This window comes from Pseudonocardia oceanicola (genome assembly GCF_047200735.1).
Taxonomy (GTDB): domain Bacteria; phylum Actinomycetota; class Actinomycetes; order Mycobacteriales; family Pseudonocardiaceae; genus Pseudonocardia.
In genome coordinates this window covers 1-113,655 of record NZ_JBJZON010000005.1, presented here as the reverse complement: position 1 = coordinate 113,655, position 113,655 = coordinate 1, and the positions used below count along the sequence as shown (strand labels likewise).

At 70.3% G+C, this 113,655-nt stretch carries 112 protein-coding genes and 2 pseudogenes (1 of these 114 only partly in view); 63 read left to right on the top strand and 51 right to left on the bottom strand.

The features are described 5' to 3' along the window. Together ACL02T_RS10155 and ACL02T_RS10150 are read left to right on the top strand one after the other, a co-directional pair. On the top strand, positions 1-1,484 hold the 3' portion of the coding sequence (locus ACL02T_RS10155) for a hypothetical protein (protein ID WP_412830382.1). Its footprint begins 19 nt before the window's first position; only the last 1,484 of its 1,503 coding nucleotides appear in the window; the start codon falls outside the window, past its left edge; it ends in the stop codon at positions 1,482-1,484. A gap of 75 nt (positions 1,485-1,559) precedes the next feature. Then, positions 1,560-1,736, top strand: a complete 177-nt coding sequence (locus tag ACL02T_RS10150) for a type II toxin-antitoxin system Phd/YefM family antitoxin (protein ID WP_412830381.1) — start codon at positions 1,560-1,562, stop codon at positions 1,734-1,736. 590 nt (positions 1,737-2,326) lie between these two features. Here the strand turns inward: ACL02T_RS10150 and ACL02T_RS10145 are convergent. Next, a complete protein-coding gene (locus ACL02T_RS10145) occupies positions 2,327-3,805 on the bottom strand; it encodes an ArnT family glycosyltransferase (protein WP_412830380.1) in 1,479 nt (492 codons plus the stop codon). A 1,137-nt stretch (positions 3,806-4,942) separates the two neighbouring features. Here ACL02T_RS10145 and ACL02T_RS10140 point away from each other — a divergent pair. Beyond that, positions 4,943-5,845: a cation diffusion facilitator family transporter gene (locus ACL02T_RS10140; protein ID WP_412830379.1), complete on the top strand. Its 903-nt coding sequence runs from the start codon at positions 4,943-4,945 to the stop codon at positions 5,843-5,845. Positions 5,846-6,304: 459 nt separating this feature from the next. Here the strand turns inward: ACL02T_RS10140 and ACL02T_RS10135 are convergent, their stop codons facing one another. The 7 genes from ACL02T_RS10135 to ACL02T_RS10105 all read right to left on the bottom strand — a co-directional run bounded on the left by ACL02T_RS10135 (position 6,305) and on the right by ACL02T_RS10105 (position 13,662). Next, positions 6,305-8,152 carry a cytochrome c oxidase assembly protein gene (locus ACL02T_RS10135; protein WP_412830378.1) on the bottom strand — a complete coding sequence of 616 codons (1,848 nt, stop codon included), beginning with the start codon at positions 8,150-8,152 and terminating at the stop codon, positions 6,305-6,307. Next, complete coding sequence (locus ACL02T_RS10130) at positions 8,149-10,440, bottom strand: heavy metal translocating P-type ATPase (protein WP_412830377.1); 2,292 nt, start codon at positions 10,438-10,440, stop codon at positions 8,149-8,151. The genes ACL02T_RS10135 and ACL02T_RS10130 overlap by 4 nt, the downstream gene beginning before the upstream one ends. A gap of 67 nt (positions 10,441-10,507) precedes the next feature. Continuing rightward, positions 10,508-11,128, bottom strand: a complete 621-nt coding sequence (locus ACL02T_RS10125; protein WP_412830376.1) for a TlpA family protein disulfide reductase — start codon at positions 11,126-11,128, stop codon at positions 10,508-10,510. A 7-nt stretch (positions 11,129-11,135) separates the two neighbouring features. Continuing rightward, complete coding sequence (locus tag ACL02T_RS10120; RefSeq protein WP_412830375.1) at positions 11,136-11,780, bottom strand: vitamin K epoxide reductase family protein; 645 nt, start codon at positions 11,778-11,780, stop codon at positions 11,136-11,138. Continuing rightward, the gene (locus ACL02T_RS10115; protein ID WP_412830374.1) at positions 11,777-12,442 is read right to left on the bottom strand and encodes a DsbA family protein; all 666 of its coding nucleotides are present in this window, start codon (positions 12,440-12,442) and stop codon (positions 11,777-11,779) included. The genes ACL02T_RS10120 and ACL02T_RS10115 overlap by 4 nt, the downstream gene beginning before the upstream one ends. After that, positions 12,439-12,990: a L,D-transpeptidase gene (locus ACL02T_RS10110; protein ID WP_412830373.1), complete on the bottom strand. Its 552-nt coding sequence runs from the start codon at positions 12,988-12,990 to the stop codon at positions 12,439-12,441. Before ACL02T_RS10110 ends, ACL02T_RS10115 begins: the two co-directional genes overlap by 4 nt. Positions 12,991-13,149: 159 nt before the next feature. Next, positions 13,150-13,662, bottom strand: a complete 513-nt coding sequence (locus tag ACL02T_RS10105; protein WP_412830372.1) for a hypothetical protein — start codon at positions 13,660-13,662, stop codon at positions 13,150-13,152. Positions 13,663-14,119: 457 nt separating this feature from the next. On the opposite strand from ACL02T_RS10105, the gene ACL02T_RS10100 reads away from it, so the two are divergent. After that, complete coding sequence (locus ACL02T_RS10100; protein ID WP_412830371.1) at positions 14,120-15,346, top strand: Nramp family divalent metal transporter; 1,227 nt, start codon at positions 14,120-14,122, stop codon at positions 15,344-15,346. A gap of 419 nt (positions 15,347-15,765) precedes the next feature. Here ACL02T_RS10100 and ACL02T_RS10095 read toward each other — a convergent pair whose 3' ends face one another. Next, complete coding sequence (locus ACL02T_RS10095) at positions 15,766-16,683, bottom strand: cation diffusion facilitator family transporter (RefSeq protein ID WP_412830370.1); 918 nt, start codon at positions 16,681-16,683, stop codon at positions 15,766-15,768. 512 nt (positions 16,684-17,195) lie between these two features. Here ACL02T_RS10095 and ACL02T_RS10090 point away from each other — a divergent pair. The 5 genes from ACL02T_RS10090 to ACL02T_RS10070 all read left to right on the top strand — a co-directional run bounded on the left by ACL02T_RS10090 (position 17,196) and on the right by ACL02T_RS10070 (position 20,839). Next, the gene (locus ACL02T_RS10090) at positions 17,196-17,864 is read left to right on the top strand and encodes a M23 family metallopeptidase (protein ID WP_412830369.1); all 669 of its coding nucleotides are present in this window, start codon (positions 17,196-17,198) and stop codon (positions 17,862-17,864) included. Between the two features lie 241 nt (positions 17,865-18,105). Further along, entirely contained in the window at positions 18,106-18,396 is a 291-nt protein-coding gene (locus ACL02T_RS10085) for a hypothetical protein (protein WP_412830368.1), read from the top strand. A gap of 342 nt (positions 18,397-18,738) precedes the next feature. Further along, positions 18,739-19,059: a hypothetical protein gene (locus tag ACL02T_RS10080; RefSeq protein WP_412830367.1), complete on the top strand. Its 321-nt coding sequence runs from the start codon at positions 18,739-18,741 to the stop codon at positions 19,057-19,059. After that, the gene (locus tag ACL02T_RS10075; RefSeq protein WP_412830366.1) at positions 19,056-20,255 is read left to right on the top strand and encodes a cytochrome c oxidase assembly protein; all 1,200 of its coding nucleotides are present in this window, start codon (positions 19,056-19,058) and stop codon (positions 20,253-20,255) included. The genes ACL02T_RS10080 and ACL02T_RS10075 overlap by 4 nt, the downstream gene beginning before the upstream one ends. Positions 20,256-20,311: 56 nt before the next feature. Continuing rightward, positions 20,312-20,839 (top strand): copper resistance CopC family protein, encoded by a 528-nt coding sequence (locus tag ACL02T_RS10070; protein WP_412830365.1) that lies wholly within the window; start codon positions 20,312-20,314, stop codon positions 20,837-20,839. Between the two features lie 242 nt (positions 20,840-21,081). On the opposite strand, the gene ACL02T_RS10065 is transcribed toward ACL02T_RS10070, so the two are convergent. Continuing rightward, positions 21,082-21,648 carry a L,D-transpeptidase gene (locus ACL02T_RS10065; protein ID WP_412830364.1) on the bottom strand — a complete coding sequence of 189 codons (567 nt, stop codon included), beginning with the start codon at positions 21,646-21,648 and terminating at the stop codon, positions 21,082-21,084. Between the two features lie 199 nt (positions 21,649-21,847). Here ACL02T_RS10065 and ACL02T_RS10060 point away from each other — a divergent pair, with 199 nt between their 5' ends. From ACL02T_RS10060 to ACL02T_RS10020, 9 genes are all read left to right on the top strand, one after another. After that, the gene (locus ACL02T_RS10060; RefSeq protein ID WP_412830363.1) at positions 21,848-22,228 is read left to right on the top strand and encodes an ArsR/SmtB family transcription factor; all 381 of its coding nucleotides are present in this window, start codon (positions 21,848-21,850) and stop codon (positions 22,226-22,228) included. Next, a complete protein-coding gene (locus ACL02T_RS10055; RefSeq protein ID WP_412830362.1) occupies positions 22,221-24,467 on the top strand; it encodes a heavy metal translocating P-type ATPase in 2,247 nt (748 codons plus the stop codon). The genes ACL02T_RS10060 and ACL02T_RS10055 overlap by 8 nt, the downstream gene beginning before the upstream one ends. 155 nt (positions 24,468-24,622) lie before the next feature. Next, positions 24,623-25,354, top strand: coding sequence for a methyltransferase family protein (locus ACL02T_RS10050; protein ID WP_412830361.1), 732 nt, complete (start codon positions 24,623-24,625; stop codon positions 25,352-25,354). Positions 25,355-25,405: 51 nt separating this feature from the next. Beyond that, complete coding sequence (locus ACL02T_RS10045) at positions 25,406-25,711, top strand: hypothetical protein (protein ID WP_412830360.1); 306 nt, start codon at positions 25,406-25,408, stop codon at positions 25,709-25,711. A 692-nt stretch (positions 25,712-26,403) separates the two neighbouring features. Continuing rightward, on the top strand, positions 26,404-26,922 hold the full coding sequence (locus tag ACL02T_RS10040; protein WP_412830359.1) for a hypothetical protein: 519 nt from the start codon (positions 26,404-26,406) through the stop codon (positions 26,920-26,922). Positions 26,923-27,299: 377 nt separating this feature from the next. Next, the gene (locus ACL02T_RS10035; RefSeq protein ID WP_412830554.1) at positions 27,300-27,953 is read left to right on the top strand and encodes a thioredoxin family protein; all 654 of its coding nucleotides are present in this window, start codon (positions 27,300-27,302) and stop codon (positions 27,951-27,953) included. A 10-nt stretch (positions 27,954-27,963) separates the two neighbouring features. Further along, a complete protein-coding gene (locus tag ACL02T_RS10030) occupies positions 27,964-28,437 on the top strand; it encodes a MerR family transcriptional regulator (protein WP_412830358.1) in 474 nt (157 codons plus the stop codon). A gap of 469 nt (positions 28,438-28,906) precedes the next feature. After that, complete coding sequence (locus ACL02T_RS10025; RefSeq protein WP_412830553.1) at positions 28,907-29,851, top strand: arsenic resistance protein; 945 nt, start codon at positions 28,907-28,909, stop codon at positions 29,849-29,851. Between the two features lie 21 nt (positions 29,852-29,872). Further along, positions 29,873-30,043: a hypothetical protein gene (locus tag ACL02T_RS10020; RefSeq protein WP_412830357.1), complete on the top strand. Its 171-nt coding sequence runs from the start codon at positions 29,873-29,875 to the stop codon at positions 30,041-30,043. 339 nt (positions 30,044-30,382) lie between these two features. On the opposite strand, the gene ACL02T_RS10015 is transcribed toward ACL02T_RS10020, so the two are convergent. The 4 genes from ACL02T_RS10015 to ACL02T_RS10000 all read right to left on the bottom strand — a co-directional run bounded on the left by ACL02T_RS10015 (position 30,383) and on the right by ACL02T_RS10000 (position 33,567). Beyond that, a complete protein-coding gene (locus ACL02T_RS10015) occupies positions 30,383-31,516 on the bottom strand; it encodes a site-specific integrase (RefSeq protein WP_412830356.1) in 1,134 nt (377 codons plus the stop codon). 131 nt (positions 31,517-31,647) lie between these two features. Continuing rightward, positions 31,648-32,352: an alpha/beta fold hydrolase gene (locus ACL02T_RS10010; RefSeq protein WP_412830355.1), complete on the bottom strand. Its 705-nt coding sequence runs from the start codon at positions 32,350-32,352 to the stop codon at positions 31,648-31,650. A 22-nt stretch (positions 32,353-32,374) separates the two neighbouring features. Then, positions 32,375-33,142, bottom strand: coding sequence for a class II aldolase/adducin family protein (locus ACL02T_RS10005; protein WP_412830354.1), 768 nt, complete (start codon positions 33,140-33,142; stop codon positions 32,375-32,377). Next, positions 33,139-33,567, bottom strand: coding sequence for a RidA family protein (locus tag ACL02T_RS10000; RefSeq protein WP_412830353.1), 429 nt, complete (start codon positions 33,565-33,567; stop codon positions 33,139-33,141). Before ACL02T_RS10000 ends, ACL02T_RS10005 begins: the two co-directional genes overlap by 4 nt. Positions 33,568-33,651: 84 nt before the next feature. On the opposite strand from ACL02T_RS10000, the gene ACL02T_RS09995 reads away from it, so the two are divergent. Next, entirely contained in the window at positions 33,652-34,347 is a 696-nt protein-coding gene (locus ACL02T_RS09995; protein ID WP_412830352.1) for a FadR/GntR family transcriptional regulator, read from the top strand. Here ACL02T_RS09995 and ACL02T_RS09990 read toward each other — a convergent pair. The 7 genes from ACL02T_RS09990 to ACL02T_RS09960 form a co-directional block, all read right to left on the bottom strand. Continuing rightward, positions 34,331-34,924: a TetR/AcrR family transcriptional regulator C-terminal domain-containing protein gene (locus ACL02T_RS09990; RefSeq protein ID WP_412830351.1), complete on the bottom strand. Its 594-nt coding sequence runs from the start codon at positions 34,922-34,924 to the stop codon at positions 34,331-34,333. The two genes, ACL02T_RS09995 and ACL02T_RS09990, sit on opposite strands and share 17 nt — an antisense overlap. A 15-nt stretch (positions 34,925-34,939) precedes the next feature. Beyond that, positions 34,940-35,707 (bottom strand): FAD-dependent monooxygenase, encoded by a 768-nt coding sequence (locus ACL02T_RS09985; protein WP_412830350.1) that lies wholly within the window; start codon positions 35,705-35,707, stop codon positions 34,940-34,942. Continuing rightward, positions 35,707-36,345 (bottom strand): FAD-dependent oxidoreductase, encoded by a 639-nt coding sequence (locus ACL02T_RS09980; RefSeq protein ID WP_412830349.1) that lies wholly within the window; start codon positions 36,343-36,345, stop codon positions 35,707-35,709. The genes ACL02T_RS09985 and ACL02T_RS09980 overlap by 1 nt, the downstream gene beginning before the upstream one ends. Before the next feature lie 591 nt (positions 36,346-36,936). Further along, complete coding sequence (locus tag ACL02T_RS09975) at positions 36,937-38,175, bottom strand: DUF1173 family protein (protein WP_412830348.1); 1,239 nt, start codon at positions 38,173-38,175, stop codon at positions 36,937-36,939. Positions 38,176-38,299: 124 nt separating this feature from the next. Beyond that, on the bottom strand, positions 38,300-38,539 hold the full coding sequence (locus ACL02T_RS09970) for a hypothetical protein (RefSeq protein WP_412830347.1): 240 nt from the start codon (positions 38,537-38,539) through the stop codon (positions 38,300-38,302). Between the two features lie 46 nt (positions 38,540-38,585). Beyond that, positions 38,586-38,813: a hypothetical protein gene (locus ACL02T_RS09965; protein WP_412830346.1), complete on the bottom strand. Its 228-nt coding sequence runs from the start codon at positions 38,811-38,813 to the stop codon at positions 38,586-38,588. A gap of 289 nt (positions 38,814-39,102) precedes the next feature. Continuing rightward, the gene (locus ACL02T_RS09960; protein ID WP_412830345.1) at positions 39,103-39,825 is read right to left on the bottom strand and encodes a hypothetical protein; all 723 of its coding nucleotides are present in this window, start codon (positions 39,823-39,825) and stop codon (positions 39,103-39,105) included. A 271-nt stretch (positions 39,826-40,096) separates the two neighbouring features. Between ACL02T_RS09960 and ACL02T_RS09955 the strand changes: the two genes are divergently transcribed. Continuing rightward, the gene (locus tag ACL02T_RS09955) at positions 40,097-40,486 is read left to right on the top strand and encodes a permease (protein WP_412830344.1); all 390 of its coding nucleotides are present in this window, start codon (positions 40,097-40,099) and stop codon (positions 40,484-40,486) included. Between the two features lie 590 nt (positions 40,487-41,076). Here the strand turns inward: ACL02T_RS09955 and ACL02T_RS09950 are convergent. The 4 genes from ACL02T_RS09950 to ACL02T_RS09935 form a co-directional block, all read right to left on the bottom strand. Further along, positions 41,077-42,051: an LLM class flavin-dependent oxidoreductase gene (locus ACL02T_RS09950; protein WP_412830343.1), complete on the bottom strand. Its 975-nt coding sequence runs from the start codon at positions 42,049-42,051 to the stop codon at positions 41,077-41,079. A 13-nt stretch (positions 42,052-42,064) separates the two neighbouring features. Then, positions 42,065-43,288, bottom strand: coding sequence for an MAB_1171c family putative transporter (locus ACL02T_RS09945; protein WP_412830342.1), 1,224 nt, complete (start codon positions 43,286-43,288; stop codon positions 42,065-42,067). Next, the gene (locus ACL02T_RS09940; RefSeq protein ID WP_412830341.1) at positions 43,285-43,806 is read right to left on the bottom strand and encodes a hypothetical protein; all 522 of its coding nucleotides are present in this window, start codon (positions 43,804-43,806) and stop codon (positions 43,285-43,287) included. The genes ACL02T_RS09945 and ACL02T_RS09940 overlap by 4 nt, the downstream gene beginning before the upstream one ends. A gap of 141 nt (positions 43,807-43,947) precedes the next feature. Then, positions 43,948-44,472, bottom strand: a complete 525-nt coding sequence (locus ACL02T_RS09935; protein WP_412830340.1) for a hypothetical protein — start codon at positions 44,470-44,472, stop codon at positions 43,948-43,950. Positions 44,473-44,962: 490 nt separating this feature from the next. On the opposite strand from ACL02T_RS09935, the gene ACL02T_RS09930 reads away from it, so the two are divergent. From ACL02T_RS09930 to ACL02T_RS09865, 14 genes are all read left to right on the top strand, one after another. Continuing rightward, complete coding sequence (locus tag ACL02T_RS09930) at positions 44,963-46,036, top strand: hypothetical protein (protein WP_412830339.1); 1,074 nt, start codon at positions 44,963-44,965, stop codon at positions 46,034-46,036. A 364-nt stretch (positions 46,037-46,400) separates the two neighbouring features. After that, positions 46,401-47,339, top strand: a complete 939-nt coding sequence (locus ACL02T_RS09925) for a MinD/ParA family ATP-binding protein (protein WP_412830338.1) — start codon at positions 46,401-46,403, stop codon at positions 47,337-47,339. Between the two features lie 314 nt (positions 47,340-47,653). After that, positions 47,654-48,619 (top strand): glycoside hydrolase family 16 protein, encoded by a 966-nt coding sequence (locus tag ACL02T_RS09920; protein WP_412830337.1) that lies wholly within the window; start codon positions 47,654-47,656, stop codon positions 48,617-48,619. A gap of 67 nt (positions 48,620-48,686) precedes the next feature. Further along, the gene (locus ACL02T_RS09915) at positions 48,687-50,441 is read left to right on the top strand and encodes a transglycosylase family protein (RefSeq protein WP_412830336.1); all 1,755 of its coding nucleotides are present in this window, start codon (positions 48,687-48,689) and stop codon (positions 50,439-50,441) included. Between the two features lie 5 nt (positions 50,442-50,446). Further along, complete coding sequence (locus ACL02T_RS09910; protein ID WP_412830335.1) at positions 50,447-51,511, top strand: hypothetical protein; 1,065 nt, start codon at positions 50,447-50,449, stop codon at positions 51,509-51,511. Next, positions 51,511-51,849, top strand: coding sequence for a hypothetical protein (locus ACL02T_RS09905; protein WP_412830334.1), 339 nt, complete (start codon positions 51,511-51,513; stop codon positions 51,847-51,849). Before ACL02T_RS09910 ends, ACL02T_RS09905 begins: the two co-directional genes overlap by 1 nt. A gap of 146 nt (positions 51,850-51,995) precedes the next feature. Next, complete coding sequence (locus tag ACL02T_RS09900; protein ID WP_412830333.1) at positions 51,996-52,766, top strand: hypothetical protein; 771 nt, start codon at positions 51,996-51,998, stop codon at positions 52,764-52,766. Between the two features lie 90 nt (positions 52,767-52,856). Next, positions 52,857-54,431 (top strand): TrbL/VirB6 family protein, encoded by a 1,575-nt coding sequence (locus ACL02T_RS09895; RefSeq protein ID WP_412830332.1) that lies wholly within the window; start codon positions 52,857-52,859, stop codon positions 54,429-54,431. Further along, positions 54,428-55,981 (top strand): SCO6880 family protein, encoded by a 1,554-nt coding sequence (locus tag ACL02T_RS09890; protein ID WP_412830331.1) that lies wholly within the window; start codon positions 54,428-54,430, stop codon positions 55,979-55,981. The genes ACL02T_RS09895 and ACL02T_RS09890 overlap by 4 nt, the downstream gene beginning before the upstream one ends. Next, on the top strand, positions 55,981-57,576 hold the full coding sequence (locus tag ACL02T_RS09885; protein WP_412830330.1) for a putative type IV secretion/conjugal transfer ATPase: 1,596 nt from the start codon (positions 55,981-55,983) through the stop codon (positions 57,574-57,576). Before ACL02T_RS09890 ends, ACL02T_RS09885 begins: the two co-directional genes overlap by 1 nt. A 16-nt stretch (positions 57,577-57,592) precedes the next feature. Next, the gene (locus tag ACL02T_RS09880) at positions 57,593-58,771 is read left to right on the top strand and encodes a C40 family peptidase (RefSeq protein WP_412830329.1); all 1,179 of its coding nucleotides are present in this window, start codon (positions 57,593-57,595) and stop codon (positions 58,769-58,771) included. After that, a complete protein-coding gene (locus ACL02T_RS09875; protein ID WP_412830328.1) occupies positions 58,768-60,642 on the top strand; it encodes a type IV secretory system conjugative DNA transfer family protein in 1,875 nt (624 codons plus the stop codon). The genes ACL02T_RS09880 and ACL02T_RS09875 overlap by 4 nt, the downstream gene beginning before the upstream one ends. 141 nt (positions 60,643-60,783) lie before the next feature. After that, entirely contained in the window at positions 60,784-60,966 is a 183-nt protein-coding gene (locus tag ACL02T_RS09870; RefSeq protein WP_412830327.1) for a hypothetical protein, read from the top strand. 1 nt (position 60,967) lies between these two features. Then, entirely contained in the window at positions 60,968-61,366 is a 399-nt protein-coding gene (locus ACL02T_RS09865; protein WP_412830326.1) for a PIN domain-containing protein, read from the top strand. Positions 61,367-61,638: 272 nt separating this feature from the next. On the opposite strand, the gene ACL02T_RS09860 is transcribed toward ACL02T_RS09865, so the two are convergent. After that, complete coding sequence (locus ACL02T_RS09860; RefSeq protein WP_412830325.1) at positions 61,639-61,950, bottom strand: hypothetical protein; 312 nt, start codon at positions 61,948-61,950, stop codon at positions 61,639-61,641. Between the two features lie 4,647 nt (positions 61,951-66,597). Here ACL02T_RS09860 and ACL02T_RS09855 point away from each other — a divergent pair. From ACL02T_RS09855 to ACL02T_RS09840, 4 genes are all read left to right on the top strand, one after another. Continuing rightward, positions 66,598-67,332, top strand: coding sequence for a ParA family protein (locus tag ACL02T_RS09855; protein WP_232870649.1), 735 nt, complete (start codon positions 66,598-66,600; stop codon positions 67,330-67,332). A gap of 3 nt (positions 67,333-67,335) precedes the next feature. Continuing rightward, positions 67,336-68,232 (top strand): ParB/RepB/Spo0J family partition protein, encoded by an 897-nt coding sequence (locus ACL02T_RS09850; RefSeq protein ID WP_412830324.1) that lies wholly within the window; start codon positions 67,336-67,338, stop codon positions 68,230-68,232. Positions 68,233-69,129: 897 nt separating this feature from the next. Continuing rightward, positions 69,130-69,822 (top strand): hypothetical protein, encoded by a 693-nt coding sequence (locus tag ACL02T_RS09845; RefSeq protein ID WP_412830323.1) that lies wholly within the window; start codon positions 69,130-69,132, stop codon positions 69,820-69,822. A gap of 230 nt (positions 69,823-70,052) precedes the next feature. Next, positions 70,053-70,856, top strand: a complete 804-nt coding sequence (locus tag ACL02T_RS09840; RefSeq protein ID WP_412830322.1) for a hypothetical protein — start codon at positions 70,053-70,055, stop codon at positions 70,854-70,856. On the opposite strand, the gene ACL02T_RS09835 is transcribed toward ACL02T_RS09840, so the two are convergent. From ACL02T_RS09835 to ACL02T_RS09815, 5 genes are all read right to left on the bottom strand, one after another. After that, positions 70,822-71,991, bottom strand: coding sequence for an ATP-binding protein (locus tag ACL02T_RS09835; RefSeq protein ID WP_412830552.1), 1,170 nt, complete (start codon positions 71,989-71,991; stop codon positions 70,822-70,824). The genes ACL02T_RS09840 and ACL02T_RS09835 overlap by 35 nt on opposite strands. Positions 71,992-72,078: 87 nt before the next feature. Further along, positions 72,079-72,414: an AfsR/SARP family transcriptional regulator gene (locus ACL02T_RS09830; protein ID WP_412830321.1), complete on the bottom strand. Its 336-nt coding sequence runs from the start codon at positions 72,412-72,414 to the stop codon at positions 72,079-72,081. A gap of 602 nt (positions 72,415-73,016) precedes the next feature. Continuing rightward, positions 73,017-73,970 (bottom strand): hypothetical protein, encoded by a 954-nt coding sequence (locus ACL02T_RS09825; protein WP_412830320.1) that lies wholly within the window; start codon positions 73,968-73,970, stop codon positions 73,017-73,019. Continuing rightward, positions 73,967-74,302, bottom strand: coding sequence for a PadR family transcriptional regulator (locus ACL02T_RS09820; protein WP_412830319.1), 336 nt, complete (start codon positions 74,300-74,302; stop codon positions 73,967-73,969). Before ACL02T_RS09820 ends, ACL02T_RS09825 begins: the two co-directional genes overlap by 4 nt. Positions 74,303-74,666: 364 nt before the next feature. Further along, positions 74,667-75,506 carry a hypothetical protein gene (locus ACL02T_RS09815; RefSeq protein WP_412830318.1) on the bottom strand — a complete coding sequence of 280 codons (840 nt, stop codon included), beginning with the start codon at positions 75,504-75,506 and terminating at the stop codon, positions 74,667-74,669. Between the two features lie 328 nt (positions 75,507-75,834). On the opposite strand from ACL02T_RS09815, the gene ACL02T_RS09810 reads away from it, so the two are divergent. Next, positions 75,835-76,101 carry a hypothetical protein gene (locus tag ACL02T_RS09810; RefSeq protein WP_412830317.1) on the top strand — a complete coding sequence of 89 codons (267 nt, stop codon included), beginning with the start codon at positions 75,835-75,837 and terminating at the stop codon, positions 76,099-76,101. 50 nt (positions 76,102-76,151) lie between these two features. Beyond that, entirely contained in the window at positions 76,152-77,144 is a 993-nt protein-coding gene (locus ACL02T_RS09805) for a coiled-coil domain-containing protein (protein ID WP_412830316.1), read from the top strand. Positions 77,145-77,477: 333 nt separating this feature from the next. Here the strand turns inward: ACL02T_RS09805 and ACL02T_RS09800 are convergent, their stop codons facing one another. Then, positions 77,478-78,023, bottom strand: a complete 546-nt coding sequence (locus ACL02T_RS09800) for a hypothetical protein (protein ID WP_412830315.1) — start codon at positions 78,021-78,023, stop codon at positions 77,478-77,480. Between the two features lie 281 nt (positions 78,024-78,304). On the opposite strand from ACL02T_RS09800, the gene ACL02T_RS09795 reads away from it, so the two are divergent. Continuing rightward, on the top strand, positions 78,305-78,496 hold the full coding sequence (locus tag ACL02T_RS09795) for a hypothetical protein (protein ID WP_412830314.1): 192 nt from the start codon (positions 78,305-78,307) through the stop codon (positions 78,494-78,496). An 8-nt stretch (positions 78,497-78,504) separates the two neighbouring features. On the opposite strand, the gene ACL02T_RS09790 is transcribed toward ACL02T_RS09795, so the two are convergent. The 4 genes from ACL02T_RS09790 to ACL02T_RS09775 form a co-directional block, all read right to left on the bottom strand. Then, positions 78,505-78,786, bottom strand: coding sequence for a DUF397 domain-containing protein (locus ACL02T_RS09790; RefSeq protein WP_412830313.1), 282 nt, complete (start codon positions 78,784-78,786; stop codon positions 78,505-78,507). A 186-nt stretch (positions 78,787-78,972) separates the two neighbouring features. Further along, the gene (locus ACL02T_RS09785; protein WP_412830312.1) at positions 78,973-79,323 is read right to left on the bottom strand and encodes an NlpC/P60 family protein; all 351 of its coding nucleotides are present in this window, start codon (positions 79,321-79,323) and stop codon (positions 78,973-78,975) included. A gap of 287 nt (positions 79,324-79,610) precedes the next feature. Beyond that, positions 79,611-79,775 carry a hypothetical protein gene (locus ACL02T_RS09780; RefSeq protein WP_412830311.1) on the bottom strand — a complete coding sequence of 55 codons (165 nt, stop codon included), beginning with the start codon at positions 79,773-79,775 and terminating at the stop codon, positions 79,611-79,613. 129 nt (positions 79,776-79,904) lie between these two features. Beyond that, positions 79,905-80,540 carry a hypothetical protein gene (locus tag ACL02T_RS09775; protein WP_412830310.1) on the bottom strand — a complete coding sequence of 212 codons (636 nt, stop codon included), beginning with the start codon at positions 80,538-80,540 and terminating at the stop codon, positions 79,905-79,907. Between the two features lie 306 nt (positions 80,541-80,846). Between ACL02T_RS09775 and ACL02T_RS09770 the strand changes: the two genes are divergently transcribed. From ACL02T_RS09770 to ACL02T_RS09755, 4 genes and pseudogenes are all read left to right on the top strand, one after another. After that, positions 80,847-81,197 carry a YajG family lipoprotein gene (locus ACL02T_RS09770; RefSeq protein ID WP_412830309.1) on the top strand — a complete coding sequence of 117 codons (351 nt, stop codon included), beginning with the start codon at positions 80,847-80,849 and terminating at the stop codon, positions 81,195-81,197. A 211-nt stretch (positions 81,198-81,408) separates the two neighbouring features. Beyond that, complete coding sequence (locus ACL02T_RS09765) at positions 81,409-81,693, top strand: DUF732 domain-containing protein (RefSeq protein ID WP_412830308.1); 285 nt, start codon at positions 81,409-81,411, stop codon at positions 81,691-81,693. Positions 81,694-81,991: 298 nt separating this feature from the next. Beyond that, on the top strand, positions 81,992-82,282 hold the full coding sequence (locus tag ACL02T_RS09760) for a pentapeptide repeat-containing protein (RefSeq protein ID WP_412830551.1): 291 nt from the start codon (positions 81,992-81,994) through the stop codon (positions 82,280-82,282). Continuing rightward, a pseudogene (locus ACL02T_RS09755) lies at positions 82,215-82,403 on the top strand (pentapeptide repeat-containing protein); the annotation flags it as partial. The gene ACL02T_RS09760 and the pseudogene ACL02T_RS09755, both read left to right, overlap by 68 nt. Before the next feature lie 246 nt (positions 82,404-82,649). On the opposite strand, the gene ACL02T_RS09750 reads toward ACL02T_RS09755, so the two are convergent. Together ACL02T_RS09750 and ACL02T_RS09745 are read right to left on the bottom strand one after the other, a co-directional pair. Then, a complete protein-coding gene (locus ACL02T_RS09750; RefSeq protein ID WP_412830307.1) occupies positions 82,650-83,195 on the bottom strand; it encodes an ImmA/IrrE family metallo-endopeptidase in 546 nt (181 codons plus the stop codon). A gap of 37 nt (positions 83,196-83,232) precedes the next feature. After that, a complete protein-coding gene (locus ACL02T_RS09745) occupies positions 83,233-83,634 on the bottom strand; it encodes a helix-turn-helix domain-containing protein (protein WP_412830306.1) in 402 nt (133 codons plus the stop codon). A gap of 203 nt (positions 83,635-83,837) precedes the next feature. On the opposite strand from ACL02T_RS09745, the gene ACL02T_RS09740 reads away from it, so the two are divergent. Beyond that, positions 83,838-84,902: a ComEC/Rec2 family competence protein gene (locus ACL02T_RS09740; RefSeq protein ID WP_412830305.1), complete on the top strand. Its 1,065-nt coding sequence runs from the start codon at positions 83,838-83,840 to the stop codon at positions 84,900-84,902. Continuing rightward, positions 84,895-85,629 (top strand): hypothetical protein, encoded by a 735-nt coding sequence (locus ACL02T_RS09735; protein WP_412830304.1) that lies wholly within the window; start codon positions 84,895-84,897, stop codon positions 85,627-85,629. The genes ACL02T_RS09740 and ACL02T_RS09735 overlap by 8 nt, the downstream gene beginning before the upstream one ends. Positions 85,630-85,719: 90 nt before the next feature. Here the strand turns inward: ACL02T_RS09735 and ACL02T_RS09730 are convergent, their stop codons facing one another. The 10 genes from ACL02T_RS09730 to ACL02T_RS09685 form a co-directional block, all read right to left on the bottom strand. Beyond that, positions 85,720-86,172, bottom strand: coding sequence for a Fic/DOC family protein (locus tag ACL02T_RS09730; RefSeq protein WP_412830303.1), 453 nt, complete (start codon positions 86,170-86,172; stop codon positions 85,720-85,722). After that, the gene (locus tag ACL02T_RS09725; RefSeq protein ID WP_412830302.1) at positions 86,169-86,492 is read right to left on the bottom strand and encodes an antitoxin VbhA family protein; all 324 of its coding nucleotides are present in this window, start codon (positions 86,490-86,492) and stop codon (positions 86,169-86,171) included. The genes ACL02T_RS09730 and ACL02T_RS09725 overlap by 4 nt, the downstream gene beginning before the upstream one ends. Before the next feature lie 319 nt (positions 86,493-86,811). Then, positions 86,812-89,328: a tetratricopeptide repeat protein gene (locus ACL02T_RS09720; protein ID WP_412830301.1), complete on the bottom strand. Its 2,517-nt coding sequence runs from the start codon at positions 89,326-89,328 to the stop codon at positions 86,812-86,814. Positions 89,329-89,338: 10 nt separating this feature from the next. Then, positions 89,339-89,830, bottom strand: coding sequence for a hypothetical protein (locus ACL02T_RS09715; protein WP_412830300.1), 492 nt, complete (start codon positions 89,828-89,830; stop codon positions 89,339-89,341). Between the two features lie 155 nt (positions 89,831-89,985). After that, a complete protein-coding gene (dnaB, locus tag ACL02T_RS09710; RefSeq protein ID WP_503129084.1) occupies positions 89,986-91,368 on the bottom strand; it encodes a replicative DNA helicase in 1,383 nt (460 codons plus the stop codon). Between the two features lie 44 nt (positions 91,369-91,412). Beyond that, positions 91,413-92,381, bottom strand: coding sequence for a hypothetical protein (locus tag ACL02T_RS09705; RefSeq protein WP_412830298.1), 969 nt, complete (start codon positions 92,379-92,381; stop codon positions 91,413-91,415). A gap of 579 nt (positions 92,382-92,960) precedes the next feature. Then, on the bottom strand, positions 92,961-93,131 hold the full coding sequence (locus ACL02T_RS09700) for a hypothetical protein (RefSeq protein ID WP_412830297.1): 171 nt from the start codon (positions 93,129-93,131) through the stop codon (positions 92,961-92,963). Between the two features lie 488 nt (positions 93,132-93,619). After that, complete coding sequence (locus ACL02T_RS09695; RefSeq protein ID WP_412830296.1) at positions 93,620-94,495, bottom strand: Scr1 family TA system antitoxin-like transcriptional regulator; 876 nt, start codon at positions 94,493-94,495, stop codon at positions 93,620-93,622. Between the two features lie 31 nt (positions 94,496-94,526). Then, a complete protein-coding gene (locus ACL02T_RS09690; protein WP_412830550.1) occupies positions 94,527-95,081 on the bottom strand; it encodes a DUF6879 family protein in 555 nt (184 codons plus the stop codon). Next, positions 95,081-95,422 carry a hypothetical protein gene (locus ACL02T_RS09685; protein ID WP_412830295.1) on the bottom strand — a complete coding sequence of 114 codons (342 nt, stop codon included), beginning with the start codon at positions 95,420-95,422 and terminating at the stop codon, positions 95,081-95,083. The genes ACL02T_RS09690 and ACL02T_RS09685 overlap by 1 nt, the downstream gene beginning before the upstream one ends. 280 nt (positions 95,423-95,702) lie before the next feature. On the opposite strand from ACL02T_RS09685, the gene ACL02T_RS09680 reads away from it, so the two are divergent. From ACL02T_RS09680 to ACL02T_RS09655, 6 genes are read left to right on the top strand one after another with little or no spacing between them, the layout of a single operon-like run. Beyond that, positions 95,703-95,996, top strand: coding sequence for a hypothetical protein (locus ACL02T_RS09680; protein WP_412830294.1), 294 nt, complete (start codon positions 95,703-95,705; stop codon positions 95,994-95,996). 59 nt (positions 95,997-96,055) lie between these two features. Further along, complete coding sequence (locus ACL02T_RS09675) at positions 96,056-96,322, top strand: hypothetical protein (RefSeq protein WP_412830293.1); 267 nt, start codon at positions 96,056-96,058, stop codon at positions 96,320-96,322. Next, positions 96,319-96,537 (top strand): hypothetical protein, encoded by a 219-nt coding sequence (locus ACL02T_RS09670; protein WP_412830292.1) that lies wholly within the window; start codon positions 96,319-96,321, stop codon positions 96,535-96,537. The genes ACL02T_RS09675 and ACL02T_RS09670 overlap by 4 nt, the downstream gene beginning before the upstream one ends. After that, the gene (locus ACL02T_RS09665) at positions 96,530-97,747 is read left to right on the top strand and encodes a hypothetical protein (protein WP_412830291.1); all 1,218 of its coding nucleotides are present in this window, start codon (positions 96,530-96,532) and stop codon (positions 97,745-97,747) included. The genes ACL02T_RS09670 and ACL02T_RS09665 overlap by 8 nt, the downstream gene beginning before the upstream one ends. Continuing rightward, complete coding sequence (locus ACL02T_RS09660) at positions 97,747-99,402, top strand: type IV secretory system conjugative DNA transfer family protein (RefSeq protein WP_412830290.1); 1,656 nt, start codon at positions 97,747-97,749, stop codon at positions 99,400-99,402. Before ACL02T_RS09665 ends, ACL02T_RS09660 begins: the two co-directional genes overlap by 1 nt. Then, entirely contained in the window at positions 99,402-100,229 is an 828-nt protein-coding gene (locus ACL02T_RS09655) for a hypothetical protein (RefSeq protein WP_412830289.1), read from the top strand. Before ACL02T_RS09660 ends, ACL02T_RS09655 begins: the two co-directional genes overlap by 1 nt. A gap of 32 nt (positions 100,230-100,261) precedes the next feature. On the opposite strand, the gene ACL02T_RS09650 is transcribed toward ACL02T_RS09655, so the two are convergent. Next, positions 100,262-100,735 (bottom strand): hypothetical protein, encoded by a 474-nt coding sequence (locus tag ACL02T_RS09650; protein WP_412830288.1) that lies wholly within the window; start codon positions 100,733-100,735, stop codon positions 100,262-100,264. Positions 100,736-100,829: 94 nt separating this feature from the next. Between ACL02T_RS09650 and ACL02T_RS09645 the strand changes: the two genes are divergently transcribed. From ACL02T_RS09645 to ACL02T_RS09605, 9 genes are all read left to right on the top strand, one after another. Next, positions 100,830-101,981 carry a hypothetical protein gene (locus ACL02T_RS09645; RefSeq protein WP_412830287.1) on the top strand — a complete coding sequence of 384 codons (1,152 nt, stop codon included), beginning with the start codon at positions 100,830-100,832 and terminating at the stop codon, positions 101,979-101,981. After that, positions 101,981-103,150, top strand: coding sequence for a hypothetical protein (locus tag ACL02T_RS09640; RefSeq protein ID WP_412830286.1), 1,170 nt, complete (start codon positions 101,981-101,983; stop codon positions 103,148-103,150). The genes ACL02T_RS09645 and ACL02T_RS09640 overlap by 1 nt, the downstream gene beginning before the upstream one ends. Then, positions 103,147-104,571, top strand: coding sequence for a hypothetical protein (locus ACL02T_RS09635; RefSeq protein ID WP_412830285.1), 1,425 nt, complete (start codon positions 103,147-103,149; stop codon positions 104,569-104,571). The genes ACL02T_RS09640 and ACL02T_RS09635 overlap by 4 nt, the downstream gene beginning before the upstream one ends. Before the next feature lie 34 nt (positions 104,572-104,605). Next, positions 104,606-105,970: an AAA family ATPase gene (locus ACL02T_RS09630; protein WP_412830284.1), complete on the top strand. Its 1,365-nt coding sequence runs from the start codon at positions 104,606-104,608 to the stop codon at positions 105,968-105,970. 132 nt (positions 105,971-106,102) lie between these two features. Then, entirely contained in the window at positions 106,103-106,810 is a 708-nt protein-coding gene (locus ACL02T_RS09625; protein ID WP_412830283.1) for a DUF6218 family protein, read from the top strand. Positions 106,811-106,830: 20 nt separating this feature from the next. After that, positions 106,831-108,060: an exonuclease domain-containing protein gene (locus ACL02T_RS09620; protein ID WP_412830282.1), complete on the top strand. Its 1,230-nt coding sequence runs from the start codon at positions 106,831-106,833 to the stop codon at positions 108,058-108,060. A gap of 98 nt (positions 108,061-108,158) precedes the next feature. After that, positions 108,159-109,145 carry an ATP-dependent DNA ligase gene (locus ACL02T_RS09615; RefSeq protein ID WP_412830281.1) on the top strand — a complete coding sequence of 329 codons (987 nt, stop codon included), beginning with the start codon at positions 108,159-108,161 and terminating at the stop codon, positions 109,143-109,145. A 195-nt stretch (positions 109,146-109,340) separates the two neighbouring features. Further along, on the top strand, positions 109,341-109,628 hold the full coding sequence (locus ACL02T_RS09610) for a transposase (protein WP_412830280.1): 288 nt from the start codon (positions 109,341-109,343) through the stop codon (positions 109,626-109,628). Further along, positions 109,625-110,509 carry an IS3 family transposase gene (locus ACL02T_RS09605; RefSeq protein ID WP_412830279.1) on the top strand — a complete coding sequence of 295 codons (885 nt, stop codon included), beginning with the start codon at positions 109,625-109,627 and terminating at the stop codon, positions 110,507-110,509. The genes ACL02T_RS09610 and ACL02T_RS09605 overlap by 4 nt, the downstream gene beginning before the upstream one ends. Positions 110,510-110,708: 199 nt before the next feature. Here the strand turns inward: ACL02T_RS09605 and ACL02T_RS09600 are convergent, their stop codons facing one another. Continuing rightward, entirely contained in the window at positions 110,709-110,903 is a 195-nt protein-coding gene (locus tag ACL02T_RS09600) for a hypothetical protein (protein ID WP_412830278.1), read from the bottom strand. 251 nt (positions 110,904-111,154) lie between these two features. Between ACL02T_RS09600 and ACL02T_RS09595 the strand changes: the two genes are divergently transcribed. Further along, the gene (locus tag ACL02T_RS09595) at positions 111,155-111,826 is read left to right on the top strand and encodes a hypothetical protein (RefSeq protein WP_412830277.1); all 672 of its coding nucleotides are present in this window, start codon (positions 111,155-111,157) and stop codon (positions 111,824-111,826) included. Positions 111,827-112,568: 742 nt separating this feature from the next. On the opposite strand, the pseudogene ACL02T_RS09590 reads toward ACL02T_RS09595, so the two are convergent. Further along, positions 112,569-113,510 (bottom strand): annotated as a pseudogene (locus tag ACL02T_RS09590) (integrase core domain-containing protein); the annotation flags it as partial. Positions 113,511-113,655: the final 145 nt, after the last annotated feature.

Below are 113,655 nucleotides of genomic sequence, written 5' to 3'. Positions count from 1 at the left end.
CCCGAGCTCGCAGCACCGCACCAGACCCGGACCGGTGGCCGGAGTGCACGCGCTGCGGGCAGTGCTACCAGCTCGCCGCGCGCTGGCCCGAGGGGCCGATCTGCACCTATTGCTACAACGCCGCCCGTCGCCGCGAAGGGGTCTGCGCCGACTGCGGCCACACCGGCATGGTTCCCGGGCTCAACACCGCCGGGGAGCCGGCCTGTCTGCGCTGCAGCGGCGTTCCGCTCATGCTGACCTGCGCCGGCTGCGGGCAGGAAGCCTGGCTCGCCAAGGGCGCCACCTGCTGGCGTTGCCTGCTGCGCGACATGGTCCACGACCACCTCGCCGGACCGGACGGCCAGATTTCGCCGGCGCTGCAGCCGATGGCCGAGGCGCTCTGCTCGATGCCCCGGGCGAACAGCGGCGTGACCTGGATGCGGGCCAACCCGCAGGTCGGACAGCTGCTGCGCGGGCTGGGCACCGGCAGCATCGAGCTGTCCCACGAGGCCCTCGACGCGCTGCCCGCCGGCCGCACCGTCGAGTATCTGCGCGCGCTCCTGGTGACCCACCACGCCCTGCCGCCACGCGATCGACGGCTGGCGACGTTCCAGCGTTGGCTCGACGACACCCTCGCCCGGGTCGATCACCCCGAGCACAAGCAGCTGCTCGACCGCTTCGCCCGCTGGCACCATCTGCGCGATCTGCGCCGACAGTCCGAGCACGGGCCGGTCGAGGCCGGCCCGGTCCTGCGGGCCAAGCAGTCGATCACCGTCACGATCGAGTTCCTGGGCTGGCTCGACCGGCGCGGCATCACACTGGCCGAGTTGTCCCAGCACGAGATCGATTCCTGGCACGCCGGCGGGCCAGGCACCCGTGAACATGTCCAGCGGTTCCTCTACTGGTGTCGCGCGCAGCGGCTCACCGGCAAGCTCGAACTCCCCCGCCGGGACAAGGACAACCCGCGGCTGATCGGTGAACACGCCCGCCTGGAGATCATCCGCTCGCTGCTGCTCCACGACGAGCTGGCACTCCCCTACCGCATCGCCGGCTGCTTGATCACTCTCTTTGGGCAGCCCGCCGGGAAGGTCGTCGCCCTAACCCTCGCCGACCTGGCCGAATCGGACGCCTCCTCACCGGAGCTGCGGCTTCGCCTTGGCAAGCAGTGGGTGCCCGTTCCCGAGCAGCTCGCGGCGCTGATCCGTCTTCACCTCGAGCACCGCGCCAACACCAACACCGCAGCCAATGCGCAGTCTCGATGGCTGTTCCCCGGTCAGGTCCCCGGCGAGCACCTCAGCCGCACGACCCTGCTCGCCGCCTTGCGCGGCGCCGGGATCCCGGTGCGCGCCGCCCGGAACACCACCTGGCAACAACTCGTCCGGGAAGCACCGCCCCAGGTTCTCGCCGACGCCCTCGGCATCAGCCCCGCCACGGCCATGAAGCACGCCCAACGAGCGGGCTCGGACTGGGCGCGCTACGTCAGCACCACACTTCACCAGCGATGATCCGTCACCCACGAATACGTCGCCTTACCGACTAGTACGGCCAGTGCGAGGCAGAAGTTCGGCTAGACTGGCCGGGTGCGCAACGTAGCGCTGGGTGAGGCCAAGGACAAGCTCTCGGCCCTGGTTGAGGAGGCCGAGACCACCCACGAGATCGTCACCATCACCCGGCACGGCCAGCTGGCCGCGGTGCTGATGGCCGCCGACGATCTCGATTCGTTACACGAGAGCCCGCCAAGTTGTTTAGGACCGTAGAACTTCTACGGAAGCTATTTGGCATCCGGAGGGTCCGCCTCGGCTCGCTGCACGAGCTCTTCAAGTCGGAGACAGGTACCCGGCGGATTGTCTAGGCGACGAGAGTGTCATACGTTAGCGCGCTTCCGGAAACTAGCGTTGAGTATCGTCGCACGGGTGGACGTGCTTCGGTGGGGCGATTCTCGGCGGGAAGCGCCGCCCCGCGAGCCGCGGCCGACGGGGAACAACCCAGGCGATGAGGTAGTGCGGCGGCGAGCCAGCCCCAGGGCTGACCGACTTCCACTTCGCGCATGCGAGCCGCCCAGGGGCGGACTGGATCGCCCCCGGGCGGACTACATGTTGTCCAGCGGCCTTGCCCCGGTTGGTCCCTGGACGTTGAGCGAGTTTCCGGAGCTCCCACCGGGAAATCGCTCACCAGAAGAATCCCGCGCCCGGCCTGTCTGGGCCGTAGGGCCAACCCCCATGCTGTGGGGAGCCGGCCCCCGACTTGTCACCTGCGCTGCAACGGTAACGATGGCGTGCGAAGGGCCACACCCACCGTCGTCCTGCACCAACCCACCATCACCGGGCCAGTAGCGCCATCCTCACGGTCAGGTGAGGTCCCAGACCGCGCACCCGTTCCGCTCGATGCTGCGGACCTGTTGGCTGTTGTCGGCCAGCCAGGCGGCCAGCGGACCGTTCGGAGGGACGAGCTGCGGGTCTCCGATGACGAGGAAGTGGGCGCCGGCGTCGCGCAGGCGGGCCACCTCCTCGGGGTTGTGCCGATCGGCGGGCAGGCTCCAGCCCTTGCGGTCGGCTAGGAAGAACACGACCGGCTCCTGGTAGTTGTTCGTGACGCCGTCCTCGACCGTGCGGCTGGTCGTGCTGACCAGGGCCAGATCGGCGGGCGTGGACACGGCGTCGAGCTCAATCGCGCAGGTGCCGAACACCCCGGCGCGGTCGTGCAGCGACTGGGCGAACACGTTGACGGCCTGCGCTCCGAGCAGCACGGCCACCGTCACCCCGGCTCCGACGCCCACGGCCCGAGCCAGCCGTGCCCGCGCCCAGCTGAGGGCCGCGGCGATTCCGGTACCGGTGGCGAGCGCGGCGTAGGGCAGGGAGTAGACGTGGTATTGGATGCCCAGGTCGGTGCTGGTGTAACGGCCCGCGGCGAAGTAGTAGAGCGTGAGCGCGATCGCGCCGGCAGCCAGCAGCGGCAACGGCGACAGCCTCCGCGCCAGGGCCGTACCTCGCTGACGTCGCAGCCACACCACGCCGAGCACCGCGAACGGGAGCCCGACGAACCCGTAGATGAAAAGCGTCTCGGTGCGCAGGTTGCCCAAGTAGAAGGCCGAGCTCAGCCACAACGACAGGCTGCCCCACTTGCTGTCGCCGCCGGAGATGACGCCGAAGGTGTTGCCGTAGGTGGCGTACAGCGACGCAGCGTGGCGCAGCCACAGCGCCGGCACCACCAGCGCCGCGAGCCCGGCCAGATAGAGCGACGGGCGACGCAGCCGGTCCCGGGCCGCGAACACCACCCACAGCGCGATGACCAGCCCGAGGTGTAGCGAGGTCGGTTTGACCAGCGCCGCCGTCGAGGTCGCAGCCGCGGCCCAGACCAAGAAGACCGGGCGGTCCTCCTGAAGCCAGCGGCAGAACCCGAGCAGCGCGAGCAGATAGAACGCCAGCACGGTCGCCTCGGGCATGAACGCCGTGCCCCAACGCATGAAGGCCGGAGAAAGGAAGAACGCCGCCAGCGCCCAGCGGGCCGCATTCGCAGGGAGCAGCCGGCGGGCCACACCCCACAACGCCGCCGCGGCGACGAGCATGAACGCCAGCGAAACCAGCCGGCCCAGCACGATGTGCTCCCCGAACACGAGGTAGGTCGCGGCCGTGAGCCACGGCATCAGCTGGAACTCGGTCTCCACGTAGCCGGGGCCCGCACCACCCCAGTTGATCTGCGGGAAGAAGATGTTCATCCCGTTCGTGGCGAAGTTGCGGGCGATCGTGGCGGTGTCGGATTGACGCCAGATGTCTCCCGGGTAGGAGGTCATCGGCGCGAACGCACGCACCACTGAGAGCACGGCCACCGCGGCGGCGATGGCCAGTACCCACCACGTCAGCCCAGCCCGGGCTGGCGGAGCCCCGTCCTGGCCTGCGGCCGGCTCGTGGTCGCTCCCCCACGGCCGGGAATGCAGCCGTTCGGTCGGGAGGTCGAGGCTCGGGTGTGGGGCATCGGCGCGTTTCAGGAAGGACAAGCTCAGTCACCTTGCCGGGCAGAGAGGAGACGCCGAACGTCTCACGAGTGGGCGCAGCCGCCGTCTGTTTGGCGCCTGATCAGCAGGCCACACGGGGCGCGTGGAGGGACAGCCGAAGAGCGGGCCGGCCTACGTCCGCATGACGCGCAGCGCGTAGGCAGGGAGAAGGACCTCTGCCCGAGCAAGGATCCCCGAGCTCGGGGGGCCGTGGAGGAGGTCCGCTCGTCGGCCGGGGCTGGCAGGCTGGCCACGGGCGCGGCCGGCTCCGCGACGAGCTGTCGGGGGGGCGGTCCCGGGCTTGCCTCGAGTGCGGCCCGGTGAGTGTCGCAGTGAGGCGCGGTCGCGACCTGCTGATCAGCTCGGTGGTCGCGGCCCGACGAAGTCGTCTCCCGGGCACCGTGCCATCCAGCGGCTTGGATGGTGGGCACGACCTGCCCGGCCTGGCCGTCGACGGTGTTCCCGACCACGGCACGAGAGGGGGCGCTCCGGTGTTCGACCGATGCCGTTGCGCTCATCGCCGCCCCGTCGGGGCCGTCCGCACCCATGCTGCGCAGGGGTTGGTCGGCGCTGGTTGCGGTGGCAGTCATCGTCCTGCCAGAGCTGCCAGAGCTGCCAGAGGCGGTCGTGGCAGGGCGCACGCTGCAGCAGCACAGGGTGAGCACCCCGGTCGGCAGCACGAGGGCCGTCACCAGGGCCGCCCGACGCGACACCACCCCTCGCCGGAGCCCGGAATAAGGCGCAGCTTCGATGAGGAGCGCGCCCTGACGGCCCACCGGCGCTCGAGTCACGAGCGGAGCCTAGATCGGTGAGTTGAAGAGACGCTGAGGCCGCATGGCTGCGGCAACGAGCAGGCCAGCCGTTGCTTGCATGCGCATAAGCTAATACGTTCGTGGGGTGACGGAGTATGAGGGTGGGGGCGGTGTCAGCTCAGTTCCCCAGGCCGGGCACGGACACGGGCACGGGCAGGGGGTGGGCGTCAACGCAGACCGGCGATGGCTGAGCCTTGCACTAGCCCTGATCGTCGTGTTCATGGTGGGCGAGTTCATCGTGGGCTTGCTGTCGGGCTCACTCGCCCTGATCTCGGACTCCGCCCACATGCTGACCGACGCGGCATCGATCGTGTTGGCGCTGGTGGCCATTCGCCTGGCTGCTCGACCGGCCCGCGGCGGCTACACCTACGGTCTGCGCCGGGCGGAGATCCTCTCGGCGCAGGCCAACGGGATCACCTTGCTGCTGCTTGCAGTGTGGTTCGTCTACGAGGGCGTTGACCGGCTGATCTCGCCGCCTCCGGTGGAGGGCGGCTTAGTGCTGGTAACGGCACTGATCGGGATCGTGGTCAACATCGCGGCCTCGTGGTGCATCAGCCGTGCCAACCGGACCAGCCTCAACGTCGAGGGCGCCTTCCAGCACATCCTCAATGACCTGTTCGCGTTCATCGCCACGGCCGTGGCCGGGATCGTCGTGTTGCTGACCGGCTTCGCTCGCGCGGACGCGCTTGCCGCTCTCGTCGTCGCGGGACTGATGCTCAAGGCCGGGTGGGGCCTGGTGCGTGACTCAGGCAGGATCTTCCTGGAGGCGGCACCACGCGGGGTGGATCCCGACGCGCTCGGCGCACAGCTCGCTGGCCTGCCCGGAGTGGCTGAGGTTCACGACCTGCACGTCTGGGAGATCACGTCAGGACAGCCGGCGCTGTCAGCACACGTGCTGGTGCGGCCAGGGTGCGATTGCCACGACGTGCAGCGGGAGATCGAGCAGGTGCTGCGCCACCAGCACGGGCTCGCACACACCACCTTGCAGGTCGACCACGCCGAAGCCGGGCCTGCCGACGACCACTGCGTGGACCCACACGGCCCGGTACACGCCGTCGAGTAGGCGCTCTCCACAGCCGTCGACGGGCCCGGAGCCGTCGCTGTGCTTCTCGTCGGTTGGGCGGTTGAACGGCACCCAGGGCTCGGGTAGGGGCAGCCCCCTGGCGGGCAGCCCCTCGCAGCGAGACCCTTGTGACACGTTCGTCCGTTTCGTGCTCGCTAGGAGGTTCCCCGTGTGGAAGAGCCGCCCCCTGCCGGGGGAACGGGAGGCCCGCCGCCACGGCGTCAGATTGCGGCTGGTCCGGGACGACTACCTCTCACCACAGGCCAGAGACGACGAGTGGTTGTCGCGACCGATCAAGGTCGACCGGGAATCCGAGGAGGCGGGTCTCCGGGAGAGCTCACGAGACGTCCGGGCCCCTGATCAGCAAACCGGTACGGGGTAGTGGTTCGCCGGACCGGGATTCACTGCTGTCGTGGAGTTGATACTCCCCGACCTGCATCGACGGTGAGCCGGCCGCGGTCATCTCCCCCGCGGGCGGTGGCGGGGGGAGCCGTCGGGATGGGCCGCGCGGCTCCAGCGGCGGGCGAGTACCGCAACTGCTGCAATCATGGCGAGCTCGGCGACGACCCAGGTCAGGACCGCTCCTCGTCGCTGGTCCGCGATGGGGTTGGGGATGAACGGCAGCTGCAGCGCGCCATAGAAGGTCGGCGCGATCGGGGTCGAGCGGCTGAGCAGCCAGATCGCGAAGCCGGCGTGCAGCACCATGACGGCGAAGGTCATGGCCAGTCGCCCGAGGGCAGGCAGCCCGGCGTTGCCGGGTTGGCGCCCGAGCAGGATCCAGAACAGCAGCAGCCCGGTGGCGAGCGTGACCGCGTCCATGACCGGGTGTGACCAGTGGTCGAGCACGATCGCACCGAACAGCCCTGTGGCGTAGAGGCCGAACAACGTTACGGCGACCAGGCACCAGGCGATCGCGGGATGGCGGGCCGCCCGCAGCGGGGTGCTGTCGAGTAGGGCGTCGAATCGTGCGCCGAGCTGCGGCGACGCCTCACGTAGCAGGCTTAGTCCGTGGCCGAGGACGAGCAGTACCGGGGCGATGGCCGACAGCAGCGCGTGAGCCAGCAGGTGCATGCTCAACACCCCGGTGGCGTAGGTCCCGATGCCGGAGGAGGTGGCGAGCAGCACGGTGGTGCAGCCGGCGAGCCAGGCTGCGGTGTGCGTCCACGGCCAGACGCGGCCTCGGCGCCAGAGCCGGGCCACGCCCCACAGGTAGGCGGTCGCCGCCGCGAGCGAGAGCGGCGCGTAGATCAGGTCGATCCGCCAGCGCAGCGCAAGGTCCGCGACGCTCATGTGACCGGGTAGCTCGTAGCCCAGGAAGAAGACGAGCCGGCTTGCGTTTGCGCCGTCGTCGGCGGGAGGTACGAGCCGGCTCATGGCTGCCCCGGCCGCGGCCGCCAGGCCCAGCAGCACGAGCTCGACGGCCGCGGTGCGCCCGGCGCCTCCCCTTCCACAGCGGCGGCGCAGTCGGACACCTGCGAAGGCCAGCAGCGCGGTGACGACCACACTCGCCATGACGAGCAGGCCGTAGCCGGTGGTGAGGATCTGCTGTGGGCGGAGGGCGAGCAGGCTGGGCACCACCGCCGAGCCGGTCACGACGACCAGGGCACCGGTGGCGATGGTGTGGTGTCGCCGCAGCAGGCTCGGCGTCGCTTCGCGCCCTGATGCGGGCAGGACGACCGCGATGGTGCTGCCCAGCCACAGCAGGGCAGCCAGGCTGTGCAGAGTCGCGGCGTCGCCCGACCAGTCGTGGGCCTCCTCGGCGTTGCCGACCGAGGTCATCGGCGGTACCGCGAGTCCGGCCAGCAGGACAAGTAGCAGGCCGACTGCGCCGCGCCAGGACAGCACCAATCGCGACGCGAGGGCGACGACGGTTGCGACCACGGCGAGGACGGCCCACCCGGCGGCGGGCTCGACCGCGCTCAGTCCGGCGGCGAGGAGATCCGGGCGGGTCAGGTAGGCGACCGGATCCACACCGGCGGTCTCGGCGGCGGTCAGAGCGGCGACGGCGAAGGCGGCCAGTGCCAGCAGCACGCCAGCCGGGCGGGCCGCGAGCAGCGCCGTGTAACCGGTAGGAGACACGCTGCCGTGCGGCTCGCCGGGGACGAAGACGGCCGCCAGGAGCAGGTTCCCCACCATGACGGCGGCCGCGCCGAGCGCGACCAGCTGTGCAAGCGGCAGGCCAGCGTTGACCACCGGGCCGAGATCGGCGTACCCGTAGATCTGCGACAGGCTCGGAGCCCAGACGGCCAGAAGCAGCGCGGTGGCCAGGGCGGTGGCCCCGATACCGGCCCAGATGCGAGCGCTCACGGGGTGGCGGCCTCGGGTCGGAAGCGGCGCAGCCGCAGGCTGTGGGAGACCACGAACACCGAGGACAGCGCCATCGCCGCGCCAGCGATCAGCGGGCTGAGCAGGCCGGCGGCGGCCAGTGGCAGGGCGGCAACGTTGTAGCCGAACGCCCAGACCAGGTTCCAGCGGATGGTGCGGTGGGTGCGGCGGGCGAGCTCGATCGCGTCGGCCACGACGAGCAGGTCCTCGCGGCCAAGCACGACGTCGGCGGCCTCGATCGCCGCGTCGGTTCCGCGGCCGATGGCGATACCGAGATCGGCGGTGGCCAGGGCGGCGGCGTCGTTGATCCCGTCGCCGACGACAGCCACGCTGCGTCCGGCCGCCTGCAGCCGGCGGACGTGGGCGACCTTGTCCTCGGGCAGCGCCTCGGCGACGACGGCCCCGGCGTCGATGTCGACAACCTCGGCGACCGCGGCCGCGGTGCGGGCGTTGTCCCCGGTCAAGATGACGGGCTCGAGCCCGAGCCTGCGCAGCGCGGCCACCGCCGCAGGGGCGCTTTCCCGGACTTTGTCGACTACCGCGAGCGCGCCCCGCGCCTGTCCCTCCCAGGCCACGAGCACAACGGTCGCCCCAGCCTCCTCGAGCCGGGACCGCTGCGCGTCGAGCTGGGCCGGGATCTCGGCGCCGCGCTCGTGCAGCAACCGGGCCCGGCCAAGCAGCACCTGCCGGCCCTGCACCGTCCCCGAGGCCCCCAGACCCGGCAGGGCGGTGAACTCGGTGACCTGCGGTGCTGTCCCCTCGGCGCCCGTGCTGCGCGCGGCCTCGACGATCGCGGCCGCCAGGGGATGCTCCGAGGCCTGCTCCACGGCGGCGGCGAACCACAGCAGCTCTTCACCGGTCACACCCTCGCCGGCATGGACCTCGGCCACGTGCATTCGGCCCTCGGTGAGGGTGCCGGTCTTGTCGAACACAATCGTGTCCACGGCCCGGGTGGACTCCAGCGCCTGCGGGCCCTTGAGGAAGACCCCGAGCTGGGCGCCGCGGCCGGTGCCGACCAGGATCGCGGTCGGGGTGGCCAGGCCCAGCGCGCACGGGCAGGCCACGATCAGCACGGCGATCGCCGCCGTCACCGCCGCGGCGACCGGTTGCCCGGCCAGCAGCCACCCGCTCAGGGTCGCCACCGCGAGCACGACGACGGCGGGCACGAAGACCGCCGACACACGATCGGCGAGCCGCTGCACCGCGGCCTTGCCCTCTTGCGCCTGCTCGACCATGCGGGCCATCCGGGCGAGCTGGGTGTCCGCGCCGACCCGGGTCGCCCGCACGGTGAGCCGGCCACCGGCGTTGACCGTGCCACCCACGACGTCGTCGCCGGGCACGACCTCGCGGGGCACGGCTTCGCCGGTGACCACGCTGGTATCGACCGCGGAGCGGCCCTCCACGACCCGCCCGTCCGCAGCGATCTTCTCGCCCGGGCGGACGAGGAACACGTCGTCGACCACCAGCTCGGTGGCGGGAATCCGGACCGAGGCTGCGTCCCGGAGGACTTCGACCTCCTTGGCGCCCCAGGCGAGCAGGGCCCGCATCGCCGAGCCCGCGCGGGCCTTAGCCTGCGCCTCGAAGAACCGTCCGGCCAACAGGAAGGTGATGACGACCGCGGCGACGTCGAGGTAGAGCGCGTCGTGGGTGCGGGTCAGCGCAGCCCACCCAGCGCCCAGCCCGGGCTCCACCTGCCCGCCGCGGATCATCACCCACAGCGACCAGCCAGTGGCGGCCAGCACTCCCAGGGAGACCAGCGTGTCCATCGAAGAGGTGCGGTGACGCAGCCCGTTCCACGCCGCGCGATGGAACGGCCAGGCACACCAGCCGACCATCGGAGCGGCCAGGGCCAGACACACCCACTCCCAGCCCGGGAACCGCAGCTCGGGGAACAACGACAACGCAAGCGACAGGTCGGCCAGCGGCACGGCGAGGACCGCCGCCACCGCGAGCCGGCGCCGCAGGTCCGCCACCCGGTCGGCCGGCTCGGCCTCGGCCTCGCGGACGTCGTCGACCCGCCGCGCGGTGTACCCGGCCCGCTCGACCTGCTCAATCAGGGTGCGGGGATCGACCCCCTCCGGACAGTCAACGCGCGCACGCTCGGTGGCGTAGTTCACCGAGGCGCTGACCCCGTCGAGCTTGTTGAGCTTGCGCTCGACCCGGTTCGCGCAGGCGGCGCAGGTCATGCCTCCGACCTGGATGTCGTAGCGCCGGACGCCCGCGGCCGGTGTGGTCCCGGGCCCGTCCGCTGTCGCCGTTGTCTCTGGCATTGTCCTCGCCTCTTCGCCCGTTTCCTGCCCGCGCGGGCCGCTTCTACCGACGGTAGAACATGGGTGATCAGGACCCGGGCACCGGCCCGGGCCCCGGCTCGGCCACGGGCTCGGCGGCGATCCGGTCGACCACCGGCCGCAGCTCGCTGACCCGCACCGCGCCGAGGAAGACCGCTGCGACGCGGTGGCGACGGTCGAGCACGATCGTCGAGGGCACGACGTTGGGCGGGAACCCGCGCAGCGCGGCCAGTGAGCGTCCGGCCGGGTCGAAGATCGACGGGTAGTCCACTTCTCGGGCGCGTAGGAAGTCCTGTGCGGCCTGGCGGTCGTCGCGCACGTCGATGCCCAGCACGGTGACGCCACGCTCGCGGGTCTGCGCATGGGTCAGTTGCAGGTCGGGGATCTCTTCGCGGCACGGTCCGCACCACGACCCCCAGATGTTGAGCACGACGACCTGCCCCGGGAAGTCGTCGAGGCCGAGCTGCTGCCCCGGGTTCATCAGGTCCTCCCCGGACAGCCCGGTGACCTGGCCGCGGGTCTGGGGCGGGTCGTAGGTCAGCCGGGTTTCCCCGCCGGGTGCGACGAAGGTGAACTCCCGCACCTGGCTGGGTGCGTTGCCGCCGTCGGGAGAGCGGAACGAGCAGCCGGCGAGGAGGACGAGCAGGACCAGCAGTGGCAGCGCCCGCATCGGCCTGTCACCCCGCAGCCGCGAGCGAGGACCAGTACGGCCAGAATCGCGCCGCGATCAGCGCTACGAGCACCACGAACCACAGGGTGACGGGCACCGAGTGGTAGCGGGTCAGCGTGGCGAGCGCCCGGCTCTGCGGCCGGAGCCGGTGCAGGTTGTGCATCGTGACGTACCAGAAGATGGGGATCGTTACCGCCCACACGGCCATGCAGTACGGGCACAGGGCGCCGATGCGGTAGAGGCTCTGTCCGATCAGCCAGTGCACGAACACCACGCCGAAGGTGACCCCGGCCTGCAGGCCGGCCCAGTACCAGCCGCGCAGCCGCCCGCCGGCGAGCAGCGCGGCGCCGGTCGCGGCGACCATGGCGAACCCGGCGATGCCGAGCAGCGGGTTCGGGAATCCGAACACCGCGGCCTGCGGCGTGGTCATCACCGACCCGCAGCTCAGCACGGGGTTGATGCTGCAGGTCGGGGTGTAGCTGGAGTCCTGGGCGAGGGCGAACCGCTCGACGGTCAGGACGAACGATGCCGCCAGCCCGACGACGCCGCCGACGAGCAGTAGCCACGCCAGCCCCCGGGGCAGTGGACCGGGCGAGGCTGCTTCCGGTTGCCTGGAGGGCGCCGGCTGTCGTCGGTGCAGGATCGTGCTCATCGGGCCAGTGCGGCGTCGAGTGCCGCGGTGAGGTCGCCGAAGGTCTTCGGCTGGAGCCGCTCGCCGTTGAGGAAGAACGTCGGCGTGCCGGTCACGCCGAGGGCCTGTCCGTCGGCGACGTCGGCGCGGATCCGCTCGAGGGTCTGCGGCGCGGCGTAGACGCGGTCGTACTCGGCGAGGTCGAGCCCGAGGTCGGCGGCGTAGCCGCGGAACCGGTCGTCCATGGGGACCTGCTGCTCGCCCCACTCGGCCTGGGTCTCGTACATCCGCTGGTACATCTGCTCGAAGCGGCCCTGCTGCGCGGCGGCCTCGACCGCGCGGGCGGCCCGTTCGGCGTTGAAGTGGCTCTGGATGGGGAAGTAGCGCACCACGAAGCTGACCCGGTCGCCGTACTCGCTGCGCAGCTGCTCGATGGCCGGGTAGACCGAGCGGCACGCCTCGCACTCGAAGTCGAGGAACTCGACGAAGGTGACCTTGCCGTCGACCACGTTGGTCAGGCGGTGGCTGTCGGGGCGGGCGGCGGTGGCCGCAGCTGTCCCGGGCTGCGCGGCGGCCTGTTGGTCGCTCTTGCCGAGGAAACCGTCGGGGGCGAGGAACCAGGTCAATCCCGCCAGCACGACGACGAGGACGATGCCGAGCGAGATCTTGGCGTTGCGGGTCACTTGACCTGCACCTCGTCTCCGACCTGCAGGTCAGCGAAGAATGCCTGGGCGTCGGCGAGGACCAGCTTCACGCAGCCGGCCGAGGGCGTGGTCTGGCCGCCCTGGTGGAAGGCGATGCCTCCCGGGGCGAAGAACACCGAGTAGGGCATCGGGGTGTTGTACTCCCGGCTGGTGTACTGCTCGGCCTTCCATTCGACCTTGAACGTGCCGGTCGGGGTCGGGGTCTTCTCGTCGCCGTCGACGAAGGTGACCGCGCGGGTCACCGCACCGTCGCGGATCAACCAGGCGTTGTGCGTGGCGAGGTCGACGCAGGCGCGCGCGGACTTCGTGCAGGGGGTGCCGGGGACGATGTTCGCCGGCGTGGACCCCGCCGGCGCGACATAAGGGGTCTTCCCTCCCGTGGGGACGTTCGCCACGGCGACGCCCGCGGCGAGGGCGGCCGCGGACGCGACGGCCGCCGCGACGGCCACCGCCGCGCGGACGGGCCGGGAGCGGGGTAAACCGCGCTGCGGACGGGGGAACTCGCGTTGCCAGCGGTGCTGAGCCATGAACAGCTTCTTCCTGGGCAGGATCGACAGAGATCCGACTGAGTCGTGAGGTGCTGCAGCGGCGAGACCGTCGCCGGCCGCTCAGAACACGGCACCGATCACCGCAGCCGATTGGCCCGGGTTTCACGGGAAGCGCGGCTGCCGGAGCGGTGGGGCGGATCAGCGTCGACTGACGCAGAGCTCGGTGCACAGCGCGGTTCCACTCGCGTCGCCTGGGGCCGAGGGAACTGCCGAGGAGCCGTCGGACTGACGGGACGGGCAGCCCGCCCACGCAGCGACTGTAAGTGCCGGCGTCAGCGATTCCGGGCCGCCGATCACGCGCGTCGGTGGCGCCGCCGAGTCCTCGTGCAGCGGTACCCCGTTGTCCGGGCAGGACGAGCGGTTCCCCGGCTGCCCGTCGGGCAGGTCGCGGGGTGTCCCGTCGCCAGCGAGCACCAGCGGTTCCGTACTCGAGGTCAACGACGACGTGCCGGGCGCGCTGGGCGCGCGGATGTGCGACGCCTCCTCGCTCGGGCTGTCGCCGGTGGAGGACGTCGCGTACGAGACGGCCAGCACCGGCGCCAGGACCTCGTCGGAGCTGCGGATCTCCGACGCGCAGTGCGCAACCAGCGCCACCAGCATCAGGACCAGGGTGAAGACGGTGTGCCGCCAGCGACCGGGCAACGCCTTCACCTACCTCCACTACCACTGCACCGCCGGCCAGGGGTGCCGCTGCTCCACCAGCTGAAGCCCGGTGCAGGCTACTCAACCCGCGCGAAAGCTCTCGAACTGCCTCAAATGCTCCGTACCGCCCGTGGGGGTCCTCATCAGCACTGAGGCAGCTTTCGCGGGCCTCGTTAGGGCCAACGACCGAGCGCGGCGAAGGGCACGCTCGCCCGTCTGCGGGGTCTGCTCACGGCGAGCGTTTCCTCCCCGCGGGCGCACGGGCGCCGGTACGTCTCACTTCGAAGCACTGGCTACCGATCATCAGTAGACATGCCTAATGTCTGGCGTCATGGACGACGCCGGTGGCCGACCCGCTCCTACCGACGAGGTGACAGACGTCGGGGACAGCGGTAGAGCCGGGTCGGGCCGTGCACAATCCGTCGGATCGGTCCAGGTCGAAACGGCCGGTGCGTCCGAGGGCGCCATGGCCCTCCCGCAGACCGGTCGGCTCAGGGCGGGCGTGCTCGTGGCAGGACCGGCGTTCGTCGCCGCGATCGCCTACATCGACCCGGGTAACTTCGCGACGAACTTCGCTGCGGGATCCCAGTACGGCTACCTGCTGCTGTGGGTGATCGTCGCGGCGAACCTGCTGGCGATGCTGATCCAGACGCTGTCGGCGAAGCTGGGCCTGGCGACCGGGCGCAACCTCGCCGAGCTGTGCCGGGCACATTTCCCCCGCCCGGTGAGCTGGGGGATGTGGGTACAGGCCGAGATTGTCGCCGTCGCCACGGACCTGGCCGAGGTGCTGGGCGGGGCGATCGCACTGCAACTGCTCTTCGGCATCCCGCTGTTCACCGGTGGCGTCATCACCGGGCTGGTGGCCTTCGGGCTGCTCGCCCTGCAGAGCCGCGGCCACCGGCCGTTCGAACGCGCCATCCTCGGGCTGTTCCTGGTTGTGCTGATCGGCCTGTTCGCCACGCTCTGGCAGGTCGACGTGCCGGCTGGCGACGCAGCGGCCGGATTGGTGCCTCGGTTCGAGGACACCGACAGTGTCCTGCTCGCCACGGGGATCCTCGGGGCGACGGTGATGCCGCACGTGATCTACCTGCACTCGGCGCTCACGCAGCGTCGGTTGCGGATGGCGGGGCCGACGCAGCAGGCGTTCGTCGCCCGCGCCACTCGGGTCGACGTCCTGGTCGGTATGGGCACCGCGGGCGTGGTCAATGCGTCGATGCTGCTGATCGCCGCGGCCGTGTTCGCCGGATCAGCCCTCCCGGACACCGACACCCTCGACGGGGTGTTCGCGGGCCTGGGCGTAGCGGTCGGTCCCTGGGCCGCACTGGGCTTCGCGATCGCGCTGCTGGCCTCCGGGTTCGCCTCCTCCGGCGTGGGCACCTACGCGGGCCAGGTCGTGATGCAGGGCTTCATCCACCGCCGTATCCCGCTGCTGGCCCGCCGGGCCCTGACGCTGGCGCCGGCCCTTCTGGTCCTGGCTCTGGGCGTGGAGCCGACCCAGGCACTGGTGTGGTCGCAGGTCGTGCTGTCCTTCGGGATTCCGTTCGCCCTCGTGCCCCTGGTGATGTTCACCCGCCGCCGCGACATCATGGGATCGCTGGTCAACCATCGGCTCACCACGGCCGCGGCGATCCTGGTCGCCGCGCTGATCATCGGTCTCAACGCCTTCCTTCTCGGGAACCTCCTGATCTTCTAGCTGACCCTCCTGGGGCTGACCTGCTTGGTCGGGATAGCGCGGTCCGCCACGCCGGGCAGGCAGCGCCCGCGCCTGCGGGTGCGCCAGCGTGAGTCGGCCGGTCGGGGCCGAGGCGCTCAGGTCGACCCGAGCCGGTCCCCCGGTGCAGCGGCATTCCCGGGGTCGTCGAACAACCGCCGGTAGGTGCACGGGGCGAGGGCCTCGGCGGTGGGCCTCATCGGAAGAAGCGGCCTCGGGGACCCGTTGTCACCTCGCGAGAGCGGCACGCCGGTCCTCGACGTGATACGCGGTCGCGAAGTCGAACACCACGGGTGCGACGTCATCGTGGTAGGTCGCGCGCTCCGCCGATCGCCGGCCGCAGGTCGGTTGCATCGTCTATGTGCAGCCGTACGTGGTCGAGCCTCGTACAGGCCGTCCGGTCACCACTGCCGGATGCAGCGCGAGGCGGTGCGGTCGTCGTCGATCTGCACGGTGACGTGGTCTAGGCCGTAGCCCTGGTAGAGCACGTTGCGGCTGCTGGCGAGAACCGCTTCCCGCTGGCCGGGGGCGGCTTGCAGGTGGAGCGAACCGACGTCCATCCCGCTGGTGAGCGTCCACACGTGCACGTCATGGACGTCCTGCACGCCCGGGACGGCGGCGAGGTCACCGCGCAGCGCCGCCACATCGACGTGCGCCGGGGCGACCTGCAGCAGGATCCGGAGCGCGTCGCGGCCGAGCTTCCAGGTTCGGGGCAGCACGAACAGCCCGATGGCGACCGCGACGACCGGGTCCGCGTAGCGCCACCCGAACGCCACTGTCACCGCCCCGGCGGCCAGCACTCCGACCGAGCCCAACGTGTCCGCCAGCACCTCGAGGTACGCGGCGCGCACGTTCAGGCTCTCCTTTGCGCCCTGCCGCAGCATCAAGAACACGACCAGGTTGGCGGCCAACCCGAACAGCGACGCCGCCAGCATCGCCGTGCCCGGCACCTCCGGAGGCTCCGCCAGCCGTTCGAACGCCTCGACGAGGATCCAGCCCGCCACCCCGAACAGCAGCACCGCGTTGGCCAGCGCCGCGAGCACCTCCGCCCGGTACACCCCGAACGTCCGCTGGGGTGAGCGCCCCACCGCGGCCTCCCGGCGGGCGGCCAGGATGGCGGCGAGCGCCATCGCCATGCCGAGCACGTCGGTCAGCACATGCCCGGCATCGGACAACAACGCCAGCGACCCGCTCGCCAGGCCGGCGCCCACCTCCACGACCAGCGCGATGAGCAGCACCCCCAGGCCGACTGCCAGCCGGCGCACGTACCGCCCGGAGCTGCTCTGCGGCTGCATCCCGTGACCGTGTCCCGCTCCCATGCACCAAACATATAAAGATATTCGCATGTATGCAAGTGTTGGCTCCGACTGGTCCAGCCAGTCGCCGGTAGGAGCCCCAGAGCCACCGCAGTTGGCCCCGAACCAGGCTCAGGCAGCGCTGCTCGTCAACACCTCCGTCGAAGGTCGCCACCGCGCCCGTCGGCGAGCCCTAACGTCCGCGGCGGGCGAAACGCCGTTGACAGAGCGTGAGCGACCGATTGTCGGACGCGCCCGCCCACGGATCGGCCGATCCGATGGTTTGTGCGGTATGCCGGAGTCCGCGGCGGCCCTGCTCCCCTGAGGCCGGCGCTTTCCGACCAGCTCGCGCCGACCTACCAGGAGGACACTCGTGGCTCGGCAACTGACGTCACCGGTCCTTCGGGTCGCGTCCCGCCGCTGGCCGAGTCGGGGTGAGGGCGCGTAGAGCCGTGGGACGACACCGTCGCAGAGCCGCCGCGGGGCGCCATCTCACCTCGATCACCACTGGCGCCGCCGCCGTCGCCCTACCCTCGATGATCCCGTTCGCGCCCGATGCGGACGGCCCGGGTCCGAGCTCCTGGTCCCCGGTGGCCATGGCGACGCCGTTCGAGCGGCATGACTCGCCTTCACAGTCCCGCGAGTTCGCGGGTGGGGCAGCCCCGGCGGTCGCCCGGGCCGAGTCCCACGACCCGGACGCGGTGCGTGCCCTGGACAAGGCGGCTCGCCTCGCGGACGAGATCGCCACCCTGGCAGCGGCGCGGGCGCGGGCCACCGCCCAGGGAGCCGCCGCGGCGTCCGTCGCCCGAGACGGGCAGGTCTACGCCTCGCCCACGGTCGGCCGGCTGACCTCGGCCGCAGGCCCGAGGTGGGGCACGACGCACTACGGGCTCGACATCGCCAACCGCATCGGTACCCCGATCTTCGCGGTGGCCGACGGCACGGTCGTGGAGTCGGGCCCCGCGTCCGGGTTCGGACTGTGGGTGAGGATCAGGCATTCCGACGGCACGACCAGCGTCTACGGCCACATCGACCGGAGTCTGGTCGGCGAAGGCCAGCAGGTGCGCGCGGGAGATCGCATCGCGCTGATGGGCAACCGAGGTCAGTCGACCGGACCTCACCTGCACCTGGAGATCTGGTCCGCGGCCGGCGCCAAGGTCGACCCGCAGTCCTGGCTGACTCGTCGCGGGATCCCCGTGCGATGAGCTGCGGGAAAGTCGGGCAGTAGACCCCGGACCTTGGGGGGCCGTACCTGAGGCACTACCGTGCCTCCGGAAGTTCTATTCGCGGTAGAAGCGCATGGCGATCGTGTACGGCGCATCGGGAGCAAGGAGGTTGCCCATGTCGCGAGCCTCCGCCGCCCCGGGATGTCACCGACGGGTACTCGCGGTCGTCGCCTCCCTACTCCTGGTCGGGTTGAGCTTCCTCTGCGCTGCGGTCCTCGCCGTGGCGAGCCCGGGCGCCGGCGCAACGAGCAGCTCGGCTCCTTCCGGAGCTCCCAACGGCCACCACGTCGTGCATGACGTGCATTGTGAGCCCTTCACCGGCGCCGAGGCCGCAGCGACGGTGCACCGGGACCCGAGCAGCCAGCCGCTGCCCGCGGTGGATCTCGACATGCCCGGCGATGGCAGCTGGATAACCACCGAGGCCACCACCAGCTGCGCGCCGGACGCTCGATCCGGTTCCCTGTCGCCCGGGCGAGAAGTGCTGCTCGCGGTCGGTGTCGACCGGAACTGATCAGCCCCACACAGGCGCGGGGACGTCCGCAGTTCGCCGCAACGCATGCCCCGTGCCGTCGTCGGTAGCCGGTGACCACTCACCGCCGTACGTCGAATCCCTGTGTTTCCGACCCGACCTGCGTTGAAGGCCATGGCTGGCGCGGGCGGGCGCGCCGCGACACTCGAAACGAGTCCCGTGAAGACGACTCCGATCCCGCCCCTGACACCGGCACCGGCAACCGACCCAGCTTCGGGCAGTGCCCTGGTGCTCCCGTCGACCTCAACCGGAGCAGCCGGCACGCCGCCGGTATCACCGCCGGCCAGCCCACCCCCAGACGTGTCCCCTTGGCCGATTCTCATCGTGATCGCCTCGATCATCCTGCTCTGCGTGCTCATTTTCTGGGCCCAATCCACCGGGCCGGAGCGCCGGCGCACCCGCGAGACGACGACCGCGACGAGCACACCGGGCACCGCCGAGACGACCGAGGGCAGGAAGGGCAGCCCGGACGACAGCGCGCCCGCCGACGTTGCGCCCACCGACACCGCGCCCACCGACACCGCGCCCGCCGACACCGACCCCAGTGGCGGTGCAGCATCCGTGGCTGGGCCGGACCCCGGCACACCGGATCCCGCTTCTCAGGCCGCTCAGCGCGGCGACGATGCAAAGGACGACCCGCAGTGATCAACCCGTTGATCCAGACCCTGCCCGCCGCGCCCACGACGGACAGCGGCCCGGCGGCACTTGCGGGCGTGCTCGCCGCCACCATCCCGCCGCCCGTGGATATGGGACGGGTGTTCACCAGTTGGACCCTCGATCCGTGGGTGCTTGTCCCGCTCGTGGCCGCGGGCGCGGCCTACCTCGCCGGCGTCCGCACACTTCGACGCAGGGGAATCGAGTGGCGCCGCGGCCGCACCGTGCTGTGGTTCGTCGGCCTGAGCATCATCGCGCTGTCCACCAGTTCGATGATCGGCGTCTACGACAACGCCCTGTTCAGCATGAGCGCGGTGCAGCACATGATGCTGCAGATGATCGCGCCGGCACCGCTGGGGTTAGCCGCGCCGATCACCCTGGCACTGCGAGCGCTGTCCGGTCGGCCGCGAAGGATCCTCCTCGCGGTCGTGCACAGCCGCTACGTCCGGGTGGTCGGCCACCCGTTCGTCGCGTACCTGCTGTTCGTGGTCAGCCCCTTCGTGCTGATCTACAGCCCGCTCTTCGAGCTCAGCATCACCAACGCCGCCGTCCACGACCTAACCCACCTGCACTTCGTCCTCGTCGGGGCCCTGCTGTACTGGCCTCTGCTCGGGGTCGATCCATTGCCCAACCCCATGCCCTGGGTGCTGCGGCTGCTGCTGGTCATCGGGCTCGGGCCGGCCCATATCGTGCTCGGAATTCCGATCATGCTACGGGACAGTTTGATCGCGCCGAACTACTTCACACAGGTCGCCGCCGCGTGGAGCACCGATCCGCTGGCCGACCAGAAGGTCGGCGGCGGCCTGCTGTGGATCTTCGGCGACGTGGTGGTGCTGTTCCTGCTCGCCGGCATGTTCGTGCAGTGGAACCGCAGTGAGAAGCGCGAGCAGCGCCGCGTCGACCGCCACCTCGACCGGCGCTACGGCGCCGCTACCGCCACGAGTCCGTGGTGGCTGACCGACGACCCACGGGCCCCGCGCCGCATGCCCCACTTCGTCGAGGCCGCCAACTCCCGCCCTGTGACGTCAGTCCCTGCACAGTCCGACGACGCCGCACACGGCGCCGGGCCAGCCGGCCCTGCATCCCACGCTGCCCCCGACACCCCTGAGCCGTCTGACGCGGAGAGTGCTTCCACGACCAGGACCACAGCGTCGACGCCGACAGCATCGAAGGAGCACCAGTCATGAACTCGCCGCACGTGGGGCCGGCCCGCCCCCGACGCCTCCGCAGGCTCCTGGCAGCTGTGGTGGCCTGCCTGCTTTCCGCCGCCGGAATGCTTGCCGGAGCGAGCCCTGCCTTCGCCCACGAAGAACTCCTCAGCGCCGACCCCAGCGACGGCGCCAACCTCGCGCAACCACCCGCCAGCATCCGGCTGGAGTTCAGTGCCGAACTCGACCCGGCCTTCGTCTCGACCACCGTCACCAGCCAGGACGGACGCCGCTGGGATGCGGGTCCGCCGCAGGTCGAGGGACGCATCGTCACCGTCTCGGCGCAGACGGCGGTGCCCGCCGGCAGCTACACCGTCGGCTACCGAGTGGTCTCCAACGACGGGCACCCGATCAGCGGTGGTGTCACCTACCAGGTCACCACGGACAACTCGCCCGCAGCGCCTGCCGCCGCGGCCCCCTCCACGACCCCGGCCTCAACCGCGCCCTCCACGGCGCAACCTCCGACACAGGGCGGCGGCATGCCGATCTGGCCCTGGCTGCTTGCTGCCGTCGTCGTCATCGCGATCGCTGCCACCGTGGTGGTCCGCAGGCTGGGCCGCTAGTCCAGCAGCACCCGCGTCCAGGGGCCGCGGCTGCCTTCCGCGGGCACACCCGTCGATTTTACGCACCGCCCACTTTCTTCCCGGGCGGCTCCGCCTTCGCGTGAGCGTCCGGGCGCCGGGTCGGCGGTCGGCCGGGTCTCCCCCAGCCCGACCGGCCGCCCACCCCGGCAGCAAAGCGATGACGCGAAAGAGGCCCCCACGACCGACGCCGTGATCAGCGGCGTGTCCTTCTTCGCGCCGAGTCAGGAGGCCCGCCGGGCCGCCAGCTCCTCCGAGGCTTTCACGACCTGCACCTGGTCCCCGATCTGCAGGTCGTTGAACCACGCCTCGGCATCCGCGGGCTCGAGGTGGATGCAGCCGGCCGAGTCGCGATCCGGGCTGCCCCCGTGAAAGGCGATCCCACCGTCGGCGAAGAACACCGACCACGGCATCGGGGCCGGGTCACCATTGGGCAGTCGGGACTCCTCGCTGAGGTGGTCCTTGTCCTTGCGGTAGACCCGCAGGGAATGACCGACCGGGGTTTCCTCACCCTCGCCCCCGGAGGAGATCCGCACGGGCCCGCGGACGATCGTGCCGTCCCGCAGCAGCCACGCCTGCTGCGATTCCAGGTCTACACACGATCTGGCCGACACCGAGCACGGCGTCCCCGGTACCAGCGGTTCGGCGTGCGTCGCCTGGGCCGCCGGCGACTCGGCCGAAGCCTGCCCCGCCACGACCGCGCTGGCCGCCAGAACGATCCCCAGCCCCACACCGAGCCGGGCCCTGACCCCGAACCGCACCACGTTCACCCACATCTCGCTCGCCGGCATTCAGGGACGTCGGGCTTCCTGCCGCCGCTGGGAAGCCCGACGTCCCGCAGGAGCAACGCGCGAACGGCCGTGCCGGTACTAGGCCGGACGGGTCAAGTCTCGCGGCTGGGCCTTCGCCTCGGCATCACGTTGGGTGGCCAGCTCAGCCGGTCGACATAACACTAGACATCGACATAGCAACGAGCGTTAGTATGTCGATGTGACCGAGCCCGATGCCTGTGACCTGTTGTGTCTGGACCTGCCGCACGCCGAGCGGATCCGACAGGAGGTGCCGGAGCTGCGGGCCGTGGAACCGTTCGCCAACGCCGCCCGGGCGCTCGGCGACCCGACCCGGCTGCGGATCGCCGGAGCATTGCTCGCCGGCGAGGAGCTGTGCGTGTGTGACGTCGGCTGGATCGTCGGGCAGGCCCAGGGGCTCGTCTCGCACCACCTGCGGCAACTCAAGGTCGCCGGCTTGGTCGAGTCCCGCCGGCAAGGCCGCCTGGTGATGTACCGGCTGACCAGTCGGGGACGGGAGCTGGTCGAGGTCGTGCTCGGGGATCGCGCAACCGAGAGCGGGAAGGAGCAGGTCCATGGCTGACGCGTGCTGCGGCCCGGACCCCGGCCCGGCGAACGCGCCCGGAGCCGACCCGGTCGAGACCGCCCACGATCGCGCAAGGCTGTGGCAGGTCCGAGAGCTGCAGCTGGCGCTGGTCGCGGCGGCGGTGCTGGGAGCCGGCTGGTTCCTGGATCGGGCCGGAATCGCTTCACCGGTGGCGATCGGCGTGGAGGCCCTGGCCGCGATTGTGGCGGCGTCGACGTTCGTACCCGGCGCGCTGCGCAACCTGCGGCGCGGCCGGATCGGGGTCGGCACCCTGATGACGATCGCGGCGATCGGCGCGGTCGCGCTCGGGCAGGTCACCGAGGCGGCGCTGCTGGGCGTCCTGTTCTCGATCGCCGAGGGGCTCGAGCACTACGCGGTCATGCGGACCCGGCGCGGGCTGCGCGCCCTGCTGGGCCTGGTGCCGCCGACCGCCTCGGTCCTGCGCGGGGGCGCGGAACGCCAGCTCGCCCCGGATCAGCTGGTCGTCGGGGATGTGATGCTGGTCCGGCCCGGTGAGCGGGCCGCGACCGACGGGATCATCCGTTCCGGGCGCACCAGCCTCGACGTCTCGGCCATCACCGGTGAGTCGGTCCCGGTCGAGGCCGGGCCGGGTGACCGGGTATACGCGGGCGCGATCAACGGCGGTTCGGCCCGCATGGGCGCGATCGAGGTCGAGGTCACCGCGCCGGCCGCGGACAGCTCGCTGGCCCGGATCGTGCACATCGTCGAGGAGGCGCAGGAGCGTAAGGGTGCTGGCCAGCGGCTGGCCGACCGCATCGCCCGACCGCTGGTGCCGGCGATCATGGTGCTGGCGGTGCTGGTCGCCGGTATCGGGGCGCTGCTCGGCGACCCGCTGCTGTGGCTGGAACGGGCACTGGTCGTACTAGTCGCCGCCTCGCCGTGCGCATTGGCGATCTCGGTCCCGCTGTCAGTGGTCGCGGCCATCGGGGCGTCGAGTCGGCACGGCGCGCTCGTCAAGGGCGGCGCCGCGCTCGAGGAGCTCGGCCGCATCCGCGCCGTCGCCCTGGACAAGACCGGCACACTGACCCGCAATCAACCGCAGGTCGTCGGCATCGTCCCGGCCGCAGGCGTGACCGAGGCGGCCGTGCTGGCCTGCGCCGCCGCTCTGGAATCGCGCAGCGAGCACCCGCTCGCCGCGGCGATCCTCGCCGCCGCCGGTGAACCGGCGCGAGCCGCTGACGACGTCGTGACGGTGGCCGGACACGGCCTGACCGGCACGCTCGACGGCGAGACGGTGCGGCTGGGCAAGCCCGGCTGGGTGCCCGCCTCGGAGCTGACCGGGGCGGTGGAGCGCTGGCAGGGCGAGGGCGCGACGGTCGTGCTGGTCGAACAGGCCGAGCGGCTACTCGGGGCGATCGCGGTGCGCGACGAGCTGCGCCCCGAGGCGACCGAGGCCGTCGCGCGGCTGCGCGACCTCGGCGTCCGGGTCGCCATGCTGACCGGGGACAACCGCCGCACCGCGGACGCCCTGGGCGCGCGGGCGGGGATCGACACCGTCCACGCCGAACTGCTGCCCGAGGACAAGGCACGGCTCCTGCCGCAGATCGCCGACGGGCGGCGAATCGCGATGGTGGGCGACGGGGTGAACGACGCCCCGGCCCTCGCGACTGCCGACGTCGGGATCGCGATGGGGGCGATGGGCACCGACGTCGCGATCGAGACCGCGGACGTGGCGCTCATGGGGGAGGACCTGCGTCACCTGCCGCAGCTGATCGGGCATGCCCGCCGCGCTCGCGTGATCATGCTGCAGAACATCGGGCTCTCCCTGGCGATTATCGCCGTCCTGGTCCCGCTCGCCGCGGCCGGTGTCCTCGGGCTGGCCACGGTGGTGTTCGTCCACGAGCTCGCCGAGGTACTGGTCATCCTGAACGCGGTGCGGGCCGCCCGTGCATCCCTGCTGCCGGGCCTGGCCGCGGCTCCGACCGGACACGGCCGGCACCACGTCACGGTCGCCCCGGGACCCGTCGTCGCCGATCCCTGCTGTGCCCCGACGAGGCCGGTCGATCCTCCGGCGCTGCCACGTCCCGTCGACCGGCCCTCGACGATCAGCCTGTCGGGCAGGTCCCTCCCCCTGATCGATCCGACCGAAGACCCGTCGGCCGGCGACGACCTGTGCAGCTGTGGCGACGGTTGTTCCTGTTGCCAACCGCAGGCGCAGGTGGGTGCTCAGGAGTCTCGCCGGACCCTGAGGCTCGCCACGGTGACCGATCCGTAGGCCTCGCGACCCCGGGTCGACTCGGCGGGCGCGATACACGGAGCCACAGCCATGCCCGTGGCTGCCAGACACACCTCCCGGAGCACGTGGCGCTTCGGGACGGCAAGGGTGAACCGCGCACGAAAGCGTTGCGCGGGTACGAAGAGGAGGTCAGCGTGGTCGCAGCGGGATCGGCCCTGGGCCTGTACGCGGTCGGGGTGATCGTGACGTTCGGGGTGCGCACCGTGCTGCACCGGCGCGCGACCGGGGACAGCGGGCTGCGGCGTCCTTCCGGGGTCGACCCCTCGGACGCGCAGTGGTGGGGACAGGCGCTGTTCGTGGTCGCGCTGGTGGCCGGAATCCTCTCGCCCCTGGCGGTGCTGACCGGGCTTGCGGACCCCGTCCAGGAGCACCTCGCCGTCACGGTAGCCGGCGCCGTGCTGGCGCTGGCCGGGTTCGGTCTGGTCGTCGTGTCGCAGGGGCAGATGGGCCGGTCCTGGCGAATCGGCGTCGACACCGGTGAGCGGACCGAGCTCGTGTCCGACGGCGTGTTCGCCCGGGTCCGCAACCCGATCTTCACGGGTATGGTCGCGGCGCTGGCGGGCCTGGTGCTGATGGTCCCGACCTGGCTCGGACTGCTGGCGGTCATCGCACTCGTCGTCGCGGTCCAGCTGCAGGTCCGCGCAGTGGAAGAGCCCTATCTGCTACGCACGCATGGCCCGGCCTATCGCGCCTACGCCGCGCGAGCGGGGCGCTTCCTTCCCGGCATCGGACGGCTACCGATGGCCGATGGCCCGGAGCGGTCGGCGGGCCGGGCGCGTCGAGCTACCCGTCCTCGAATCCGACTTCCTGACCGTGCGGGCCCGGCACACCGCGAAGGCAAGGCTGGCACTCAGGTGTCGCTGTAGCAGCGGGCCTGCTTGCGAAGGCACGATCTTGGGGACGAAGGACGAACCAGCATGCATATAGAGGTACTCGTGATCCCGGGCTGTCCTTACGAAGGCGTTGTGGTCGAGAGGTTGCGGAAGGCGCTAGATGTGACCGGCCATCAGCGGGTGGCGGTGACGGTACGGCGGGTCACTGCTGACAGCCTCAGCGACGAGCCGGCATTCCGGGGCTCCCCCACCATTCTCATCGACGGGGTCGACCCCTTCCCCTCGCCCATCACCGGTGAGATAGGCCCAGCCTGCCGGGTCTACCCCTCAACGCAGGCAACCACCGGCGCACCGACTGTGGAGCAGCTGCGCGCGATCCTGGAGCGCTGAGTAACACCACTCACCGCCAGTTCTGCGGTCCGCCTCGAGCTGTGTGAGGGGAGCACCGGCGGCTGGCTTCGGCTGGAACACCCGCGGCGTACGACCGACGACATCGCCTACGACACGCCGCCGGCCACCCTCTCGCGGCGTGACCGGCTCGACGCCACGATCACCGAGATGCCGCCCACGGCAAGTACGCGCCGGTTGGGGTGTCTGCGCGGGGTCTCGACGTTGACCGCGTTCGGGCTCGCCGTGGAGATCGGTGACTGGCAGCGGCTGACCGGCCGGGCGAAGCGGCGCCCACGACGACGGTTATGGGCACCGCTTCACCCTGCCCTTGAGAGACCGGGCCCAGCCGGCCCCTTCGTCTCGCGCCGCGGCGAGGGCCTCGCACTCGTGTCGGGCGGCCTTGCCCAGCCCGATGATGTTCAGGCTTGGTACTAGGGAAGTTCTGGTCAAGGGGATCAGCAGGAGCCGCAGCCCGGGCCCTGGCAGCGCGCGACGACACAACCGATCTTGATGGCGGCCTGCGACACCAACAAGTTCTCGGGCGGTCGCCACGACCGCCCCTGGTAGGTAGTTCTCGAGCTCACCCGCCCGGGGTGACGGTCCATCAGCCAGCTACGTCCATTCTTCGACGATGGCGCATACCGCGATCGGGACGCAGCCGGGATGAGCGCCGCGGCGAGCGGGAACTGGGTGTGACGGCTTCCCCGGGACGAAGGCTGCTGCGCCGGACTGTGCTAAGCCATCATCGGTGGCAGACCGAGCGAGATCTCGCCCAGTCCATCTACGGCACCGTCATTGGTGCGGCCGCGATCGCTATCGGCAGCACGTATGCCGACCTCGGTCAGATAGTCCTCACGGTGGTCGTGACGGTGGCGGTCTATTGGGCTGCTGAGCGGTACGCCGAGCTTCTCGCGGCTGCCGTTCATTCGGCTGGTCGCCGTACGCGGGTGCTGGCGGCTCTGCGGCATGGGCTACCCGTCGTCGAGGCGGGCCTGACCCCGCTCGTCCTCCTGGTCGTCCTCGCGCTGCTGACCGGGCGGGTGACTTTCGCAGTCTTCTCCGCGCTCGGGCTAGCCATCCTCATGCTCGGCGCGTTCGGTCACGCGGCGGCGCGGCGAGCCGAGGCGACCCGGTTTCAGGCGCTGGGGTGGAGTCTGTGCAGCGCGGCGCTGGGAGGGGTGGTTGTGGGCTTGAAGGTGCTACTCCACTGAAGGTCCGGTGCCTAAGAGCAGCCGGGCGCCGCAAGGACGGTTTCAAGAAGGCGCTCTACCGCGGTCTGTAACGCGCCGGCCAGGAACGCCACCGTACCGCGCGGCGCCTAGGTGTGGTGACCCGGGACGTTGTTGACATGGCCGCAGGCGTGTCGGGGGCTCCGGCCGCAAGGCGGTCGCCTCCGGCGAGCCCGGACCGGCACGCCAACCCCGGGCCCTTCGGTCCGCGCCGCCGCGAGACCTCCGATCGCCGATGGTCGTCAAGATCTAGCGTCAGCTGTGACCCGCGCCACCTTGCAAGCTGTACCTAGGTACGGGCTTAGCGTCGTGTGCAGGAGAGATGCTGGCTGGGTTCGGAGGTTAATGTGTTGGCGCTCGTGGTCACCGAACAGAGCTTCGGCGAGGAGGTCGAGCGGGCAGAACACCCTGTCGTGGTCGAGTTTTACGCCTCGTGGTGCGCGATCTGCCGGCGGATGGCCCCGTTGCTGGACGAAGTGGCGGCCGAGTTCGCCCCAGGCGTGCAGCTCGTGAAGGTCGACGCGGAGGCCAGCCCCGGGCTCGTCTCCCGGTTCGAGGTGTCCTCCACCCCAACGCTGCTCGTCCGTGATCGCGGCAAGGAGTTGGCACGGATGGTCGGAGCACAGCCGGTCGAGCTGCTGCACGGGCTGTTCGAGGTCGCGGCGGCGCGCACAGGTGGCCTCGAGCAGGACAGCTGGGTGCCCGGCGACGTGTGCACCCTGCCGAGTGGGGATCAGCCGGCGCGGCTGGCTGAGTTCGAGGAGCTCTTCCGGTCGGTGCAGGGCATAGAGCGAGCCGACCGATCCTGGCTGCGGTTACGGCTAGCCCGTGCTGACGACGTGGAGCTGTACGCCCGGGAGCTGACCGCGAAGGAGTCGCAGTGCTGCTCGTTCTTCGACTTCACCATCGCGCGCGACGGCGCCGGCCTGGTGCTCGACGTCCGCGTGCCGGCAGACAAGGCTGGAGTCCTGGACGGTCTAACAGAGCAGGCCCGAGCCGTGGCCAGTGTGTGAGGGGGCCGGGATGCGATCCGGGGAGTTGGCCGCCGCGGCCGGGGTGAACGTGGAGACGTTGCGCTATTACGAGCGCCGCGGCCTGCTGCCCGAGCCGCCTCGGACCCTCGGCGGGTTCCGCGAGTACGACGAGGACGCCGTCGCGCTGCTTCGGGTGGTCAAGGCCGCGCAGCGGCTGGGGTTCACCCTCGACGAGGTCGCCGAGCTACTCGATGCCGGCCGTCGTCGGCACCCGACCCCAGATCTGCAGGCGCGGGCCCGCGCCAAGCTGGAGGAGGTCGAGAGCCGGATCGCCGATCTGGGACTAATTCGGGACGGGCTGCGGCAGGTGATCGAGGCACGCTGCGACAGTCTGACTAACTGCACTTGCCAGGCGTGCCCGGTGCCGTTCGTCGAGCTCTCCAAGCTGCGCCCCGACGCACACGACGCACAAGCCATCCCGCGTCCGAATCGAGCCAACCACGCCGCTAGCGGGTTGCAGTGAGCGGGGAGGGCCTGGCGGCGAGGCCATCGTCCGGTCCGCTGAAGCGGAGCAAAATTCTGGCCGCGCTGGCGGTCCTAGCCTGCGGCGGCTGTTGCGCAGTGCCGTTGCTGGTGCCCCTAGGACTGCTCACCGCCGGTGGGGTGGCGGCCGCGACGACGGGACTGCTCGTTGTCTCCGGCGTCCTGGTCGTCAGCGCCGCCGGTCTGTGGCTGCTCCACTACCGACGACGGAGAGCTGGCCAGGAGCAGGCCCACAGCTGCGGTGGCAGGTCCTGCTCCTGCTCGAGCTCGGCCTAGCCGGGGACCATCAGCTTTCCGGCGTCTGCCCGGAGGGGAGTATGGGCGAAACGGGCGGCGCTGCCCGACAAACACAGGTTGATCAGCGCTGCCCGGGTGGGCCGCGGAAGGCAGGCGCAGTGAGCGAGCCCCGGAACGGCACGACCGAAGCCGGTGCCGGCGCGGCGGAGTGGATGGAGCGTCACCAGGTCCCGATCTACGTCGGGGCGATCCTGGCCGGAGTCGTGGTCGGCCTCCTCGCTCCCGGGGTCGGGCCGAGGCTAGAGTTCGCGATCAATCCCGTCCTTGGACTGCTGCTCTACGTGACGTTCCTGCAGGTCCCCGCCCGCGACCTGCTGCGCTCCCTACACGCCGGGCGGTTCCTGGGCGCGGCACTGGTCGTGAACTTCGTGGTCGTCCCGTTGGTCGTGGCCGCAATGCTCGGTTTCCTCCCGACCTCCCAAGCCATCCGCCTGGGCGTGCTACTCGTGCTCCTCGCGCCCTGCGTGGACTACGTCATCGTGTTCTCCAGGCTGGCTGGCGGCAGCAGCGACCGGCTCCTCGCAGCGACCCCGCTGCTGCTTGTGGCCCAGATGGTGCTGCTCCCGGTGTTCCTGCTGCTGTTCCTCGGCGCAGGTCTGGTCGAGGTCGTCGAGATCGGCCCGTTCGTCGAGGCCTTCCTGGTCTTGATCGTGATCCCGCTGGCCCTGGCCTGGCTGACCCAGGCGTGGGCGGCGCGGCATCGCACCGGGGCGCGGGTCGCGGACGCCGCCGGGACACTGATGGTGCCGCTGATGGTGGCCACCCTGCTCGTCGTGGTTGCCTCGCAGGTTCCAAAGCTGGGCAGCGACCTGGTGGCGGTCGCGACCGTCGTCCCGTTCTACGCCGTGTTCCTCGTGATCATGGCGTTCCTCGGTCTGCTCGTCGCCCGGCTGTTCCGGCTCAGCGCGCCCGACGGGCGTGCGATCGTGTTCACCGGGGCAACCCGAAACTCCCTCGTCGTGTTGCCGCTGGCCCTCGCGCTGCCCGACGCCCTCGCCATCGCACCGGTCGTGATCGTCACGCAGACCTTGACCGAGATCATCGGCATGGTTGTCTACGTGCGCGTCGTCCCACGGCTCCTGCTCTCACAAAGCTGAAGCACCCCCCGCCCTCGGCAATTGCGCGGTGCTCCGGCGCTTGGCGCCGAGAACGAGCTGTTCGCCTACATCGACGGCGGTGGCGGCGAGCCGGTCGCGCAGCTCGCCGACCTGGGCGGCGGCGGCCTCGGCGAGCTCCTCGGCGCGGACCAGCCGGTCCTCGAGGGCGGCCAGTTGCCCTTCGGAACGTAGCTGTTCGCGGGTCGCGGCGGCGGCATCGGCTTCGGCGCGCTGCTGGGCGCCGGTGGCCTCGGCGGCCGCGGCCAGCGCGGTGTCGCGGTCGGCCAGCGCGGCCCGGGTGGCCGCGCCGATCTGGCCGTCCCCCAGGTCTTGCCGTCCTGGCAGTACCGCGCCCGGTTAGCCCGCCCGGTGGTCGGCGGGATGAGGGCGCGGCAGCGCCGGAACGCGCACAGCCGACCTCCCCGCCGCTCCCGGGAGGTGCGCCGGCTCGGCAGGAGTTGCCATAACGCCGCAGGGCCGGGTGGGCTCAGCGGTGATCGCCTGGTTCTCGGGCGCAGCAGGCCGTCAGTGTCAGAGGCCGAGCATGGTGGCGGCGTTGTCCTCCCAGGCCTGGTGGATCCGCACGTACACCCCCACCGAGGCCAGTGAGCGGTGCCGGGTCTGGTGGGCGATGGCCCGGTCCGAGGCGCCGCGCAGGTGGGCGTAGGTGACGAATCCGGCGCGCAGCGAGTGCGCCGACCAGGGCCCACCGCCGATCCGAGCGCGGGCGATGGCATTCTGCACCAGCACGTTCACCGACTCCGGGTGCAGCCCGCGGTCGGCGGGCCGGTTGGCCTTGGTGACCTTGCGCAGCACCGGCCCCGTGGTGATGGCAGCGGCGTCCAGCCAGGCGTGCAGGGCGGTGACCGGGCAGCGCTCCGGGCGGCTCGCGCGGGGCAGGACGACGAGCTCGGCGACGGTGCCGGTCTGGTTGGTCTTCGACCGGGGCAGCTCGAGGACCAGCCCGCGGGGGTGCTCGGAGACATGGTCGACGGCCAGGGCGGCGAGCTCGCTGCGGCGGAGTGCGGCGAAGAACCCGACCAGCAGCAGCGCCCGGTCCCGCAGCCCGGCCAGGTCGGGCTCGGGGGGTCGGGTGCGGAAGTGGCGCTGGTCGGGGCAGGCGGCGACGACGTCGAACAGGTCCGGCGGCATGAGTGGGGCGGCCTGTTCAGGTGGGGCGCCGTGGGTGCGGCGGATCCCCTCCCACACCGCCGACACCCGAGCCCCGGCGGCGGGGTCGGGGTGGTCGGCGAGCTGGTGGGCGAACCGGATCGCCGAGAGCCGCCGGCTCAGGGTGCCGACGGCGTGGCCGCGTCCGGCCAGGTCGGTGAGGTAGCCGGTCAGCGCGGCCGGGCCGGCCGGGAGCGGGGTCAGGTCGCGGGTGGTGCACCAGGTGGTGAAGTCGGCCCAGTCGCTGCGGTAGCCGCGCAGCGTGTTCGCCGCCCGTGCCGCGGCGACGTAGCCGGCCTCCTCCGCGGTCAGCGGCACCTCGGCGGCGAGCGCGAGCGCGGGTCGCCCGGAGCCGGAACCGGCCGGGTGGGCCGGGAACTTGAGGTCGGTCCGCTCCCCCGCCGCCGCCCCCGAGACGTCGCCTGACGTTATGACAGGTTCCTCGGCTCCTCCCCGTCCCGCGGGGGCCGGGACGGTCGAGGAGTGATCACGCACGGGCGGAGGCTAGCCGGGCCCACTGACAGTCCCGGCTCGCCGCGCCGAGAGCGTCTCGGGCTCCTACTAGATGGGATTCCCGGCATTATCGCGTGTGCCCCGATGATTCAGGATGACCTGCAGAGCCGACATCAAGCCGTGGCCTCCTCGAGTCCTAGGAGGAGTTCCGCAGTTCGGGCGGCGTGGTGGACGTGTAGGTAGTGGGCTGCGTCGGGCCATGAGGTCACGGTGGCGCCGTCTGCCTCGGCCTTGTCTGCGGTCTCGGCGAAGAACGGGACTGCGGCGCCACGGAGGTAGGTGATCGGCACGTCCGCCTGCTTCTGCGGGCTGGGCAGCGGTTCGCGGTGGGTGAGGACGGGCATGGGGGTGCATTTGCGGGCCATCCAGTCCCGGTCCGCGGGCTCGACGATCCCGAGTATGGCAAGGTCGACCGGTGGCCAGCCCCAGGGGTGCTCGGCGGGTGGCTCGCCGAACAGGCCCGGGAGCTCGGGGAGGATGTCGAAGGCGGCCTGGCCGGGTTCGGGGCGGAAGGCGTCGAGGTAGACCACCCGCGCGAGGCGTTCGGGGACCCGGCCGAGCACCCCGGTCACGACCATGCCGCCGTAGCTGTGCCCGACGAGCACGACCTCGGTGAGGTCCTCCCAGTCGAGCAGACGGCTGATGTCCTCGATGTGGGTCGACAAGCCGATGTCGGGACCCGCGAGGTGACCGCGGTCGCCGAGGCCGGAGAGGGTCGGGGTGAGGACGCGATGTCCGGCGGCGGTGAGAAGTGGGCGCAGGCGCGCCCAGTTCCAGCCGCCGGCCCAGGATCCGTGCACGAGGACGAAGGTCGCCATGGGGTCTCCAGTCTGGGGTCGGTCACTCGTCGAGCAGGTCGGGGTGGGCGTGGACGATGTCGTCGAAGAGGATCTGGAAACTGAAGCGGGCGAGTTTCGGGCTGCCGAACTGGGTATGGGCGAGTCGGGCGGCGGCGTCGTCGAGGTAGGCAGGGGTGCCCGCGGCCTCGGCGAGGAGCTGGACCTGGGCGGCTCGGTCGAAGCTGATGAACCAGTAGGCGGCCTCCTCGACGCTGCCGCCGACGGTGATCACGCCGTGGTTCTGCAGCACGACGGCCCGGTTTCCGCCGAGCGCTTCGGCCATCCGGCGCCCTTCGTCCTCCTCGAGTGCGAGCCCGTTGTAGTCGGTGTAGGTGCTCTGGTCCTCGAAGAACGCGCAGGCTTCCTGCACCACCGGGCGCAGGGGTGCGCCGAGGGCGGCGAGCGCTCGGCCGTGGATCGAGTGGGCGTGTGCTGCGGCGACGACGTCGGGGCGCAGGTCGTGGATCGCGGAGTGGATCACGAAGGCACCGCGGTTGACAGCGCGGGTGCCCTCGACGACGGCTCCGTCGCGGTCGACCAGGACGAGGTCCTTCACGCTGATCCGGCCGAAGGAGACGCCGAAGGGGTTGACCCAGAACTTCTCGGGGTCCTGCGGGTCGCGGACGGTGATGTGGCCTGCGACGCCCTCGTCGTAGCCGAGGCGGCCGAACAGCCGTAGCGCCACGGCGAGCTGCTGTTTGCGGTGTCGGCGCTCATCGGCCACGGACTCGAAGGTGGGTGCGGGCGGGATGCCCAGGGCCTTGGTCATGCGCGGTTCTCCTCTCCCGGGACGGCGGCGAGGCCGTCCACCTCGATCAGCCACTCGGGGAGGGCGAGCGTCGCCACCCCCAGCCAGGTGCTGGGGACGAGCGGGAGCTCGCCGCCAAAGGCCGCGCGGGCGGCTTCGAACACCGGCTCGACGTGGGCTGGGGACGAGTCGACGACGTGGATCGTGTACTTGAGCAGGTCGCGCGGGCGACCGCCGGCCGCCTCTAGGGCACGGCGCAGGTTGCCGAAGGCCTGTTCAGCCTGGGCGCGCAGGTCTCCCGGTCCGACGAGTTCGCCGCGGGTGTCGAGCGCCACCTGCCCGGCGATCGCGACGAGGCGGGACCCGGGCTCGACCATGGCGACCTGCGAGTACAGGTTCATCACCGGCGCGACGAGGCTGGTGGGGTTGAGGTACTGGACGGTCACGCTCTACCTCGATTCATCAGGTCATCAGACAACTTGGTGGACGGACGCAGCGGTGTCAATAGGTAGGGTCGTAGTCTGGGGGCTGTGATCGAGGACTGGCGCCCAGCCGCGCCGCCCGAGCGCCGTCCGCTGGTCGACCAGGTCATCGCCAGCCTTCGCGACCTGGTCGGATCTGAGGGACTGCAGCCCGGCGACCGCTTGCCGAGCGAGCTCAAGCTCGCTGAGCAGCTCCAGGTCGGTCGGTCGACTCTGCGCGAGGCGATTCGAGCGCTCTCCCACGCTGGCGTGCTGGAGGTGCGGCACGGGAGCGGGACCTTCGTCGCTCGATCCGACGGCGCGGAGCTCGCCGAACGGGTCGCCGCGGCGCGGGTGCCGGAGGTGTTCGAGGTCCGTACCGCACTCGAGGTCCTCGTCGCGCAGGTTGCCCCCGTACGGCGCACGTCTGCCCAGGTGGCGGAGCTCCGTGCGGCTCTCGCGGACTGCCGTGCGCACGCGGAATCGGGGGACGTGGCCGCGTTCATCGAGGCGGACTCCCGGATCCACCGGATCGCCGCCGAGGCCACCGGGAACACCGTGCTGGCCGAGCTGTACGAGTTCTTGCGCCGGTCGATTGAGCCCGCGCTCGTCGTCGTCGCTGACCTGGTGGAGCTGCAGCGGGCCAACGACCGCCACGAGGTGTTGATCGACGCCATCGAGTCGGGGGACGCCGCGGCGGCCGAGGCGGCCACCCGGGCACACCTCGCGGAGACGATGTCGTTGCTGGTCAGGTCACGCCGCTGAGGATCAGGCGTAGGCCGTGCTCGAAACGGTCGTCGAACCGGTCGTCCGCGAGGTGCGGGAGCGCGCGCCGCAAGGCCGGGTGGCCTGCAGGATCCAGCATCCCCGCGACCTGGTCGGCGACGGGACCTGGCGACCCCTGCTCCTCCTGCACGAGGCCGAGGGTGAAGTAGATCAGTGTCCAGCCCGTCCAGCCGGCCGTCCGCTCGTCGAGGTCGCCCGTGAGCAGTGCGTCCATCAGGTGCTCGGCGTACCGGAGTGTCGCCGGCTCCGCGCTGAACGTGCCCGCGACTACTCGGGCGCCGTCTCGATGGGCGAGCAGGGCGGCTCGGTAGCGGCGCAGCAACTCGCAGGTCCGGTCCCGCCATGGACTGGGGAGATCGTCGAAGGTGATCTCCTCGAGGATCGCGTCTGCCACCAGCTCGACGAGTCGTGCCTTGGTCTTGACGTGCCAGGACACTGTGTTCAGCCGGACGCCGACCCGGCCGGCCACGGCGCGCAGGCTGAGCCCGTCGATCCCCGTCTCCTCGAGCAGCCCGATTGCCGCCTGCACGATCTCGGCGCGACGGTCGCTGGGCACGCCCGCGAGCGTAGGTCACCGCGGCAGGTCCGCTGCATCGCCCGCCCAGGCGGCATGCCCGTCCGGACGGACCAGCACCGCCTCGACCTCCCTCCATTGCGGACGGTCGACCGGGGCGAGTTCGTGGATCGGGACGTTCGAGCCGGACTGAGCCCGGCCGGTCGCGTCGAGCACCACGGGGCGGCCTACCCGGAGTGCAGTCAGCACCCGGCCGCCGTCAGCCAGGGCGAGGTCGGGCACCCGGGCGCCGACCAGGTGGTGGGCGCCGGCAGGAGCGGGGTAGCGAACTCGCAGGCCGGAGAGACGCTCGGCGAGGCTACTCGCCAGCTCGGTCGACTCGGCGACCAACTCGCTCATCAGGGCGCGGAGCTGCCTGCCGTCTGCCGAGAAGTCGGTCATCAGCGCCGTCTGCGCCTGGGTGCTGCGCAGCAGGTCCCGTCCGACGGGGTACCGCTCGGCCTCATAGCTGTCGAGCAGATCGTCCGAGGCCGAGCCCCGCACGGCCGCGCCGAGCTTCCAGCCCAGGTTCATGGCGTCCTGGATGCCGACGTTCATCCCGACACCACCCGCGGGCATGTGCTGGTGCGCCGCGTCACCCGCGAGCAGCACGCGACCAGCCCGGTAGCGCTCGGCCTGACGGGACGCGTTGCCGAAGCGGGACAACCAGGTGGGCGAATGCATGCCCCAGTCCCGACCCGTCAGCGTCGCGGTCCTGCGCCGTACCTCTTTCAGCGTCAGCTCACCCGGCCAGTCGGTCCGGACATCCTCCTTCGCAATCCCCACTAGCCGGTACAACCCGCCGGGTAGCGGCACACCGAGGAGTTGACCTTCATCCGACCACTGACTAAGGATCGGCGGATCGGGCCGTTCCCGCAGTTGGACGTCGGCGAGCCAACCCAGACACGTCGACGAGGACCCGGGAAAGCGATGCCCGCTGCCCTGCGCACCGTGCTGTGGACGCCGTCGCACCCCACGACCCAGCCCGCCTCGACGACGCCCCCCTCCGCACACCGGACCGTCACGCCATCGGGATGAATGTCCAGAACCTCCACCCGGCGGCCGCGGCGCACGTCTGCCCCGAGCCGACGCGCGTGTTCCTCGAACAGCTCCTCGGTCCGGGCCTGCGGCAGAGCGAGCGTGAACGGGTAGGGAGTGTCCAGGGCCGTGAAGCCCAGCCGTGAGTCCAGCACTGCGAAGTGGCCGGTCGGCACCCGCATCCCTTCGCTTAGCGCCGCCTCCGCCATGCCACGGGAGTCCAGCACCTCGATCGTCCGCGGATGGATCGTCAGCGCCTTCGAGTTCGGATCCCGCTCCGTGCGCTGCTCCAGGACGACCACATTCACCCCGGCCGTCCGGAGCTCGGCCGCAAGCCACAAACCAACAGGGCCAGCTCCGACCACTACCACATCCACTGACTCCACCGTGCCTCCTTGGTCGATGACCAAGAGCGTAGGTCAGTGACCAAGGACGTGGCTAGGTGCACGTGGGCTCCGCCCTCACGACCCAGCGGGTTCGGCGAGCGATAGAACGCCAACGCACGGGCGCATCATCACCGGGAAACGACCGCGTACCTCGGCTGCGACAAGACCCCTCACCCGGACGCCGAGGTTTCGAGGCAGCAGCTGTTGAACTCGTTCGCCTCGAGCGGTACGGCCACACCACACCCACAATGGCCCGTAATCGTCTGGACGCCCCCGCTCCAGCGCGAGAGGCACTGACCAGGAGGTGGGCTCATGCGCCCGACGGCTTGCACAGGAAATGGGCGTCGCGCGCCGGCTGCGCCACCCCGACCGCCGAGCCGGCCACCGCACCAGCCGTGTTGTCTTCGCTGACCTTCCGCCCGTCCCTCAGCCGACGGGCAGTTGCCGCGCCGAGCCGCGGGAAGGATCACTTCCTCCCGCGGCTCGCGCATCAGACAGAGCTGCTCTGTACGCCAGGTCGTGCCCCGAGGGCCGATGCCATCTTCCGTCCGATCGGTTGTCTGTACGCATGAGCCTCGCGCCTTCCGCGCGTCAGGGGGCTGCCGCGCTGGGCGGAGGGCCGACGACCTCCCACTCCAGCGATAACCTCTGCTCGGCCACATCGTGCTCGCGTTTGGCCCTCTTCCGGGCCTCGTAGGTGGCGCGCCCGGGCACGCCCCAGAGTTCGACAGAGGTGGGCGGGTCGGTGTCGAGCAGCACGAAGTCCGGGAAGACCTCGTTGTGGGAGTCGTAGTGCAGCGGCTTGAGCACGCGCCGACCCGCCGCTATCAGATGATCGGCCATCCGTACCTCGTAGCTCGAATCCGCGGGCAGGTAGCAACGGTTGGTCAGCATCGCCGCGCCGTCGATCACGGTCAGGTTCCCGGGCGCGGTACGGTCCACGACCAGGAGCAGGACCCGGCGGGCGCCCTCGGGGAGCTGCTCGGCGAACGCCTGCGGATACGCGCGCCGCAGCCCGTCCCGGACCGAACTGCTCAGGTAGAGCGGGGTGCGCTGGTGGCGCAGCAGGATCCGCCATCCATAGCGGGTCTCGCCCAGCTCCCGCAGCTCTCCGAGCACCAGACCGCGCCGCTGCACACCGGCCTGCCTGCCTATTGCGGTGGAGTGGGTGCCGAGGCGGGCGGTGAAAGCGTCGAACTCGGCGTTGTGCGCGGCTGCGTGTTCCGGTCGGTACGGCGCGATCACATGCAACACTTCGGCAAGCGGGTTCTGCGCGAGCTCGGTCTCCGCGGCCGCCGTCTGCAGCGCGGCGTGGCAGTCGGCCCACCGGCGGCTCGTGTCCGGGCCGTACAGGTGCAGGCTGGCGTGCTCCCACAGGTAGTGCAGCAGACCCACCTGCGACATCGCGCGTCGTGACCTGCCAGAGCTGCGCGGCCTGACGACTGCCGCTTGGTCGGCTTTGGGGAGGCTTGGGGCGAGCTGGATATCGAGGCGGATCCGGACCGCGGCAGGCCCGCCACCACTGATCGCCTCGCTACTGTAGCCGGCGCGCCCCGTCAGGTACGGGGTGGTGCGGAAGAACCAGCAGCCCGGGGAGTGCTGGTCGCCCTCGCCGGGCCAGCACGCCAGATGAAAGCGCCCGGCGCGCAGCCGGATGACCAGCCGGCGCCCCTCTGCGTGGCACAGGCACTCGGCGTACCCGACAGTCTCCCGGGCCTGCGCGAACAGGGCACTGTGCCGCGACGGTTGAGCCCGCAGCTCGGAGAGCGCGACTACGTGCCCGGCCAGCCGCACCTGGCCGGTTCGTGGCGCTGACGCGCGGTCGCTCACCTGCCCGATCATGCTCGTCTCCGGCGGTACGGAGGTTTCTGTCGAGCGACGCTTCCGGCCAGTCGTGTCAGACGTTGTGGCACCTGGACGGGCCCGAGCAGCTGATCGACCGGTGACCGCGGGCTCAAAGGTCGAGGGCGGCCCGCAAAGCTCCATCGACCCGGGCCAATGTCGTGGCGTCGACCGTTCCTTCTTGCTTGCCGACCCAGGCGCGGTAGATCCGGCTCAGATCACCGGCGTAGGCCCAACCACGCCCGTGCACGGGAATCGCCAAGAGATCGCCGGGGTCGCGCTCGCGTAGCTCGATGCCGAGCAGCCAGGGCCGAGGCGAGTCGTTGATGCCGTCGCTGGACAGCAGAAGCACTGTGCGCTGCTGGTCAGGGGTCGAGGGCCGGGTATAGGAGCGAAGCTCACCCCGCCGCACGCAGGTCGTCCTCTGCCGCGGCCAGATCGGCGTCGTCCGCCGCGGCATCCACAGCAGCGTTGCCCCACTCGGTCCCGGCTCCCAGCCGGACCGCCTCCCGGCGGGCGGCGGCAGACAGCCACGCCGATGTGGAGATGCCGGCCTTCGCTGCCGCGGACTCGGCCATTGTGAGCGCCGTCTGATCGAGCGAGAGCGTCACCTTGCGAGTCGCCATACCAATGACCGTACCGCATGCCCGCTGAACCGACTTAAAACACGAGTCCCCGGGCCTCGGGGCCAGCGCCGCGAAGCATTCGTCATCGTCAGAACGCTGCAACGGGCCCGGCCGCCGACCACGCGATGCGCCCTTTACGAACCCGGTACGTCTGCGAGGAAGCGATCGAGGGCTCGCGCTGTGGTGGGGATCTCTGCGGTGAACGCGTCCTCGTCGCCCTGGGCGCGCTGGGTTCGCGTGCGACGAGGCCAGGTGGTTCGCGGCCCCTCGCGGGTGCCGGCGAGAGCGTTCACGCCGTTACCGCCGCCGACCGGAAGCCCGGGCAGTGGCAGCTGTGGTCGTTGGTATCGGGGTCGATCGAGCGGCAGGGCACGCCGTCCGGCGCGTCGGCGAGCTGTTCCCCGTGCGCCCAGGCACGGTGCCAGCACTCGGCGCAGTACGCCCCGAGGGTCGGGTGGACATCGCCCCGAGGAGGCCTTCCGCCGGCCCTGCGTCGGGTCAGGGCGTAGTGCTCAGCGGTGCCGCGGTGCCACACGCCGCGCGCGATTGCCGGCGGGAAGTCCGGCTGCTCGCGCAGCTCGTAGAGCCGCTGCCGAGAGAGCGGCTTACCGGGCTCGCCGAGCAGCTCCCGGAACTCGTCGACCCCAACTACTTGGGCGCGGGTGTCGCGCTGCTGCTCCGCGCGCGCCCGCAGCTGGTCGAGCGTGAAGCCCTCCAGTGAGGCGGTCTGCAGGGCAAGCCCGCTCTCGGCCTCCTCGCGTGCGGCGGCCTCGAAGCGCGAGAGGACCGACCCGAGCGGCTCACCCCGGGGGGCGGGCAGGGAGAGCATCCAGGTCACCTGCTCGAGCAGGCCGGGGCCGGTGGCGTGAGTGCCGGCTACCCGGGCACGGCTGTTCGAGGTGACGCGAGCGGCGGCGCGATCGCCCAGGCGCATGAGGTCGTCAGCCGGCTGAGGCGGGTCGACGAGGACGGTCAGAGTCAGCGAAAGCCAGGTCTCGACGACGGGTGCCACGGCGCGAGCTTCCCGTTAACCCTGACAATCTGTCAAGGGTTATGTCGTTCGCAGGTCGGGCCGGCGCATTCCGTCGAGGCCACCGAGTCGTTGCTCCACGCCCCCACATGGCTACGCGGCCGCCGGCAGCCGCTCGCAGGTAATGCGCCCCCAGCTCTCACGGAGCACGTAGCGGCCGCCGCCGCAGGCTGAACCGGTGAAGCAGGTCAGCATCGTCTTCGAGTGCCCTCGAGCTGCCAGCACAGCGCCGCGTACCCGCTAAGGTGGGAACGTGGCCGGTTCTGACGATCTCGAAGAGCGGGTGTCCGCGCTCGAGGCCGAAGTCCGTCGGCTCGCCGAGCGGGTTCAGCACAGCGAGCAGGACGCCGCCGCGGCGCGGGTGCTCGCCGGTGGAGCCGACCGCGACGTCGCCGAGGTCCGCGGCGAAATCCGTGAGTTTCGCGAGCAGAACAATCGCGTCCTCAACGCCATGCGCGATGACCTCGCCGACATGCGCGGGGACTTCGCCGGACTCCGGGGCGTGGTGTCCGAGCTGCGCAGCGAGATGCAGGACGGCTTCACCCAGATCCGCGGTGCGCTCGACGCGACGGCCGCCGGCCAGCAGCAGATCACTGCCCTGCTGACTCGGCTGATCGATCCCGACCAGTCCTCGGATCAGTAGGACGGCAGCGCTGGGATAGGGCTGCCCCCAACCCGGCACAGGACGCCTGCCGCCGTCACGTTCGTGCACGGAGTGCCAAGACCCAGTGCGCCGGTGGCTCTGCAAGGTGCAGTTCTGAGCGTAGATCCGGCTGTGCCCCCTGGAGCGGGCGCCGCTGCGCACCGCTCCCCCGGGCTAGATGGATTCCCCGCTGATCCCAGCACGGTTGTCTCGGCGCCGACTGCGCCTGCGCGGGACGCGGCCCTTCGAGCCGGGCACCTGATCCTTACGGGGGCGCTGCACCCGGCCGTCCCGATGGGCCCTGGGCCAGATGTTACGGGCGGAGTTCGACCGGCTCGGTCCGGCCACGATGAGGGTGAGCGGCGATGACCAGCTGCACCCCACCGAGCCCCGGGCCTTGAAACTGCGCAGACAGTGCCTAAAGCGCGCCGTCCTCCCGGCGCCAGTTCGCCGCCACCCCGCCCCCCACCGCGAGATACCCACGCCGTCCGGGCTGAGGACCTACAGCAGGCCCTGCGACCACCGCGCCCTGCGACAAACGTGCATGCGGACACCAGGCAGCAAGAGGAAACCAAGGGCCGGGCGCGGCTTCACGCGTGAGGTCCCGAACGAGCGCAGATCTCATAAGAGCGGCATCGCTCGGCGTGATCGTAGATCGGGCTCGTGATCATCAACTCCTGGCAGCTCGTCTTGTCGACGAGATCCTGCAGCTGAGCGAGGACGGTGTCGCCCGAGCCGACGACGTAGCCGTCCATGGCCTGCCGAACGATCTGCTCCTCCTCAACGGTGAAGGGGTGCGCGCCGGCCTCCTCGGGTGTGGGCAAGAGGGTGCGCTCCTTCCTGCTGCGTCGAAGGAGCCGGAGCTTGACAGATCCCGCGAGCCAGCGTGCGCGCACGTCGGTGTCAGCGGCAATAACCGGAACGCTCAAGATGTCCTGCGGGTGGGTGGCTGTTCCGTGTGCGGCATGGAAGGCGCGGCGGTACTCCAGCAACGCTGTGTCGATGGTCCCGGGGTTGAGGTGGCCGGCGAAGGCGTAGGGCAAGCCGAGCTTGCCTGCCAGCCGCGCGCTGTACTCAGTTGATCCCAGCAGCCAGACCTCTGGCTTGTTGCCCACAGCGGGCACGGCAGAGGCGTGACCGTCGAGGGCAGGCGCGAAGTGGGAGAGCAACTCGTCGAGCTGTTCCTCGAACGGCTTCGCGGTGCGCTCCGACGCGGGCCGGACGCGGTCGACTACTGCCCGCCGCCCGCCGAGAGCCCGGCCGAGGCCGAGGTCGATACGCCCGGGATGGAAGGCTTCCAACGTGCCGAACTGTTCGGCCAGCACCAGAGGCGAGTGGTTCGGTAGGAGCACGCCGCCGGAGCCGACCCTGATCCGCTCGGTCAGCGAGGCGATGCGCTCGATGATCACGCTGGTTGCCGAGCCGGCTACTCCCGGCATGCCGTGATGCTCGGGGACCCAGTAGCGCCGGTAGCCGATTCGGTCGGCACGTTGTGCCAGGTCGAGGGTGTTCGCGAGGGCTTCTCGAGCAGTTGATCCCTCGACGATGGGCACGGTGTCGAGCACCGAGAGCGGCACGCTAATGGGTCGCGGGAAGCCCACCGATACCCTCCTCCGCTTCGCCGGTGCTGGCCTTTTCGAGCTCGCGACTGACCCTGGTCATCCACCTGGCCCTGTCTCGCCACTTTCCGTCGAACTCGGGCTCGAGCTTCGGGTAAGGCGGTAGCGGGGTCTGGTACTCACCTCCGGACCATCGGATACGGCGACTGGCGGCCAAGGTCGTCAAGCCGTCGTCAATGGTCTTCGCGGCCTGCTGGGGGTTAGCGATCCCGCTAGGGTCCGCCGGGTGCTGTGAGCAGTACGGCGCCAGATGGGCCAGGCCATCGGTGATCTCACTCATGAGTTGTTCGCAGCGGGCAGCGGTGGCGGTCAGGCCGCGATCACGGGTCTCGTGCGTCTCCGGCAGCACGATGTAGGGGAATTCGTCGGTCAGGCGTTGCCAAAGCGGGTGGAGTCGCCGCACGTACACACGCCGGTGCAGGTCGTCGACACCGTCCCGCATCCGCGGGACCAGGGCGGCCAGGGGCGCAGCCGCCAGACCCGCGGCGAGCGTGATCTGCCCGCCGAGCCTGCCGACGTTGTACAGCGTGGTCAGAACCGGCCACTTCGAGCCCGGGAAGGCGATGTAGAGGGCCTGGCGCAGGAGGACGATTCCGTCGACGCCGACCTCCATCGCCCCGGCGCCTCCGACGACGAGCATGACGGCGATGCGGGCCCAGGCATGCCGCAGGTCCTGCAAGAAGCGGACCGCCCGGACAGTACCGAGGACCCAGAGGGCGAAGGGCACAGCCGACGAGCTCAGGTAGAAGACGATGTTCTGCCAGGTGCGGTAGTCCTCCGGGATCCGCGGATAGTGCCAGGTACCAGGTGGTGCCATGTACTGGACGAGCAACATGACAGCCATCGCTGCGGCGATCATGCCGAGCTCCCGTGTGGCCTGGCGCCATCTCTCGGTGAGGTTCCCGTCGGCAGGGCCGACCAGCAGGAAGAAGGCCGCGAAGCTCCAGATCATCACCGCCCAGGCGATGTTGCTGAAGTGCACGACGTCCAGGGCTTCGTGTAGCGGTTCGAAGATCCCGAACGGCAGGCCGAAGGTCACGACGAAGGCGATGCTGCTGACGCCTACCACGAGGACTCGCAGGGGCAGATCCTTCGGGTGGCGCAGCAGCTGGCGCCATTGCCACGCCGCGACTGTCACCAGGACAACTGCCGTGGTGATCGAGAAGGAGAGCTTGACGTTCATGCCCAGTCGCTGCGCCTGAGGCCGAAAGCCGCGGCCATGTTGTGTTCGGGGTGGTGTGCGGGCAGCGCGAGGCTGTCGGGTCGGGCCCGCCGCCGTGCCATTCGAGCGAGCATGCGGGCGCCGGCTTCTGCCTCCCACTCCTGCCAGCCCTCGTAGAGGCTGGGTCTCGATGGTCCGGGATCGTCGCCCTCGTCGAACGGGGTCCCGCAGGTCAGCGCTGCGTGGCCTGAGAGGTGGTCACGGACGAGATGGATGACCTCGTGGTAGATCACGGTTGCCTGCTGGGCCGTCGGTGCTGTGCGCTCGTAGAGGATTCTGTCGCGGTGCTCCTGGACGACGAGGTGTCCGATCGAGGTCGTCGCACCGAGATCAGCGGCTTGGAGCTTGATGGGGCGGCCGCGCTGCTCGGCGAGGCGACGACACAGTTCGTGGGGTGTGAACGGGGGCCGGAGCGCGAGCTCGGCGAGGAGGTTGCGACAGAAGTTCTGGAGTTGCCCAGAGCTGAGCTGGTGCGCCACCCGGGCCTCCCCTGCTTCAGCTGGCCGCTTGAGTCGAAGGAGGCCGAGACCCCATCTACATGTCTTGATCATGCTATTGGCGTCATCGCTGCGTGAGCACTGTGAACGTCCGATCGGTGGACGCGGATCGAGCAGGCCGGCTTACCGAGCGTCCTCGTCGTCGTCCTCGAGCAGCGCGCGAGCAAGAGCCAGCATCATTGACGTGCGCTCCCGTCGATCGACGCCCCCGCCGACGGCTCCGCGGTGCGCGGTCTTCGTGACCCCGGACGCGCGTAGCGCCCTCTGCAACTCCAGCGCAGCCGCACGCTCCTCGGCTTGTGCTTTGCGTTCGGCTTCCAACTTGGATGTCAGTTGGGCAGCTCGCCGGTCGAGCTCGTGTTCGACTTCCTCTGCGACGACAGGGTCAACGAAGTAGCCGATTCTGACGTCAAAGAACCAGGCCAGCGCCTCGAGCGTCCTCATCGTGGGGTTGCGCTTCACCCCTCGGCGCAGCTCACTGAGGTGGGACTCAGACAGTTCCCGTCCTTCGGCGCGGCATGCCGCGACGACCTCGTTGTTGCGCCATCGGCGCTCGGGAGCGTGGGGCGGGCGGTGCACCTCGAAGAGCCGCTCGAGACGATCCGCCAGAGTCCGCGGCGTCTCCTCGGCTCGATCCTCGTTCGGCACTGACCGCCCCCTCGAATGGCTTCCGCTGACGCAGGCCCAGCGTAGTCCACGCATCCGTTCTCGACAGAAAACTTCGCTGCAGCGCAGCCATCTAGGTGATATGGGGGTCACCATCACCCCATAGGGGCGTTGAGCTCGACTTACGGCCCGTTCCTCTCGCTCAGCGTTCACCACTCCCCCTGCGAGGTCCCTCCGCTACAGCTAGAAGGAGTATGTCGAGCGCTTTAGAGAGCTACACCGAGTTGCAGGCAGCGCACGTACGTCTCACCCGCCGCCAGCGAACGTCGAGACCTTGATCTAGACAGATCGGAACATCTCAGCGTAGAAATCTGCTCCGAGAGCATCGCCTTGCATCGCCGAGGCGTTCGGCGGCAACCGTCGTAGCGCTTAGCGGGCACGGCTGACTACAGGTCCCGCGATAGTGAGGACGACCTGGGGGTGAACGAGTGAGGCGATACCGGCCGCAGCCAGCTTCGATCTCGTCCCCTGCATGCTCGATCACCCGGTCTGGAGCGTGACGAGGATGCGCCGAGCACGTCGCGGCGTCGAGGAGTTGCCCTCCTGGCAGGTGGCTCCAGGGCTGGGGGGCGCCCATCGACGAGCAAAAAGCGTGCAGGACCGCCCTGAGGACCATCCTCCGGCTTCCCAGGTTTATCCAACCATCAGTGCGCAGCTCGCCGGCACCGCATCCGTGCCGCCGGCAACTGAACCTGACATACGGGCCGATCTCACCGCCCGCCTCGAGGAGCCACCAGGGTCGGCTCTGTTCACCCACCCGCTCGTCAGCACTGAGTCGACGGAGGACCTCGGCGAAGATGTCGGCCCGCGGCAGCTCGCACAGTTCAACAAGGGCTCGCAGTTCACGGCTGAGCAGGGCAGGACGGAGTTGTGGGTGCCCGAGCCCGCCCGTCAGGCCCACCACCCGTTCCACCCGCTCGGTAGCGCTTCGGACCTGACCGCGGAGGATCAGGCCGCGGAGGATGAGGGCGGCGCCTCAAGCGTGGCCCGCCAACCCGTCCTGGCCTGCCGCCCGATCCGCCTTGATTGGCGGATGGAGCGGTCCATTGAGGAGCTGGAGCCGATTGACGAGGCCCACGCTGCGGCGTTCGCGGCGCGGTTCGCCGCGGACTACCTGTCGTGGGACGAGGACTATCCGACCCGACGTGCCGAGGTGCTGCGCGAGTACCTCGGCGACCCCAGGGGCGCCACCCTGGGCTGGTCCGGGGTGGGTAGGCAGCGCGTAGACGTGGTTCTGCCCGGCCGCACCAAACACCTCGACGACGGCCGGGTGCTCGTCGAGGTCGTGGTGCGTGTCGCCACCTACGAGCGCGCCTACCCACCTCCGGCCGAGAAGGCCAGCCAGACCGTTGACGGGCCGCTCCCTGAAGGCGGCCGCTACGTCGGGCCGTCCAGCGCACCCGATCCGGACTCGTCCGCCTGGCAGTTCGCCTCGTGCGACTGGGTCCGGCTCGCCCCACCGATCGCGCGGGCTCCAGACCGCCCCGCCGGCCTGATCGTCGACATCTCCCCCAACCACCGAATGAGGTCCCGCGATGCCCGCTGACCAGCACAGCTCCTGGGCAGACGACCCAGCACTGGCGCCCTGGAGCAGCCCACCGCTGTCACGCCAGTCCGGCCCGCACAGCGATGTGACGGGGTCGCGTACGGATGGCGACTCCACGCTGGCCGCTCCGACTCGTTGTGCGCCACCCCGCCCATCGTCACCGACCCCGGACTTGCCAGAACCGACAATCACTGGAGATGCTCCCTCCGCGCCGCCGCCGAAGCGTTCCCCGGTGGTTGCCGGTCCCTGGAGCCTCGGCCCGCCGACCGCTTCCACGACAGAGCAGACGACCCCGCGGCCGGAGCGCCCGTCGCCGGGGCCGCGGGCGGAGGGCACCGCAGACTCGTTGTCGTATCAGCAGCTGGTGCGCACTCGCCGAGACCGGCCGCGGGAGGGGTGGCGGGGAGCGGTCTACACGCTCTCCCGGGGCCGGATGAACCCCGGGCTGTCGCCGACGGAGGCGGATCGCCGACAGAAGATCGCGCGGATGCAGACCCAGCTGGCCGGCTGGCACACCATCACCGTGGCGTCGATGAAGGGCGGGATCGGCAAGACCACAGTGTCGGCGCTGCTCGGGCTGGTGCTGGCCGAGTTCCGCGGGGACCGCGTGGTCGCGCTGGATGCGAACCCGGACGCGGGCACCCTGGCGGATCGGCTGCTGGGCCAGCCCGTCCCGTACACGGTGCGCGACCTGATCCGGAACCTGGACACGATCCACTCGCTGACCGACGTCGCCACCTACACCAGCCTCGCTGGCCGGCTGCAGGTGCTGGCTTCCGAGCAGGACCCGGCGATGTCGGAGTCGTTCAATAAGGACGAGTACCTCGCGGTCACCGACGTGCTCAAGCGCTTCTACAACATCATCATCACCGACTCCGGGACCGGGCTGCTGCACTCGGCGATGGCCGGCGCCCTGGAGAACACCGGCACCCTGGTGATCGCCGGTGCTCCGACGGTGGACGGCGGGTCGCGGGCGGCGAAGACCCTGGACTGGCTCAAGGAGCACGGGTTCGAGGAGCTGGTCACCAACGCCGTCGTGGCGATCTCGCTGCACCAGGTGTCCAACAACATCGACCGGGCCGCAGTCGTCGACCACTTCGCCCAGCGCTGCCGCGCGGTGGTGGAGATCCCCGGCGATCCGCACCTGGCCACCGGCGGGCTCATTCAGCTCGACCAGCTGCGCCCGCGCACCCGCGACGCCGCGATCAGCTTGGGCGCGCTGGTGGCCGACGCGTTCCACCACTCCCGCAACCATCGGCGCCCGTCAGCTCGCCCCGGCCAGCCCGATCCCGAGCAGGACTAGCGATGGGTGTCGGAATGGCGGCCGCTGCAGCGGCGTTGACTGTCGCCGCGGGTCTTGTGCCGTCAGCCGTGCCGAACGCGCAGGCCTCGTGCAGCTGGCGGCTCTCGGCGAAGGTGCTCTACCAGGAGCTGCGGGTGGAGAGCACGGCCCGTGCGGTGGAGCTGCGCAATCTGTTGGAAGACGCGGGAGTGAGCGCCCCGGATTTCCTTCCAGCCAGCTGCATCAACGGATCGGCCAGCGGCGACTCTGGCGGCGGCGGGTCCGGCGGGGGTGGGTCCGGGGGTGGCGCAGGGTCTTCCTTGGGTTCGGGGTCGATGGGTTCAGGCGGTGGATCCATCGGCACCGGCTCGGGGGGCTCCGGAGACGGGGAGACCGGAGAAGACTCGGTCGGGGCGGGCGGCGGTGGCTCGCCCCGACCGAGCACCAGCGCCGGCACCGGCTCCGGCACCCGGTCCGGCATCGGGTCCGGTTCGAGCAACGGCAACTGCCCGACAACAGCGGCGGACAAGTTCAGCTGGGGCAGCCCCAACCGGGCCGACGAGTTCGACGCCGAGTCTTCGAAGGACGAGTGGGGCATCTACGACGGGGCCGGGCACGCCGGCAATGGCACCCGCTCCCCCGCGGCGATCTCCGTCTTGGACGGGCTGCTGACCATCACCGGCGACCCCAGCGGGCAGAGCGGCGGGATGGCCTGGAACCCGGGCCAGATGTACGGGCGCTGGGAGGGCTGCGTGCGCTCCCCGGCCGGCTCCAACGACCTGCACAGCCTGCTGCTGCTGTGGCCGGACGCGGAGAACTGGCCCGAGGGCGGCGAGGTCGACTTCATGGAGATTTCCGACCCGGACCGCCGGTCCGTCGACGGGTTCCTGCACTACGGCGCCGACAACTCCCAGGAGACCGCATCGGTCGACGTCGACGCGACCCGGTGGCACGCCTTCGCCGTGGAGTGGACCGCCGAGCACATTGCCTACTACGTAGATGGCGAGGAGTGGTTCGAGACCACCGAGAAGAGCCACCTGCCGCCCGGGCCAATGCACCTGACCATCCAGCTCGACAACTTCGGCAACCCGGACCAGCAGACGAGCATGCACGTCGACTGGGTCCGCCAGTACAGCGCCGACGGGGCCAGCAGCTCAGGCGGCAGCTCGGCCGACATCGGCGCACAGGGCGACGACGAGTCCAGCGATGAGGAGCCCGGTCACCGCTCCCGCGCCGCCTCTTCCGACCAGGGCTCGTCCCGGGACAGCCGCGACGACGGGTCCGGCGGATCCGACGGCTGAGCGCTGCGCCTGCGTGACCTTCCCTCCCCTACCCAGCGACGAGCTCGCTTCCTGTTCAGGAGTCCTCATGTCCGCTTCCCGTAGAGCGGCGACGGTCGTGCTGGTCACGGTCGCCCTGACCGCAGGCCCCGCGGCCGGCGCCGCGGCCGCGGCTTCGCTCACCGACACCCTCACCTGCACCCGCGAGACCGGTCCCGACGCCGACAACAGTGCCGGCTCCAGTGCCCCCGACACGGGTTCGTCGAGCGGCGACGCAACCGGGTCGCCCCAGCTCGACCCCAAGATCCTCGAGCAGGCACAGGAACTCGTCGATCAGACCCGCACCCTGCTCACCACGCTGATCAGCTCCGACGACCCCCGCGCGGCGACCCTGGTGCAGGAGTTCCGCGCGATGGGCTTCACCCCGGCGGTCGCCACCGGCTGGCGTCAGCGCGCGCACGACCTGGCCGACGCCCTGATGACCAACAGCGCCCCGGCCGCACAGCAGCTCGCCGTGGTCTTCGCCGCAGCCGGGTTCTCCCCCACTCCGGCGGACCTGCGCGACGGGCCAGCGAACCCGCAGCCGGCCGCACCGCCGCGCCCCCAGGCGGCAACCGCGAACGCGGTTCCGGCCGTGTCCGCCGCCGTGCCCGCGGGTGACTCGACCAGGGTGGGCGGCGCGATGAGCGCGGTGATCTCTCAGGTCGCCGAGGAGGCAGAGCTGGCCGCAGACTCGACCGCTCAGCACAGACCTGCCGCACAAGACAGCGCCGACGTGCAGGTCTGCAACCAGGACAGCTCCGCCGCAGCCGCCGGGGGCCCGGGGACAGGGGGCACGGGAACAGGGCGTACAGCCGAGGCGCAGCCGTGGGCTCAGGACGTGCACGATCTGGCCCAGGAGCTGGCGCAGCAACCCGACGATCCCGATGCGCAGACGTTCGCCGACAAGCTCCGCGACGCCGGCTTCGACGCCCAGCCCGACGCCGCGGGCAACAACGTCAGCAGCGACGTCCAGACCCGTGGCAACACGGCTTCGGCCAACTCGGCGCCGGACACGGGCACGGACTCGGACGACTCGGACCGGAGGGCCTCGGCACAGCCGCCGGACGGTTCGGTCGCCGCGACACCTCGCGAGGGCGATCTTGACGAGCAGGTCGCGGCCCTTTCGCAAGCGCTCGGGCAGGCCCACGACGACCCCACCGCGCAGGCACTCGCGGACAAACTCGCCGAGGCCGGCTTCCCGCAGGCCGACGACGACGAGACCGGAGATTCTGCGCGAGGTTCTGTGAGAGGTTCTGCGGGCAGCTCGGCCCCCCACCATGCAACTCGTGACGACTCGTCGAGCTCGCCGGGCCGCAGCGCAGATCGCTCTCCGGGGGACAGGCGCCCGCGGGGCGGAGCGCGCGACGACGACCCAGGCGAGGACAGCAGCAACAGCCGCACCCACGCGGACAACGCCGACAGCCGGCAGCGGAGCGAGCCGGACGCGGACACCGAGGAGCGGCAGGACGACGAGCGGCAGGACACGGACCAGGGCGGCGAGCCCCCTGCTGCCGGCTTGGCGCCCGCCCCGGCCGCGGCGGCCACCGCGGACACTGCGGCGTGGGACCGGCTCGCGGAGTGCGAGTCCGGGGGCGACTGGTCGATCGACACGGGCAACGGCTACAGCGGCGGGCTGCAGTTCGACGGCCCCACGTGGAGGGCCTACGGCGGCGGGGAATACGCCCCGTCGGCGGCCGAGGCGACGCGCGAGCAGCAGATCGCGGTCGCGGAGAAGGTCCGGGAGGACCGGGGCGGCTACTCGGCATGGCCGGCCTGCTCGCAGCGGCTGGGCCTGGAATGACCGCGATGATGGAGCGCCCACAGGGGCCACCTGCACCCGCACCTGGCCCGGCCGAGACGACGCCGCGCCCGGCAGCCTCGATCGACGAGCTGCTGCACCCGTTTGCGGCCCTGTTGCGCGAATCCGCCGGGGAGCACCAGGTGGACTACGCCGACGTCGAACCGGTGGTGGACACCGCCGCCGGGCTGGTCGCGGCCGGTCGTGCCGCGGAGGCCCGGCACGCGGCCGCGGAGGCCGGAGCGGGCCTGGCCCGAATGGCCGAGCTGGATCTGCCGAACGTGGCCTCCCGCCCGCAGGACTGGTCCGGGTTCGGCGCGGTCCTCCCGGTACTGGCCGGCTCCCCGGGGGCGGGCGCCTCGGCACTGGCAGCCGCGATGGCGGATGCACTGCAGCTCGCCGCGCGCTGTGTGCTGCTGATCGACGCCGCAGATCCGGCCCGCTCCGGGTTGGCCGGCGCCGCCTCGGCGGAGGGGCCGTGGCTGTCACCGGTGTCGGACCAGGTGGCGATCCGCTACTCCTGGCGCGGGCACGCGCTGCTGGCCCGCCTGGAGTCGCCGCTGCCGGTGATCACGCCCAGCCAGGTCCCACCGCCACCGCAGTGGCTGCCCGAGGTCGACCCGTTGCACGTGACGGTGGTCGACATCGGCCATGACGGCTGGCGGACCACGGCGAACCCGCTGCTCGGCGCGGGCGGCTGGTTGCGCCGCGGCACCCCCGCGCCGCGACCAATCCTGGTCGTCCGCCCGACCCGCCCGTCACTGCGGCACGCCGAACAGGTCCTCGCCCGCCTCGACCCGTGGATCTCCCGGGGGGTGGCGCTGCCACCGTTTCAGCTGGCCGTCACCGGGGCGAAGCGCTGGCCGGGCGGGGTCACCGGCGCGGCAGGGCGGCGCCTGGACCCGCTGCTCGACGACGCCCTGTTTATCCCGCACGACTCCGAGCTGGAGATCGGCGGAGTCACCGACGAGCTGGTTCCGGACAAGGTCCTCGCCGTCGTCTGCCCTCTTCTCGCCGACTGGGGCCTGCTGCCCGAGCTCGGCCGTTCGCGCTCACGAAAGGCCCGCCGCTGATGTCCACCCCGACCCTGTTCACCGTCGCCGTGACCACGCTGCCACAGGTTCTCGCCCACGTCGCCGAGCAGCTGCTAGCCCAGGAGCTGCCGAACCCGAACCCAACCGCCCCACCCGGGGCGGAGAACATCACCAACGTCCTGGGCTACATCAAGTGGGGCGCCGGCGCGGCCATCGTGGCCGGGTTCTTCGCCGGCGTCGCGCTGTTCGCCGGCGGGCGCATCGCCGACCACCACCGGTTCGGTCGGATGGGCGCGATCACCATGTTCGCCAGCGTCGGCGCCGCGTTCCTCTACGCCGTGGGCTACTCGGTGCTGGCCACCTTCGCCACGGGCTGACGCCGGTGAGCGAGATCTTCAGCCCCAACAGCTCCGGCAGCTCGACTGGCAGAACCAACGACGCTGATGCTCGACGCGCGGGGCGCCTCCGCGTGCCCGGCCCGCCGCCCCCCGATGCCGGCCCCAACCGCCGGCAAGCCCTGGTCGTGCTGTCCGGAATCACGGTGGCCGTGGTGGCGCTGGTGGCCGGGCTGGTGGCGCTGCTGCTGGGCGTAGGCCGCGACGCGGGCCCGACCCCGCTGCCGGGCACCGGCGCGGCGGCGCTGGATGGCAAGGGTTGGGACCTGGCGGCGCAGACCGCGCTCGCGACCCGGGCCATGCCGCAGTTCCCCAGATCGGCGTCGCAGCCGCACACCTTGTCCTCCGACAGCGCCGGCCCACCGTTCAGCCTGCCCGCCCCCGGAGTGATCGCCGGGCGATATGTGCCGGGCGGGTTTCCCGCCACGGTGGAGGGCGCGATCGCCCAGCAAGCGGCCCTGATGGTGGCCGGGCTGGCCGGCGGCGACCCGGACACCTACGCCGCCGCCTACACCTCGGTCGCGCTGCCGGGTGCCCCGGCGGCCGCGGCAGCCCGGCTGACAGCCGAGCTGCGGGTGTTCCGCTCCCGGGCCGGGCTGCCCGCGACCGGGCCGATCGCCGGGATGCAGGTGACCTACTCCCCCACCTCCGCGCTGGTGAAGGGCACCACCGACGGCGGCCGCTACGCGGTGGTGTGCGTGCTCGGGGAGCTGACCGTGCAGTACCACGGCCAGATCGCATCCGGCGGAATCGGGGACTGCCAGGCGCTGCGCTCCGGCCTCACCGCCGACGGAGCGACGGAGTGGCGGGTCTCCCCCGGCGCGGCCGCGGCCTCGAGCCCGGACCTGTGGCCCGGCACCGCCGAAGCGGTGGCCGCCGGATTCCGGCCGCTCACATGAGCCGGCGCACGACGACGCGGCGCACGACGGTCCGGTGCACGCCGGTCCGGCGCATGACCACCCGGGACCGGATGAGGGAGGGCAGGGTCGATGGATCTGGTCGCTGACGCGGTCAACGGGTTCGTCTCCTCCGCCATCGACAAGGTGATGAAGGCGGTCTGGGCGGCCGCGCTGTGGCTGCTGCGGGGGGCGTTCGAGCTCGTCGACGCCCTGCTCGGGTTCGGCGACGGCTCCAACCTCGTCGACGCCGACGGGCGGCTGTCCGGGGACAGCCCGCTGGCCGGGGTGTGGCCCACCCTGTTGTGGATCTCCGGAGTGGTGGCGTTGGGGCTGTTCTTCTGGCAGCTGACCACCACCGCCGCCCGCGGCGGGGCCGGGTTCTGGCGTGCGGTGTCCGGGCCGGTGGCCTACGGCATCGCCATCGCGATGACGTTCGGCATCGTGGCCGCCCTGCTCGGCGGCGCGGAGGGGCTGACCACCCTGCTGCTGGAGAAGGGCCTGGACGCGGCCAACTTCCAGACCCTGCTCACCGAGGGGGAGATGAAGACCGTCTTCGCCGACAACCCCGAGCTCGGTCTGGCCAGCCAGGCCGACGAGACCGTGCGCGCGGTGATCCTCGGGCTGATCGCGCTGTTCGGGGTCATTCCCGCCGCCGTGGGCTTCGCCCTACAGATGATCTTCCGGCAGGCCGTCATCTGGATCCTGCTGGCCACCATCCCGATCACCGCGGCGGGGCTGATGACCCAGACGACCTCGACCTGGTTCTGGCGCAGCCTGCGCTGGATGCTCGCGGCGATCCTGATGAAGCCCGCCCTGGCCCTGGTGCTGGTGATCGGGGTGAACCTGATGGCCGCCCCGACCGGGGTCGGGGGCCTGCTCGTGGGTACCGGTGTGCTGCTGGTCGCGGTGTTCTGCCCGATGACGATCTACCGGCTACTCGCCTTCGTCGAGCCCGGCACCCAGGCCGGCTTGGCGCTGCGCTCGCTGGGCTCGTCCGGTTCGGGGTCGGGGTCGGGTGCGGGCTCGGGTGGCGGTTCGTCGGCCGAAGAGGCCAACACCGCGCGCTTCGACGCCGCCTCCGGCGGCGCCGGTGGTGGCGCGGGTGGTGGCGCGGCTGGAGGGGGTGCGGCCGCGGGTGGGTCCGGCGGTGCCGCTGCCGGTGGCGCGGGTGCCGCGGCCGGCGCGGCGGGCGGGTTCGCCGCGGTCGGTGCGGCGGTGTCCGGGGCCGCGCACGGGGCCTCGAACTACGCCAACAGCCAGATGGACGCCAGCGGGATCGGCGGCGGCGCCGGCGGGTCCCGCCACGCAAGCTCCGGGCAGTCCGGGCAGGGCGGCTCGTCGGCGGGCGGTTCCGGTGCGGCGTCTCAGCCTGGCGGGTCGGTCGCCGGAGGCGATGATGCCAGCGCCGCGGGTGGCCCGGGGTCGCCGGACGTGTCGCCGATCGGCGTCGGCGACCCGGGCAGCGGGGCCGGGGAAGGGGTGGCGGCGATCGAACCGGCGTCTGCGCAGGCGGACACCGGTGGCGGGCCCGGCGGGGGCGGTGCGGGCGAGACGCCCCCGCCGGAGCAACCCCTAGACGCCGAAGGCAGCTCGGGCGGCCCAGGTGGCGGCGCTGGCGGCGCTGGTGCTGGTGCTGGTGAAGCGAGTGAGGCGGTGATCCCGTGAGCACGACGACACGCGATCGAGAAACGGGTGCCGTCGGGCCTCGGGTGTATCGGGGGCTGAACACCAAGGAACGCTCCGGGTGGGTGCTGGGCCTGACCCCGATACAGGCGCTGACCTGCCTCGGGCTGGCCGCCCCGGTCCTGCTGGCCATGTCGGCGGGCCGCTGGTCGGGCGCGTTCACCTGGCTGGTGCTCAACGGCGCGCTCGCCGCCCTGGTGGTCGTGCCGATCCGCGGGCGGTCGGCGCTGCGCTGGCTGGGCGATCTGCTGCTGTTCCAGCTGGGTGTGCTGCTGCGCTGGTCTCCCTGGCAGTCCCGGGCGGCCGCCGGTGACCCCGGGCCGGCCCACGAGCCCGACCTGCCCGGCGTGCTGGCCCGCCTCACCTTCCCCGACGGCCCACCGTTTCACCACCAGGGCCGGGTGTGCCTGATCCACGACACCGTCGAAGGCCGCTGGGGCGCCACCGCGCGGCTGACCCACAACGGCGTTGGGATGCTCTCGGACGCCGAATGCGAGCGGCTCGCCGCCCGGCTTGGCACCCTGCTCATCGCGCTCGGCCACCGCGAGGTCGTCGACCGCCTGTCGCTGTATGTGCGCACCGTGCCCGACGACGGCACCGAATACGACGTGTGGCGCGCCGCCCACGAAGACCCCCGCTCCCCGGAGCTGGCCCGCGCGGCCACCGACGAGCTCGACCACACCATCGGCTCGGTCAGCGTGCGCACCGAGCTGTTCGTGACCGTGTCCGGCTCCGAGACCGCCCTCAACCGACCGGCCAAGGCCGCCGGCGGCGGGATCACCGGCCGGGCCTACGGCCTCTACCGGGTCCTGGACGGCATCGACGACCAGCTCAAAGCCCTCGGCGTGCGCACGGTGTCCTGGCTGACCTCCGCCGGGCTCGCAGAGGCCATCCGCACCGGATTCAACCCGGCCGCGGCCGCCGGCCTGACCGCCGCGCACCTCACCCACCCCGACCCGGGCCCCGACGGTGAGGACGGGCTGCCGATGGCGGCCGCCGGTCCCACGCTGGCCCCCAGCCCGTCGGCGCGCGCCTACCACCACGACGGGTTCTCCTCGGTCTCCTACACGGTGCTCATGCCCGAGGCCGGCACCGTGTTCGGGTCGCTGGGCCCGCTGCTCGCGGTCCGCACCGCCGGGGAACGGCGCACCCTGGCCATCCACTACGAGGTCCTCTCCCAGCGCGCCGCCCAGCGCGCGGTGCAGCGCGGCCGGTTCCGCAACAACGTCATGACCGACTACAAGGCGGCCAAGGGATTCACCACTACCGCCGTCGACGCCCGGCGCGCCGGCGGCGCTCGGGCGCAGGAATCCGCGGTCGCCGCCGGGCACGCGATGGTGCGCTACACCGTCGCCGCCTCGGTCACCGTGCCCGCCGGATGGAATCTCGAGGACCACGCCGCGAAGCTGGAGAACGACGCCTCCGGCCGGTTCCGGCTGCTGCGCCTGGAGCTCGCCCAGGACTCCGCGTTCGTCTCCGCCGCCCTCCCGGTCGGGGCGGGCCTGCCCCGCATGCGCGGAGCGCTGAGCTGATGGGCCTGCTGAGCAGCCTGCTGCCCAGGCGTTCCCGCGACCGCAGCACCGATCGGCGGGGCGCCCTCGAGCTGCTGGCCACCTTCGGCGGCGCCCCCGCCCTGTCCGGCCCGCCGGTCGACCCGGCCGCGGCCGAGCAGGACCAGGACCGGCGGATCAACCGACCGACCGCGCCGCGACGCGGGCACACCGAGCCCGCCGGTGGCTGGTCCCCGGTGGACGCCACCGCCCGGGTGCCGGTCTACCAGGCCACCACCGGCGAGATCGGCGGGCTGTTCCCGCTGCTCGCCGCCAACGGGGTCCCGGCGGTGGGCGCCCGGATGGGCTACGACGTGCTCTCCGGCGGCGCGTTCTACTGCCACCCCATCGAATGGCTGCTGCGCGGCATCGCCACCAACCCCAACATCGTCATCTTCGGCGAGCCCGGCCGCGGCAAGTCCTCCACCGTCGTGGCGTTGGTGCTGCGGATGATGCTGTTCAGCATCAAGACGCTGATCTCCGGCGACGTGAAAGGCGAGTACACCCCGCTGCTGCGCGCCCTCGGGATCACCCCGATCGCGCTGGGCCGCGGCAGCTCGGCTCGGCTCAACGCGCTCGACCTCGGCCCGCTCGCGGCCCGCTGGGACACCTGGTCGCTCGAGCGGCAACGCGAGGAGCTCGCCGGTGTGCTCGGGCGCTGGACCACGCTGCTCGCCGCGCTGGCCGAAACCCAGGGCTACTCCCCCACCGTCACCGACGAGCTCGTGCTCGCCACCGTGCTGCGCCGCCTCGTCGGCGCCGCCGACGGCTACACCCGCCTGCGCCCGATCACCATCCCCGACGTCGCCCGCGAGCTCGCCGACCCCGACGACACGCTGTGGGCCGACGCCCGTTTCGCCGGGCGCCGGCAGTTCCTCGACCACACCCGCCTGATCACTGACGCGCTGGCCAACCTGGTCACCGGCCCCCTGGCCGGGCTGTTCGACGAGCCCACCAACTTCGAGCTGGACTGGGACGCCCCCATCCAGTCCATGGACCTGTCGCTGCTGCGCAGCCGCGGCGACCAGGCCATCGCGGTCGCCCTGACCTGCCTCGGCTCCTGGTCGTCGATGATCACTGACCTACAAGACGACGGCGACGTGCGGGTCGTGGTCCGCGACGAGGTGTGGCGGCAGATGCGCCTGGGCCTGCGCGCGGTGCACGCCGTGGACTCCGACCTGCGGCTGTCCCGCGCCGAACGCAAGATCCAGCTGCTTGTCATGCACAAACCCTCCGACCTGCTCTCGGTCGGGGCCGCCGGCTCGCAGGAAGTCGCGATCGCCAAGGACCTGCTCGCGCTGTGCTCGACCCGGATCCTGCTCGGCCAGTCCACCCGGGTCGCCGACGAGCTGGCCACCGAGCTCGCGCTCACCGAACGCGAACAAGACGTCGCCGGGGGCTGGGCCATGGAACGCCGCGGCCGCGCCCTGTGGAAGATCGAGAACAACCCCGGCTACAAGGTCCAGACCGTGCTCTCCAGCGTCGAGATGCGCGTCTTCGACACCAACGCCCAGCTGCGCGCCCCCTCACCCGGCACCCCCGGCTCCACCGCCGGCGGCGCTGCCGCGGCCGGCTGAACGGCACCGGGTCTCGATGAACTCCTCGCCCCCGATGAACCCCTCAGTGGTCAAGCTGGTCGCCGCGATCGGTGCCGCGGTCGTGGTGCTGACGGTGACCGTCCTGGTCGTCGGGCTGACGCTGATCGCCTCCCTCGGTGGCGCCCTCGGTGGGGGTTGCGGCGGGGACGGCGGGCCCGGCGGGGGCGCCCGGCAGGTCGGGCCGCGGGTGTGGTCGGCCGAGCAGATGACCAACGCCCAGACCATCGTCGGGCTCGCCGTCGAGCGGCGGCTTCCTAAGCGGGCCGCAGTCATCGCGGTCTCGACCGCGATCGTCGAGTCCGGGCTGCAGAACGTCCGTTACGGTCTCGACGACTCGCTCGGGCTGTTCCAGCAGCGACCTTCGATGAGCTGGGGCAGCGCGGATCAGGTCCTCAACCCCGCCTACGCCGCGGGCACCTTCTACGACCGGCTGCTCGCGGTGCCCGGCTGGGTCACTTTGTCGCCCGGCCAGGCCGCCGAGACCGTGCAGGCCTCCGGCTACCCCGGCCGCTACGGCCCCCAGGAGCCGGCCGCCGCGGCGCTGGTCGAACAGTTCTGGCAGGGCCCGGACAACCCCGTCCCCGACCCTGCAGCACTCGTGTCGGACGCCCAGGGCGGGCAGGCGCAGTTGGCGTCGCTGGCTACCACCCTGTGCCCCGACCAGGGCGCTGGCGGGCTGCCGCCGGGTGGGCCCGCGCTGGTCGATCCCGGGAGGCTCCCGGCCGGGTTCCGGCTTCCGACCGATCCGCAGCAGCGCGCTGCGGTCTCCTACGCCCTCGCCCAGCTCGGCAAGCCCTACGTGTGGGGCGCCAAAGGCCCGGGCGCCTTCGACTGCTCCGGGCTGATGACCGCCGCGTGGGCCGCCGCCGGGGTGCCGATCCCCGCCGGCACGGTCAACCAGAAGTTCGTCGGCACCCCTGCCTCGTTCGCCCGGCTCTCCCCCGGCGACCTGGTGTTCATCCCGGGCTCGCTGGGCTCGCCCACCAACCCCCGCCACGTCGGCATGTACGCCGGGAACGGGATCATCGTGAACGCCTACGACTCCTCCAGTGGGGTCATCCTGCAGCCGGTCAGCAAGTGGGCCGACCAAGTCGTCGCCGTCCGCCACATCGCCGGCCCCGTGGGCGAGACACCGGGGACCGCGTCCACGGTTGCGCAGGGGGCACCCGCGTGAGCCGGTACCACTCCCCCACCGCCGACCGCGACCTCGCCCTGGCCGGCGTCGCCCTCGCCGGGCTCGCGCTGCTCGCCGCCACGTCCGGGCTGCTCGGCATCGCGGTCGTGCTCGCGGCCGCGTTCCTCGGCGCCCCGCTGTCCTGGCCAGACGTCGGCGGCTGGTGGCCGTTGGCGTTCGCGGTGCTGACTCATCCCGCCGACCCGGGTGCTGCGGTCGGCCCACCGTGGGCCGAGCAGCTCACCGGGCATCCGCAGACGTACTGGCTCACCGTGGCGGTCCTCGCCGGCCTCGCGTCGGCGGTCCTGGTTGTCCTGGCGGTGCTGGCCTGGCGGCGCTGGGGGCCGACCGGTCCCGGTCACGCCAGCCGCCGCGAGATCCGCCGCGAGCTCTCTCTCGCCGCCGCCCGACGGACCGCGCAGTGGACCCGTCCGAGCCTGTCGAAGCTCGAGCGCAAACGCGCCCCGCTCGAAGAGGTCGGGGCGCCGCTGCACCGCGGCGCGATCGGCCCGATGTGCAGCCCGCTGACCAGCCCCACTGGCACCTTGGCCCCGACCCAGACAGGTAAGAGCCGCCGCGACCTCGTGCACAAGGCCCTCGGCGCACCCGGTGCGTTGCTGTGCTCGACGACAAAACCCGACCTGCTGGAGTTCGTCGCGCTGGCCCGCACCCGCCGGTTCCTCGCCGGCCCGGTCCTGGTCTTCGACGCCACCGGCACCATCGCCTGGCCTGCACAACTGCGCTGGTCACCCATCCAGGGCTGCCACGACTACGCCACCGCCGAGCGGCGGGCGCACACGATGGTTGAGGCCTCGGCCGTGGCGGTCGAGGCCGGTGGCGGCGGTGGCGCAGGCAATGACCGGGTGTTCCGGGAACGCGCGAAGGTCGTCCTGACCGCCTACCTGCACGCGGCCGCGCTGGGAAACCGCGGGATCAGCTCGCTGATCCGGTGGTCCACCGCCAAGCCGGCCGATCGTGAACCGGTCGGTCTGCTCGAGCCGTTCAACCCTGACGTCGCCAAGAACCTTGCCTCCGAGATGGGCATGGTCGACCGCACCGCGGACGCGGTGTGGATGTCGGTCCGCCGCGTCATCGAGCCCCTGATGAGCCCCACCCTGCGCGCGCTGTGCTCACCGCGCTCCGGGGAGGGCTTCGACGCGCGCAGCTTCATCGGCAACCAGGGCAGCCTGTTCCTCATCGCCGGCCGCCAGCACGCCGCCGCCGCGGTCCCACTGCTGACCGCGCTGGCCGAGGAATGGCTGACCACCGCGACCGACATGGCCAAGTCCTACCCCACACGTCGACTTGAACCTCCGGCCACCGCCGTGCTCGACGAGCTCACCAACGCCACTCCCGTGCCGAGCCTGCCCGACAACGTCTCCGACTCCGCCGGCCAAGGCGTGGTCATCCATTGGGCCGCGCAGTCCCGAGCCCAGCTCGACGACGCCTTCGGCCCCGCCCGCGCCCGCCAGCTCCTGGACAACACCACCACCCTCAGCCTCTGGGGCGGGCTCAAGGACACCGCCGCCCTCGAGTGGGCCTCCACCCTCAGCGGGCACCACGAGCGGATCCGGCACCAGACCCACTCCGACGGTTTCCTCTCCCCCGACCGCGCCTCGATTGGCACCGAGACCGCCCCCACGTTCCGGCCCGGCGCCATCCGGATGCTGGAGGCGAACAAGACGCTGATCTTCCATCGGGCGCTACGGCCGATCGTGGCCAAGACCATCGACGTCAGCGAACGTCCGGACTGGAAGCAGCTCCGTGCCGATCAGGCTTCTGTGCGCGCGGGCATGCCTGCGGTCGACGAGCTGGGTTACAGCCTGTCGGCGGGCCACCGGCCCGGCCCGCCCATCCCGACTGGCCGCTGAGCAGGTGTCATCGTGCGTAGCAACGTGCCCCCTTTGCAGGGGGAGCACTCTCGGGCCGCCTTCTCCGGTGTCGCTGGGCCTGTCCGACGGCGGCTACGGGCTACCATGAGCCCGAGCCGGCAGCGCCCTGGAGGAGGCACGATGACGACCCAGCCTGGGCCCTCGCCCTCCCCCAAACCTACGCCGACCGTCGACGAGATCTTCGCCAAGGCGACCCCTGTCTCCAGCATCGACGAGCTTGCCCAGGACGGGATCTTCGACGACGACGAACTCGACGACTTCCTCGCCGACCTCCGGCAGATGCGCCGTTCCAGCATCGCCTGAAGTGCGACGGATCATCCTCGACACCGACGTCGCCTCACTCGTCACACGCCGCCTGCCCGGCACCCTCGCCCGCGAGTTGGCCACGGCAGAGCACGGCATCACGTTCGTGACCTATGGCGAGCTCATCCGCTGGTCAACCATTCGAGAGTGGGGTGCCACCCGCCGCGGCGCACTCGATGCCTGGCTGGCGGCCCGCCCCACGCTCCCGTACACCGACGACGTCGCCAGGACCTGGGGTGAGATCACTGCCTACGCCGCCCGCCGCGGGCGCCCGCGTCCCCAGAACGACAGCTGGATCGCCGCCGCATGCCTCGCCTACGAGCTCCCACTCGCGACGCTCAACGTCAAGGACTACAGCGACTTCGCTGAGCACGAAGGCCTCGTACTCCTGGGAGTCTGACGACCGCGGCTCCCCCTGGGCCGCCGCCGAGGTCGGGCGTCGCAGCCTGGTCGCAGACGGTTCAGCCACTCAGCGCACTACTGCTGAGCTGCAGTCCCGCAGTATCAGGAGGTGGCCGCTTCCCGCAACGATTTGATCGACATCGACGGCTACCGCACCTCAGTCCGCGTCACCGGAACCGTCGGCCCTGCCGTCATCTTGAGCCTGTTCCGGCGATGGACACGACCTCAGGGAGCAGGTCAGGGACCCGAGGCTCGGCGAGACTCTGTGCCTCACGTACAGGAGACCCCGGACTGGATGGTAGCGATCCGCTGCCGCCAGAGGCTCCCGGACCCAGCTGGCGTTGCGAGTCGGTCGTAGTAGGCCAGCTGACGGCGAGCGAGGGCGGCCACGGACACGCGGATGGCCTTGGCCTCGAATCCGCGGTCCCGCAGTCGTTCGGTGAACTCCGGAAGTGTAATCCGCTGCGCCGTCTTGTCGATGGCTGGCAAGAGGTCGACGGGTCGGTGGCTGATACACGGGCTGCGCGCACCGCGGCAGCCCGTCAGTTCCGGCCGGCGGTGCAGTTCCTCGACGCTGGTCACCGGCTCACTGCGCCACAAGCTTGATCCACTGCGCGGCCCCTGGCCCGTGTCCGGTAGCTGTTCATACGCCGTCCGGGAATCTGCGCCTACCGGCATGATCAGCCCATCTATCCGGGCTGCGTTATGACAGCAATGGGTGGCGGGGAGGTACCCCGGGTATGCCCCGCGATTACGCCGCCACCGGGCCCGGAATCGAGCCGCACGTCCCTGCGGCGCGATTCACGGCTGGGAGGAGCTCCGCGGCCGTTCCCTCCCCCGCGCTGCTGGCCGGTCCTGCCACCTCACTGATCGAGGTCGGCAGCTACGGCGCGCTGGACGCGCCGTCAACACCTACCGCCTCAGCGGACAGCACGGCCCGGATGGCCACCGATCAGTCGAGGTGGCGATCAAGCCCTGGCCTGGCGACTCGACGTCGGACCCCTGTCCCGCCCCAGCCTGCTCTCGACCGGTGAGTGAGCAGTCGAATTTGACACTGATCAGGGCTCGAACAAACGTTCGACCCAGAGACCGAGCGGAAACGAGAACGGGACAGCCCCTGCCAGGGCTGTCCCGTGTGGTTCTCGCGTCACGCGGCCCAGCACGCCACGTCACGCCGGGTGCTCCGGCGGACCGGAGCGAGTTCCCCAACCTGCCAAGAAGGGGCGCCTTGCAGGGACTAGGATACCTCGCCGGCAGGGGTGGCGCGACTCATCGGGCGGCCGACACGCCGTGTCATGCACCCGATCGGGATGTAGCGGCACACGTAAACGGCGTTTACCGCTGCCTCTGGTCGCGAGTGCTCGCGGTGGCTTGGTTGCGGCGCAGCCTTAGGGCGCGCGTGGCTGTTCCTCGATGCAAGGGCGCTGTCGCCCGGCGCACTAAACGGCGTTTACTATCGAGGACACGCGCCAGAGTGCGGCGCTGGCAATCGCGACTCGACCCGGTAGTTGTAGTGGCCCGGCAGCGAGGGGCGCCATCAGCTTCGGGGCGCCGCGAGCACGGCCTGCAGGAGGAACGGTGGTGGACCTAGCCTCTCGCCGCTGCTCTGCGAGCGCCGTCTGGACGTTGTGCCCTGGCCGGTGCCTGGCACGTTTCGGCGACATGCTGGCGCCGTGACCGCGTCGGGTCCGTGCCTTGTGCTCTACTCAGGGCATGGCGGTCAGCACGGTCCGCGAGGGGCACGCGGGTCTTGCGTGCCCCGGCATCGGGCGGTTGTCGCGGGTGGTGCGACGGGCGATAAACGTCGTTTACTCCCGTGCCCACCCGAGGCCCGCCGAGGTGGCAATGGCGTAGTTGAAGGCGGCCCGGCCGAGTTGGTATATGGACCCCGTGCCTTGGCCCTTCGGAGGTGGGCCCCGTAGGTGTGCTCGGTTCTCAGCGCGGGACTCGGCGACGCCGATCCGGACCTTCGCGTGGCCGGACCCAGGGCCTCGAGTAAACGGCGTTTACTCGAGGCCCTCGCGGCGGCGGGTCTCTGATCCTCTGTCGGGTGCCGAGTTACGCTCCGGTCACGTTCGCCACGTCGTTCGCCGGCTCGGGCAGGCGGGCTGACGAAAGTGGTGTCGTCAGAGGCGCGCAGAACGTCCCTGCACTGGGCGGCGCGATACCTTGCAAGTAGTCGGCGGCGATCGCGTAAACGCCGTTTACTGCTCCGCAGGTTGTGCAGGCAGCCACGGGGGGTCCGTGGTGTCCCGGGGTGCAGGCCTGAAGGCTGACCACAAGAAGGCTCACTGCGTGCGCCCAGACCTTAAACGCTCACCAGGCGGTGCCGCCCGTACCCGAGCCCTCTGAGGGCGAGGTTTGTTGACCTGCTTCCTCTTCCGGCGCTGCCGACGCGCGCCAGGCGGCCAGGGGCGCGAGGGGCGACGTCTGTCCGGGCCCGCCGGGCGCAACATTTCGGCGATTGCCTTGAGCACGACTTCGGACGGGCCGCAAAGGCCGGCGCTGCCCAAGCAACAAGGGCAGCAGCGATGAACGCCGTTTACCTCGGCACTGGTCCATGGCCGCTCCCGGCCAAGCTGTCACCTTGCCCGCAACCAACTCAATGTGGGCACTGCCGATCGGGGCGAATCGGCAGTGCACGCCGAGCATGCAGTTCACACGCGTACCCACGCGTTCCAGAGAAGGCAGCTAGCCCACCGCCCGCACCCAAGGAGGGGGGTCATAAACGCCGTTTACAGCTTGGGCGATGGGTCCGTTTGCTACCGGGGTCGGTCGGGCAAAGGGCAGTACTCGCCTTCCTGCTGCCTGAGGAAAGAGGTGTCGATGCCTGGTCGGTCTGGGCGCGCTGCCCCGCCCAGCTCGGCCCGCAGCCCCTTGGTTCCGTCATCTGGCGACTCCGCTGACAGTCGAGCCATGCTCACCGGTCGCCTCAAACACCCGGAGCCAGCAGCCGCCGCCTCCACGATCGGTGACATGTGAGGACGGTGCGAGCTTTCCAGCCTCGCTGGTGCCGACCGGCGGCCGGCGTTCGGGCGCCGTGGGCCGGGGACGGTCCAAGCGATAAACGGCGTTTACCGACCTAGCACGAGCTCAGGATGCCTCGTCGGAACGGGTGACGAAGCCATGGGCGAGCAACGAGCGGTCCAGGCCGCTCCTTTGAACTGCGCGTCCGTCGGCTGGTGCACCCCGAGGCCTGGACCGCCTTTCAGCGTGCCCGCGCCCTCCGCGGAGCCACGTCTTGCCCTCTACACCCGCGCCCGGCCCAGCGCGAGGGAAGGCGATGCCGCCACCGTCCAATCGCGCGGCGGCTACGTGAACATCTCCTCCGGGCCGGATCCGCGGACTGAGTCAGGACACGTGCTGGCGGATGAGCCGTTCGAACCGACCACCAGCTAAGCAACGGGAGCAGGTCGAGCCCCCGGTAAACGGCGTTTATCACTCGGGGCAAGGGGACTGCGTCTTAAGCGAGAGACGGCCCGCGGGCCCCTCAACAGCCTGGGTGAGGCGCAGGAGCGGGATGGTGCAGACACCGGCGGGAGCCAGCGGCCCTCCCTCCGATCGAGGCGGTAGAAGGACACGTTTGGGGCAAGACGCGGTGTCCTAGTACGGACCACGGCGTTACGGACCGAGCGTGCCGCCAGGACCCAGCGGGGCGGGCGGTGGCTCCCTTCTTCTTGTTGCTTCGGGGTGCTCGCCCGCTGCTCCCGCGATGTCCCGGGGAGGCGATGTGGTGACCCCCGCCGAGCGCATGTCAGCGACGGTCCGCCGGGCCCGACTCGGTCCGCGCGTACATCCCCGACACCCTGAACCGGGTGGGCCGTAAACGGCGTTTACCTGCCAGCGGTGCCGGCAAGTTCGCGACGGCCGGTGCACGCTTCAAGACTTCCCCTGCTTCCGTAGGAATGGCGAGGCGCCGACAGAGGGCTCTCCACTGGTACCAAAGGATGTCCGTCCTCCCGTTCTCGCCGATCACGCATCACCGTAGAGGTTGATGGGTTCGTCAAGTCTTCCTCGTCAGTTCCTGTATCTGGCGCGAGCGACCGACGATGGCCCGCGACTGGACGGGAGAATCCACTCGGCCCGCGGTCGGTTGCTCCAGTCGCTGCCATTTGGCGCCTCGACGCCCCCTCTGGGCCCCGATAGCAACCGCCGTAAACGTCGTTTATCGCGACGTTCGCGCTCATTGGTCCGTTGAGGTGGGCCAGCGCGTGACGCCAAACCCCGTACTGGCTCGCGGCCGAGGTCCCGCAGTCGGGCACCCCTCCTCGCGGACGCGCGGGCCAGGGGCCGCCAGTCGTCCGGAGTCCGCCCCACGGCTCAGCCGCCACGAAGGTCAGTAAACGGCGTTTACGCATCGTCGTTCCTGCCGGCATTCAGGTTCACCGCCACCCGCTGCCGGCGCCTCGAGTGGATCCTCATCCGGGGCGTTACGCCGCTCCGGCGCGGTGCGGGGCGGCGGCGAATGCAGCGACATGCGCTGGAGATGCCCGCGGCCGATAGCAACCCGGTATCAGCTGAGTAGCCGGCGCCCATAATGACTGCGAGCGAGGCTGGATCCACCACTGCCGCGCACCTGAGGGGCGGGTTCGGGCGGGGCCTTGCTCGACCGTCCGGCAGCTGCCTGACACAAGCCTCCGGTCTCCGGTATCCGGTCTCCGGAGCAAGTAAACGGCGTTTACCGGCCGACACCACCGTGGGGGGGGGCGACGGTCATCTTCGTAGCGCCTGCCGACCCGATCGCAACAGGGAGCCTTCGCGTCGTCGCCAGACCCACGTTGCTCACTGACCGTCGAGGCCAGATGCGTTCGAAAGATTGAACTCGGCGACACCATCAAGGTTACTCGGGTAAGCCGCGCAGTTGAGTCGGGCGCGGCAACAGAGACCAAGAGAGGGCCAGGCACGGCGCGCCCCGTCCGGGCGATCCGACCCTGCCAGGGCGACCGTGCGCGCGACCCGATAAACGCCGTTTACAGCCACTGCCGCACCCCCGTCCAAACCCTCGCTGCAGACCCTGCTGTCCTGGTCGAGCCGCGGTGCACCCGGTCGCCAAGGGAGGGGTAAACGCCGTTTACCGGCTCGCGCAGTCCGAACGGAGAGGGAAGGCCCTGTTCACGCGGACGCGACTCACCGGGTGCTCCTCCACGGGATCGCGTGCCTGATCTGGCAAGATGCTGCGCGATCCGAAGTACCGCCCGCCGGGCGGGAAGCAGACGGAGGGATTCTCTCATGGCGCGCGTGCACGTCATCGCCAATCAGAAGGGCGGGGTCGGGAAGACCACCGTCACGGTTAATCTCGCGGCCGTTGTCGCCGACACGCTTGGTGGGACTACCGATTCGACGCCGGTTCTCGGCGTCTCCACCGACCCGCAAGCGTCCATGCTCGAGTGGGCACAGCGGGTCGGCGAGGCTCTCCCGTTCGACTTCGACCAGTGCCACGACCGCCCGGAAGTGCTCAGTCAGCTACGACAGATCAAGCGCTACGAGCACATCTTCGTCGACACCCCTGGCAGCCTGGAGGACGAGGGGATCTTGCGTACCGTCCTTGCGCAGGCCGACGACGTCATCGTTCCGCTCGAACCGGAGCCCATGTCGTTCTCGCCCGCCACACGGTCGATACAACGGCTTGTCGAACCGGCCGGCGTTCCCTGGCGGGTCCTCCTCAACAACTGGGATCCCCGTGACGGCGAGGGCGATCTCGCTCAGACTCGGGAGTTTGTGGCCGCGAAGGGCTGGCCGTGCTTCAACACGGTCATCAGGCATTACAAGCTGCACACGCGGGCTTCGGCGGAGGGCGTCACGGTCGTCCAGTACGCCAAGAACCGCGTGGCGCTTGAGGCTCGGCAAGACTTCTTCAAGCTCGCGCTGGAGGTGCTCGGCAGCCAGAACGGGGCTCCCCGGCACGCGAGCACCGCAGAGGGGCAGGCTGCGGTAAACGGCGTTTACGCCACCACCGAGGGCTGACCCATGGGTAAGCGCGTCAACTTCGCTGCGTTGGCCGAGGAAGAAGTCCCCGACTTTGCCCCCACGCCTCGGCCCAACCTCTCACCCGCACCTGCACCTGCACCTGCACCCGAGCCGAACCTCGACGACGGCGTCCAGGCCCCGCCGCCGCCGTCGCAGCTTGGCGAATCCGTCCTCCCCATATCCGACATCGCGGGCAATCCTCTCAATCGTCCGGGCGCGGAAGACGAGACCGACGACGACGACTTCCGCGACCTCGTCGACACTGTCCGCACGCACGGCGTGCTCCAGCCGATCCTGGTCTGCTCCAGCGACGCCTTCGCTGAACGCTATCCGGACCACCGTCAAGCGATCGACGGCTCCAAGTGGGTCGCCCTCATCGGTAACCGCCGCCTGAAGGCGGCAACCGAGGCCGGGCTCTCCGAAGTTCCGGCCGTGGTCAACGACGAGCGGATCCCCTCGATGTACGAGGTGATGCTGGTCGAGAACGGCCACAGAAAGAACTTGGCTCCGCTCGACGAGGCCCAGGCGATGGCGCGGGTGACTGAGGAGGGCGTCAGCCAGAAGGAGCTGGCTCGCCGCATTGGCCGTAGCAAGATGTATGTCAGCCAGCGGCTCGCGCTGCTCGGCCTGATCCCGGAACTTCAGGATGCCCTCAGGGTCGGGATCCTCAAGGTGGAGCTCGCTCGGCAGTTTGGAACGCTGCCCGAGGAGGAGCAGCGGGCCATCGTCGAAGCAGGTCCGCCCTATCGGCGCCCTACGGCCGCACAGCAAGCCGGGCCGCGCTCGACTCGCCGCATCTCCGCCGCCACTCCCGAGCAGGCCGCCGACTCCATCCGGAAGCTCTTCACCCCCGATGAGCTCACCGAGCTGATTCGGCTTCTCGGCGCCAGGGATTGACGTCTGTCTGGTGGGTGGCCACGGGACGCTGCTGGCCACCCACCAGACAGATCGAGCATGCTCCGGGTACAGCCGTCCCTTCCGAGTGCCGGCCCCTGCTCCGGCCCGCTCGTAGCCAGACGGTAAACGGCGTTTACGGGCACACCGAAGCCGCGGCGATTACTCCGCCCTCATAGGCTGACCTGTCGGAATGCGTCGAACCTGCCGCTCCGGCTGGCCTGCCCGTCCGGGTTTGTGTGGTCTCCGTCTCGACGGCCTCTGCATCAAGCGCCAGTTCACGCCAGTCCAGTCCGCATCGTGAAATGGATCCAGCCTTCGGAGTACTGCCGGGCGCAGCAGGCCTACGCAACACGCAAGGAACCGCCAAGACGCAGGTTGCCACGCCACAACCTACACGCGATCCCAGGTGAATCTAGTGGAAACTGTAGATACAGGCACGAGCGCCTTGGCGCCACATTCCCGTACCTGCTGGTCGGCGAGTTGCAGGCCGAAGAGCGGGTGGTCACCCGATCTTGCGTGCAGCCCGTGGTGCGGCAGTGCGAGAACGCATCGCGGCGTCAGCGCCCATTCCAGCCCTGGCAGAAGCTTGGCGACGGCAACCCAGCATCTGGTTCCTGTGTTAGACGTGAGCGATCTGCCGGCCCGTCGGTTCGGTCCGGGCGCTGCGGCATCGACCGCAGCGAACTTTGTCCGTGCGACGTCGACTCCGGCGGCGGCTGCGGCCCCGACACGTGCGCAGTCCTCAAATCGCTCCCTCACCGCGGAATGTCCGGTCAAGCAGTTGTATTGGTCGGGACCACCGGCGGACAACGTCACCTCCGTTGCGGCCAGTGAAGATCGTCATCGCCGCCGGGCGGCACCGTCAGAGAAAATCTGACGGTGGCCATCCCTCCTCCCGTGACCGCCGAGCAGGCTGCCGCTGCGATCGATCGGATCGCGGAGCGGCGTCGACGAGTTGACGACCCGAACGCGTGGCGGCTGTCCGAGGATCCGGCAGACGTACTGGCCTTTCTCCGCAGCTACAGCCGCGGGATGCCCGCTTGGGTGCTCGAGGCGGACGTGCTTGACGGGCTCGAGCTGCGGTTGCGGTTGTGGTGGCTGGGCGAGGTTGCTGAGTCCTGGCTGCTTGAGCAGGCGGACCGTCTCGGCGTGCCGCCGCGTCTCGTTGGTGGGCGATTGGGGGTGAGCACCCGGCAGGGCGTACACGACCGCCGGCGTGCGGCGCGACACAAGGTCGCCCGCCTGCGTGGCGAGCCTGTTGGCGACCTGGGAAGGCCTGCTGGCCAGGGCAAGCGAGGACAGGAGACCGAATGGCTCCAGCGACATCGCGCGGACCTCCTCGCCATAGCCGAAGTTGCGGTCGGACATGCCGAGCTCGGTGACGAGGAAGCGGCCGAGTGGCTGATCGAAGTGGCCCGTGACCTGCGCGACGCAGTTCTAACGCCGGGGTCACTCCAACTCTTGCGCTTCGCTTTGGTCGCGCTCGCCGCCAGTCCAGAAGTCGAGCATCTCGCCGACCACCATCCCTTGAGACGGACTTTCAGCCGCTGGTCACAGCTGTTCTCGACGTATCCGGCATCGGCAAGCTAGGCAAGACCACGTCTCTCGCCTTACCGCGAAGCCACAGTGGCCGACGAGGACGGCCAGCTCGCCGTTCGACCTGCGGTTCCGGTGGGCGTGGCGCCGGTGGGCTACGTTGAGGCTCGAATCGTCCGGCAGCTGGGCTGATGCCGCCGCCCAGATGGGGGAGTCGACTGGGATCATCGGGGTCGCGGAAGTCAGCTTGTCGAGGCGCCCTGATCACTACCTAGCGGGGTCTGATGTCGAGTTTCGGTGAGTGGGCGGCGACCGTCGTGCTCTATATGGACGCCGACGAGCTCGACGAGGGGGGTGTCGTCGAGCTGCTCGAGGCCCTCGCGCATCGCGACGCGGCCGTGACCAACAAGGACGGTCGGCTTGCTGTTCAGCTATCGGTACCGGCGGGCTCGCCGATCGAGGCCGTCGGCGTCGCGGTCGCTGACATTCTGTCGGCGGCGAACGTGCGAGCGGGCCTAGACGTGGCCGTCGAGGCGGTCGAGGCCAGAGCGCCGGCGCAGACACCGCAGCGTGCCATCACCGCTCCCGCTGGGCCTCGATCACGTGGGGCGGGGCTACGGACGGGACCGTCCTCGCGGGTGGTCTCCATCGGGTCGCGGCGTGCCGTTGCCGCCGAGCCAGGCTTCGACGACGAGCACGCGCGACTTAATGACCCGCGGCCAGACGACCAAGCTGACCAGGTCGAGGAGCAAGCGGATGAAGAGCCCGCCGCTCCCGACGTCGAGCTTGACGACTTCCCCAGCGATGAGCCCGAGCTGCCAGAGGAGCCCAGGTCGCCACATAGCAGTCCGACGGCTAGTGACCCAGCGGACCTCGCCGAGCTCGGAGTCGCTGTGCCGACGGGGTTCGCGCTCAAGGAGGGTCACGCCGTGGTCGCGTTCGTGGCGCGGCGCTGGCGGCACGCGACGGTCGTGCACCGGGATAGACACACTGTGCTGGTGAGATACGACTCGGACCGGATCCCGCCTGGCCCTCGTGAGCTGCGAGTCGACGTCAGCCGGGTGCGCGTTCCCCTCGACCGCGGGTAACGCCAACGTCTGCTCGCTGGGCTGCGCTGGTCAGTGGCGGCCCGAGCAGTCGTGCGCGGACATCGGATTGGCGTAGATAATGAACCAGGTCAGCTCGAGCTGGTCCGCACTTCCTGTTCGCTGCCCCCAGCCGGCCTGCGCGGCGTAGTCCTCCGGACGGGGCGAATGTTTGAGCGCGCTGATCCGCTGGTCGGTGATCCAGTGCAACGCTCCGCGCGGATCCGTGGCGGGCCGCGGCCACCCGGCTCAGCTGCCGGGCCGTCGCCCCCGGCCCGGGTACGGCCAGGGACGGGATGCGCCAGGCGACCTCGCCGTCGACCCGCAGCGGCTCACGGCTGGTCGCCAGCACCACCACACCGCGACACCGGCGCAGCACCTCGTGGACCAGACGCGCGCAAGGGTCGACCAGGTGCTCGCAGTTGTCCAGCACCAGCATCAGCCGGCGCCCGCCGAGCTGGCGGACCAGCGCCGGCAGCGGCGCACCGCGCTCCGGGAGGGTCAGCCCCAGCGCGCCAGCCACCTGGTGGGCGAGCAGGTCGCCCCTGGACAGCACGGCTAGCTCGACCAGCCACACCCCGTCGGGATGACGTCCCGGCCGCCGGCGCGCAAGCTCCGTCGCCAACCGGGTCTTCCCCGCCCCACCCGGCCCCGTGATCGTGAGCAACCGAGTCTGCTCCAGGACCGCAGCGGTCTCCTCCAGCTCGTCCCCACGGCCGATCAGTGCGCTGACCGCGACGGGCAGGTTGTGCAGCCCGGAGCCCGGCTCCCGAGACGGACTCGGCTCCAGAACCCCGTCGGCGTCCTCGGCCGAGCCCGCGAGCAGGTCGCGGTAGAGCCGGCGGGTCCGCGGATCAGGCAACCCGCCGTACTCGCGCCCGATCTCGTCGCGTAGCCGCTCGAACACCATCAGCGCCTCCGAGCGGCGCCCCTCCGCCGCCAGCGCCCGCATAAGCGCCCGCGCCACCGGTTCGTCGAGCTCGTCCTCGGCCAGGATCGGCAGCAGCATCTCGACGACGTGCCGATGCCGGCACTGCTCGCCGGCGGCCGCAGCCGCAGCCAGGGCGAGCTCCGTACGCCGACCCCGCAGGACGTCCCGGTGTGGCTGGGCCCAGGCCTCGTGGCGGTCCTCCGGCAGCAGCTCGCTGGCGCCCGCCGCCAGCGTGCGCTCGAGAAGCCGGAGATCCGTTGAGCCGCGGGCCTCGTGCGCCCGCTGCAGGAAGACCTACAGGTCGACGACGACCTGCCGCCCGGGCGCGAGCACCACCAGGTCACGACGCAGGACGACACCCCGGTCGATCCCCACCGTGGCCAGGGCACACCGGGCCGCGTGGACCACCTGGTGCAGATTGTTCCTGGTCGCGACTCCATCGCGGTCCGGCCACCACAGCCGGCACAACCGGTCTCTGTGGACGCGCCGGTCTCGCTCGAGGGCCAGCAGCTTCACCAGGGTGCGGGCCTTGCGCAGCCGCCAGACGCCGTCGTCGACCGTCCGGACGCCCACGCCGACCGCGAAGCCGCCCAGGAGCCGAACCGACAGAGTGTCCGGTGCCGCGTCCACGCCTGCGCCCTCCCCGCACGTCGCGAGGCACATCCGGGGGCGAGTGTGACGGGAACAGCCGGCCCGCGACAAGAACACCCCGATCCACGGCCGGCTGCAGGCCAGCTTCGTCGGGACAGGGACACCAGATGGCCTGTCTGAGCCATATCGGCGCCGCGGCACCTCGCTGAACTGGAAAGAGCCAAGTCGAATGAGGCGGAATGCCCCATCCACGTCTCCCGAACCTGGCTCCTGCGGAGGCGCGGTCGAGCCGGCGTCGGTGAGGGTCCTGATCGCAGGGTCAGCACCCGCGGTGGAGAAGGATCGGGTGCTCGTGCATTGGCCATACTGCCGCGGGGATCTCGACGCGTACCCGAGGCGAGCCGGCGCGTCAGCCATCAGCGAGTTCCGGCAGCCGCACCCTTGCCAGCTCCGCGGCGAGTGTTCGCGCTCGGCGTCGAACGCGCGCCGTGACTGCGTATGAAGATCCTTCCAACGCAGATCATCAAAGCCGTTCTCGGGCAGGGGAGTGGCTGCCCCTCGGGCTTGGCGCGGATCTCCCAATAGATCTCCCGGCTCCCGGTCTCGGACTTGGCGTCCGCGGTGATATACATGTTTGCCCCTCATGGACGCACCGCCTGACCCTTCGCGGGCACGCGCGCCCGGTCGATTGCGAGCAGGACGACCGCGCCGAGGAGCAACGCCCCGGTCACTGCGATGCGCGCGGCGACGAACTGCGCAGGCAGGCCCTCCGCCGAGAGCAAGCCCGCGAGACCGAGGGTCTGGGCCACGCCCTCGGTGGCGCACGCCAGGGCGGCGGCGAGCGCGGTGCGCAGCGACAGGAGCACCGCGAGCGCGAGGGTGAGCAGGCCGATGACCGCGGCCCAGTCGATTCCTAAGGCACGTGCGACCGCGGCGAGGACCGCGGTGACCCCGACCGCCCCCACACCCACCGCCACCAGGAGCGACCGGTGCCGGACGGGATCGACACCCGATTCGTCGCCCGGCCGCCGGATCGCGCCCAGGCCCAGCACGGTGGCCGCCGCCAGCAGCGCGAACGCCGCGGCGGTCCACCCAGGGGCGAGGACGAAGGACACGATCGAGAACACCACGGCGAGGACACCGAACCCCCTCGCCGTGCGCGGCCTGCCCAGGAGCAGCGCCACGAACGCGCCGACCCACACGAGGTCGCTTGCCGCGGACGCCCAGAGCTCGGGCGGCCGCGCTTCGACCTGCAGCGGGAAGCGCTGCGCCGCCCACAGCAGCGACACCGCGCCGAGCAGCCCGACCACGGCCTGCACGAGCACGAGACACACCGCCGCCGCCCCGATCGCCTCCCCTCGGCGCGCGACACGGCGATCAGCGCTGTGCGGGCTCAGCCGCAGCACGACGGCGAGCCGCAGGACCGCCGCGATCTCGGCCCAGCCCGGCGAGCCGTACTCGGCGCGCAGGTCCGGGTCCGGCCCCGCGAGCTCCGCGTCGAGGAAGGTCGCCGTCATCTCCTCGCCCCAGCGCTTCCGGTAGCCGGCGGGCAGTGTTCGCAGCAGCAGCCGGTACCGCCGCTCCAGCCGGCTCATGCCGCCCCCTCGGGGTCGATCCGCCACCCTCGCAGCCGCTCGGTCGCCAGCCGCGCCGCGGCCTCCTGACGTGCCGCGTCGGTCGCGAGCGCCCGGCGACCGTCGTCGGTGATCCGGTAGTAGCGCCGGAGCCTGCCGTTCACGACCTCCTCGCGGTCCGGCTCGACGAGCCCGTCGCCCACGAACCGGTCCAGCACCCCGTAGAGAGTGCCCACCCGGAGCCGGACAGCCCCGCCCGACAGCTCCTCGACCTCACCGATGAGCCCGTACCCGTGCTGCGGCCCGCCAGCGAGGGCCGTCAGGACCAGGAAGGCCTGCTCCGTCAACGCCATACGACCAAATATATCGACTCACGAGATATCACGCGACCCTGACCATAACCGGGAGGACCCAGAGCACGGAAGCCGCCGGCTTCGGGGGACGACCTCACGACGGACGCGTCTGCGAATGGCATCCGGTTGGTGTAGCGGGCGGCCGCGCCGGTCAGGATCGTGATCGGCACACGTCCTGGTAGGGGGCAGAACCTTCACGGGACAGGACATCAGCTGTCCTGTATCAGTGCAGGTGCCGCCACTGCAGCCGGTTGACCTGGGAACCGCCAACTTGAATGAGACGTGTTGCCGAGCCCCGTCGCAGTGAACCTGGCTCGCGTGGGAACGCCGTCGGTGGGCGGCCGCGGCGCCTATGAGGCCGGAGTCAGCCGGTTCGGGGCACTCCGCTGCGGCGGGTGCCGATTGCGGTGGGGATGTCTCCGAGGTGGTCGACGACGGCGGTGAGGACACTTGTGGTCGCGGCAGTGGTGCCGGCGGGAAGGCGGCCGGTGTCGCTGGTGACGGTGTCGTGTTCGCCAGCGTAGTGGCCGGTGTCGGGGTCGACGAGCAGGTCGCGGTCGCGGTGGGGGCTGTGCCAGCGCAGGGCCAGGCGGGTGTGGCCGTCGACGTCGGTGGCCTGGTCGATCAGCTCCACGTCGTCGAGTTGAACAAGTGCCTGGTAGATCGCTTCGCGGAGTTCGGCCGGTACCCGGCCGCTGCGCAGCAGGTCGGCGGCGGAGGTGAACGGGCCGGAGAAGGGTGTGTCGGGGCTGTCGTGCTGGAGTCGGCGCAGTAGCGGGTGGGGCTCGCGGGGCAGTTCAGCCAGGAAGCGGTGGTCGGGCTGTTGCCAGCTTCCCGCGTGGGGTTCGACCGCCGCGGCGCGGTGGCGGGTCGGGTGCTCGGAGTGCGCCTGCCCCGGCTGCGTGGCCTGAGTCCGGCTGGGTTGCTCGAGGTCGATGCCGTCGGCGTGGGCCTGTTCCTCGGCGCCCAGCACCCAGATGCGGCGTCCGGTGTCGCGCTGGTCGGAGAACCAGTCGGCGGCGGGATCAGCCGGAAGCCAGCGGTCCCTGCGCTGCTCAGCCAAAACGGCGTAGCGGGTCTCGGGGACGCCGTCGCGGCCGCTGAGGAAGCTGTGGAAACCCATCGACCAGGCGTGGGTTGAGACCAGCAGGTACTGGCCCTCGCCGATAAGCTCGTCGGTCGCTCGAATCACGTAGTCGCTCAAGCTCACTGCCCCTCAACGAGAGTCCGCTGTTGATAGAGGGCAGCGTCGCAGATGGGCAGTCGCGCTTGTCGTACCCCGGTCGAAGCCCTGTGCCGGCGGCAATCAGCTGAGACGTGGTGCCAAGTCGATCTCCCTACCCCCCGTACGGCCTTCGGTGCGGCAGGAGGGGAAGAGGACACCCACTCGTCGGCCGGTTGACCCCGGGAGTTTGTGCCCGGTTCTGACCCCGGAGAAGAAGGTTTCTCCCCGGTTGACCCCAAGCCCTCTTCAGCAATTGTCGAATTTCTGCCGCAATTCAAATTCCGTAACTGGTGAAGGTGGTGGGCGAATGGGCCTGGACGCGACGGTTTCCGCAGGTCAGCGGCCCGACCCGGAGGTGCGGCGGGCCCGGGTGGCCGCGGTGCGCGCCCAGGCCCGCCGGTGCGCGGCCGGGCTGCGCACCGGCGAGGCCGCGTATCCGGCGGGGGAGTGGGCGCGACGCGAACGCGAGGCCCTCGACGCCCTGCACGTCCTCACTGCGTTCCTGCACCTGCACCCGAATGACCCGGTGGCCCAGGCCATCGCCACCGAGCTCACCAACCCGGCGGCGTTATGACAACCCAGGCCGATGCGGCGCAGGTCCCGGCTGGGGCGGGGAAGGGGCGGTTGTGTGCGTTCCGCCGCTGCCGCGCCCCGATCCCGCCGACCACCGGGCGGGGGAACCGGGCCCGCTACTGCCAAGACGGCAAAACCTGGGGCCCGAACGAGCTGTCCTGCAAGGCCGCCGAGGCCGCCTTCGTCGCGGTCGAGTCGCTGACCGCGGGCGAGGACACCGCGTTCGGGCCGGCGGTGCTCGAGGACCTCGGCGCCCAGATCGCCGTGGCGCGGGGTCCGCTGCAGGAGCTGCTCGAGGCGGTGACGGGCGTGGGGGAGCAGATCGGCGCGGCCACCCGGGCCGCGCTGACCGAGCGGGACGCCGCCCTCGCTGCGGCCGCCGAGGCCACCGGCGCCCGGGAGCTGGCCGAGCAGCGCGCGGCCGCCGCCGAGGAGGACGCCGGCGCGGCCGCCGCCCGGGCAGCCGCGGCGCTGGACCGGGCCGCGGCTGCCGAGCGCGCGCAGCACCGGGCCGAACAGGACACCGCGGCCGCGACCCGGGAGCAGCTGCGCGCCGAGGGCCGCCTCGCCGCCCTCGAAGACCGCCTGGCCCGCGCCGAAGAACTCGCCGAGGCCGCCGCCGCCCAGGTCGGCGAGCTACGCGACCGACTCGCCGCCCTGGCCGCCACCCGGCACGCCACCCAGACCGCCCTCGACGACGAACGCACCCGCACACGCGACCTGATCGAGGCACACCGCACCGAACTCGCCGCCCGCGACGACGCCCTGGCCGCCGCCCGCGCGGAACACGCCGCCGAGCTCGAGCGGCTACGCCGCGACGCCACGACGGCCGCCGACGACGCCCGCGCCCAGCACAGCGCCGCCCTCGCCCAGCAGCGCGCCGAGCTCACCGCGACCGCCCAACAGCAGGCCACCGAACACGCCCACCAGCTCGCCGCGCTACACCGCCAACTCGGCGCCGCCGACCACGAGATCCGCGACCTCCGCGCACGACTCAGCGCGATTGACGCTGCTGATTCAGACAGCGCTCGGGAGTACTACTAGGCATCCGTGGCTCCGACGCGATGACCGAAGCCTTGAGAGCGAGTGACGGTCAGGCTTGGCGACCCGCAGAGGAATAGCCGCAGGCACGTTGGCGCTCCATCGGATCCCAAATTAGTCGCGACGCCATGGCTCGTGAATTTGTACACCCGCTCGATCGGGACCGGCCCCGCTGCGGCCGCTGGTTGCCCTGTTTCAGGTCCTCGGTGCGAGGACGGTCTATGACAGGTGTGTCACGGGCAAGTTGCGCAGACGTACGCCGCTGGCTTCCACTATCAAGTCGCACGCATAGCGTTTGATCAAGCGAGCAGTCGAGCGGCGTTAACCCTTTCTTCGCTAAAGCTCATACGTTGCGCCGCATCGTTCGAAGCGAACGCCTCCGACCTGCTGAGGGAATGATCCGGTGACGTCTTCGCCGTCAATCAGGGCTCGACACCTCACGTCTGTTGCACCTTGCAGGTAGTAGCGTACCAGGACTTTCGTGGCGGCAGGCACGTCGACTTCGGCGCGCCAGGGAAGGTTAGTCACGCCGTACATGTCGCCTACGCTCTTTTCGCTGTAACCTCCTGGCCCGTTCGTGTATGTGACCATCCTCACCGATCCGCCATTAGCAGCGAGTTCGTAGGTGACCTTGTGCGGCCTAGTTAGGGTTACTGGCTGAGCAACTGCGGCTTGCGTTGTTTGATTCTCAAGGTCGCACCTGGTGTCGCACTTGTTGACCGGCTCACACTGCTGCTGCACTGTGATTACTGGTGTCGTCGCTCCGCTAGGGCCGGCACATCCAGCTACCAGCGATCCGAGCAGCACCGAAACACCTAACAGGGACAACCAGGGAGTCCTGCGAATTTTGATGTTGTCAAGCGAGGTAAAGAACGTGCTCATATTCCTTCCCGGGGAAGCACTTGGAGCGCACGCCTATTGAGGTTCAAGAGCCTCGACGTCGTGACACTTGAGTCTGGGCATCGGCGCGAACAATGATATTATTTGTACGCGGCATGGAGCTCGATCTGGGACCCAATACGACCGCCGAGTCATCCGGCCTATGCGCGTCACGGCCAGAACGTGAACCGACGCTAACCCTCCTTCTAGTAGTGCGTTCAGTGCGCATTCGTCGGTCGGTCCTCTGGGGAATCATTAGCCGGTGCGGCGCGCGCTGGAGGGGGTTGCTGCTGTCGCGGGTAGCGGCGGCTGGTCAGGACGCGCACCGGCTGGTAGATCGCTGCGCCCAGGACCAGGAGGGCAATCAGGATGCCGACAGCGGTGCTCATTCGGCGACAACGCGAACCGAGGACGTGGCCCTGAATTCGGACGAAGCACGTGAATTGCTTGCCGCGCGTGTGGCCGAGCTGCGGTGAGCGCACGGTCAGGGCCGAGGTGTACGGCGCAGGGGGAGGTCGAACTCGTTGTTGCGGACGCCGAGCAGGAACACCTCCCATTCCCGGGCGGTGAACCGCAGGACCGGTCCCTCGGGGTCTTTGGAATCGCGCACGACGACTTGGCCGGGGGTGAAGGCGACGTCCCTGCAGGTCTGGTCGGAGCCCTGGCTGAAGGTGCTGTGCCGCCAGACGAGCCCGCCGAGCTCGGGATCGGCACGCTGGACGTCGGCGATGTGATCGGCCGTCCCGGGTTGATGCTGTGTGGTCATAGTTCGTCTCGCCGTTCTCCTGGGAGCCGAAGTGGGGGGTGGGCCGTCCCGCGCACCCCTCCTGCGCGGGACGGCTGGGAACGGGCCGCTGGCAGCGTTGGAGGGGTGCGCTGCCAGCGGCGCAGGTCGCGCTGGTCGCCGGCGACGGGTGCGCTGGGCACCGGTGGCCGGCCGGGCGGGACCGGGCTAGATGCCGACCCAGCCGAGGTAGCGGCTCGGGTCGTAGGCGCTGATGGCCATGATGTGAATCCCGGCGGTGCGCCCGTCGTAGGTGCTGATCATCTCGCCGTTGCCCAGGCTGATCGCGACGTGTCCGGGGGCGCCGGCAGCGGAACGGAAGAACACCAGTGCGCCGCGCGGCGGGTTGCGGTCGCCGGGATGCTTGTTCGCCGCCACCGTCCAGTAGATGTAGGCGCTGTCGTGAGCGGGCCCGTAGGGCAGCCCGTCGGTGATGTTGCGGCCGGCGGACAGGTAGGCCTGGTAAACCGCGGCCAGGCACAGCCCGTCGTACTGGCGGCTGCCCAGCCGCGCGCTCATCCAGCCGATCGCCTTGTCCGCCGCCGAGGCAGCGGGCGGACAGCGCACCCGGCGCTGGCTGCCGCGACCAGCAGCGCGCCGACGGCGGTGCGGCCGCCGCGACTCCTTCTCGAGCGACGATCGCAGGCGTCACCGGACGTGGCAGTGTCGTGATCGCAGGGGGCTGCGGTGCGGGCGGTGTCGCCTGTGGTGTTCATGGGGGTGATCAGACCGCTGCAGGGGTGGGGGCGACGAGACTGCTGTGCAGCAGTGGCCCGTGTGGGCGCTGCTGTGCAGCAGGGTCTCGCTCACCCGCGCCAGGGCTGCACGGCCCGGTCGATCCGGGTCCGGGGCGGGGCCAGGAATCCCGCGCGGACCAGGACGTACACGTACTCCGGGTCGGTCAACCCGCACGCCCGGTGCAGTCCGAGCTGGATCGCCTTCTCGCGGACCTTCTTCAGCCGTTCCTGCACGGCGGACTCGCTGACCCCCAGAGCGCGGGCCGCCGACCACGAGATCCGCGAGCTGCGCGCCCAGCTGGCTACCGCGCCCGTCGACCGGGGCGAGTAACGATCAGGCTGGCGTGCCCCGTAGAACGCCGTTCACACGGTGTCGGCGGAGTTGAGGTAGCCGATCGGGCCCCCCGAGGAGACGATGATGCGGCTGTCCATGATGCGCTCCACGAGCGGACGCAGATGGCCGGGGAGCGGCTCGCGGACCGTACCGACCATTCCGGGTGAGATCCGCGCGAGGAGCTCACCGGCGAACTGGTGCCGCGGCTTGTCCTCGCCCGGGCGGGTAATGGACTCCTTGTGCCCGGTGATCTGGTAGACCGCGACCGGGAAGGTCGCCACGGTCACGGCGAACAGCTCGTTGTCCATGACCCGGTCCGGCGTGCAGCGCCACCACCGAAGGCTTGTCTCCTCCAGTTCGGCGTCGGTGTGCTGCACGTGGAAGCCCAACCAACGGCGCGGGTCGGAGAGGTACTTCGCAGGGTCGGCCTGCTGTCGGGCGTCGGTGCGCAGCACCGTGAGCTCTCCATCGACAACGCGCAGGCGCGGCCGACCGAGCAGCTGGTCGACCGATGCTGCGGTGATCGGCAGCGGCAGCATCCCGGCGCGGATCATCTTGTCCACATGAGCAACGTGCAGTTCCAGACGTGCCGCCGCGACCGTGCGCGACAGCGTCTCCGAACGACGGTCGGCTCCTGCGGGCAGGTCGAAGGAAGGCAGAGGCATGAGTTCGGCCCTTCGGTAGGGATAGGTCTCGGTGACCCTTTAATCAGCGGCGCGCGAGCGCGTCCATGTATTGCACAATACATGAGGGCAGGGCGCCCGTCGACAAGGTAGTGAGCTGGACCGGCGGCCACCCTCCAGCGGGCAACCACGCCGGACAAGACTCCACCTCAGGAAGTTGATCTAGTAGCTCCGAGGACCTTCCCATGCAGTCGAGCTGGCTGAGATGACGACGATGAGCACATTTCACCCGGGCCGGTACGGCGCTCCTACCCGACAGTCTCGCCGTGTACCGCCAAGTTGTGCGGCATGAAGCGACTCGTCATGCTGATCATGTTCATGCTGGTCACCGTCCTTGCCGGGTGCGCGAGCGCGCCGCCCACGACCACGCTCACCCTTCACGTCTCCCGCGGCAGCGGCGGGACCGTCAACGTCAGCTACACCTGCCCGGACGGCGAGGACGGCGCGATGAAGGTCTGCACCGCCCCCGCGATCGGCGGCCCCTCCTGGGAGGTGCAGATCGCCTACCCGGTCGGCACCACGGTGCGGCTGCAGACCATCGGCGGATACGTCCGCAGCCAGTGCATGATCCTCGACCAGAGCAAGGCCATGCGGATCGCCGAGGACGACGGCCGGGGCACATGCACCACCACCGCTTGAGCGGGCCCGTGTCCCTCAGCCGCACCGGTCGCCGCCGATCAGACCGAGGTAAGGAGCGGGAACGGCCCGAGGCGCTGGCGGGTCAGCGGTTTGGATGCGGAGTAACTCTGAGCCCTGAACCGGCGATTTGATCACCGTGCGCCGACTTGTCACCCTTGCCCTCCTCGCGCTCCCGCTCGCAGCATGCGGCGCCACCCCCGAACCTGCTCCAGTGCAAGCCTCAGCCGCGCCGGCAGTCCCCACCCAGCCCGCGCGCACCACCCCTGAGATCCAGTACCTCGCCCTCGTTGAAGGCGTCCCGGGTATCGACACCAGTGCAGGCGACGAGGCCCTGGTCCAGGCCGGCTATAAGACGTGCAGCTGGCTGTTGTACGGCTACCCCCGCAACAACGTCGAGGGCCGGGTAATGCTCGAGCTAGGCGTCAATGCAAACACCAGCACAGTCGTCGTGCACGCCGCTACTACCTACATCTGCCCCGATCAGAAGCAGGAGTAGCTGCGGCAACGAGCCCAGTATCCGACGACCAGGCTCGGCGGAACGCGGAGACCGGCCGTGTCCTCACCGAGGGGCACGGCACCGCCTCGACCGCGTGCGCCGCATGGCCAGGTGACGCCCTCCCGAGGACTGAGCCGAGCGCATCGCTGGCGTGTCCTAGCACGAGCTCGAGCGTTGACGCTGAGACGGTTGTCGACGTCCTGATCAGCTTCATCAGCGAGCAGACAACGAAGGACGGGCACCCGGGAACAGAGCTGATGACATCGACGCCCGAGCCGCCTTACAGGTGCTGGTGTCGATGGACCTCTGGCGCACCTCAGCGAGAGCGCTTCACCTAGAGCACGTCGGGCTGACGGGAATCAACCTGCAACGACAGGACCTCCGCCGGAGCAGCTTCATCTACAGCATGCTGAGTGGTGGAAGCCTGGTGTACTGCGACCTCACGGGCGCGGATTTCTCATACTGCATCGGCGAGAACACGTCGCTCCGCAAGTCCCGAGTACGTGGTGCGCGGTTCGTGAATGCACGGTTCACCGGGGGCATGTTCATGGCCGCTGACTTCACCAATACGGACTTCTTCGGGTGCTGACCTGTCGGCGACGTGCTTCGGCACGGTCTACGAAGTGGGCGCAGAGCAACCCGCCGCGGTACTCGTCGGCGCGAACTTCACGGACGCCCTGCTCGACGGCACGATCTTCGTGGGGGCGGATCTGCGTAAGGCGATCGGCATTCGCAAGTCGCAACTGGACCAACCGCGAACTCATGGCCCGGCTCAACACGAGGAACTGAGACGGCAGCGTCGCAACGGCCCCCGTCGGGAACCGAGCGCCGCCACCGGCATCGCCGACGTCCTCGGCGCCCCCGTCACGCCCGTTGCCGTCGGGTGTCCGGCCGGTGACCGCGCGGCCCACCGTCCTCTGGCGCTCGACGGTGACGCTGCCGAGGTCAGTTCACGATCATCGAGCTGCTTGACGCTGCAGGGCCCTGCGCGCCATCACCCGGGCACCCGACATCCGCCAGCGCGCGAACTGCACGCTCACGTTGAAGTGCTCGGCAACCTGCTCGTCGTTCCAGCCGCGGAATGCCGCCCACTGCGCGCCCTTCTCCGGCACGAGCAGCTCACCGGAGAAGAACTTCGCCTGCGTCTCGACGGTCGGGTCGAACTGCCGGCAACCATCGTCGGTCAACAGCACGTCGTCGAAGCCGTGCTCGAGCAGGAAGTGCCCGAGTTCGTGGGCGATCGAGGCCCGCCGGCGCTGCAAGGAGTGGCTGGTGTTCTCCAGGATCACCCGGGCAGAACCAAGAGGCACCAGCGCCGCCGACCAGGCCGACTGACGCGTGGAGAGGAAGTGCTGGACGGCGTCGTCGGAGCAGTGCTCATCGACCAGTTCGTCGATGGGATAGACGTCGACACCGTGAAGCGCGGCCAGGGCATAGGGGTTGAGACGGTCTCGGTCGCCGAGGTGCTGTTCGGCTCGTTCCTCGGCCACGACCTGGCGCATTGCTGCTTGCGTCCACCGCTGCCTCGGCACCTACTGATCACTCCGCCGCAGGCTTGCGGGAGGACGAGAACCGGCGCACCGCCGCTCCGATGATCTCCTGCAGATAGTCGACGTCTTCCGCGTCGAGGTCCTTCCGAGCACGCAGAAGCGGCGCAAGCTGGGCCACGAGCGCGGGCTGCTCGCCGGTCTGCCCGTCGTCGGTGCTGCGCTCGGGGCGGATGCTGAAGTTCTCCGCCGGCACCCCCAGCCACTGCGTCATCGCCATGAACGCGTGAACGTCGGGGCTCTTCAAATTGGACAATCTCGACAATGTCGAGGGACTCAAGCCCATGTCCCGAGCCAGCTCGCGCCAAGTCAGGCCCTTCGCCTCCCGCGCGGCGTTGAGATCCCGATACAGGGCAGCCACGTCGACTCGCTCTTCGGCCACGACACCTCCCACGCCGGATCCTACGGCGACCCACGCGCCGCGTCGACACGTCGACCCTCGGTCGACATATCGAAAACGATCACTTACCCTGACAGATGCGTTCGACATGTCATACGGGGTTTTACATCGTGTCGAACGTCCGAGGAGCTCCCCCCTCGGTCGTCTTGGCTCGCGGCCCCCGACGCGCAGCCACCCGTCCCCCCGAGGACTGCACCATGTTCGAGATCGACATGCTCCCCGTCGAGTCCAGCACCGGTCCCGCCCGCACCAAGAGCGGCGACGCCATCGCCTTGCGGTTCACCACGCCCACCGACATCCGACCGAAGATCGTCATCATCGACGGCGGCTACCGCGACAACGGCAAGGATCTCGTCGATCACATCCGGCAGTACTACGACACCAACCACGTCGACCTGGTCATCAGCACGCACCCCGACAACGATCACATCAGCGGCCTGCTCGTGGTCCTCGACGAGCTCGACGTCGACGAGTTGCTGATCCACCAGCCCCGCCTGCACGTCAGCAACGTGTCGCTGTTCAGCAACATCGAGACGGTCGATGCCGTCCTGGCGCTCGCCCGGCAACGCGGGGTGAAGATCTCGAGCCCCTTCACCGGCCTCACCCGCTTCGACGACCACCTGCTCGTCCTAGGCCCGACCCAGTCCTACTACGAGCAGCTGGTCCTCGAGCACCTCATTGAAGCCGGCTGGCAGCAGAAGGCGGCCGGCCTGCGCGAGACGGCCCTGTCCCACGCCTTCCCGCACTTCGCGCAGAAGATGGAGCGCACGCTGTTCATGCCGGAGGAGACGCTGACCGACAACGTCACCACCGGGCCCCGCAACAACACCTCGGTGATCACCCTGTTGCGGGTCGGCGACGCCCGGTTGCTGTTCACCGCCGACGCCGGCATCCCCGCGCTCGAAGCCGCCGCCGACCACTACGAGACCACGGTCGGCGACTTCGGCATCACCCCGTTGTCGTTCATGCAGGTCCCGCATCACGGCAGCCGGCACAACGTCGGTCCGTCGATCCTCGACCGGATCCTCGGCCCCAAGGACGGCGCGCCCTTCGCCCAGGTCTCTGCGGTGATCTCCTCGGCCGCGGCCGACCCGGGCCACCCGAACCCGAAGGTCGTCAACGCGTTCACCCGGCGCGGGTGCTACGTCGTCGCCACCGAAGGCCGGACGGTCTGTCACACCGACGGCAGCGTCATCCGGCCCGGCTGGGGACCGGTCGCCCCGCTGCCCGCCCTCGACGAGCACGGCGACGACGATGCCTAACCTAGCCGACCTCTTCGACGCCTACAGCCGCCGAGCGCGGCTCTATCCCGTCCTGTTGGTCACCATGCCGATCGGATGCTCGGTGGTGCTGCTCTGGCCCGGCCTGGGCTGGGACAAGGTCGCGCCCATCGCCTTGGCCGCGGGCCTGCCCTTCTTCGCGACCAGCATGATCCGCAGCGCCGGCAAACGGCTCGAAGACCGCCTCGTCGTCGAGTGGGACGGGATGCCCACCACCCGGATGCTGCGGCTGCGCGACACCGCCGTCAACACGGAGCTGCGGCGCCGCCGACGCGCGAAACTCGCCGCACTCACCGGTGACCCGCTACCGACCGCGGACGAGGAGGCGGCCGACCCGCGGCGCGCCGACGAGTGCTACGTCGCCGCGGTCCGCGTCCTGATCACGAAGGTCCGCGACGACAAGGACAAGCACCCCCGGCTGCACGACGAGAACGCCGAATACGGCTTCCGCCGCAACCTCCTCGCGGCGAAGCCCGTCGCGCTCGTGCTGCTCGGCGCGCTCCTGGTCGCCGACGGCGTCGCGGTCGTCCTCGGCCGCGACATCCAGGCCGTCGGCCTCGCAGCCGCGATCCACATCGTGTTGATCCTCGCCTGGTCGCTCGCGGTCCGGCGCCGGTGGGTGACCCAGCAGGCCAACACCTACGCAGAACGACTCTTCGAGACGCTGGAGCACGCCGCACCTGCGACCGAAGCTCGCCCCACTACCTAATGCGGCCGGCCACACCAGGCCCCACTTGTCCGACACCCGTCGCGATCACTATCCTGCTCGAAACCGGCTCCGACCTGCACAAACAGCGAGTCAGATCCCCGCCAGCCCGAGGAAACGCTGGGCGCGACCGTTCCCTTCACGGAACGGGTGTAGCGCGTTGAGCTCGCCGAGCAGCTCGGCGAGCTTGTCGATAAACGCCGCCCGGTCCAGTCCGCGCAGATGGTGATCGCGGCGGGCGAGCTTGCCGAAGACGTCCTCGGCGAACCCGACGAGGTGCTGGGGCAGGCAGAACAGGTCTTCCTTGGCGGTCGCGACGGTGCGCAGCTGGCCGGCCCAGTCGTAGAGGTCGCCGAAGATGAACCGGTGGAAGGCCTGCAGGTGGGCCAGGTCGTAGCTGCCGGGCAGACCCTGCTCGCGGAGCTGGACCAGGCGCAGAGCGGTGACCTCGGCTCCGACGCGGTCGAGCTCGTCGGCGTCGGTGATCCCGAGCTTGTTGCGCAGCAGCCCGGTGCAGGGGTCGGTGTAGGGGTCGGACTGGCTCACCTGCGGTAGGGCGCCAGCGCCTTCTCCAGGGCCTCCTCGGGCGTCATCCGCCCCTCGGCCACCGCCTGGAACCGCTCCAAAGCCTCCGGGCCGGGCTCGAGGCCCTCGGCGCGCACCGAGGCGAGCGCCTCGGCGACCGCCGCGCGGCGAACCGCGGCGGCCTGCAGCCGCTCGTACTGCTCCACCGACATCACGACCGCCTCCGCTTTGCGATGGGCTCCAACGAACACCGGGCCGGCGCGCGGCTTCTGCACCTGCTTGAGCACGCCGGTCAACCCGGCGCGGAACTCCCGCACGCTGAGGATCTCCGGCGTAGCCACACCATCATGCTAACACAGTTGTGTACACATCCAGAATCTGAGAGCCACTAGCGGCACAACGCCAGATACGAGGCCAAGCAACGCCGCGCGGACGGTGGAGCTGACCCGCCCTGGGTCAGAGTCTGTGACCGCCGTGCGGCGGTCTCATCCCGCCGCAGGCACAGCCCGGGATAACCCCCGAAACATGCAGAAGCCCGTCGGCCGAGGACCGAGATCGCGCAGATTGGGTGTCCGAACCAACCAATCAGGGCGCGTCGGCGGACCACGCCGTGCGCGAGCCGATCCTCGTCGCCAGACCCTGCTCATCGGCTGGGCTGGCTTACCACAGCTCCGGCTCGCACGGCTCCAGCTCCGCCCTGCCTCCCTCGGTTACATCGTGCTCGAGCATGGCCGTCAGTTCCTTCTGCACCCGTCGCCACATCAGGAGCGCGTTGGCGATGTCGGGGGCCAGCAGAGACCGTCGCCAGTCGGCAGGGTCGAGCGTTACGAGCAGCTGGGCGAGGTAAGGCCAGCGGCGGTCGCGCCATGTGACAACGTTCGAGAAGTACAGCGGCACGAAGTCGGTCACCCTGCACGTGTGCTTGCGGTCGTTTTGATGCTTCTCGGTGGCGGCCCATCGACGCGCGAACTGTTGAGCCGCGTGATCCTCCTGGAAAGGAGGCAGGGCGGCAGTGAACGAGCGGACCCCGAGCACGGTGGTTAGGCGATGAGCCTCCCGAATGAGCTTAAGCCGCGTATCCCAGTCTCGGTTCTCCTCGGCGTAACGCAGAATAAGCTTTCGGATCGCCGGCTCGCGGAGTAGCTCTTCGCGTTCCGCGGCCGTGCAGGCAACCTCTTTACTGGACCGTTCCAGAAGCGCGATCCTTAAGGCCACGTATCGCTCAAGGAGCAGGATCGTGTGGCGGCTCATGATTAACCGGAGAACCCGATGTGGGCGGCGCACCCTCAGCTGTGGATTGGGAAGGTACCGGTCCAGGAAGTCGATGAATTGCTCTGTGGAGCGCAGGTACCGCAGGTCCTCGTCTCCTGTGGAGAGCCACTGGGCGAATTTCCCGACCGATCCGCTGTCCGTCGCGCTGATGGCCCGCTCGAGGTGCCGGACGGCCCGCATAGCCAGTTGATCCTGATCATTGCCGTCAAGGTCCTTTGCGGCGAGCGCGACGGCTAAGGTACAGGCCGCGTTGTAGTGCTCCTGCCAGCCGGAAGCCCACCGTGGCTTCCGTCGCAGCCGCCACTGCAGCATCCGCTCAATGTCGCCAGGTTTGGTGACCTGGCGTCGATGCTGCTCGGAGAAAGCCTTTGAACGGAAGATCTCGAGTCGCGACGCCGCGAAGCTCAGCTGGAGTGGTGCCCAGACCTCCATGATCCTCAATGCGACCTGCGACACGGGCATCCTCGGGCGGCGGCGCCCAGCGGTCCATCGGTAGTCGTCGACCAGGGCCATTACCTCGGACACGCCGACGAAGTGGATGAAGTGCCGCATGTGGTCGGGATGAGCGGCAAATTTCTCGAAGGGGAGCGGTGGCTTCTCGGCCGCCCCCCTTGGGCGGAACTCGTCCGCGTAGCGCTGGTAGTAAGCCTTGAGCCATACGCTGAGTCGGGTGCGCAGGGCCTGCCTCTCCGCAGCGCGGGTTTCGTTGTGTGGGAGCCGGCCGCCCGGAGCTCGCGACGCCACCCCGTCGTCGACATCCGGTGGCTGGGTCTGAGGCGGGAGGCTCCGATGCCACTGGTCGCTTAGCTCGGATGCAGACGAAAGTCGCGCGACGAGGCGGTAACGGGCGATCAACAGGGCGTTGCGGCCGTTGGGGCTGTGTCGGAACATCCGCGGCGGATGACCGCTTTTGTCGTCGTCGAGCAGGTGCCGCAGCCGCAGCCACAGCCGGCGGTCGAACCAGGACTCGATCGCGACGCAGTCCGCGTACCCGGCGAGGGCGTCCATGTAGAGGCCAAGCTGTTCCTGGCACTGCGCGAGCTCGATACGCAGATACGGGTTCTGCGGGTCGAGCTTGAGTGCCAGGCCGAACTCGGCAATCGCCTCCTCGTAGCGCTTCTCGGACATGAACCGCCGTGCCAACTGTGTGCGATGGAATAGCTCCGACGGGATCTCCAGCCCGTACCAGGCCGTCCACGGCGCGCGGCGGGCCAGCCGCGTGCGAGGCAGGATGAATGCGCCGACCCAGTGGGCGCCCCGCTGTGCGACGTCCATCCAGTCGTCGTCCCAGAAGGTGGTGACCCGGCCCGATCGGCCTGGGGCGACCACCACGTGGAGTGTCAGCCCACATGGCTGGTCGCCCTCGCGGGTCACGAGCCGCCCGGAGACGTGGTAGGCGTAACGGACCTGGAAGAGGGCCTGCAATAGCCCCGCCGCCGTCGCGACCCAGTTCGTCGAGCCATTCACTGCTGTGCGGACGTTGTCGAAGATCTCGTCGTGCTGCGGCTCGTTGGGGATCGACTGGGGCGTGCTTAGGCTCATCTCGGCGAGTCTCATGCGGAACTCGCCCAGGATTCGATCGATGCCGGGCACGTGCTTGTCGTCGCCGTCGAACGAGGTGATCTCAATCGGGCCGGGTCGAGATGCCCGCCGCGACAGGATCGTGCGACGCAGCGAGAACAAGGCGATCACCAGCAGGAATGCTGCGACTGCGCGCGTGATCGTAACGTCCTTCAACGGCGTGACCAGCCACTGCGGCGAGTGCGTGGCAAGCACTCCGAGCAGCGAGCCCGGGACGACCGCTGCGGCGAGGGCGAGCAGGAATGCGGTAAGCACACCCCAGAACACGGGGTGTGGGAGGGCGACCCTCTCCATGGAGAGGCCGGCCGGACGGCGACGGCGCACCAGCGGCCCCTCAGATCAGCTTGTGAATCAGCGCGGGCCGCAACGTGGCCACGAGCAGGGCCATGAAGACCGCAGCCAAGGTGCCCAAGGTGATGGCCACGCGCCACGTCGGCGCGTACAGCTGGGTCAGCAGCGCACATGGTGCTGCGGCGGCCAGCAACGCCGTGACGAGGCCGACCGTGGAGCGCCCGCGCGTCGCGCGAAGGAGGAGGGGCATGGCTGCTCCCGCCGCCACGCCCACTACTAGTGCAACCCAGTCAAAGGTGAACAGGGGGGTGCCGTCCCTCGTGATGGACAGCTCGGCGTTCGGGAACAACGGCCGCTTCAGCGCGTACACCGCGAAGACCACGAGTCCGAGCAGGAAACCGGCCCGTGCGCTGAGCCTGATCTCTCGCTTCGAGAGGCTGCCAGGAAGCCACGCGGCCACCGCTAGGATCGTGAGGAGCACGACGGGGATCACGCCGAGGTAGACGATGTCCTCGATCAGTCCAATTTCTCTCACCGGAGTCCTCCGCGACGATCCTGCCGGCATGGTGGTCGCGGACGGTGTCGCCGGTGTTACTGGGCGCCGTGAGGTTCTGCCAGCTAAATACCGCACATTTCTCCGGATGCAGCCCGGTCGACGAACCGTCTATGGCCACTGTGTTGCGGGAGCTACTAACGAGCAAGGTCGGTGAAGCGGCTGTAGTGGAGCTGGTGGGCCACCGTGATCGTGTTGGTGGGGCCGTTGCGGTGCTTGGCCAGAATCAGGTCGGCCTCGCCCGCGCGGGGATCGTCGCGCTCGAACGCGTCCGGCCGGTGCAGCAGGATCACCATGTCCGCGTCCTGCTCGATCGAGCCGGACTCACGCAGGTCCGAGATCATCGGCCGCTTGTCCGTGCGCTGCTCCGGGCCACGGTTGAGCTGGCTGATCGCCACCACCGGCACCTCGAGCTCCTTGGCCAGGAGCTTGATCTGCCGGGAGAACTCCGAGACCTCCTGCTGGCGGGACTCGACCTTGCGGCCCGAGGTCATCAGCTGCAGGTAGTCCAGGATGATCAGCTTCAGGTCGTTGCGCTGCTTGAGCCGGCGCGCCTTGGCCCGGATCTCCATCAGCGTGAGGTTCGGCGAGTCGTCGATGAACAGCGGCGCCTCGGAGATCTCCGACATCCGCCGCGCCATCCGGGTCCAGTCGTCGTCGCTCATCCGGCCCGCACGCATGTCCGCCAGCCGGATCCGCGCCTCCGCCGACAGCAGCCGCATCACGATCTCGGTCTTGCTCATCTCCAGCGAGAACACCGCGCTGGTCATCTGGTGCTTGATCGAGCAGGACCGCGCGAAATCCAGCCCGAGCGTGGACTTGCCCAGACCCGGCCGGGCCGCGACCACCACCATCTGCCCCGGGTGCAACCCGTTGGTGCACGCGTCGAGATCGGCGAACCCGGTCGGCACACCCAGCGAGACGCCACCGCGGGAGGCGATCGCGTCGATCTCGTCCATCGTCGGCTGCAGCAGCTCCTCGAGCGGGACGTAGTCCTCGCTCGTGGACCGCTCGGTGACCTCGTAGATCGCCGCCTGCGCCCGGTCGACGACCTCCTCGACCTCCGCGCCCTCGGCCCCGTGGTAGCCCAGCTGCACGATCCGCGTGCCCGCCTCGACCAACCGCCGCAGCGTGGCCTTCTCCGCCACGATCTCGGCGTAGTACGCCGCGTTCGCCGCGGTCGGCACCGTGGCGATCAGGGTGTGCAGGTACGGCGCGCCACCGAGGCGGATCAGCTCCCCGCGGCGCTGCAGCTCCGCCGACACCGTGACCGCGTCCGCCGGCTCACCCCGACCGTAGAGATCGAGGATGCAGTCGTAGACCGTCTGGTGCGCCGGCCGGTAGAAGTCGTCCGGCCGCAGCACCTCCACCACGTCCGCGATCGCGTCCTTGCTCAGCAGCATCCCGCCCAGCACGGACTGCTCGGCCGTGAGGTCCTGCGGGGGCTGACGGTCGCCCGAAGTACCACCTTCATCCGCCCACGGGCTGCGGCTGACCGTGCTTGAAGGCGTCCGATCCATAGCCGAAGAATCGGCCCACCGTGCAGTGGAGCTCGGGCTGGCTGTCATCGCCGGCTCCTGTCGTACGCCCGGCTGGGAACGGGCAGCATGGCGGGCTTCTGCGTGAGCTGGTGCTGTGCACGGCGCTTCTCGCGTAGCCCGTCGAGGTGCTGGCGCAGGGCTTCCCGTGCCATGGCGCGAGCAGCGGGCTCGGCCACGGTTGGCGCAGCAATAAGCGGCGTCTCCGTCGGACGCGCCGGCACGCTCATGCGGTGCCCGATCACGTGACCGGGCAGCTCGTTCAGCCTGCCCTGCCAGGGACGCAGTCTCGCGCCGAGAACCGCGATCGGGTCGTTGACCCCCCGCCCGATGTCCCCGCGGGAGACGTCGCGGCGGTCGGGGTGGAACTCGGCGGCGTAGAGCAGTCCGGCAACGCTGGCCCCGGCGTCCCACCACCGCTTGAGCAGCGCCCGGGCACGCCAAATCTTGATCTTGCCCGCTTTTCGGCCTTCTAGGCCGAGACGTGAGAGCAAGGTGAGTGTTGCTGCGTTTCTGGATTGAGGACAGTCGGGGACGGAGTGGGCTGGCCACGTGCGTGGGGAGGTGACTTGAGCCCGTTCGCCGCGAAGCGAGGGCTTAAGGTCAACTGGAGAAGTGGGGAGGTCGCCACTTTCATCCACAGGGGACTCGATCTCGCTTCGAGCTGGCGGAGAGTCTGTAGTGACCAGCGCATATGTCGGCGTACGCCCAACGTCGGTGCCCAAGAACTCGGCGGAGGCACCGCACTCGACGACCACGAGCACGCCAAGGTCACGCGCCCAGGCCAGTACCCGAGAGACGGTTCGCTCGGAACGGCCGCCGGCCTCCCCAAGCCGTTCGGCTGTGACACCGGCGATCAGCCCGGTCTCCCAGTCCATGCAGCGAACTAGCTGGCGCAGGATCAGACTCCAGCTGCGCCGCTTGTCGGTACGCCATTCCTCGTCGTCGACGCGACGCGCGAGGTAGGTGAGGGCTTCGGCCTGGGAGGTCAGCACGCGGTGGCCGGTGGCGATGAAGTTCCGCCAGCCAGGGTGCGGTCGGTAGCAGCCTTCCTCCATGCGGCGTCGGGCGCGCTCCCGGCCGTGGGCCATGGCGCGCGCTCGGGCGCGGGCTCGTGCGCCCGGACGCGCTGCACGGCCGGGGCCGCTTGTCGGGCCGGTTGGCTTCGCCCGATACGCAGCCCCACGCGGAGCTCGGGGTGCGTCTTGCACGGTTGTGCGGGCGAAAAGCCGGGCTGGGGGGATGCCCTGGGCGAGGAGCTCGCCATGCAGGACACAGGTCGATGTGCTGGAACCAGATGCAAGCGTGAACGCGCCTTGTTCGTAGCAGGGCAGGCACCAGCCCGACGCGGCATCAGGTGCTGGTTCCTGATCCGGGCAGGCAGATATCGCCCCGTGTCGCGCTCGCGTCTTATCCGGCCCAGGCTGTAGCCTGGACACGCGAAAGCGCCCCTTCTTGGCAGGTTGGGGAATTCGCCCCGGCTCGCCGGGGCACCGGCGTCACATGGGGTGCTGGCCCCAGCTGACGCGAGGTCTATAGCGAGGCGGCCCCTGGCAGGGGGTCGCCTCGCTGTGTTAGGAGGCCTTGTGCAGTGGCAACTCCTCCTGTCCACGCGGCGTTGTCTCCGCGGGCAGCTCGTCGCGATGGCGCAGGCCAATCCGGATCAGCGCGGCTGCAGTCTCGGAGAACGACCAGTCCCGTGCCTCGGCCAGCTCGCGCAGCTCAGCGCTGTCGCTCGTTGGCACCCGGGTCACGATCACGTCGCGCGGGCCCTTAGAGGGGCGCCCGCCTGCGCGTCCGGCTGTCCGTTTGGCCATGCAGGCATCATGGCGGAGTTTCTGAAACGAACCGCCGCGACACGCCGCCTTCTGCGCCTCGGATTAGCCCATCCGAGGTGTGGAGCCGCGCAAAGAGGGCAGAGGGCTGGCATCTGGTTCGCCGCCTCGCCTTCCCCTCCAGCCCGGTCGAACCCGAAGCGAGGGTTCATCCAACGACGCGATCGCCGGAGGTCACGCAGGTGTGGCTCGGTCCCGAGGCGCCCCGTCGGAGCGCCAGCCCCCGCGACGAGCGGCGCGCCGGGACTGCGGCCGGTACTTCGTCGAGCTGGCAGGACGAGCGGCTGGGCCCCGCTGACGCTCTCCCCGTATAGCGGCGCAGCTCGTCATCATGTGAATACCCGTCTTGACCCCACCCCTTAGCGGGAGCAGGGCTCGGGCGCTGCATCCAGAACTATCTAACCGGCCTTCTGGCCGCGGTACGACTCGGCCGTCCTGATGAGGATGGCTCTTGCTTCATCGCCGTACACAGCGAGCGCTTCCAGACGACGGAGGAGGTCGACGTGACGTCGTACGGTGTGGGGATCCTGGGTCACCGCGACTCCTCCAGAGGTGCCGAGTACCAGGGACTTCTCGTCGTGGAGGTCGAAGGCGTTCTGGGGGAACTCAGGACGCGCAGTCGGGTCTTTGGGCACGCGCGGGATGATGCCGATGCGCCAGCCGGGGCGGTCGATCGCTGACGCGAGATGGTCGCACTGTTCGGCCATGACATCGGCCCCGGCTACCCCCCAAGCAAGGGTGCTCTCAGCCAGGAGCTGCCGATATTTCCGCGGTCGGTCCTGCGACATCGACACATCGTGGCGTCCGCGGCGGATGGCCAACCATTCCTCTTCCTCGGGCCCGCTCGGAACGCCACCTCCGCTGCGGTAGATCGCGCGCATGTAGCCCTCGGTCTGTAGCAACCCGGGCACCATGAGCGGGGAGAACGTTGCGACCTCGGAAGCCTGCTTCTCTGCCCGCGCGAACCGCCGCTGAAGGTTGGCCACCGCGAACGGCTGCAGCACCACCCTGGTCGTGACGACACTTCTTGCGTCCTCGTGTGCATCTCGCGCCAGCTCGAGGACCCGTCGGCGCATCGGGGCGGTTGCGGCTGTCGGCTTCGCCCGAAACAGCGTCCATGCGAGACGTCCCGCGTCGGGAACAGACGGGAGGTACTTCCCGCCCAGGATTCGCGAGACTTTGCTTTGCGAGAAGCCGGCTCGTCTGGCGAGTTCGGAACCGGAGAGCCCGGTCTCTCGCCGCAGACGATCGAGCAGCGCGGCGAGCTCACTCACCGCGCTGTCGTCGGATGCCGCAGTGGTCAACTCAGGCGACCTGAGCCCGTGCGCGATGGAGGTCGGGGTGCTCGGCCCACCAGTCCTCGAAGGGAACGGCCTGGGCCCACGAGACGTCGCGCAGCGCGAGGAGCGCCGAGCCGTACTCTGGCGTTGCGACCTCGGCGCCGATATGGCGGCCCGCATCGTCGTAGTGGGTCACGACGACGTGGTCGCGTTGGACGACCCAGAAGTCGGGCACCTGCGTGTCGAGGCGGTTGTCGGCCGACACCTCAAGGACCCGGACGTCCTCTCCCGCCGCGGCGTTCTCGCTGTAGAGCGTGCAGCTGTAGTGCTCGTACGGGGGGATCGTGCCCTCGTCGTCGACGTGAACCACTCGGAGCCGCCGCCAGGGGTGATTCTGCTCGGCCGCGGTGCGGAGCATTTGAATGAAACCGGACCGGTCACCCGCCGGTGCCTCGCCTCGCAGGAAGCGCTCGTAGTCTCCCTGGTCAGAGGCCGCGTCGTAGTAGCGCAGACCCTCCCAACGGAACACGCCGAGTTCGGCGCGCTCGCTGAGGTGAGCCCCCATCGCGCGCAGGTCCATCACAGCAGGACCTCCTCTCTCGCGGGGTAGATGACGGCCTCGTCCGGGCGCCGTTCCATCCCCATCTGCTCAAGCATCTCCGAGTCGGTCACCGGCTCTCCGACGACTACCGCCCAGTCGCCTTCACAGCGGGTGATATCGATGGGGTGCTCTCGTGGCATCCACGCCGGCACCCTGACGGCGACCTGGTTCGGGGCGAGGCAGACCTCGGCGAGCGTTCGACTGTCGGTGACGACGTAGCCCTGAACCACCAGCTCCCCTCCCTCCGTCTCGTGGATGTGCGGGCAGTCGAATCCCTGCGGGCAGTCCAGGTCTCCGGCCAGCGTGCGCGCGATCCTCATGGGCTTCCCCTCCCAGAGCCCGGCGCCTCCGCCGGACCTTGGAAGTGTCCGGCCTCAGCCTCAGCTAGTCAAACCTGAGGTGTGCATGACTGCTTGACTATGCACAGCATAGCTGTGCATAGTCCTGGTGCAGGGCGACGGATTCCCCTCCCACCAGGCCCTGCGTCCAAGAGGAAGTGCCACCCAAAGCACAACCCTTCAAGGCCCCGGTAGGCGCGGCAACGCCTACCGGGGGAGTGGATCGCAACGCCCGACCTCGTATGACCAGGAGGAACGATCCGTGTCCATGTTCTCGCGCCCCCGAGGGGCGATCACCTTCAGCCGGGTCGGCTGGGGACCAGCGGTGGGCTGCGGCGTGCTGCTCGCGGCCGGTGCGACCCTCTGCGAGCTCTTTCCCGGCGTCACCAAGGCCTTCGGGATCGCGATCGTGTTCCTGGCGGTCGTCTCTCTCGCGATGCGCTTCATCGCTCGTGAGCTCCGGGTGCGGGCCCGGCTCGCGGCGCTGTCCCCGGTCTCGGCTCCCGTCCCGGCCCGGCCGGTCGTGGCGGACCCGGTGCTCGGGGAGGCTGCGTGATGGGCGTCCGCGCGAGCCGACCCGCGTGCACCCCGGTCGTCGCGACTACCGGCCTCGTCGTGCACGAGGTCACTGAGGACGAGGTGGTCACCGGGTCGGCCGACGGGGTGTACCGGGCGCTGTGTGGGCAGCTGATCCTGCCCGCCTCCCTCGCTGAGACCCCGCATGGCACCTGCGCGGGCTGCGCCGCGGCGCGCCTGCACCCGGAGTTGCCGATGCCGGACGGCTACTCACGAGCCTGGCGTCGCGGGATCGCCGGGGCGCTTCGGGAGTGCGCCGGCCTCGCCCGCTGCGCCTCCCGCCTGCACATGGCGGCCACGGCATGAGCACCGACCGACCGGGAGTGCCGATGCTTGGCTGCACCGACTGCCAGTACCTGTTCACCCCCTCACCCGCGCAGTGGGCTGACCTGGCGGCCACCGGCTGCCCGCGCTGCCAGGGCTGGACCTGGCTCGCCGCGCTCGCCCACCCGATCAGCCCGAACTCGACCGCACCCGCTTCGGCCGGTCCCTGCGCCAGCGAGGAGCACACCCATGTCTGAGATGCCCAACGGTCCGCTGCAGCTCTGGCTCACCGAGCGCGCCGCCCGGTCCGGGCCGGAGACCGGCCAGGCGGGCGACACGCTCCGCAGACCCAGCCTCGCCCCGGTCGTCGTCGAGCCGATCGATCCCGACAGCCCCGACGGCCCGGAGCAGCCGGCGCCGGACCGCCACGATCCCGAGCTGGACGAGCTGGACGAGATGGAGAGGCGCCTGGCGCTGCTGCGGGGGAAGGCGACGCTGCAGCGCGACCCGGCCTGGCTCGACGTCCTCTCCCCGCTGGAGGCGTGGCGCGAGCGTTCGGCGGCGATCCGGATCCGGGGATTGCAGCGCCGCCAGGAGGTCGCGGCCGCCACGGCCGCGGTTCGGCTCGCCGGGCGGGAGCGCCGCGGTGATCAGGAGATCGCCCGACTCGACCTTGCCGACCGGCTCTGGCAGCGGCGTGCGGTGGCGCGCCGCGCGCGTCTGACCGATCCGGTGTCGAAGCTGGCCACCCAGCAGCGCACCGCGCGACAGATCGCGGCCGCACTCGCCGTCGCGACGGTGGCCAGCCTGGTCTGGACCTCGGTGGGCGTCCACGACGCGCTCGTGGGGCCGGACGGCTCCCCGTTGGCTTATCTCGTCGAGACCCTGTTCGCCGTCCCGCTGCTGATGCTCATGGGACTGCGGGCCCGGGCTGCGCTGTGGGGACGTGCGTTCCCGGCGGCCGCGCAGCGGCGCAGGATCGCGCGGCTGGAAGGTGTGCTGCTGTTCAGCTCGATCGCGATCAACACCGTGCCCGTCCTGCCGGTCGTGGGGCAGTGGCGGTCGGTGACCACGCTGCTGGCCCACGCCGGGCCGCCGGTGTTGGTGCTGGTGTTGGTGTGGTTGCAGGCGACCACCAGCGCCTACTTCGCGCAGCTGCTGGCGGACGCGCACGTCGACGTCGCCGACAGCGGCGGCACCCGGCTGTCCTCGGACGCCTTCAATGTGATGACGCTGGTGAAGAAGATCCAGGCGGCCCGCAAGGCGGGGGAGCTGCCCGACTGGGAGCAGACCGGGTTGCCCAGCGTCTCGGCGATCGCCCGGTTCTTCACCTGCGAGAAGCGCCGCGCCCAGGAGGCCCACGACGCCCTGGAACTCCTGGGCCTCCACACCCGCCCCGACACCGACGCCGCCACCGGCGGGTCCGCCCGCGGACGCGGTCCCGCCCTGCTCGGGGAGGCCGGCTGATGACCACGACACCGTCGCAGAAGACCGTGCCGCCTGGCACGCCACGCCGGTGGTCGAGCCGTGATGTCGTGATCGCGGCCCTGGCCGCGGTGGTGGTCTGGACGCTCATCGCGCCCTGGACCGTGCTGGGGGTCCTCGGCTCGCTGACGACCGCGGCTGTGGGGGGCCGGGTGCTCTACCGGCACCCGACGCTTCGGCTGCGCCGCCGCATCGGGGTGGACGGGTTCCTCGATCTGTACGAGTACCGCGACGCGGCGAGTCGCCGCGCCACCCGCGGCAGCTGCGTGGGTCGCCTGGTCTCGGGCCCGCTGCTGCTGTTCGGCCGCCGGGTGTTCACCCCGCACCGGCGCGGGGTGCTGGTCGTCGGCCCGCAGGGCGCGGGGAAAAGCTCGCTGATCGTCGAGCCGATCCGGCACTTCCCCGGCCCCGCCTACGTCACCAGCACCAAGACCGAACTCGGCGATCTCACCGCCGCCGACCGTGCCCGGTTCGGGCCGGTGCACGTGTTCAATCCGACCGGGCTCGGCGAGGTGGCCTCGACGCTGCGCTGGGACCCGGTCGCCGGATGCGCCGACCCGGCCGTCGCGGACGCGTGTGCCCGCGCGCTGGTGCGCGGCGGCGGGGGCGCCACCGGCACCCAGAACGCCGACTTCTGGGCGGCCAAGGCCTCGGAGATCCTGCGCTGCTACCTGCTGGGGGCCGCGCTGACCGGGCAGGGCATGAGCGAGGTGATGGCCTGGGCGCTGCGCCCCGAGGACCGCACCCCGGTGAGCACCCTCGCCGCGCAGGGTTCCCACGTCCCGGCGGGCTGGTTGGGCACGCTGGAGTCGAACCTGGCCGCGGCACCCAACACCCGCTCCGGCTACTTCGCCGCGCTCGCCCCCGCGGTGGCGTTCATGGACAACCCCACCGTCGCCGCCTGCTGCCGCCCGCCCCACGGCCAGAGCTTCGACATCGCCCGGTTCCTCCGCGACAACGGCACCCTTTACGTGATCGCCGGGGACTCCGACCAGCGGATCGCGCCGCTGCTGACCGCGCTCACCGAGGCGGTCTTCGGCACCGCCAAACAGCTCGCCGCCGACCAGCCCACCGGGCACCTCGACCCGCCGCTGGGGCTGTTCCTCGACGAGGTCGCCAACATCACCCCGGTCCCGCTCGACAACTGGGCCGCGGACTCCCGCGGGTGGGGGATCGAGGTGTGGGCCGTGGTCCAAGACCTCGCGCAGCTGGAGACCCGCTGGGGCGCCAGCCGCGCCAAGACGATCTTCGCGAACCTCCCGACCAAGCTCGTACTGCCCGGTGTCGTCTCCCGCGACGACCTGGAACGCCTGGCGTTCCTGGCCGGAACCCGCACCAAGGTCCAGACCAGCGAGGGCCACAGCGCCGGCGACGACGGCCGCACCAGCCGCTCACACAACACGACCACGACCCTGGAGCCGGTGATCACCGGGCACACCATCCACGCCCTGCCGCGCTGGCACGCCTTCGTGCTGGGCCTGGGCAGCAAGCCCGCGATCATCCGCTTCCGGCCGGGCTGGCGGACCCGCCGGCCCCCGCTCGACCGCGTCACCGCCGCCACGACACGCGTCGTCGCACCCGACACTCCGGCACCGCGGCTCACCGCCGTGCCCGGGGCCGTGGAGGATGCTGCCTGATGACCGACTCCACTCCGCCCGGGCCGGATCCCGAGCACACCGGCCCCGCCAGCGCTCCCGACGGCGGCCCGCTCAACCCGCCCCCGAGCGCCGCCGCAGCCGCCGCGCTGCTCGAGGTGCGCCGGATGCGGGACCGTCTTGCCGAGCTGACCGAGACAGTCGCGGGTCTGCACGGCCTGCCCGGGCGGGTGGATCACTACACCGAGCTGCACCAGCAGCTCGCCGCGACCGTCTCCGAGGACCTGGCGCCCGGCCTCGCCGCGCTGCGCGAGTTCACCAACGCCGAGCTCGCCCGCCAGGATGCACAGCTGGAGGAGGTCCTCGCCGAGCTGCGCCGCGAGCGCAACTCGCCGGTCGACTGGCCGGCACTGACCGAGGCACAGGCCCGGGAGCAGTGGCCCGTCCTCGGTCGGTGGATCGCCGAGATCTTCGTGCCCTGGTACGAGATCACCCGCGACGAGCTGCCCGACTGCTGGCCGCTGCACCGCCCCGCCCTGGTCGAACTGTCCTGGCTGCGCAGCGCCCACGTCCAGGCCTACCTGCGCTCCTCCCCGCCGAGCGTGGCGGGGGAGTGGCACCAGCGCTGGCGCCCCGGAGTCGTTGAGCGTCTGCATGCGGTGATCGATCGAACCCTGTGCGGGCCCGGCTTTCACCGGCTCCCGGAAGGGGAGCGGGCAGCACCCGCACCGCCGCCGCTCGCCCCAGGCGGCCGGGTGCCGCTTCCCCCGGGCCGGCAGCTTGCCCTCCCGCAACACTGGCAGGCCAACTACGACCGCGCTGTGGGCGAGGATCTCGCCCGGCGGCGACAGCGCGAAGCACAGGGCTGACTGACGAGCGAGGCTCACGCTTCGACGTAGGGCTAGGCGGGTCGGTAGAAGGGCTCGAACCACTGGCCGGGCCGCAGATTGGCCGGCCCCATCACCGCGACGAACGCCTCTTCGTTTTCGATCCCGTCGAGCCCCGGGTCATACAGCCAATCGTGGTCGACGTCCGGAAGCAGCATGTCGTACAGACCGTGAAGCTTGTGCGAGCCCGGAAGGCTGCGCACCCACGCCGCGAGCTCTGGGCCACTCGCGTCCTCGAGGTCTGCCTCCGTCTCTTCCGCCTCGGTGATCACCGCGCCGAGGGCAATCTGCTCGGCCATGTTCTGCGGGTCGAGCCGTGCCGCGATTGCGATGCGCTCGGCCAGATCGCCCATGACCCCGACCATCCGGGCGATCAGGTCCGGGTTCGGGAGGACGATCTGCGGCAACCAGTCCTCGGCGGTGTTAGTGGTGTCTGCAAACCAAGACGCGGCGAGGTAAAGCCGGCCCGCCTGGGCCGCGGAGATCAAGCCATTCTCCTCGTCCCCGCAGCCGTAAAGCGCTGCGAGGTCTGGATAGGACTCTTCCCGGGCTGTGCTGCCTCCTACGGCTCGGCGCGTAGCGGTGATCATCATGCCCGGCTCGCAGAGACAGGGTCGAGGGTTGACCCGCGGCGCCGGGGAATCGGTGGGCCGGCCGCTGCGCCCTTTGCGCACAGCCCCTCTCTTCCGCCATTCGGGCCCGCAGAGCGGTGCTTTCAGCGTAGTCAGCAGCTCATCAGAACTGACGATCTCCGGCCGCCGCACTAACGGCCCCGTCGATCTCCACGATGACCAAATGTGCAGCTCAGCGGCCTGCTCGTCGCCCCATAGCGCCCTACCCGACATCCTCAGGCGGAACTTCATGGAAGAAACATGGAACTTCCGTGGTAAGTTCGTGGGCATGGTGGAGGATGAGCTGTCCGCGGTCCTGCAGCGGATCGGCGAGCTGGGCGGGAAGATCCAGCACGCGCTCGCGGCAGGAGACGTCGAGCAGGCGGCTGGTCTGCACGCCGAGCTGCGGCGTCAGGAGGAGCGCCGGGACCAGCTCTTCGACAGCCTGGCCTCCGGTTCCCTCGTGGGTCGGCCCCGCCACCGCACTGTGTCCCCGCGCGAGGAGCTCCCGCCGGTCACGGTGGAGCAGCCACTTCGGGAGATCGTCCTCGAAGCACTGACCTATCTCGGACGATCCGCCAGCACCGCGCTCATCACTGATGTGGTGCGGGCCCGGGAGGGGTTCGTCATCCCGGCCGGCCGTCTGGCGAGTCTGCGCCGCGACGAGGAGCGCTCGTTCAGCTCAACGTCTACCCGCACCGCGTATGTCGTCCCCGGGCTGACCCACGACCGGTTCGCCCCGGCCCGGGGCATTCTCACCAGCTCGGCTTTCCCCCTGTCCCACCGCATTGTGGCCCCCGCATCCGGGCGCGTGGACCTGCTCAACGCCGTGATCACACTCGCCGAGGACGCCGCGACCCGCGCCGCCGACGAACCGCAGAGGATCGCGCTGCTGAGACTGCTGTGGAAGCTCGGCCGCTCCATCCCTGACGCACTCGGTTCAGATATCGATCCGCTCCAGGTCGCCCAGGCCGCCCGCACCGAGCTCGCCGTCCACGACGCGGCCGACCGCGCGGAGCGGGAAGCGGCAGCCGAGCGAGCTCGCCACCAGCTCGACTCCCACCAGCAGCTCTTCGGTCACCGCACCGCGGTGGTCCGCAACCGCCGCACCAAGGAGGCGTGATGTCGCGCCGGATCCCCACGCCGCGCCCCGACACGCCGCTCGCGGCGTTCCGCGGCCAGAACGACCCCACGCCCCTGAGCGCCCGGGCGATCACCGCCTCATTGGAGGTCCCCGGTTGCCGGCGGCGGAGCCTGTTCGACGCCGCCGGTATCAGCCTGGACCGTGTAGCCCCGCTGCTGGGCTGCCCATCGGGTGAACAGGCCAAGCACGCCTTCAGCCGCGGCAACGCCTTCGAGACCCAGGTCATGGCCAACGACGGCGCGGACCTGATCGCGCTGTTGCGCGAGCACTTCAGCCTGACGATCGACCGCGTCCGTGTGGCCGACCTGTCCTCTCAGCAGGTGCAGTCCGCCCATGGCGGCCGCGGCCGCCAGCTCAACCGCACCCGAGCGCGGCTCACGGCGCAGCACCTGCAGCGGATGCTCACCGGAGACCCGAGCGCCCCTACGCTGCTCCGCCACGCCCTCACCACGCTCACCCTCGGCGGCGAGCCGGCCTACCTGGAGCAGGACGCGCTGGCCGTCGTGGCGGACGGGGCCTGCCACATCATCGAGATCAAGAGCTTCCCGAAGATCGACGGCCGGGCGGACGAGCAGAAAGCCGATGCCGCGGCGCGGCAGTCCGCCGTGTACGCGCTGAGTCTGATCGAGGTCGTGGGCCGGCTCGGGCTCCCGGCTGCCGCCGTATCTATGCAGGCGCTGCTCGTGATCCCGGAGAACTTCTCGCTGACGCCGGTCGCGAACGTCATCGACCTCACCACCCGGGTCCGCCGGCTGCAGCGGTCGCTGCGACAGCGCCCCACTGAAGCCGAGCTCGCCGAGCTCCTGTCCGAGGGAGCCTCCCTGCCACTGCTGCCGCCCGACGAGTCCGACCCGAGCTGGGCGGCGGCCGCCACCCAGACCCGGCAGGTCTTCGAGGCGGTCCCGGCGCGCTTCGGCGACGGCTGCCTCTCCTGCCCGACCTTCCGGTTCTGCCGCGACGAGGCCCAGCGGACCGGAGCGGTCGCCCAGCTCGGCACCAACGCGATCAACGCGTGCGGCTCGGTCACCAGCACCCGCACCGCGCTGGAACTCGCCGCCGGACGGCGAACTCCCGACGGCGGACCCGAGACGGCCCTCGCTCAGCACCTGCAGCGCGCCACCACGATCCGGAGGGCGATCACCGCATGAACACGATGAAGCTGCTCCGCCAGCTCCACGCCGCCGACACCGGGCACGCGGTCCCGAACCGGTCGAAGCGACACGCTCACCTCGCAGACGAGCCGCTGATCGTGTGCGCCTACCACCTCGCGAACGAGCCAGGCGCGTTGATCGGGCTCGTCTACGGCACGGACCCGGCGGCCCCGCACGTCGTGGCGATGGGCAACCCCCTCAACCGCGATGTCCGGTTCGCCGCGCTTGCCGACTTCGCCCGTGACGCGCTTGCCTACCTCGACCCCTACACCGGCTACGAGGTGGTCCGACCGAGCCCGCGGTCGAACCGGGCGACTGCGATCGCCTACGACACCCCGCAGATCGTCACCCCCAACACCGCCACCGCAGCCTGGCTCGGGGACGTGCTCGCACGCTCGATCCGCTACCTACGGCCCGACGAGCAGAACGTCGACCCGGCGCTCCCGCTGCTCGGTGCCCACCTGACCGCGATGACCCAGGCTGCGCACTCGCCGCTGTCGAGCCTGGTCGCCAGCGCCACCAACCTCCTCAGCAGCCACTGGGTCACCGGCCAGCTCGGCGGCGAGACCGAGATCCTGCCGACCATCCTGCGGTGGATCACACCCGTCGCCGGTCTTACCGGCCGCGAGTCCGCCGCGATCGCGGAACAGGGCACCCCGCCCGCCGGTCCCGTACCCGGCATCGAGTTCGACGACGCGCTCTACAGAGCCTGGGACCAGTGGTCGGCCCAGACCGCAGCTGGCCTCAACCCGCTTGAGGCGAGCGAGGCGATGCGTGCGGCCCTCCTCGCCGCACTCGTCCCCACCTATGCGGCAACCTTCGAGGCGCTCGAACTGCTCCGCGGCCTGCCCCCGGCGACGTCGGACGCCGCCCGCCATGAGATCGACCGGGAAGCCTGGGGCCGGCACTGCCAGAGGGCTCAGGGCGGCAACGCGCGGTTTCGGGCGCTGCTCGATCCCCTGACCGCCGCGCGGATCATGCAGGACAGCGAGACCCAGCTCGCCACCTACACCCGACAACAGGTCCTCGACGACCCGTTGGCGCTGGAAGAACTGGTGTTCACCAGCGACGCCGTTCAGGGCGAGGTCCTCGCGGTCAACCCCGACATCCGGGACGGCCGGGCCTGGACACCCCTCATCACCGTCCTCACCGCGGTGCCGTACGAGAACGCGCCGGGCGCGCGGCTGTACCCGACGACGAACGACCGGCAGAGCGCGGAGGTGATCGCCGTGGACGGCGACACCGTCACTCTCAAGCTCCGCGGTGGGATGGGCCAGGGGCGGCCTACCCCGGACCGGCTCCCGGTCATCGGTCAGTCACTGACGTTCATTGCCCTCGAAGCCCAGCAGTTCCGTGGCCGCACCCTGCCCCGCCAGCTGCCCTGGACGCATCGCACGCCAGAGCCGGTCGACGCATGAGCGCCGCACCTGACAACGCCCGCGAGGTGGCCTCATGACCCGCCGATCTCCCGTCGACGCAGCAGCCGTCGCGGCCTCCCAGGCAGTTACCGCCGACGTCCTGGCGGTCGCGCGCGCGGGCCGCGAGCGCGTCAGCCTCGTCGACAGCCCTCCTGGTGCCGGCAAGTCGACCCTCGTCCGCGCGGTAGCCGCCGGTCTTGCGCGCGACGGCCGTCAGATTCCCATCGTGTCTCAAACCAACGAACAGGCCGACGACCTGGTCCGCGACTTGAGCAGCGACCTCACCGGAACGCACCACAGCGTCGGCCGGCTGCACAACTCCTCGACCTACGAGCCGCCCGACGACCTGCGGGCCGAACCTCGGATCGCGCTGAGCAGCGACATCGCCGCCCTGCAGGAATGCTCGGTGATCGTCGCGCCCGCGAAGAAGTGGGCGTTCATCGACTCGGGCCAGCACAGCTGGCCGTTGGGAATCATTGATGAGGCCTACCAAATGCGGGGCGGCGACGCCCTGGCCGAAGTCGCCGAGCTGTTCGACTCGCTGCTCGCAGTGGGCGACCCCGGCCAGCTCTCCCCGTTCACGACCGGCGACGAGTCCCTCATCCGCGGCATCGAACGCTCACCATTGGCGAGCGCGGCGAACGTGCTGCTCAACTCCCACCCCAACGCCTACCAGCGGATGCTCCCGGTCAGCTGGCGGCTGGCCCCACAAGCCGCCGAGCTCGTGTCGAGGGCCTTCTACTCAGCTCAGTTCAGAGCCGGTACAACAGCAGGTGCCCGCCGCCTGCAGTTCAGCCAACTCGGCAACGAGGACCCGCTCGATCGCGTCCTCGGGCACGCCGCGGACTCCGGGTGGGGCCTGCTTGAGCTGCCGCAGGCCTACATGCCCGTCGACGACGCGGACGCGGTGCAGGCGCTCGCCGAACTGGTGTGCCGTGCGCTGACTGCCCAGGGTCGGTGCCGCGACGAGCATGACCGGATCTATGGGCTGGATGAGGGCCGGATCGCGGTCGGCGTGACCCACACCGCCCAGAAGCGCCGCGTGCGCGCAGTCCTCGACCAGATGCTCAGCGAGCGAGGCTTCCTGCCTGGCGCGGTCGTCGTCGACACCGCGAACCGGCTGCAGGGACGTCAGTTCGAGCTGGTCTTCGCCTGGCACCCTCTCTCCGGCCGGCATGACACCAGCAGCTTCCACATCGAGGCGGGCCGGCTATGCGTGCTGCTCTCCCGCCACCGCCAGGCGTGCGTCCTGGTCACCCGAGCCGGCCTCGAAGCCCAACTCGAGGCGCACCCCCAACCCGAACCCCTGTGGTTGGGCGAACGCCAGCTCGCCGTCGACGGCTGGGAGGCGAACCTGTCCGTGCTCGAGCAACTCGCCGAGCACCGCATCGCCGCCTGACCCCACGACAGTCGGCTACATCCGAGCCCCCGGTACCCGGGGCGGCCGACCTGTCACGCCCTGTAACGCACGGCAGCAACGTGCCGATCAAGGACTGTCGCGGCGAGCGCCGCGTAAGGAGGAACGACCGCAGTGGTGCCGACCGACGAGCTCAACGCCCCGGAACAGGTTGCTCCTGCCACTTGGGCAGTGGGGAGTGCCGCGCTGGCCCTCGGCCAGGACCAGCACGGACGCGAGGCGTTGGCGCTCTGGCAGATCAGCGTCGACGGCCGCCCCACCGGTGCGTGGGTCGAGCCGGTGGAGCTGGCATTCGGCGACCGCAACACGGCCCGCCGGCTCCTGACTTGCATCGAGCGACGCGCTCTCACTGGCGCTAACCCCGACATCGTCGGCGATGTCGTGACCAAGCTCAGCGCGACTGCGGAGGTCGACGGCAGCGACCCGTGGTGGGACAAGCACACCTTCCTCGCCCCGGCAGTGTTCGCGGATGTGGTCGATCGCCGCATGAGCTACGAGAAGACCATCGGGAGGCTCAAGGACTCCGGTCGCAAGATCGCCGACCTGGAATGGGCTCGGGAGTTCTCGGCAGAGGCGCTGCCTGCCACCCTCGGGGAGCTGCGGGAGCTGGCGCGGCTCGCCATCCCCGAAGGAGCCCCTGCCGTTGCTGAGGCGTTGACTGTCGCCCACGTCCTGCGGTGGCTTGTCGAGCTGTGGGGTGAGACCGAACAGGTCAAGGGCCGCCGCACCTACATCCAGGAGGAGTACGGGCCGGTTGAGCCGCTTCCACCTACCTGGCGAGTGGCGGTCGCCGTCGCCAACACGAACCGGCTTCCCCTGTGAGCGCGCTTCGCGGCTACGCGGTGATCGACACCGAGACCACCGGCGTCCAGCCCGGGTTTCGGCATCGCATCGCCGAGGTCGCCGTGGTGCACGTAGACCTCGACGGAACCATCACCAACTCCTGGTGCAGCCTGGTCAACCCGGAACGGGACCTCGGCCCCCAGGCCATCCATGGCATCAAGGCCGCCGACGTGCGCCGCGCTCCGCTGTTCGACCAGCTCGTGGGCGACCTCGTCGAGCTCCTCACCGGCCGCGTCGTGGTGGCCCACAACTGGCCGTTCGACGCGATGCACCTACGAGCGGAGTTCGAGCGGCTGGACATCGCCACCCCCTTCTACGCGGGCGCGGGACTCTGCACGATGCGGACCGCCGGGCAGATCCTGCCCTGGTCACGCCGCTCCCTGATCGAATGCTGCGCCGCCGTCGGGCTCCCCGACCGCAGCTGGCATACGGCTTCCGCCGACGCCGAAGCTGCCGCCGAGCTGCTCGGGGTCTTCATCGAGCAAGCTTCGCACCTCCTGCAGCTTTCCGACCTGCACCTCGCGGCCGCGGCATGGGATTGGCCTGAGCTACCTCGTGCCCTCGCCACCCCCGTCCAACGCACGCCCGTTGACTACGTCGCACCGCATTTCCTCGCCCGCCTGATCGACCGGATTCCGCGCAGCGGGGAGCCGATCATCGACGCCTACATGGCGATGCTCGACGGAGCGCTGCTAGACCGCCAGATCTCCGAGAGCGAAGCCGATGGGCTGATCGACCTGGCTCACGAGATGGGGCTGCATAAGACGGAGGTCGTCGAGATACACCGCAGCTACCTGTACGAACTCGGCCGGGCTGCCTGGGCGGACGGCATCCTGACCGCCGAGGAACGACACGATGTCAAGACCGTTGCAGCACTCCTCGGGCTCGACGACCAGGCCGTCGACGAAGCCCTCTCTCCAGAGGCAGACGCAAGCCGGGCCGACCCGGCCGGCGCAAGGATCAACGTTGGCGGGCTGGCTCTGGTCGCCGGCGACCGAGTCGTGCTCACCGGACAGATGCGCCGCGGCCGCGCCGAGATCACGGCCGAAGCGAGGGATGCCGGCCTGACCATGACGACCTCGGTCAGTCGACAGACGAAGGTTGTCGTCGCCGCCGACCCAGACTCGCTATCCGGTAAGGCCAAGAACGCGCGCCTCCTCGGTGTTCCGGTGGTCAGCGAGGAGACGTTCATGCGTGTCCTGGCCGAGCTCCCAAGGTCGAACTGCTGAGCTGCGTACCGAAAGTCTGGTCAGGTCACCCGCTAGATGTGCCTGATTACGTCCCGCCCGTTGCCTCTCACTCCTCGTGAGCTGCTTACCGTGCTGCCGTGAGTGCAGTGCCCTACCCACTCAAACCAATGGCCGCTGTGACCGCGACCGAGCTGCCGGCCGGGGAGAAGTGGGTCTACGAGCCGAAATTCGACGGCTTCCGCTGCCTCGCGTACGCGCCGAACGGCAAGGTGCGGCTGCAGTCGCGCCAGCTGCGTCCGCTCACGTCGTACTTCCCGGAGATCGTCGCCGCTGTCGCAGAGTTGGGCCACGACGTCGTGCTCGATGGCGAGCTCGTCGTTTGGCACCAGGGACGGCTCGACTTCACCGCCCTTCAGCAGCGCCTCCATCCGTCGGCGTCGCGATCGTCGCAGCTCGCAGTTCAGCGGCCGGCAGCGTTCGTCGTCTTCGACCTGCTGGCGAGTAAGGGTCGAGACCGGCGCGCCGAGCCATATGAGGATCGGCGTAGGCGGCTGGAGAAGCTGCTCGAGAATCGCCTGCCGCACGGCCTCGTGCTGATGCCGACCTCGTCGGACATGGGAGTCGCTCGACAGTGGATGCTCGGGCACACAGCCTCGGGGATCGAGGGCGTGGTGGCGAAGCGGCTCGACCAGACGTACCGAGCCGGTGGACGGCCGTGGCGCAAGGTAAAGGCGCGCATGACGGCCGAGGCTGTCGTCGGGGGAGTGCTGGGCTCCATCGGCGAGCCCACGGCGTTGATCGTCGGGCGCTTCAACCAGCGCGGCCGGTTACGCGTCGCAGGACGTACAACGGCGCTCGATGCCTCCGCGCGCCTTCGGCTCCCTTCGCTGCTGGCGGCCGCCAGCAACGAACATCCATGGCCGGACGTCATCCCATCCGCCCGGTTCGGGCAGAGGCCGAGCGAGCCTATCGAGTACGTGCGGGTGCGGCCGGAGGTCGTGGTCGAGTTGGATGTCGACGCTGCCTACGAGCAGGAGCGCTGGCGCCATCCGGTCCGCTTCGTGCGAATACGAGCAGAACTGCATCCGGAAGACCTGCCGTCCTGGCCACGTAGAACCAGCTAGGAGTAGCCCGGCCTCATTCGGCCACATCGAACGACCGAAGGCCTCCGCCGGGCGTTCCGCCCTTCGGAGGGCGACGCGCGCCGGCATTCCGCGCACCAGGTCCTGTGCCAGTCCGCCAGTTTCCGTGTTTGGACCGTTCCCGATCTTGTAGACACCCGGTCGCAGACTGCAGCTGATCGCAGCGGAGGGGATCGCGTGGCGACACGCCGTCAATTCACCCAGGAGTACAAGGATCAGGCCGTTAGCCTTGTCCTCGATTCGGGCCGAACAATCGCCGAGGTGGCGAAAAGTATCGGCGTGCACGAGATGACGTTGGGCAAGTGGGTGAAGAAGGCGCGAGACGCCGGCCGAGTCCCGGACTCTGATCTATCCGAACCGGAACCGGCGAAGCTGGAACGACTCCGCAAGGAGAACGCGGACCTGCGGATGGAGCGGGATTTCGCAAAAAAAGTAGCGACCTGGTTCGCGAAAGAACAGCCGTGAAGTACGCGGCGATCGCGGACTGGGCCGACGAAGGCGAGTACCCGGTCACGTTCATGTGCGCCCAGCTCGGCGTGGCCCGTCAGGGCTATTACCGGTGGCGGGCGAGCGGGCCCTGCGAGCGCGAGCGCACCGACGCCGAGCTCACCGATACCATCCGTGCCATCCACCGCGACCTCCACGGCCACCCCGGCGTGCGCCGAGTGTGGGCCGAACTGGTCGTGCGCGGCTACCGGGTCGCCCGCAAGCGGGTCTGGCGGCTCATGCGGGCCGCGGGCCTGCAAGGACGTCACCCGCGCGCCTGGCGACGTACGACCGTCGCAGGTCTGCGGCCCATCGACGCGCCTGACCTGATCGGGCGCGACTTCACCGCCGAGGCCCCCGACACCCGCTGGTGCGGCGACATTTCCTACGTCGCGACGGTGGACGGCTGGGCCTATATCGCGACTGTCATCGACCTGCACTCGCGCAAGGTCGTGGGCTACGCCGTGGCCGACCACCTACGCACCAGCCTGATCGTCGAGGCCCTCGCCGCCGCGCTGCTCACCCGCCGCCCACCGGCCGGCGTGATCTTTCACAGCGACCGCGGAACGCAATACACCAGCCGGGAGTTCACCGATTTCTGCGCCGTCCACGGCGTCGTCCGCTCGATGGGTCGGCGCGCCATTTGTTTCGACAATGCCGTCGCCGAATCGTTCTTCGCGACCTACAAGAAGGAGCTGATTCACACTCGCCCGTGGAACAGTCTCGCCGAGGTACGGCAGCAGACGTTCCTCTGGATCGAGGACTACTACAATCGCCGTCGACGACACTCGACGCTCGGCTACTTGACTCCCACAGAATACGAGCTAGGGTTCAGAGAACTAACCGACCTGGCAGCCTAAATCGGTGTCACTGAAATCGGGAACACTCCAGTTCCAGTCGCTCAGCTCAGCCGGAGGGTGGTGGGCCGGGGCATCTGTCTGACCGGTGGCGATGTGAATGATCCGGCGGGCGGTGGAACACAGCGTGGTCGGCGTAGCGCTCGTAGAAGCGCGCGAGCCGCTTCTCTAACTTGATCAACCCGTCGGGCGACCGGCCCCGTCAGGGTTCCAAGCCGAAGTCGAGTCCGCGCTGAGGTCCGTCGATGCCGAGTGTGCGCTCGCGTTCTGCCGCGACTTCGAGAGCTGCGGTGGTATGGCGCAGCTCGGGTGCGTCGGGCGCGGGCCTGAGGTAGCGCCAGGCGCTGAGCTCGGGTGCGGCCGCCTGCAGGGTGAGGCGTTCGGCCAGGGTGGCCATCTCGATAGGGCCGATGCCACCGGGCACTGGCGTGATGGCACGCGGGATGTGAGTGGCGCTGGGGTGGACGTCGCCGATCGTCCCGGCGGGCTGCAGGTTCCGATCTGACGCTCGGCGGTGTGAAATAGCAGGTCAGCAGTCTAGCGGGGGGCGGGGGTGGATGCCGGTCCCGCAGCTCGTGCTCGGCTGACTGCGCGAGATCAGTAGAGGCCCGTCGTACCCTTCTCGCAGGGGGAGTGGAGGTGGCGATCATGACGGTGACCGCGGACTCGGTGAGCGAGCGGTTCCTGCCGTTGTTCGACCCGGCCGAGGCGCTCCCGCCAACGGGGGCGCTCGAGGTCTACTTCGAGACGCCGGTGTCGCTGGGGATGCTGCTGACCTTCGCGGAAGAGCGTGGGTATCGAGAGCTGACGGAGGCGGCCGTCAGGGCGCACGCGGAAGCGGTCCGCGATCTGCTCTGGTCGCTCGCTCGGAACGTGCACCTGAAGGTGGGGGAGCACACCGGGATCCCGGGCCGGCCGTCGATGGGCCGCTACCTTCCCGGGCGGATCCCGTTGACGGTGGTCTCCCACACCCACGTCCCGGACTGCACCGACGTGGCACGGTTCCACGATCACGTCTTCATCGGCCGTCGTGGTATCGCCGACGTGGATGGTCGGTGGTGGCCGATCGACCTCGACAGCCTCCACAAGAACATCCGCGTTCAGGCCGTCACCTACAACGCCGCACTCAAGAAGTACCTGCGGGACGTGTGGGGGATGAGATGGTCCGATCCGGCGGAGCGCACGTGGATGGGCTTCGACGAGCTCGTCGAGCCCAACTTCGCTCCGAGCGTCGCCGACTATCCGCGCCGGCTCTGTCCCTACGGCTACGGCCAGTCCTCCGACCGCTTGAACGTCGTCGACATCCTCGAACGTCTCTAACCAGGACTCACCTTGGAGGCCCAGGCGCCGCAGGCCGGGCCTTCGCCCTGATCACCAGCTGTGGGACAGCCCGGGGGCGTTGTTCCGGCGGGGGTCATGAGGTCCGTCCGGGCCGCTGGTGATCCGCTGGGCGGCGCCCGCAGCAGGTCGTCTGACGGATCGCGTCCCTGCGCGACCGACTCCATCGCCGCGGCGATCGAGAGTGCGACGTCTTGTCCGCGCATACCTGCATAGGTGTCGGCGATCGCGTGTCGCCGCAGCTGATACGCACCCTGCTCGAGTAGTTCCCGCGCGGCACGCTGCCGCCCAAAGGCTCGGTCGGCGCCCTGTCGACTGTGATGTCTCAGGACATGGGTGACAGTTCTGCATCAGGACATCGGTGTCAGTTGGTGTGTCAGGACTTCGGTGACGCTCCCGGATTCCTCGGACGGGTTCCGCGGGGTCGGCCGTTGCCGACGTAGCGGATGCCGGGAGCGGGCCTGCTGCGCTCGGCGAGGATCTCGCCTTCGAGGTCCGTGACGATGATCTTGTCGCCGGGCTGGTCGCCGTCGCTGACGACGAGGACCTGTTCAAACGCGTGGGCGACATCGACCTTGTAGAACACCTTGTCGATGTGGACGACTCCGGCGGAGCTCACCGTTCGGAGGCGTGTGCCGGCGGGAAGGCCTGCGGGCGGGGTCGGTCGGGGCCGCAGGGCGGGGACCGGCGGCTTGTAGACGGGCCGGTCCGGCTTGGGGCGGGGTGGATCGGCCTTAGGGGTCGCCTCCCACGCGGCCAACGGCGTGATCCGCCCGGGGAGCCCTTGGTGAGGGCGCTCGGTGTTGTAGATGTGGTCGAACGCGTCGATCTGGGCCTGGAGCTGCGCGAGTGTGGCGGCCAGCGGTTGCTTGTCGAGGTAGCGGAACAGGGTCTGGTGGAAGCGTTCGTTCTTGCCCTGGGTTGTCGGCTTGTGTGGCTTGCCGGTGATTGCCTCGGTGCCCAGCGCGGCGACATGTGCGACGAGCCGGCCGATCAGGCCGCGACGCGACGGGTTGAGCGCGAGCCCGTTGTCGGACAGCAGCCGTTGAGGCACGCCGTGGGCGGCCACGGCCTTATCGAAGACCGCGATCGCGTCCTTGGCGGTCTCAGCGGCCGCGGCGTGGGAGGCGACCGCGTAGCGGGAGTGGTCGTCGATGAGCTGGAAGATCACGCACTTGCGTCCACCGGTCAGCACATACTCGGTGGCGTCGAGCTGCCAGCAGGCGTTCGGCGCCGGGTAGACGAACCGCCGCCACGCCGAGCGGGGCTTCTTCCTCGGCTCCGGCCGGGCGACACCGGTCTCGCGGAAGATTCGCGCCAGCGACGCCGTCGAGGGCACCGCGACCAGGCCCATCGCGCGCATCTTCTCGTGAACACTGATCGGGCCGTGGTCCAACCCGGACGCCTCAAGCGCGGCCCGCACCGCGACGGCCTGGGCCTTGACCTGCTCGGTCAGCAGCGACGGGCTCGACCTCGGCCGCCTGGACTTGGGCTCGAGCACTGCCGCGGGTCCCTCAGTTCGAGCGCGCTTACGCAGTTCGTAGAACGACTTGCGCGAGATGCCGTGCTCGGCGCAGAACGTCGAGACAGCCCCCCGCGGTGCGTCGTCAGGCCACTGCGAGATCGCAAGGCGCACACGGGGGTCGATGGGTTCATGGGCAGCCACCGCGGCAGCCTCGCGGCAGAAGTGTCACCACCAAGAACACCAGAAGTGTCACCGATGTCCTGACACAGAATCGTCACCGATGTCCTGAGACATAACACGGCGCCCTGTCGACTCACCAGGCAAGTACCGAACATAGGTTCGATTC

What these genes read in the sequence shown, in the direction of transcription:
- ACL02T_RS10130 (WP_412830377.1), bottom strand. Translation starts at nt 10,440, where the DNA reads ATGCCAGAGACAACGGCGACAGCGGACGGGCCCGGGACCACACCGGCC.
- ACL02T_RS10125 (WP_412830376.1), bottom strand. Translation starts at nt 11,128, where the DNA reads ATGCGGGCGCTGCCACTGCTGGTCCTGCTCGTCCTCCTCGCCGGCTGC.
- ACL02T_RS10120 (WP_412830375.1), bottom strand. Translation starts at nt 11,780, where the DNA reads ATGAGCACGATCCTGCACCGACGACAGCCGGCGCCCTCCAGGCAACCG.
- ACL02T_RS10110 (WP_412830373.1), bottom strand. Translation starts at nt 12,990, where the DNA reads ATGGCTCAGCACCGCTGGCAACGCGAGTTCCCCCGTCCGCAGCGCGGT.
- ACL02T_RS10100 (WP_412830371.1), top strand. Translation starts at nt 14,120, where the DNA reads ATGGCCCTCCCGCAGACCGGTCGGCTCAGGGCGGGCGTGCTCGTGGCA.
- ACL02T_RS10095 (WP_412830370.1), bottom strand. Translation starts at nt 16,683, where the DNA reads ATGGGAGCGGGACACGGTCACGGGATGCAGCCGCAGAGCAGCTCCGGG.
- ACL02T_RS10090 (WP_412830369.1), top strand. Translation starts at nt 17,196, where the DNA reads ATGATCCCGTTCGCGCCCGATGCGGACGGCCCGGGTCCGAGCTCCTGG.
- ACL02T_RS10065 (WP_412830364.1), bottom strand. Translation starts at nt 21,648, where the DNA reads ATGCCGGCGAGCGAGATGTGGGTGAACGTGGTGCGGTTCGGGGTCAGG.
- ACL02T_RS10055 (WP_412830362.1), top strand. Translation starts at nt 22,221, where the DNA reads ATGGCTGACGCGTGCTGCGGCCCGGACCCCGGCCCGGCGAACGCGCCC.
- ACL02T_RS10045 (WP_412830360.1), top strand. Translation starts at nt 25,406, where the DNA reads ATGCATATAGAGGTACTCGTGATCCCGGGCTGTCCTTACGAAGGCGTT.
- ACL02T_RS10030 (WP_412830358.1), top strand. Translation starts at nt 27,964, where the DNA reads ATGCGATCCGGGGAGTTGGCCGCCGCGGCCGGGGTGAACGTGGAGACG.
- ACL02T_RS10025 (WP_412830553.1), top strand. Translation starts at nt 28,907, where the DNA reads ATGGAGCGTCACCAGGTCCCGATCTACGTCGGGGCGATCCTGGCCGGA.
- ACL02T_RS10010 (WP_412830355.1), bottom strand. Translation starts at nt 32,352, where the DNA reads ATGGCGACCTTCGTCCTCGTGCACGGATCCTGGGCCGGCGGCTGGAAC.
- ACL02T_RS10005 (WP_412830354.1), bottom strand. Translation starts at nt 33,142, where the DNA reads ATGACCAAGGCCCTGGGCATCCCGCCCGCACCCACCTTCGAGTCCGTG.
- ACL02T_RS09965 (WP_412830346.1), bottom strand. Translation starts at nt 38,813, where the DNA reads ATGGCGACTCGCAAGGTGACGCTCTCGCTCGATCAGACGGCGCTCACA.
- ACL02T_RS09945 (WP_412830342.1), bottom strand. Translation starts at nt 43,288, where the DNA reads ATGAACGTCAAGCTCTCCTTCTCGATCACCACGGCAGTTGTCCTGGTG.
- ACL02T_RS09930 (WP_412830339.1), top strand. Translation starts at nt 44,963, where the DNA reads ATGCTCGATCACCCGGTCTGGAGCGTGACGAGGATGCGCCGAGCACGT.
- ACL02T_RS09920 (WP_412830337.1), top strand. Translation starts at nt 47,654, where the DNA reads ATGGGTTCAGGCGGTGGATCCATCGGCACCGGCTCGGGGGGCTCCGGA.
- ACL02T_RS09915 (WP_412830336.1), top strand. Translation starts at nt 48,687, where the DNA reads ATGTCCGCTTCCCGTAGAGCGGCGACGGTCGTGCTGGTCACGGTCGCC.
- ACL02T_RS09910 (WP_412830335.1), top strand. Translation starts at nt 50,447, where the DNA reads ATGATGGAGCGCCCACAGGGGCCACCTGCACCCGCACCTGGCCCGGCC.
- ACL02T_RS09905 (WP_412830334.1), top strand. Translation starts at nt 51,511, where the DNA reads ATGTCCACCCCGACCCTGTTCACCGTCGCCGTGACCACGCTGCCACAG.
- ACL02T_RS09895 (WP_412830332.1), top strand. Translation starts at nt 52,857, where the DNA reads ATGGATCTGGTCGCTGACGCGGTCAACGGGTTCGTCTCCTCCGCCATC.
- ACL02T_RS09885 (WP_412830330.1), top strand. Translation starts at nt 55,981, where the DNA reads ATGGGCCTGCTGAGCAGCCTGCTGCCCAGGCGTTCCCGCGACCGCAGC.
- ACL02T_RS09880 (WP_412830329.1), top strand. Translation starts at nt 57,593, where the DNA reads ATGAACTCCTCGCCCCCGATGAACCCCTCAGTGGTCAAGCTGGTCGCC.
- ACL02T_RS09870 (WP_412830327.1), top strand. Translation starts at nt 60,784, where the DNA reads ATGACGACCCAGCCTGGGCCCTCGCCCTCCCCCAAACCTACGCCGACC.
- ACL02T_RS09855 (WP_232870649.1), top strand. Translation starts at nt 66,598, where the DNA reads ATGGCGCGCGTGCACGTCATCGCCAATCAGAAGGGCGGGGTCGGGAAG.
- ACL02T_RS09850 (WP_412830324.1), top strand. Translation starts at nt 67,336, where the DNA reads ATGGGTAAGCGCGTCAACTTCGCTGCGTTGGCCGAGGAAGAAGTCCCC.
- ACL02T_RS09840 (WP_412830322.1), top strand. Translation starts at nt 70,053, where the DNA reads ATGTCGAGTTTCGGTGAGTGGGCGGCGACCGTCGTGCTCTATATGGAC.
- ACL02T_RS09825 (WP_412830320.1), bottom strand. Translation starts at nt 73,970, where the DNA reads ATGAGCCGGCTGGAGCGGCGGTACCGGCTGCTGCTGCGAACACTGCCC.
- ACL02T_RS09820 (WP_412830319.1), bottom strand. Translation starts at nt 74,302, where the DNA reads ATGGCGTTGACGGAGCAGGCCTTCCTGGTCCTGACGGCCCTCGCTGGC.
- ACL02T_RS09810 (WP_412830317.1), top strand. Translation starts at nt 75,835, where the DNA reads ATGGGCCTGGACGCGACGGTTTCCGCAGGTCAGCGGCCCGACCCGGAG.
- ACL02T_RS09800 (WP_412830315.1), bottom strand. Translation starts at nt 78,023, where the DNA reads ATGAGCACGTTCTTTACCTCGCTTGACAACATCAAAATTCGCAGGACT.
- ACL02T_RS09790 (WP_412830313.1), bottom strand. Translation starts at nt 78,786, where the DNA reads ATGACCACACAGCATCAACCCGGGACGGCCGATCACATCGCCGACGTC.
- ACL02T_RS09785 (WP_412830312.1), bottom strand. Translation starts at nt 79,323, where the DNA reads ATGAGCGCGCGGCTGGGCAGCCGCCAGTACGACGGGCTGTGCCTGGCC.
- ACL02T_RS09775 (WP_412830310.1), bottom strand. Translation starts at nt 80,540, where the DNA reads ATGCCTCTGCCTTCCTTCGACCTGCCCGCAGGAGCCGACCGTCGTTCG.
- ACL02T_RS09770 (WP_412830309.1), top strand. Translation starts at nt 80,847, where the DNA reads ATGAAGCGACTCGTCATGCTGATCATGTTCATGCTGGTCACCGTCCTT.
- ACL02T_RS09760 (WP_412830551.1), top strand. Translation starts at nt 81,992, where the DNA reads ATGGACCTCTGGCGCACCTCAGCGAGAGCGCTTCACCTAGAGCACGTC.
- ACL02T_RS09750 (WP_412830307.1), bottom strand. Translation starts at nt 83,195, where the DNA reads ATGCGCCAGGTCGTGGCCGAGGAACGAGCCGAACAGCACCTCGGCGAC.
- ACL02T_RS09740 (WP_412830305.1), top strand. Translation starts at nt 83,838, where the DNA reads ATGTTCGAGATCGACATGCTCCCCGTCGAGTCCAGCACCGGTCCCGCC.
- ACL02T_RS09735 (WP_412830304.1), top strand. Translation starts at nt 84,895, where the DNA reads ATGCCTAACCTAGCCGACCTCTTCGACGCCTACAGCCGCCGAGCGCGG.
- dnaB (WP_503129084.1), bottom strand. Translation starts at nt 91,368, where the DNA reads ATGGATCGGACGCCTTCAAGCACGGTCAGCCGCAGCCCGTGGGCGGAT.
- ACL02T_RS09690 (WP_412830550.1), bottom strand. Translation starts at nt 95,081, where the DNA reads ATGGACCTGCGCGCGATGGGGGCTCACCTCAGCGAGCGCGCCGAACTC.
- ACL02T_RS09685 (WP_412830295.1), bottom strand. Translation starts at nt 95,422, where the DNA reads ATGAGGATCGCGCGCACGCTGGCCGGAGACCTGGACTGCCCGCAGGGA.
- ACL02T_RS09670 (WP_412830292.1), top strand. Translation starts at nt 96,319, where the DNA reads ATGAGCACCGACCGACCGGGAGTGCCGATGCTTGGCTGCACCGACTGC.
- ACL02T_RS09665 (WP_412830291.1), top strand. Translation starts at nt 96,530, where the DNA reads ATGTCTGAGATGCCCAACGGTCCGCTGCAGCTCTGGCTCACCGAGCGC.
- ACL02T_RS09660 (WP_412830290.1), top strand. Translation starts at nt 97,747, where the DNA reads ATGACCACGACACCGTCGCAGAAGACCGTGCCGCCTGGCACGCCACGC.
- ACL02T_RS09655 (WP_412830289.1), top strand. Translation starts at nt 99,402, where the DNA reads ATGACCGACTCCACTCCGCCCGGGCCGGATCCCGAGCACACCGGCCCC.
- ACL02T_RS09640 (WP_412830286.1), top strand. Translation starts at nt 101,981, where the DNA reads ATGTCGCGCCGGATCCCCACGCCGCGCCCCGACACGCCGCTCGCGGCG.
- ACL02T_RS09635 (WP_412830285.1), top strand. Translation starts at nt 103,147, where the DNA reads ATGAACACGATGAAGCTGCTCCGCCAGCTCCACGCCGCCGACACCGGG.
- ACL02T_RS09630 (WP_412830284.1), top strand. Translation starts at nt 104,606, where the DNA reads ATGACCCGCCGATCTCCCGTCGACGCAGCAGCCGTCGCGGCCTCCCAG.
- ACL02T_RS09600 (WP_412830278.1), bottom strand. Translation starts at nt 110,903, where the DNA reads ATGGCCACCCTGGCCGAACGCCTCACCCTGCAGGCGGCCGCACCCGAG.
- ACL02T_RS09595 (WP_412830277.1), top strand. Translation starts at nt 111,155, where the DNA reads ATGACGGTGACCGCGGACTCGGTGAGCGAGCGGTTCCTGCCGTTGTTC.